The organism is Mesorhizobium sp. WSM4815 (assembly GCF_055811575.1).
Genome location: NZ_JBVVQS010000102.1, coordinates 167,904 through 249,347 on the forward strand (window position 1 = coordinate 167,904; position 81,444 = coordinate 249,347).

The window sequence follows — 81,444 nt, forward strand, 5'->3', positions numbered from 1 at the left end:
AGCCGCAGCCGAGCTTGGCCTGACCGAACAATGCCGGGTCGGCGCCGGCGTCATCGACGCCTATGCCGGCGCGCTCGGCGTGCTCGGCGGCTTCGCCGGCGATGAAACCAACATCGGCCGGCATCTGGCGCTGATCGCCGGCACTTCGAGCTGCGTAATGGCGATGTCGCCCGACCCGCAACCCTTTGCCGGGGTCTGGGGCCCGTATTGCGGCGCGGCGCTTCCCCGGCTTTGGCTGTCGGAAGGCGGCCAGTCGGCCACTGGCGCGCTGCTCGATCACATCATCCGCTGGCACGGCGCCGGCGGCGAGCCGGACGCCGCCATGCACGCCAGGATTGCCCGGCGCGTTGTCGAGTTGCGCGCCATAGAGGGCGAAAATCTGGCCGGAAGGCTGCATGTGCTGCCGGATTTCCACGGCAACCGCTCGCCGCTCGCCGACCCGCATGCCGTCGGCGTCATCAGCGGCCTGACGCTGGATTCCTCTTTCGACAGCCTGTGCAAGCTGTATTGGCGCACCGCCGTCAGCATTGCGCTCGGCGTGCGCCATGTGCTGGAAGCGCTGAACGAGAACGGCTATCTGATCGACACGCTGCATGTTACCGGCGGTCACACCAAGAACCCGCTGTTGATGGAGCTTTATGCCGACGCCACCGGCTGCACGGTGGTCGAGCCGCTGGCCGATGAGGCGGTGCTGCTCGGCACCGGCATGATCGCCGCCACCGCCGCCGGGCTTTTTCCCGATTTGAACGCCGCCTGCGTCGCCATGCAGCAAGGCGGCAAGACGCGAGAGCCCAATTCGGCGGCCGCCGGCCGGTTCGACCGCGACTACCGCGTGTTTTTGGAGATGCACCGGCAGCGGCAGGCGCTGGACGCGATCAGGTAGTCTCGAATGGCTTGTACCGCTACCTCTGGTTCCAGCGCCGGATAATTGGCTCGCCAAGGTCGTGCTCATAACCGAGCACGCTTGTGCTGGCGGTATCCAGCACGAAGAGCGCGCCATCTTGCGGCGGCAGGCCGAGCCAGCGCGCCGTCAGCACCCGCAGGAAATGCGAGCTTGAGAACACCAGGATATTGCCGTTGACGTCGCGCAATTCATTGACGATCCGATCGGCCCTCGCGCCGACATCCTCTGCCGCCTCGCCGTCAGGGCAGCCATCGCGAAACAGACGCCAGCCGGGACGCTCGATGAGGATCTGCTTCGTGGTCAGTCCCTCGTAGGCGCCGTAATCCCATTCCGCCAGGTCGGCCTTCTTCACGCCGGCCGAACCGAAGCCGGCCAGCGCGCAGGTCTTGAAGGCGCGCTGCGACGGGCTCGACCAGGCTGCTTGGAACGAAAGCCCCTTCAACCGCTCGGCGACCCGCCCGGCGGCCGCCTCGCCGGCTGCCGTCAACGGTATGTCGGTCAGGCCGGTGTGCTTTCCCGACGCGCTCCATTCCGTCTCGCCATGCCGAACGAGGTAGATTTCGGGAAACGCGCTCATCCGCATGCCTTTCGATGGAATCCGATGTGATGACCGCTCTTCAGATCGGCCTACGACGCTATCATAGCGGCTTCTGCGCCCTCTGGCTCAACTCTTCCCCTGAGTCAGCCCCCTTGCCATAGCTGCCCATTTCGTGGACAAGCCGTGCGGATAATGCGGAATCCGGGTCGATCACGGCCATTTTCCGCGCTGAGACGCGGCTTCCGGCCCTTTTTGCCGACGCGCCGCAATCGGATAGGCGAAAAAATGTCTGCGATCGAAGCCGGCGTGCGCGCGCCGGAAAATCTTTGGCGTCGGGAAATCAAGGCGACGCTGGCGCTCGCCTGGCCGATGGTGCTCACCAATCTCGGCCAGACCGCGATGACCGCCACCGATGTCATGATGATGGGGCGGCTGGGTCCGGACACGCTGGCCAGCGGCGCGCTCGGCGCCAACCTCTATTTCATGCCGCTGATCTTCGGGCTCGGCCTGATGCTGGCGACCTCGCCGATGATCGCCACGGAACTCGGCCGCCGTCGCCACTCGGTGCGCGATCTGCGCCGCACCGTGCGGCAGGGCCTGTGGCTGGCGATCCTCATCTCAATCCCGATCTGGATATTTCTCTGGTACGGCGAGGCGGTGTTGCTGGCCATGGGCCAGGAACCGGCGCTGGCACACCAGGCCGGAATCTACCTGCGCTGGCTCGAATGGGCGGTGCTGCCCTTCTACGGCTATATCGTCCTGCGCTCGTTCATCTCGGCGCTGGAGCGGCCGGGTTGGGCGCTGGTCATCGTCTTCGTTGCCGTCGCCTGCAATGTGTTCTTCAACTGGGTGTTCATGTTCGGCAATCTCGGCGCTTCTTCGATGGGCATTGCCGGCTCCGGCCTCGCCACCACGCTGTCCAGCATGCTGATGTTTGCCGGCATGGCGGCGGTGGTGATGCTTGAGCCAAAATTTCGCCGCTACCAGCTGTTCGGGCGCTTCTGGCGGGCCGATTGGCCGCGCTTCAAGGGCCTGCTGCGGCTCGGCCTGCCGATCGCCGGCCTGCTTGCCTTCGAGGTGACGATCTTCAACGCGGCGGCCCTTCTCATGGGCCTGATCGACGCCGCCTCGCTCGCCGCGCATGCCATCGCCATCCAGATCGCCTCGATCAGCTTCATGGTGCCGCTCGGCCTCAACCAGGCGGCGACGGTACGCGTCGGGCTCGCCCATGGCGCCGGCAATCCGGAAGGTGTTTCCCGCGCCGGCTGGACCGCTTTTGTCATCGGCGTCTCGTTCATGGCGCTGATGGGGCTGGTGATGATCCTGTGGCCGCAACTGCTGATCAGTGCCTTCATCGATCTCGGCGACCCGGCCAATGCCACTGTGATCGGGCTTGCCGTGTCGTTCCTGGCCTTTGCCGCGCTGTTTCAGATTTTTGATGGCGCCCAGGCCGTGGCCGCCGGCATGCTGCGCGGCCTGCACGACACCCAGGTGCCGATGATCTATGCCGCGATCGGCTATTGGGGCATCGGCCTCCCGCTCGGCGTCCTGCTCGCCTTCCATTCCGGGCTCGACGGCATCGGCATCTGGATCGGCCTGTCGTTGGGGCTGGCGGTGGTGGCGGCGCTGCTCCTGGCGCGCTGGCTGCGGCGCGACAAGATCGCGCCGCCGCTCTCCTTTGGGCATTGATGAAAGCGGCTTCGTCACGAAGCAGGACGGGGTCGTGACGTCTATGGATATCTCGTCCGATTTGCGATTGCGGCCTGTGGGCTTAAGTCGCTTTGCAACTCCTTTGGCAGTGGAAGGCTTGAGCACCCCAAGTGCACCGCGCGGGCGAACAATTTTCGTTGCTTCTGCTGGTGCTCCTTGATGGCTGCTGCGAGCCCTAATCCGTACGGGCCAAGAAAGACGCCGGTTCCCCAGCCCGGCTGCTTTTTTTCGCGAGCGTCGTAGTCCGAAGCCTCCATGCGGGCTTGCTGGCATTCCGGCGACGCCCATTTCCGGTCTTGCTTCGAAAGCGACGCTCCATAGTCGACCGGAGAGGTCGCGCACCCGGCTACTGTCGCGGCCAACGCGACGAACATTGCAATTCTCATCCCCAAGCCCTTGATAAGCATTGTGAGAGTACACAGAACTCTTCTTCCAACAAGGAGATAGCTCCGAAGAAGCGAAGAAGGTGTTGGAACGCCAAGCGCAGAGGCGGCTTGCTAGCTAGTTTGAAGTCGCCCGTCGTTCAAGCGAACGGGCATATTGCGTCAGCGGGAAGCACATGACGAAGAAGATCAAGGCGACCAGCCCATAGACGGTGAACGGCTCGAAGGTCGCATTGTTGATGGCGTTGGATGTCCTGACCAGTTCCTCGAAACCGATGATCGAGGTCAGCGCGGTCGACTTGATCAGCTGCACCAGGAAACCGACGGTCGGGGCGCGGGTGATCGAAAACGCCTGCGGCAGGATGATCAGCCTGAGTTCCTGCAGATAGTGAAGGCCGAGGCTGGCGCCGGCGTCCCACTGGCCGCGCGGCAACGCATCGACGCCGCTGCGCCAGATCTCGGCGAGATAGGCGCTGGCGAAGAAGGTCAGGCCAAGTGCTGCGGCGGTCCACGGTTCGATGCGCAAGCCCAGCATCGGCAGGCCGAAGAACATCAGGAAGAGCTGCATGAGCAGCGGCGTTCCCTGGAAAAGCGCGATGTAGCCCGACGCAAGCCGTCGCGCCCATTTATTCTTGGCGATCCGGAAGAACAGCACGACCATGCCGACCACGCCGCCGCCGAGGAAGGCCGCCAGTGACAGAAGCGCCGTCCAGCGCGCGGCGAGCAGGAGGTTGCGGACGATATCCCAGAAGGTGAATTCGATCATGACACGCCGGCTCCCAGAGCGCGGCGGCCGCCGCTGACCAGCAGCCGGCGCAGCCCCATCGACAGGACGAGATAGACCATCGTCACCACGAAATAGGTCTCGAAAGCACGGAAGGTGCGCGCCTGCAGCATGTCGGCCTCGTAGGTCAGTTCGCGCACCGCGATCTGCGACACCACGGCGGACTCCAGCATCATGATGATGATCTGGCTGGTCAGCGCCGGAAAGATCACCTTGAGCGCTTGCGGCAGCACGATCTTGACGAAGACCTGACGCAGCCTGAGCCCAAGCGCAAGGGCTGCTTCCGTCTGCCCGCGCGGCACCGCGTCGAGCCCGGCGCCGACGATCTCGATCGTGTAGGCCGCCATGTTGAGCGTCATTGCCAGCATGGCGGCCAGCAGCGGATCGAGCCTCACGCCGATGCTGGGCAACCCGAAGAAGATGAAGAACAGCTGCACAAGGAACGGCGTGTTCCTGATAATTTCGACATAGACGCCGATTGCCCGCTTGAGCAGCAAGGGGCCGTTTCGCCGCCCTGCTGCGCCGAGGATGCTGAGGAACGTTCCTGCCAGCGTGGTCACGGCGATCAAAAGGATCGTCATGGCCGCCCCGCGCGCGATCGCACCTGTCGCATCGGCAAGCCAGCCGAAGTCGAGGCTGTAGCCCATGATAGGTCCTTACCTCGGAGATCAATCCTTGAGGTTGTCGGGATTGAGCGGTGTTTTGAGCCAGGCTTTCGAGCTTTCGTCCAGCTTGCCGTCGGCCAGCATCTTGGCGACCGCGTCGTTGACCGCCTGCTTCAGGCGGTCCTCGTTCTTGTTGAGGCCGATATGCGAGGGCGAGGTGAGAAGCTGGAACTTCTGCTCCGGCTTCAGTGCCTCCTGGCGGGCGAGCACCTGGGCGCCGACATCGTTGCCGACGACCATCAGTTGCGTCTGACCCGAGATGAAGGCCTGGATGACGGAATTATAGTTGTCGAAACGGCGGATGTCGGCCGAGGCGGGTGCTGCCTCGGTCAGCGACGTATCTTCCAGCGTGCCGCGGTTGACGGCGATCGACTTGTCGGCGAGATCGTCCTTGCCTTCGACCTTGAGCGCGGCCGGGCCGATGACGGCGATATAATAGGGCGCGTAGGCGGCGGCGAAATCGATCACCTGCTCGCGCTCCTTGGAGTAGCCGACGCTCATCAGGATATCGACGCGCTTGTCGGTAAGATACGGGATGCGATTCTGCCCGGTCACGCTGACCAAGTTGAGCTTGACCTTGAGGTGGTCGGCGATGAACTGCGCCACGTCGACGTCATAGCCCTTGATGCTCATATCGGCACTGGCCGAGGAGAAGGGCGGAAAGTCGGAGAAAATGCCGACATTGATCGCGCCGGCCTTAGTGATGTCGTCGAGCGCGTCGGCATTGGCGGCCTGGGTGGCAAGACCGAGGCCGGCGAGCAGCAGCACGGCGGCGATGGATGATTTCATGTGAAATGTCATTGTCGTTCCCCTGCTGGAAGCTTGTTTTGTTTGAATGCGGCCGCCGGCTCCAGCGCGGCGGTCGCCTTGGATGTGCGTTAAGCTCGCTTGCCTGAGATCGCCGGGCTGAACACCATCAGGCTGAGGATTTCGAACAGCACCTGCGCGCCGGCATGGGCCGTGTTGGTGGTTGCGTCGTATTGCGGCGCCACCTCGACGACGTCGCCGCCGACGATGTTGAGCCCTTTGAGGCCGCGCAGAAGTTCAAGCACTTCCCGCGTCGTCAGCCCGCCTACTTCCGGCGTGCCGGTGCCCGGCGCAAAGGCCGGGTCGATGCTGTCGATGTCGAAGGACACATAGGTCGGGCCATCGCCGACTATTCTGCGCGCCTTCGCGATGATGGCTGGGATGCCGAGGCCGGTCACCTCTTCGGCATGCACGACGGTCATGCCGGATTCGTAGGTGAACTCCCACAGATATTCGGCCGATCCGCGGATGCCGATCTGGATGGTGCGCGACGGGTCGAGCACCCCGTCGAGCACCGCGTTGCGGAACGGCCCGCCATGGTGGAACTTGGTCATGTCGAACAGGCCGCTGGTGTCGCAGTGGGCGTCGATATGGATCATGCCGACCGGCGCTTTTTTGCCGACAGCCTTCAGGATCGGATGGCTGATCGAATGATCGCCGCCGACCGAAAGCGGAATGACGCCGGCGTCGACGATCTGGTTCGTCCGGCGCTCGATGTCGTCATGGCTGGTTTCCAGCCGGTAGCGGCTCTGGAACGGCACGTCGCCGATGTCAGCCACCTTCAGTTCGTGTGTCGGCGCGCATTCCAGCACATGGTTGTAGGGGCCGATGCGCTCGATGGCGCGCAGTGCCCTTGGCCCGAAGCGGGCGCCCGGCCGGTTGGTCACGCCAAGGTCCATCGGCACGCCGATCATCGCCACCTGCAGATCGCCGAAATCAGGATTGTCGGCGGCTATTTCCCGGTAAGGCGCGCTGAGGAAGGTCGGGATGCCGGAATAGGGCGCCAGCCGCGTGCCGCTCTTGGAAAAAATCTTGTCGGCGACGCGCCGGAATTTTGGGTCGAACATCTCGCCGCCATGGCTTTCGCCATATTTGCGGCGCAACGCTTCGAGCTTGCCGCTGTTATAACCCATGTCGGTCCTCCATGGCTGGTGCAGTGCGGCCATCAATGACGGTCGCCATTCCTGCCGGCTGCCTGCGGATTTCACGTCTTGATGCTGTACGAGCCAAAGTGTCTTGCAGCTGCATTGAAAAATCAATTGATATTGTTAGGGTGTTTGCTGTGAGAAAATCTCACATTGATGTCGAGCACGGTCTTATCCAGAACCGGGCGGATCGTGTTCCTTTGAGGCTCCGATGGCCAAGCGTCTGCCTCCCCTGAATCCATTGCGGGCCTTCGAGGCGACGGCGCGCCATGCCTCGCTGACCAAGGCGGCGGCTGAGCTCAACGTCACCCACGGCGCCGTCAGCCATCAGATCAAGGCGCTCGAACAGTCGCTGGGCGTCAAGCTGTTCCAGCGCGCCGGTCAGCGGGTGAAGCTGACGCCGCACGGCGCCGAATTGCTGCCGGCGGTGTCGACTGCCTTCGACGGCATCGCCGCCGCCACCCAGCGCATGACAAGGCCGGCGAGCACCGGCGCCCTGTCGGTGTCCTGCGTGCCGGCACTGCTGCTGCTGTGGATGATCCCGCGGCTCGGCAGCTTCACCTCGCAGTATCCCGATATCAGGCTGACGCTGATCCCGTCGAATGATGCCAAGGACGTCCGCGCGCCACATATCGATATCTGCGTGCATTATGGCGATGGCAGCTGGACCGATTGCTGGATGCGCAAATGGTCGGGCCTCGAACTGTTCCCGGTGGTCAGCCCGACGCTGATCAACAACCGTCCGATCCGCACCGTGCGCGATCTCGCCGATCACGTCTTCCTGCACGGGGACGACGGCCGCGAATGGCACACCTGGCTGGCCGCCGCCGACGCGCTGGATCTGGAGCGCGGCCGCCGCCATCATCTCGGCGACGCGCGCATGGCGAGCGAGGCGGCGGTCCACGGCCATGGCGTGGCGCTGGGCGATACGGTGACAGCAAGCGGACTGCTTGCCAGGGGACTGCTGGTCGCGCCGTTCAGCCTGTCGGTGCCGGCGGTCGACGATTTCTATGTCGTCTGCCGCAACGAGATGAGGTCGGCGCCGATCGTGCAGCTGTTCATCGACTGGCTGTTTGCCGAAAAGGAGCAGGCCGACGGCCGAGCCGATTCGCCGGTGGCGGGCCGCATCGGCATCCGCAGGAAGCGTCCGGCGCTGAGGGTGATCGGCGCCAAAAGCGCGCCCTGAAGTTGCTGCAGCCGACGCAGCGCGCTTCCCGCAGCCTTTTCTTTTTGTCGGGCCAGCCGGCAAAGCGGGAGGCGCATTCAAAAATTCAATGCTAAGAGGCATTTGGAGCAATTCCCGGAATAGTGCGCAGCGGTTTTCCCGGGAAAAGCGCTAAATGAAAAGCTAGGGCGAGCAGCGAAGGCGGCATCGAGACATGACCAAGACCGATATAGCGCGGCGCGTCTACAACCACACCTGGAAGCTCGACCCCATTGTCCGCAGCCTGCTCGACACCGATTTCTACAAGCTGCTGATGCTGCAGATGATCTGGGGCATGTATCCCAAGATCGACACCACCTTCTCGCTGATCAACCGCACCACCTCGGTTCGCCTTGCCGAGGAGATCGACGAGGCAGAATTGCGCGATCAGCTCGACCATGCCCGCACCTTGCGCTTCTCCAAGAAAGAGATGATCTGGCTTGGCGGCAACACCTTCTATGGCCGCAAGCAGATATTTGAACCGGAATTCCTCGCCTGGCTCGAGAATTTCCAGTTGCCGGAATACGCGCTTTCCAAGTGCGATGGCCAGTACGAGCTCACTTTCAGCGGTCCGTGGATGTACACGACGCTGTGGGAGATCCCGGCGCTGGCAATTATCAATGAACTTCGATCTCGCGCCGCCATGCGGGCGTTCGGGCCGTTTGCGCTCGACGTGCTCTATGCCCGCGCCAAGGCCAAGATGTGGGCCAAAACCGAGCGGCTGAAAGCGCTGCCGGATATCCGCATTTCGGATTTCGGCACCCGCCGCCGCCATTCCTTCCTGTGGCAGCGCTGGTGCGTCGAAGCGCTGAAGGAAGGCATCGGCGAGGCTTTCACCGGCACCTCCAACGTGCTTTTGGCCATGGACAACGACCTCGAGGCGCTCGGCACCAACGCGCATGAACTGCCGATGGTGTTCGCCGCGCTCGCCAATTCGGAAAAGGAAATGAAGCAGTCGCCCTACAAGGTGCTGCAGGACTGGCAGCGCTACTATGGCGGCAATCTGCTGATCGTGCTGCCGGACACCTTCGGCACCGCGGCGTTCCTGCGTGACGCGCCGGACTGGATCGCCGACTGGACCGGTTTTCGCCCCGACAGCGCGCCGCCGATCGAAGGCGGCGAAAAGATACTTTCCTGGTGGCGCGGAAAGGGCAAGGACCCCAGACAGAAGCTTCTGATTTTCTCCGACGGGCTCGAGGTCGAGACCATCGAGGAAACCTACCGCCATTTCCACGGCAAGGTGCGCATGTCCTTCGGCTGGGGCACCAACCTGACCAATGATTTCGAGGGCTGCGCGCCGACCAAAACCAACCGGCTCGACGCCATCTCGCTTGTCTGCAAAGTCACCGAGGCCAATGGCCACCCGGCGGTCAAGCTCTCCGACAATCCCGCCAAGGCCACCGGCGACGAAAAAGAGATCGAGCGCTATTTGCGCATATTCGGCGAGAAAGACCGCGTGGAGCAGCTGGTCAAGGTGTAAGGGTGAGGGAACTCTTGGGATAGGATGAGTTCCGTCGCGCCCCCCTCTGTCCTGCCGGACATCTCCCCCACTTGGGGGGAGATTGCGCCGTCATTGCCGCTTTCGCCAATCACCAAAGTTGCTAAGGGAAAGCCGGCGGCGAAACTGCCGATCTCCCCCCAAGTGGGGGAGATGTCCGGCAGGACAGAGGGGGGCGCCGTAGAGCGCTGCCAAAGCCAGGTAGCTCAATTGCTCCGCTGGCTCCTTCTGGTCCTCGCACTTACCCTTCCACCCACCTCCGCCTTCGCCCATGCCTCCGATCGCGGCCACGTCCTGCTTCTGCCCACCGGCTACTACGTCGCCGGCGGCGCGTTCGCGGTCGCAGCCAGTTTTCTTGTCCTGGCGCTGCTGCCCTCAGACTTTCCTGCCCGCTTCTGGCGGCGGCGCCTGCCGCTGTTCGCATTCGGCGACGGCGCGCGGGCGGTCGTCAGCTTGATATCCTTTGCCGGCTTTGTAATTCTGATTGCGGCCGGCCTGTTCGGCAGCCGTGATCCGCTCTCCAACCCGCTGCCGCTGGCGATCTGGACGCTGCTCTGGGTTGGCCTGGTTTTACTTCAGGGGCTGTTCGGCAATCTCTGGTCATGGCTCAACCCGTGGTACGGGCCCTGCCGTGTCATTTCGCGCCTGTTCGGCAATCGCAAGGTCGTCAATCGCAAGACATGGCGACCGCCTGCGTGGCTCGGCTGCTGGCCGGCTTTCGCGCTGTTCTTCGCCTTCGCCTGGTTCGAGTTGATCGACCCGGCGCCCGACGACCCGGCGCGGCTCGCCTGGGCCGCCGGCCTTTATTGGCTGCTGAGTTTTGCCGCCATGCTGGTGTTCGGCTACCGCGACTGGACCCGGCGCGGTGAGTTCCTGACCGTCTTCCTCGCCATGGTTGCGCGCTTCGCCCTGCTTGAGCGCGACGAAGGCAAGCGCAATGAAGGCGGGCGCAATGAAGTCGAGCGCAAGGAAGGCGGTCGGCTCAGTCTGTGCTGGCCGGGCGCCAAGCTCAGCAATGCCGCGCCGCTGTCGCTCAGCGGCATCGCTTTCCTGCTGCTTGCGCTGTCGTCGGTGTCCTTCGACGGCCTGTCCAAAACCTTCTTCTGGCTCGGCCTGTTCGGCATCAATCCGCTGGAAGTCCCGGGCCGCACGGCGGTGATCGGCATCGGCAGCTTCGGGCTCGTGCTGACGTTCGTCTTGCTTGCAGCCGCGTTCATCATTGCCATTGTCCTTGGCCAGCATCTTGCCGGCAGCCCGCATTCCCTCGGTCAGGCCGCAGGGCTGCTGGTCTGGTCGATCGTGCCGATCGCGCTCGCCTATCACGTTGCGCACTATCTGACGGCGCTGCTCGTCGACAGCCAATATGCGGTGGCTGCGCTTTCCGACCCATTTGGGCTGGGCTGGAACCTGTTCGGCATCGCCGACATGCAGATCGAAGCCGGCGTCGCTGCCGGCGCCGGCTCGGCATGGTGGCTGTGGAATATCCAGGCCGGCGTCATCATCATCGGCCACATGCTCGCCGTGCTCGTCGCGCATGGCCTCGCCTGGCGATTGCACCCGCGTCCCGCTGGCGCCGCGCTCAGCCAGTTTCCGCTCACCGTGCTGATGATCGCCTATACGGTCTTCGGCCTGTGGTTGCTTGCCACGCCTTCGGTCGGGTGAGACAAAACTCCGGCTTCGATGACGTCGATGAGTCCCCGGGGGAAAGCTCGCTTGCCACGTCAGAGCTTTGATGATTTAGTTTGTACACATGCAATTTCGGCGCTCTTACCGAGAGTGGCCCGCGTCGCTACAGCCATTGGTCAAAACTCAAAAAACAAGGGGAACTGCCGTGACTGACAAGAATGGGTTTTTCGATCTCTCCAAGACCGGTTTTACCCGCCGCACCGCGCTCAAGGGGTTGGCCGCGGGCGCCGGCCTTGCCGTCGCGCCTGGGTTCGTGCGCTACAGCCAGGCGCAAAGCTCGGCGCCGATAAAGATCGGCTTCCAGTGCCATCGCACCGGCATCGGCGCCGCCTATGGCCGCTGGTACGAGCGGACCACCGCAGCCGCGGTCAAGGCGATCAACGAAGCCGGCGGCATCAACGGCCGGCCGGTCGAGGTGATCATAGAGGATGACGGCACCGATCCCGGCCGCGGCGCCGAAGTGGTCGGCAAGTTCGCCACCCAGCACAAGACTGACATCATCTACGGCACGCTGTTTTCGCATGTCGTCATCGGCTCGGCGCCCGCCGCCGGCGAGGCCAAGATGCCCTATTTTGTCGTCAGCGAAGGCCACCACGTCGCCTCGACCAAGCTCAACCGCTACGTCTTCCAGCCCGGCATCACCGACGTGAAGAGCCAGATCCAGGCGATGGCGCCGTGGATCGCGGCGAATGCCGGCAAGAAGGTGACGCAGATTTTCCCCGATTTCGCCTTCGGCTACGACCATCGCGACTACCTGCCGCCGGCGCTGAAGGCGCAGGGCGCCGATGTCATCGCCCAGATCGCCATCCCGCCGACGGAATCGTCCTTCACCAAATACTTTCCGCAGATCCCGGCCGAGACCGAGGTGATCTACCACGTCATGGTCGGGCCGGCGGTGCTCACCTTCGTCAAGGAACTCGGCGAATTCTACGGCTCCAGCCGGCCGCAGCTGTTCGGCTTCATCGATTCGCTCGAAGCCACCGACATCAACAGCCCCGGCCTCGAATTCCTCGACGGCAGCCATTTCTGGGAAGGCTCGCCGCGCTACGCGCAGCCAGATGATTCCGCCGCGCAGAAGGCCTATCGCGCCGCCGTCGGCATCGACGACAATGGCGCTGCCGTCGGCGATCCGAAGGACGTCTCCACCGCCGCGCACATGTTCGGCTGCTGGGAAACGCTCTATGTCGTCAAGAAGGCGATGGAGGATGCCGGCTACAAGGGCCCGGAAGACCGTGCCAAGCTGGTCGAGGCGACCGAGGCCTTGACCGAGTTCGCCGAGGGCCCCGAGCATCCGCAAGGGCCGAAGACCTTCAACGGCAAGATCCACCAGTGTTTTGGCATCCAGAACATCTCCAAGGTCGAAGGCGGCCGGCTGAACGTCGTCCACAAGACCAAGATCGAGGACGGCCTCTACGAGCCGGAAGGGGATTACACGACGCAGGCGCTGTGAGCTTGCACCCCGCCAGCGTATAGCCGATGCACTTCGGACCTCATCTTCTTCTCGCCGCCCTCGAAGGCCTCGTCACCTCCGCCGTGCTGGCGCTGACGGCGCTTGGCCTGTCGCTGGTGTTCGGCGTCATGCGCGTCGTCAATGTCGCCCATGGCGAGTTCTTCATGCTCGGCGCGGTGCTTGCCTGGGCGATCTCCACGGCGATATCAGGCCATCCGGCGCTCGGCTTCCTCGCAGCCCTGGTGCTGGCGCCGCTGATCGTCGGCCTGATCGCGCTGGTCTCCGAACGGCTGGTGCTGCGCCGGCTGAATTACAATCCGGAAGCCACCATCGTCGCCACCATCGGCATGCTCTACATCATCCAGCAACTGGCGCTGACCTTTTATGGTCCGGAGGCACGGCCAGTGGAGCCGCCCTTCAGCTACCGCATCCTTTTGCCGTGGTTCGGCTACTCCGGCTACAAGCTGTCGATCATCGCCGCATCCGCGCTTCTGCTGGTGGCGACCTGGTTCGTGCTGACGCGTACGAGAATCGGCCTCGTCATGCGCGCCACGCAATATGACAGCGAAACGGCGCAGGCCTTTGGCATTCCGGTCGACCGCGTCTATGCCGGCGTCTTCGCGCTCGGCGCCATGCTGGCGGCGGTGGCCGCGGTGCTGATCGTGCCGATCAGCCAGGCGCATTACCTGATGGGACAGGACCCGCTGCTGCTGTCCTTCATCGTCGTCATCATCGGCGGCCTCGGCTCGCTGCGCGGCACCGTCGTCGCCGCCGTGCTCATCGGCCTGTCGGACGGCATCGTCTCGGTGTTCTTCTCGCCGACGCTGGCCAAGATCATCGCCACGCTGCTGGTGGCCATGGTGCTGGTGTTCCGGCCGCAAGGCCTGTTCGGGACGGCATCGCGATGAAGGAGGCTTCACCGTCAAAGGCCTATGCGTTGCATCTGGGCGTCATCGTCCTGCTGTTCGCCCTAAGCTTCGTCCTGCCGGAATATCACCACGGGCTGCTCGCCCGCATCATGGTGCTGGCGGTTTTCGCCATGGGCTACAACCTGCTGTTCGGCTATGTCGGGTTGCTCAGCCTCGGCCACGCCATGTTCTTTTCGGCTGGGCTCTATGGCGCAGGCCTTGCCGTCATCCACCTCGGCTGGAGTGTGCCGGCCGCGTTCGCCGTCGGCCTTGCCTGCGGCGCGCTTCTCGCGCTGGTGATCGGGCTGCTGGCGCTGCGCACTTCCGGTGTCGCCTTCATGATCGTCACCATGATGTTCGCGCAGGTGTTCTATCTGATAATCCTCTATCTCGCGGCCTGGACCGGCGGCGATCAGGGCCTGGTGGTGCCGCAGTCGGCGCGTGTGCTTGTTTTGGGCGACACCTCGCTCGGCCTCACCAATCCGACCGTGCGCTACATGAGCGCGCTGGTCCTGTTCTCGATCGTGCTGCTGGTGACGCTCGGCATAGTCCGCTCCAGGTATGGCCGTGTGCTGGTCGCCATCCGCGAAAACGAGGAGCGGACCAAAATGCTTGGCTACGACATTTTTTCCAACAAGCTTGCCGCGGTCGTCGTCTCCGGCACCATCTGCGCGGCATCGGGCGCCGCCTACGCGCTGCTGTTCGGTTATGTCGGCTCGACCTTCGCCTCGGTGCAATATTCCATCCTGCCGTTGCTCTGGGTGCTGCTCGGCGGTGCTGCGACCACGCTCGGTCCGCTGATCGGCACTCTGTTCATGTACTATGTCGTCGACGTCACCAGCGGCTACACCTCGGCCTATCTGCTGATCGTCGGCATCGCTCTCATCGCGCTGGTGCTGTTCTTTCCCAGGGGCGTTCTCGGCACCATCCGCCAGCGCTGGCTCGCATGGCTGCCATGATGCCGCTGCTGACGACCAAAGGCCTGTCCCGCAATTTCGGCGGCCTGCGCGCTGTCGATGGTGTCGATTTCGCCCTCATGCCGGGCGAGATCCGCGCCGTCATCGGCCCCAATGGCGCCGGCAAGACCACCTTCGTCAGCCTGATCAGCGGCCGCATCCAGCCGTCATCGGGCATGATCGTCTTCGACGGCGCCGACATTACCAACCTGCCGGCCTACGCCAGGGTCCGCCTTGGCATCGCCTACACCTTCCAGATCACCAGCGTCTTCGCCAACCTCACCGGCTACGACAATGTCGCGCTGCCGGTGCAGCGCACGCTGACCGACGGCCGCTCGAAAGGTGCTGTGCATGCCGGCGTCATGGCGGCGCTGGAGCGCACCGGCCTTGCCGACCGCGCCCATATGCCGGCCGGGCAATTGTCCTATGGCCATCAGCGCCTGCTCGAAGTGGCGATGGGGCTGGCGCTGAAACCGCGCCTGCTGATCCTCGACGAGCCGACGCAGGGGCTGGCCGACAGCGAGATCGACAATTTCATCGGGCTGGTGCGCGAGATCGCCAAAAGCGCCACCGTGCTGCTGATCGAGCACAACATGCCGGTGGTCATGCAGCTTGCCGACCGCATCACCGTCTTCAACGCCGGCAAGATCCTGGCCGAAGGCACGCCCGAGCAGGTCCGCGCCAATACGCAAGTGCAGGACGCCTATTTGGGGACGACCCCATGACGCAACCACGGGCTGAAGCACTGACCATCTCCGGGCTCGACTGCTTATACGGCGAGGTCCAGGTCCTCTACGGCCTCGACCTCGTGCTGAACAAGGGCGAGGTGCTTTGCCTGTTCGGCCGCAACGGCGCCGGCAAGACGACGACGCTGAAGGCGATCATGGGCCTCGTTCCCACACGCGCCGGCTCGATCAGGCTCGACGGCAGGGAATTGACCGGCCTGCCGGCGCATGACGTGCCGAAGGCCGGCGTCGCCTATGTGCCGCAGGGCCGGCGGCTGTTTGCCGAGATGACGGTGGCCGAAAACATCGAGATCGGCCTGATGGCCCGCGGCAAGGGCAAGGCGACGCGCGAAAACGTGCTCGACCTCTTCCCGCTGCTGCGCCAGCGGCTGAGACAACGCTCCGGCACGCTGTCGGGCGGCGAGCAGCAGATGCTGGCCATGGCTCGGGCCCTGTGTCTCGAGCCGCAGGTGCTTCTGCTCGACGAGCCGACCGAAGGGCTGATGCCGTCGATGATCGCAAAAATCCGCGAGACGGTAGCGAAGCTGCGTGTATCAGGCGTCTCGACGATCCTGGTCGAGCAGCGCGTCGATGCTGTGCTGTCCGTCGCCGACCGGGTCTCGTTCATCGAAAACGGCCGCAACCGCGAGACCGTCGATGTCGAGGAACTCCGCGCCGATCCGTCGGCGGTCCGCCGCTATGTCGGCGTCGGCTGATCAGCGAAAGAACAGGAAACCCGCGATCAAAAAAATCGGGATCAGCACCGCGCCCGACCATGCCATGTAGCCGAAGAAGCCCGGCATTTTTACGCCGCGATGCCTGGCAATGGCGTAAACCATGAAATTCGGCGCATTGCCGATATAGGTGTTGGCGCCCATGAACACCGCGCCGGCCGAGATCGCCGCCAGCGTCGAGGCGAAGGTGGTCATCAGATGCTGCGGATCGCCGCCGGCGAGCTCAAAGAACACCAGATAGGTCGGCGCATTGTCGAGGAAGGAAGACAGCGCTCCGGTCATCCAGAAATAGGCCAGGTCGTTGGGCTCGCCCGTTGGCGAACTGACCAGCGAGACCAGCGGCGCCAGCGCGCCGTCGGCACCGACCCTGAGAATGGCGATGACCGGAACGATGCAGATGAAGATGCCGGCGAACAGTTTTGCCACCTCGGATATCGGCTCCCAGTGGAAGTTGTTCGCCCGCCTGTGGCTCTTGCTTGAGACAGCGAGCGAAAGCAAGGCGAGGGCCAGGATGATGGCGTCGCGCACAAGGTTCTGCAATTCAAGGCTCACGCCCTGGACGGAGAACGCCACGCCCGGCTTCCAGGTCGCGGAAAGCAGGATCGCGCCGATCACCCCGGCCAGCAGCGGGAGGTTGGCCAGGCCTCGGATGCGCACCTTGGTGTCCGGTGTCGGATCCTTGATTTTCGGTGCGCCGGCCTCGCGGTGATGCAGGATGATGTCCATGGCCAGGAAGACGGCCAGCACCAGGCCGCCGACGAACAATGTCTCCTGATAGAGATTGACAGCGGTCCAGAAGAAATCGACGCCGCGCAGGAAGCCGACGAACAGCGGCGGATCACCGAGCGGCGTCAGCGAGCCGCCGATGTTGGACACCAGGAAAATGAAGAAGATGACGACATGGGCGTTGAACGGCCGGTTGTCGTTGGCGCGCAGGATCGGCCTGATCAGGATCATCGAGGCGCCGGTCGTGCCGATGACCGAGGCGAGCATCGCCCCGATCAGCAGCAGTCCGGCATTCACCAGCGGCGTGCCGTGGATGTTGCCGGCGACGAGGATGCCGCCCGAAATGGTGAACAGCGCAAACAGAAGAATGATGAACGACATGTATTCGGTGAGCAGCGCATGCAGCACCGCCTCTGCTGCCGAAGCCATGCCGAACGCCAGCGCCAGCGGCACGACCGCAAGCGCCGCCCAGAACAAGGTGATCTTGCCGTAGTGATGCTCCCAGACATGGTGGAAGAGCAACGGCCCGGTGGCGATCGACAGAAGCAGGCCGGCAAAGGGCAGCGCCCACCACAGCGACATTGTTTCGCCCGGCAGTTCGTGGGCCTCGGCTGCAAGCACTGTTCCCGGAAACAGGGTTGCGACTGCCACCACAGCGCCCGCCGTCAAAGCCGCCGCAAACCGCATAATGCCCCCTCTGGAATTGTGTCGAATGCGATTGGTGATGTTCAAGCCAGCGTCACGCCGGCATCGCGCATTCGGTTCAGCATAGTCTCGAGTGAGCCATTGAGATCGATGCCGCGGCAGGCGTCGAGCCGCACTGTCGTCTGAAAGCCGTGCTTGACCGCGTCGAGCGCCGAGAAGGCGACGCAATAATCGGTCGCCAGGCCGACCAGGGTCACAGTGTCGATGCCGCGCTCCTTGAGATAGCCGGCAAGGCCGGTCGGCGTCGCATGGTCGTTCTCGAAGAAAGCCGAATAGCTGTCGATCTCCGGGCGGAAACCCTTGCGGATCACCAGTTCGGCCCTGGTCCAGGCAAGGCCCGAATGGAAATCCGAACCCAGGCTGCCCTGGATGCAGTGGTCGGGCCACAGCGTCTGCGGGCCGTAGGGCATCTCGATCGTTTCGAACGGCTGCTTGCCGGGATGATTGGAGGCAAAACTCGAATGTCCGGCGGGATGCCAGTCCTGCGTCAGCACGACATGTTCGGTCCGCCGGATCAGGTCGTTGACCAGGGGCACGATCTCGTCGCCGCCGGCCACCGCCAGCGCGCCGCCCGGACAGAAATCGTTCTGCAGGTCTATGATGACAAGCGCTTCGTCGGCCATGGAGCCTCCCTCTTGTTTGTCCCGGAGGCATGAAGTCTGCCGAAACGTGGAATCCGGTGTTCGAACCCGCCGAAAATGCCGCTGACGCAACGGATGCAGAAACTTGACCAGATGGCCGGCTGCGTCAACTCCAACGGCATAACAAATGCGTGCCGTCGCGCCGATGCGGATAGCGGCTCGAAACTCTGGCTTTGACAATTCCTGCCGGCTTGATATCATTTGCATACGAATGAATTTGACCGGCCCGAATGCCGGAAGGACTCCCTATTTTTGGGAAGGCCCATTTTGGGAAGGCAAGCGTGATCCGTTACGCGAAACCCACCACCATAGACGAGGCGCTCGCTTTGCTTGGCGAGGCTTCGTGGCGCATCCTTGCCGGCGGCACTGATTTCTATCCGGCACAAGGAGCCAAGCCTTTCCGCGACAATGTCCTCGACATCAACGGCCTGGCGACGCTGCGTGGTATTGCTGAGACCGACAGCCATTGGCGCATCGGCGCGCGCACGACCTGGACCGATCTTGTCCGTCATCCGCTGCCGGCGGCCTTCGACGCGCTGAAGCAGGCGGCGCGGGAAGTCGGCTCCGTCCAGATCCAGAACGTCGCCTCCATCGCCGGCAATCTCTGCAACGCCTCCCCGGCGGCCGACGGCGTGCCGGCGCTGCTCGTCCTCGACGCCGAGGTCGAGTTGCGCGCGGTGGCGATGGTCCGCCATCTGCCGCTGGATAAATTCATCCTGGGGAACCGCCGCACGGAACTGCAGCCGGGCGAAATGGTCACCGCCATCCGCGTGCCGAAAGAAGCGGCCACCGGCACGTCGGTTTTCGAAAAGCTCGGCGCGCGCCGCTATCTCGTCATTTCGATAGCCATGGCGGCGGCTCGCTTGACCATTGAGGATGGCATCGTCGCCAACGCCGCCGTCGCCGTCGGCTCCTGTTCGGCGGTCGCCAGGCGTCTTGCAAGCGTCGAAGCAGCCTTGCGCGGCCTCCCGGTCAACGACGCTCTCGTCGCTGCGATCCAGTCCGCACCGATGGACGAGCTTTCGCCGATCAACGACGTGCGCGGCAGCGCCGAATACCGGCTGGACGCCGCGCGCGAGATCGTCGCCCGCGCCGTTCTCGGTGCCGCGGGTCACGCGTCGGTCGAGAAGGTAGCGGCGGCATGAGCCAAGCTCAACCTGGCATGACCAAAACTCAGCCTGGCATGAGCGGAACTCAGCCTGGCATGGGTATGGAGCGCGCCGACATCGCCTTCGAGGTCAACGGCGCCGCCGTCTCTGTCTGCGTGCCGCCGGTTCGCCGTCTCTCTTCGGTGCTGCGTGACGAATTGCGGCTGACCGGCACCAAGGTCGGCTGCGACGCCGGCGACTGCGGCGCCTGCACGGTGCTTGTCGACGGCGAACCTGTCTGCGCCTGCCTGATGTCTGCGGCTTCTGCCGCTGGCACCGTGGTGACCACGGTCGAGGGTCTCGCCAACGGCAGATTGTCGGCGCTGCAGGCCTCGTTCCTCGACCATGGCGCGGCGCAATGCGGCATCTGCATACCCGGCCTGCTCATCGCGGCGACAGCGCTTCTGGACAACAACCCCAATCCAACCGAGGCCGAAACCCTGGATGCCCTGGGCGGCGTCCTCTGCCGCTGCACCGGCTATCGCAAGATCATAGCTGCGGTGATGGATGCGGGACGGTTCGCGAGCGAATTTTTGACCGACGGCGCTGCCCCTCATCCGCCTGCCGGCACCTTCTCCCCGTATAATGACGGGGAGGAAGGACAAGTTTCTGCGCTGGCGACCCCTTCTCTCGATCTTGACCGCAGAATGCCAATCTCAGGCCACGCCGTCGGCTCCTCTCCAATTCGCCTCGACGGCCTGGCGAAAGTCACCGGCGGGGAAAAATTCGGCGGCGATTCCTTCCCGGCCGATGCGCTGGCGGTGCTGGTGGTTCGCTCGCCGCATCATCACGCCCGCTTCGCCTTCGGCGATCTCGACGCCTGGGTGAAAGTCCATCCCGGCATCGTCGGCGTCTTCACCGCTGCCGACATTCCGGGAAGGAACTGCTTCGGCGTCATTGCACCTTTTGCCGACCAGCCAGCGCTGGCCGAAATTTTTTCGCGCTTTCGCGGCGAGGCGGTGGCGCTGGTTGCCGGCGAGCGCGAGGCCATCCTCGATCTCGACCTTGCGGATTTTCCTGCTCGTTGGACCGAGTTGCCGCATGTCCTGCAGCCAGGCGAGGCGCAAGCCGGCGGTGTGCAGCTAATCCACGAGAACCGGCAGGCAAACCTGCTCACATCGGGCTTTGTCGAGCGTGGTGACCCCGACGCCGCCCTTGCCGGCGCCGCCTTCACTGTTTCCGGCGCCATCGACACGTCCTATGTCGAACACGCCTATATCGAGCCCGAGGCCGGCTATGCCTATATGGACGGCGACACGCTGGTCGTCGTCGCCTGCACGCAGGCGCCCTATATGGACCGCGACGACGTCGCAAAAGTGCTTGGCCTTGCCGTCGACAAGGTGCGGATCGTGCCGACCGCCACCGGCGGCGGCTTCGGCTCCAAGCTTGACGTTTCGTTGCAGCCGCTGATCGGTCTGGTCGCGATGAAAACCGGGCGGCCGGCAGCACTTGCCTATACCCGTCATGAATCGATGATCTCGACCACCAAGCGTCATCCCGCCGAGATGAAGGCGACGATCGGCGCCGATGCCGATGGTCGCGTCACCGGCATGGTCTTCGCAGGCGATTTCAACACCGGCGCCTATGCGAGCTGGGGACCGACCGTCGCCAACCGCGTACCGGTGCATGCCTCCGGTCCCTATGCGACGCCGAATTATCGGGCCGAGGGCCGCGCCATCCATACAAATGGCCCGATCTCCGGCGCCTTCCGCGGTTTCGGCGTGCCGCAGGCGACGATCATGCAGGAGACGCTCTATGACGAGCTTGCCGCAAAGCTTGGGCTGGACCGGCTCGATTTTCGCCTGAAAAACTGCCTTCGTAACGGATCCGAAACGGTCACCGGCCAGAGGCTGGAATCGGGCGTCGGCATGGCCGAGTGCCTCGAAGCACTGCGCCCGCATTGGACGCGTGCGCTTGCCGATGCCGATGCATTCAACTGTGCCAATGACAGCAGGAAACGCGGCGTCGGTGTCGCCTCCTGCTGGTACGGCTGCGGCAACACCTCCCTGCCCAATCCGTCGACCATCAGGGTCGGCATCTCGGCTGAAGGCGATGTCGTCCTGCATCAGGGCGCGGTCGATATCGGGCAAGGTTCGAACACGGTCATTGCGCAGATCTGCGCCGACGCGGTCGGCCTGCCGCTCGAAAAATTCCGCTTGAAAAGCGCCGACACGGCGATCACGCCGGACGCCGGCAAGACGTCCGCCTCGCGTCAGACCTTCGTGACCGGCAAGGCCGCCGAAAAGGCCGGCCGTGCCTTGCGCGAGACGATGCTGCGCTTCGCCAACGTGTCGGAGAGAGCGGCGATCGCTCTCGATGGCGCAAGCCTGGTCATCCGCGAGGGCGAAGCGACACGGCATATCGATTTGTCCACGCTGAAGGCCGATGCCGACGGCTTGGTCTTTCGCGCTGAGGAAAACTATGACCCGCCGACCCTGCCGCTCGACGCTAGGGGCCAGGGCAAGCCTTACGCCGTCTATGGCTACGGCGCGCAGATCGCCGAACTGCAGGTCGACCTCAAGCTCGGCACGGTCAAGCTGATCAAGATCACCGCCGCGCATGATGTCGGCAAGGCGATCAATCCTCTGCTTGCCGAAGGCCAGATCGAAGGCGGCATCGCGCAAGGCATCGGCATGGCGCTGATGGAGGAATACATCCCCGGCCGCACCGAGAATCTGCACGACTACCTGATCCCGACGATCGGCGACGTGCCGCCGATCGAGACCATCCTGATCGAAGTTCCGGATCCGGAAGGACCCTTTGGCGCCAAGGGCCTGGGCGAGCATGTGCTGATCCCGACGGCTCCGGCGATCCTCAATGCCATCCGTCATGCCACCGGTGTGCTGGTCAGCAAAATTCCGGCGACGCCGACCCGTATCCGCGCCGCGATACGCGACAAGGAGGCACGCCGATGAGCGAGCTTGCCGAACGCTTCGAGACGCATGATCCCGGCGAGAAGCAGGTGGCGGAAAAGATCCGCTGCGATGCCTGTCCGGTCATGTGCTACATAGCAGATGGCCGCACCGGCGCCTGTGATCGTTACGGCAATGTCGGCGGCAGGATCGTGCGGATGGATCCTCTGACCATCCTCGACCACGCGACCGAGACCGGCGGCGCTGTCGTGCCGTTTGTCGCCGAGGGCGAAGAATGGGACGGCGAACTGGTCAACACCGGCCGCCGCTTCGTCACCGCGATCGGCGCCGGCACCACCTATCCCGACTACAAGCCGGCGCCTTTCATCGTCAGCCAGGAGGTCGAAGGCGTCGATCTCGTCACCGTCGTCACCGAGGGCATCTTCTCCTACTGCGGCGTCAAGGTGAAGATCGACACCGACCGGCATATCGGCCCCGAAACGGCGACGGTCCGCGCGGCGGGCGAGGCGATCGGCCATGTCACGACAGGCGAATATGGCTCGCAGATGCTGTCGCTGGGCGGCGTGCATCATCTGACCGGCGGATCCAAGGCCGAAGGTCGCGCCACCTGCGATGCGCTGCTCCATCTATGCAACCGCAAGCCGGTCGAACTCACCATCGACGGCGGTGCCACGGTCATCGTCGAAGCCGGCAAGCCGCCGGTCATCGACGGTCAGCTCGAGCAGCGAATGCGGGTCGGCTGCGGCTCGGCCACCATCGGCATGTTCGCCACCCAATGGCGCGGCCTGGTCGACGAGGTGGTGGTGGTCGACGACCACATCACCGGCGTCGTTTCCGAGCATCAGGCAGGCAAGGTGCTCGGCTGGCAGGATACCGGCATAAAAATCATCGGCCGCCGTTCGACGCCGGGACGCTATTTCAAGGTGTCGGAGCCCGGCCTCGGCTGGGGCGGCACCAGCATTTCCGACCCGCTGTCGATCCTTGGTGAGTGGAATGCGAAGAAGGGCGCACATCCCGGCCTGTCGCTGCTGATGGTCTCGACCACCGGCGAGCAGTTCGCGTATTACGAGCTCGACGAGGAATTGAAGCCGGTGCAGAAACCGTTCCCCGAGAGGCTGCAGAAATCCGTCGGCCTGATCGAGGACAATTGCGAGCCGGCGCTGTGCACCGTGCTGTTCGTCGGCGGCGCCGGCGGCTCGCTGCGCGCCGGCGTCACCGAGAACCCGGTCAATCTGACCCGCTCGGTGCAGGGCCTGACGACCTATGTGACGGTCGGCGGCGCGCCGGTCTATGTCTGGCCGGGCGGCGGCATCACGCTGATGGTCGATGTCGCCCGCGTGCCGGAAGGCGCCTTCGGCTATGTGCCGACGCCGGCGCTGGTGGCGCCGATCGAGTTCACCCTGCGCCGCGACGACTATATCAGGCTCGGCGGCTACGAAGCCGAGATCCGCAGCGTTGACGACATTCTCGCCAAAGGCGGCGAGTATCTCAACCCGCGCCGCGGCACGGGCGCGCCGGCCAGCAATCCATGGCCGCCGCTGGCGCAGTTGCGGCGCGCAGCGGCAGACGGGGCAAAGTAGTGATGAACGGCCCGCAGGCGCATTGGCTTGAGGACGGCAGCCGGCTGCATCTCAATCATGGCCCGATCGACCTGATCGTCGAGGCATTTGGCGATGCGGACGAATGCCGCGCCGCCTATGGCCAGGCGGTGGCGCGGTTTCAAACAATCCTGCAGGAGCTCGTCGACGAACTGCCGGAACTGCGCCGGCCGGCGTCGTCGCGGTCCCGTGTTTTCGCTGGCCCGACGGCGCGACGCATGGAAGCGGCGGTTGTTCCGCTGGCGAAACAATTCATCACGCCGATGGCTGCGGTCGCCGGTTCGGTAGCCGACGAAATGCTTGGCGCGCTGCTGGCCGGTCGCCGGCTCGATCGCGCCTATGTCAACAATGGCGGCGACAGCGCGATCCATCTCGGCAATGGCCGGTCCATGACGCTTGCCATTGCCGGGACAGGTCATGGACTGGCAGACCGGATCACGATCCGTGCCGAAGACGGGATCCGCGGCATCGCGACCAGCGGCTGGCGCGGCCGTTCCTTTTCGCTCGGCATCGCCGACGCTGTTACCGTACTGGGGCGGACCGGTGCTGAAGCCGATGCCGCTGCGACCCTGATCGCCAACGCCGTCGACCTGCCCGGCCACCCTGCCATCGAGCGCATGCCGGCGCGCGATCTGGCGCCCGACAGCGACCTTGGCGATCGCCTGGTCACCCAGGGCGTCGGCGCGCTTTCCTCCAGCGAAATCGCCGTCGCGCTGGACCACGGCCTCGCCGTGGCCGAAGATTTTCGGCGACATCGCCTGATTGCCGCTTCAGCCTTGTTCCTTGCCGGTCAGGCACGGATCGCCGGCCCCATGGCGCTCGTTGCGCCCAACGAGAAATCAAGGAAGGAAATTGCCCATGCCTGAGTTTGCGATCCGCAAGATTGCGGTGCTGACCGAGGAGATATTTCATGAGGGCGGGCCGGTGGCGAAGGTGCCGCGCCGCCGCGCCGCCGCCATGGCGGTGGTGAACAACCCATTCGCCGGCCGTTACGTGGAAGACCTGCAGAGCGCCATGGACGATCTGAAGCCGCTCGGGCTGCTGCTCTCGGACAAACTGATCGCCGCATTGGGCGGCGACGTGAAACAGATCGACGGCTACGGCAAGGGCGCCATCGTCGGTATCGCCGGCGAACTGGAGCATGGCGCGCTGTGGCATGTGCCTGGCGGCTATGCCATGCGCGAGCGGCTCGGTGACGCCAAGGCGATCGTGCCGTCGGCAAAGAAGGTCGGCGCCTTCGGCGCGCGGCTCGACGTGCCGCTCGGCCATATCAACGCCGCCTATGTGCGCAGTCATTTCGATGCCATGGAGGTCGGCATCAGCGACGGGCCTCGTCCCGACGAGATCCTGTTCTGCCTCGCCATGACCTGCGGCCCGCGCGTGCACGACCGCATGGGCGGTCTCGCGGCAAAGGACATCAAGGCATGGAACGGACTGCGGTGAGCGCCGAAGACATCAAGCTCAAGCTGGTCGAGGCCGAGGAGCCCGACGAGAACGATTACCGCCTGCAGGAGCAGGTCGGCTTCATCCTGCGCAAGGCGCACCAGCGCCATGTCTCGATCTTCGCCGCGCACATCGCCGACCTGACGCCGCCGCAATTCGCCGCGCTGGCCAAGTTGCACGATGTCGGCGAGACCTCGCAGAACCAGCTTGGCAGCCTGATCGCCATGGACGCGGCGACGGTGAAAGGTGTCATCGACCGGCTCAAGGCGCGCGGCCTGGTCGAGCTTTCCAAGCATGAGGTCGACAAAAGGCGCCTGCTGGTCAATCTGACCGCTGAAGGCCGCAGGGCCGTCGAGCGGCTGATCCCGATCGCCCGCGAGATCACCGAGGAAACGCTGGCGCCGCTTTCGGCCAAGGAGGCCGCCATTTTCATGAGGCTTTTGGCCAAGCTGGCGTGAGCGCGGCCTTGGTCAAAAAGGGTGCCGGCCCTGCGGCAGTCCCCTTCTCCCCGTCACTATACGGGGAGAAGGTGCCGGCGGGCGGATGAGGGGCAGCGCCATGCCGCGTCCCTCAAGCGCCCTCACCGGCGACACGCCTCAGAGCCCGTGCTCCTTCAGGATCTGGGCGGCATTTTCCTTGGTGATCTTCTGCGTCGGCAGCGTGATGGTCTTTTCGACCTTCTCGCCGTTCAGGAACTTGATCGCCTGCCGCAGCCCTTCGGCGCCCGGCGTCACATAGGTGAACGTCGCCGTCAGCTCACCATTGGCAACAAGCTGCACGCCTTCATTGGGCAGGCCGTCGATGCCGATGAACTTGATGTCCTTCTCGCGGCCGACATCCTTGGCGGCAAGATAGGCGCCGTAGGCCATCGGATCGTTGTGACCATAGACGAGGTCGATCTTCTCGTTGTTGCGCAGTGCCGTGGCCATGATGTTGTAGGCCTGGTCCTGCTTCCAGTCGCCCGACTGTTGGTCGAGCAAATATTTTATGCCCGGCTCCTTGTCGGTGAATTCATGGAAGCCGTCATGGCGGTCGTGTGCCGGCTGGGTGCCCATGCCGCCCCAGATCTCGACGACATTGCCAGCGGCCTTGCCCTTGCCGCCGAGCAATTCGACCGCGTATTCACCGGCAGCCCGCCCGATCAGCTTGTTGTCGCCGCCGACGAACTGCGTGTAGTCCTTGGTTTCGACGTTGCGGTCGAGGACGAAGACCGGGATCTTGGCGTCGATCGCCTGCTGCACGACGCCGGTCAACCCGGCGGATTCCTTCGGTGACACCAGCAGCGCGTCGACTTCCTGGCGGATCAGGTTCTCGACATCGGCGACCTGCTTTTCCGTCTTGTCCTCGCCGTCGGTGACGATCAGCTCGACTTCCGGATGCTTGGCGGCTTCGGCCAGGATGTCCTTGTTGAACTGGGCGCGCCACGGCTCGATGGTCGTCACCTGCGAGAAGCCGATCTTCCACTTCTTGTCCTGTGCGTAGGCGTTGCCGCTGGCCAAAAGCGCGGTCGTGGTCAGCAGTGCCGCGGTGACAGCGGCAAGCTTCAGCAATTCACGTCGTTTCATTTCTTGTTTCCTCCAAGATTTAGAGACGGGGTCTCTTTCGACGGCCGCTTTGCTGCGGTCGTTTCGTTGTGCGCCGCTTTTCCAAAGGGCAGGCGCAGATAGTAGAGAAGATCAACGGCATTGCGCTCCTGGACGAGCACGGTGCCGATGATGATCATCCCCTTCAGCACGAGCTGAAGGTTCGAATTGATGTTGTGCAATTGCAGGATGTTCGAGAGCAGCCCGAAGATCAGCACGCCGCAGAATGTGCCGATCAGGCTGCCGCGCCCGCCCATCAGGCTGGTGCCGCCGATGACCACGGCGGCGATGGCATCGAGCTCCAGCCCGGCGCCGGCATCCGGCTTGCCTTGCCTGTATTGCGCGACATAGAGCACCGCCGCCACGCCGGCCAGCAGCCCGGACACGGCGTAGGTGGCGATCTTGACGCGGCCGGCGGCGATGCCGGACAGCCGCGCCGCCTCTTCGTTGCCGCCGATGGCGTAGACATAGCGGCCGAACGGGGTGAAGCGCAGTACCGCGCCGTAGATCAGTATCGCTCCGAGGAAGAACAGGCCCGGCATCGGGATCACGCCGAACACCAGCGAGCGCAGCATCTCGAAATCGGCGGTGGCGTTCGATCCGGTGTAGACCGGCAGCACCGCATTGTTCTGGCCGGCGGTCAGCCGGGCGATGCCGAGCGCCGTCACCATCATCGCCAGCGTGACGATGAAAGGTTGCAGCCGCCCGGCAACGATGATGAAGCCGTTGAGCGCGCCGAACAGCAAGCCGACGCAAGGCGCCACCAGCAACACGCCGAGCACGCCGAATTTCGAGCCGACCTGCGGCAGCAGGAACCACAGCACCAGACTGCAGAGGATCACCCCGACAATGCCGGGCGTGACCAGCCCACGAACGCTGTCCAGCCTGACGGCGTGGGTGACCTGCGGGCCGGCGCGCGATTTTTCGATGTTCAGGAAGATGAAGCGGGTGACCAGGATGCCGAGGCAAAGGGCGACCACGGCAACTGTCGGCACCCCCAGCACCACCGCCGGCGTGACACCCGGAACCGTCAGCAGCATGGCGCAGACCACGGTGCAGATCGCCATCAGCGAGCCGACAGAAAGATCGATGCCGCCGGTGATGATCACCGCCGTCATGCCGGTGGCGATCAGGCCGGTGGTCGACACCTGGCGCAGCACATCGAGCAGATTGCCGTAGGACAGGAAGATGTTGTTGCCCTTGGAGCTGATCGGCGAGCCCAGCACGCCGATCAGGAAGATGGCGATCAGGCCCCAATAGAGCTTCGTCCGCGACAGGATGTTCAAGATGCTCATGCTGCGGGTCTCGCCATGGTCCGGCGCGGCGCCGCGAGCCGCATGATGGCCTCCTCGCTGGCTTGCGCGCGCGACAGGATCCCCGTCTGGCGACCATCGGCCATGACCAGGATGCGATCGGAAAGAAGCAGCAGCTCCGGCAATTCCGAGCTGATGACGGCGATGGCGAGCCCGTCTCGCGCCAGCTTGAAGATCAGGTCGTAGATCTCCCGCTTGGCGCCGACATCGATGCCGCGTGTCGGCTCGTCTAGCAGCAGCACCCGCGGCCGTGTCGCCAGCCACTTGCCGATGACGACCTTCTGCTGGTTGCCGCCGGACAGGGTGCCGGCCGGCTGCTCGATGGTCCCGCAGCGAATGCCGAGCGCCTTGACCGCCTGCCGCGCCAGGCCTTGCTCGGCGGCCCGAGAGCGAAGCCCGAACCGCGCCAGCGCGCCGACCAGCGGCAGCGCGACATTGTCGGTGATCGAGGCCTGAAGATGCAGGCCCTGCGTCTTGCGGTCCTCCGTCACCAGGGCGATGCCGAGCCGGCGGGCGTCGCGCGGCGAACGGATTTCCACCGGCTCGCCGTCGAGCCGGATTTCGCCGCCGGCGCGGCCGCCGCTGGAGCCGAAGATGGTCTCCAGGATTTCGGTGCGTCCCGAGCCGAGCAGTCCGCCTATCCCCAGAATTTCGCCTTCGGCAAGATCGAAGCCGACGCCGTCGAGCGCGGTGCGCCAGCCGTGGCGGTCTGGTTTCGACAGCGATAGGCCGCCTACGGAGAGAACGACCTTGCCGCTGGGATCACGCTCTTCCTGGGAAGAGGCAAGCAGGTTGCGCCCGACCATCGCCGATATAATGGTATCTTCGTCGAGCTTTGCCATCGCCTCGGTCAGCACGCGGCGTCCATCGCGAAACACGGTGACCCGGCTGGCCAGATGCATGACCTCGTCGATGCGGTGCGAGATGTAGACGATCGCCACGCCGTTGTCGGCGAGCTGGCGGATGATCCGGAACAGCCTCTGGCATTCGGCCGGCGAAAGCGCGGAGGTCGGCTCGTCCATGATCAGGATGCGCGCCGACATCGACAATGCCTTGGCGATCTCGACCAGCTGCTGCTCGCCGACACGCAGGCCGCCGACCCGCGCATCCGGGTTGAGCTCGATGCCGAGCCTCTGCAGCAGGGCGCCTGCGGCATGGCTGCTTGCCTTGCGGTCGACGATAAGTCCGGCGATCAGCTTCTCGCGCCCGAGGAAGATATTATCGGCAACGCTGAGTTCGGGAACGAGATTGAGCTCCTGGTGGATGATGGCGATGCCGGCATGCTCGGCGTCGCGCACCCCGGCGAAACGGACCGGATGGGCATCGACGTTCACCGTCCCGTCGTAATCCGTATAGATGCCGGAGAGGATTTTCATCAGCGTCGACTTGCCGGCGCCGTTTTCCCCCATCAGCGCATGGATCTCGCCGCGCCGCAGCTCGAAGCCGACATCGACAAGTGCGGCGATGCCACCGAAGGTCTTGGAGATGTGCTCGGCGCTCAGAACGACAGCCGAGCGGCCGGCGGCCGCATCATCTCCGGACGTGATGGAATTGCCATGCTCCATGACAAGAACGGCCTCCCTTCCGTCGTCGTCGAACATCTCAAACGCTAATCTAAACGTTTCGAACATGTCAAGTCGCTATCTGATGAGGTGGGATTGATGCATTTCAATTCTTGCGCAAATCTGCAAGATTCCGTAGATATTGCAGCTGGAGGGCGATGAAACGTTTCGAAAATGATGGCGTCAGGGCGAAAAAAGCAGCGAAAGTCCACGGCCCCGACCATGCTGCACGTGGCTGAAGCGGCGCGTGTTTCGGTTGCCACCGTCTCGGCGCTGATCAACGGCACCGCGACCGTCAGTCCCGAGCTCAGCCAGCGCATCGAACAGGCGATCCGCGACATCGGCTACAAACGCAACGCGATCGCCCGCAGCCTGAAGATGGGCACGACCCGCACCATCGGGCTGACCGTTCCCCACATCACCAATCCGTTCTTCACCGATGTCGTTTCGGTCATCCAGCAGACATTCGACCGCGCCGGCTATGCGGTCATGCTGTGCTGCACGGACGAGGACCTGAACACGCAGGACGACCAGATCAGGCTGCTGCTCGACCGAATGGTCGACGGACTGATCGTTGCGCGCGTCGGCGACGGCGCGATCCTGAAGAGAATTGTCGACGACGCCAACGTGCCGGTGGTGCTGCTCGACCGTGTTTGCGAAGGCGTCGATACCGACGCAGTCGTTCTCGACAACCAGCGCGCGGTGTTCGACGCCATCACCCATATGATCGATCTCGGCCACCGGCGGATCGGCTACATCTCCGGATCGTTCGACATCTCGCCCATGCATGACCGCATGACGGGATATCGCGAGGCGCTCCAGGCTGCCGGCCTGCCGGTCGAGAGCGAGCTTGTCCGCTTCGGCAATTTCCATGAAGTCGACGGCTACAACGCGACGATGCAGCTGCTTTCGCTGCACGACCGCCCGAGCGCGGTCTTCTCGGCCAACAATCCGATGGTGATCGGCACCATGAAGGCGATCCGCGATATCGGGCTGTCTTGCCCCGAGGACATTTCGGTTGCCTGCTTCGACGATTTTCCGTGGTCGGACGTGTTCCAGCCGCAACTGACCACGGTCGCACAACCGGTCAAGGCGATCGGTGAGCAGGCGGCCAATCTGCTGCTCGACCGCCTCGCCGGAAACAGGGACGCGCCGCCGCGCAAGCTGACGCTCAAGGGACGCCTGATGATCCGCAATTCATGCCGGCCACTGGGCGCGCCGCTGGGGGCGATCGCACAAAGCGTCAGCGCCTAACGCGCCTTCGCAGGCTCGCAAAAAGTCAGGCCGCTTCGGACAGCGATTTGTGGACGTCGGCCAGGATCTCGAAGGATCGCACCCGCGCTGCGTGGTCGAAAATCTGCGCGGTAACCATCAGCTCGTCGGCGCCGGTGCGCTGCACGAACGCTTCGATGCCTTGCCTGACCGTTTCCGGGGCGCCGACGACGGCGCAGGACAGCGCCTGGTCGAGCATGGTTTTGGCCATCGGGTCGAGGTCGCGCTCATATCCGTCGACCGGCGGCGGCAAGCGGCCGGGCCGGCCTGTGCGCAGATTGACGAAGGCCTGCTGCAGCGAGGTGAACAACGGCCGCGCCTCGGCGTCGGAGGGTGCAGCGAACACGTTGAGGCCGAGCATGACATAGGGCTTGTCGAGCTGTTTCGACGGCTGGAAGCGCGAGCGATAGATCTCCAGTGCGTGGTCGAGTTCGGCCGGCGCGAAATGCGAGGCGAAGGCGTAGGGCAGGCCGAGCATGGCGGCGAGCTGCGCACCATAGAGGCTCGAGCCCAGAATCCAGATCGGCACCTGCTCGCCCTCGCCGGGCACGGCGCGGATACGCTGACCGTCTTCGGCCGGCTGGAAATAGCCCATCAGCTCGACGACATCCTGCGGAAAACTGTCGGCGCCGGCCTCGAGGTTGCGGCGCAGCGCGCGCGCCGTGCCCATGTCGGTGCCCGGCGCCCGGCCGAGGCCGAGGTCGATGCGGCCCGGATGCAATGCGTTGAGCGTGCCGAACTGCTCGGCGATGACCAGCGGCGAATGGTTGGGCAGCATGATCCCGCCGGCTCCGACGCGTATCGTTGTGGTGCCGCCGGCGACATGGGCAATGACGACGGAGGTGGCGGCGCTGGCGATGCCCGGCATGTTGTGATGCTCGGCCAGCCAATAGCGCCTGTATCCCAGCCGCTCGGCATGGCGGGCGAGATCGAGCGAATTGGCGAGCGATTGCGAAGCGTTGCTGCCTTCGACGATCGGCGACAGGTCGAGAACGGAAAGAGCGGTCATGGCGGCGAGGATCCTGTGGACGGGAGGGATGTAGGAACCGACCGCGATGGCCGCAAATTCAAAAAATTGAACTGACGCCCATGAGTCCACCCAAGCAAAAAGGGGCGCTCTGGAATTTACAATCCACGGTTCCCTGCCGCAGCTTATCCCGCTTCTCGGATCATACGCCCGCAGCCGTGTCGGTTTCTGAAATCTCTTCGTCCTCAGCCGCCGTATGTTGCGCCGCCAGGAAATTGCCGACATGGCTGAGGCCGTCGAAATGGTCGCAGAACACCTTGATGACGACCAGCAGCGGCACCGCCATCAGCGCGCCGACGAGACCCCACAGCCAGGACCAGAAGGCAATGGCGATGAGGATCGCCACGGCATTGATCTCTAGGCGGCGGCCGACCACCGTCGGCGTCACGAATTGGCCTTCGACGGTATCGCACAACAGCACGAAGGCCGGCGCCAGCAGCGCGTAGGAGATGCTGTCGAAGCTGATCAGCGCGATGATCGTGACCAGCGTGATGGTAATCAGCGCCCCGATATAGGGCAGGAAATTGAGCAGAGCCGCTGCTGCGCCCCAGACCTGCGGGTTGGGCATGCCGAGTGCCCAGAGGCCGAGTCCGATGATCACGCCCAGGCATGTATTGATGACGGCGACGGTAAGCAGATAGTGCGAGATTTCACGCTCGACGTCATAGACGACGCGCAGTGCCCGCTTCTTTTCGCTGAGACTGGGGAAGGATTCGACGATCTTCTCATAAAACATCGTGCCGGAGGCGAGCAGGAACAGCGACAGGACGAAGACGATGATGAGGCTGGTGCCCGCCGACAGCAAATTGCCGGCGGCTTGCGAAAGGATGCCCGATTGCGCCATGGCTACCCTCTGGACGCCCGGCCCTTGGGAGGTCTGCGTCAGTCCCTCTATCTGCCGCGAAATCTCCATGATCCTTTCGAAAGGACGCCGCAGTTGCGCGAGACGTTCGGTCAGCTGCTGGCCAATCACCGAGGTGTTGTTGATGAGGTCGATGACCGGGCCGCTGAGCAGATAGCCGGCCACGGCAAGGATGCTGACCGACAGCAGCACCAGCAGTGTCGCCGATATCACATCGGGCATGCCGTGTTTGCGCAGGAAACGGACGATCGGCGTCAGCGTCAGCGCCAGCAGGAAAGCCAGGATGACCGGCATGAAGAAGGCACGCGCGAAGGAGAGCGCGTAGATCGCCATAAGGATGAAGATGCCGACTAGCAGCGAACGTATCAGGTGCATGTCCGCACGCGCCTCGACGCGCGGATCGGGGCTCTCGGCAGCGCCCGAAGCGGCGGGTTCGGCTTTCATTCTGGCCCTCGGCGGCACACTGCGATTGGTGTACGCTGTTGGCGGAAACGCCTTTGCGGCTTCAAGGTTCCGTTGGAGCGACGTGCGTCCACTCGGACGCTCAAAGTACGCTCTAACGCTTTGAATTTACCATCGGCGCGAAAATCGATTCCGATTTTCGGGCCGATGGTATAGCCGGCGCTGACGATGACCTTAGGCGCTACCTGGCCGGCGAGTCAGGCGGCCGGCGCGGCAACGGCGGGGATCGCCTTCGCCGTTTCCTTGCGCACGATCGGTGCCACCTTGGTGCCGTAGAGTTCGATCGCCTTCATGATCTTGGCGTGCGCCATGGTGCCGATCGCTATTTGCAGCAGGAAGCGGTCGTTGCCGAATATCCTGTGCTGGGCAACGATCTTTTCGGCCACCTGTTCGGGGTTGCCGACGAACAGCGCGCCGTTCGGGCCGCGCGACTGGTCGAAATGTGCTCTCGACGTCGGACCCCAGCCGCGCTCGCGGCCGATGCGGTTCATCACCTCGGCCTGCGGCCCATAAAAATCGTCGGCCGCCTGGTCGGTGGTCGCGGCAATGAAGCCGTGCACGTTGAGGCTGGTGGCCAGACCAGCCGGATCGTTGCCGGCCCGCTTGGCCGCTTCCCTGTAAATATCGAACAGCGGCGCGAACCGCGCCGGCTCGCCGCCGATGATGGCCAACGCCAGCGGCAGGCCGAGCGCACCGGCCCGCGCGGCGGATTGCGGCGTGCCGCCGATCGCGATCCAGATCGGCAATCTGTCCTGGAACGGGCGGGGGTAGACGCCGCGATCGTTGATCGGAGCGCGCAGCCTGCCCGACCAACTCACCTTGACATGGTCGCGGACGGCAAGCAGCAGATCGAGCTTTTCGGCAAAGAGCTCGTCATAGTCTTCGAGATTGTAGCCGAACAGTGGAAAGGATTCGATGAACGAGCCGCGCCCAGCCATGATCTCGGCCCGGCCGCTGGATAGAAGGTCGAGCGTTGCAAACTGCTGGAAGACACGGACCGGATCGTCGGAGGATAGCACAGTGACCGCGCTGGTCAGCTTTATGCGCCGGGTGCGTTCGGCGGCTGCGGCCAGGGCTACGATCGGCGCTGAAGCCGCATAATCGGGACGGTGATGCTCGCCCAACCCAAACACGTCGAGGCCGACCTGGTCGGCCAGCTCGATCTCCTCGATCAGGTTGCGCAGCCGCTCATGCGCACCGATGGCGCCTGGGCCTGATTCCGGGCTGACGTCGGCGAAGGTGTAGAGACCGAGTTCCATCATCTGTCATCCTGGTGTTTTGTTCTGGTGTTTTGTTTTTCGCGCTACAGGTAGCGACCAGTCCGCCGCGCCGCCAGAGGGTCGGATGGTGAACAGTGCATGTCCGTTTCAGCCGAATTCAGCCGAAAAGGCGTCTCCCGGCTGCAACAGCTCAGAATTTCATGGCTGGCATACCGTTTTGGCGCTTGAACTCTGGGTTTTCACGCGTATGTAAGCCTCGCAAATTGACTCCAGGGAAGTGGACTTGGCTATCTATAGGGAAAAAGACGTTTTCGAGCGGCGCAATGCCGCAAACGAGGCAAAGAAGGCGCTTCTCGAGCGCTTCAAGGCAAAGCCGGCAGCGGACGATCCAGCGGTGCTGGCACGACAGGCCGAACGCAAGGCGATCCTCGAAGCCCGTGCGATACGCGAGGCCGAAAAGGCCAGGCTGAAGCAGGAGAAGCTGGCGCGCGAAGCGGCCGAAAAGGCCGAGCGCGAAGCTGCTGCCGAAGCCGCGCGGATTGCTGCGGAAGAAGCGGCGCAGGCGGAAGCTAAGATCCGGGAAGCCGAAGAGAACGAGCGCATCGCTCGTTTGCTTGCCGACGAGGCCGAGCGCAAAGCCAAGCGCGACGCGCGCTATGCGGCGCGCAAGCAGCGCACCGGCAGGACGCCTCCGGGCTTTTCCGCTCGCTAGCGCTCCAAGCGCGATTCACCAATCAAATTCAGGGCCGCCTTGCAGCGGCCCTGAAGGCGTTGGTGCTGCTGCCTTGCAGCAAGAACTAGGTCGCGAGTTTCAATCCCATGATGCCGCAGACGATGAGTGCGATGCAGGCCAGCCTGATCGCGGTCGCAGGCTCACCGAGCAGCCAGATGCCAAGCAGCGCCGTGCCGACGGTGCCGATGCCGGTCCACACCGCGTAAGCCGTGCCGACCGGCAGCGTCTTCAGCGCCAGTCCGAGCAAGGCGAGACTGACGACCATCGAGGCAACCGTCAGGACGGTCGGAAGCGGCTTCGAAAAACCATCAGTGTATTTGAGGCCGATCGCCCAGCCGATCTCGAACAGGCCAGCGAAGAAGAGAAGAATCCACGACATCGGAACGCTCCATTGGACTGCGGGTCGTCCCGGTCTTTTCGGAAAGCGCGAAGTCGTCTTCGCGGCATTGATTTAGAAATGCCCAATCAACAGCAGCGCCGACAGCACTTCAGGACCAGTCGCTGAATGTCGATGGTCCTGGAATGCCGTCGGTCATGACTGCGCCGAAACGCCGAGGCTTACTTGTCCTTGAGTTTGGTCGCCTTGACGGGCGGCGCTTTCAGGGTCGGGGCAGCGGCAGGTTTCTTCGCGTCCTTCTTCGGCTTGCGGGCTTCCTTGCCCGCCTTCATCGCACCTTTAGCCATGATTCGTTTCCTCCAATTGTGGCAAGCGAAATGAACCAAGAGAAACGCCCGACCGCAAGAGGCATAATCTGGCGCCGGCGCCAGCCGTCGGCTGTCAACCGTTTCTAATTCGCTCGTAAACCGCGCTGGTCCGTGCGATGATCTTTTTTGCACTGCAGCAACGGCCCGTGCCTTCGCCGGGTGGTGATCCGGCAGGACGGTCAGGACGACAATGCGAATCCATATCGGCTGCGAGATGAGCTTCGACTTTCCGCAGGAAACGCCGCTGATCGCGATGCTCAACGTTCACTATTCCCGCGCGTCCGATCTCGAGCGGCCGGATTTCCTGACTTCGAATCCACCGGTGCCGATCGAGAGCTACCGCGACAGTTTCGGCAATTGGTGCAACCGCCTTGTCGCCCCGCCCGGTCGCTTCACCTTCGGCACGGACGCGGTGATCCGCGATCCCGGAAGTTTTGAGATGGGCGATCTGGTGGCGTGGCAGCACGAGGTGCGCGACCTGCCGTCGGAGACGCTGCTGTTCCTGCTGCCGAGCCGCTATTGCGAGAGCGACGTGCTGGCGAACGAGGCGTGGCGGCTGTTCGGCGACTCACCGCTCGGTATTCCACGCGTGCAGGCGGTCTGCGATTTCGTCCACAACCACATCATCTTCAACTACGGCAACGCGCGGCCGACGCGCACGGCAGCAGAGGCCTATCGTGAGCAAAGCGGCGTCTGCCGCGACTTTGCCCATCTCGCAGTCGCCTTCTGCCGCGCCTTGAACATCCCGACGCGCTATTGCACCGGCTATATCAGCGACATCGGTTTGCCGAAACCGTGGTCGGACATGGACTTCGCCGCCTGGATGGAGGTCTACCTCGGCGGTCGCTGGCATGCCTTCGATCCGCGCAACAATGCGCCGCGCATCGGCCGCATCCTGATCGCCTCCGGCCGCGACGCGGCCGATGTGCCGCTGACCCATATCTTCGGGCCGGGTATGCTGGCCGGTTTCAAGGTCTGGACGGAAGAAGTCATCGAAGAGGCGTCGACGCAGCAGCCTTGAACCTGCGGATGGTTTGCCGCGTTGTGAATGCCTGTGTGGAGCTTCGGCCGGTGCGCCGTTAAGCTCCAACGCGTCGAGGCGCGGCTGAAGGGAGGAGCGAAGATGAAAATCGACGGCGGGTGCCATTGCGGCGCCATCACTTACGAGGCGGAGGTCGATCCGAACAAGACCAGTATTTGTCACTGCATCGATTGCCAGCAGCTGACCGGAACAGCGTTTCGGGTGACCGTGCCGGCGCCGGAGGAGCGCTACCGGATCACCAAGGGCACGCCGAAGATCTACATCAAGACCGCAGCGAGCGGCGCCAGGCGCGCCCAGGCCTTTTGCGGCGAGTGCGGTACGCACCTCTATGCCACGTCGGTTGGCGACGGGCCGAAAGTCTATGGCATCAGGGTCGGCACGGCGCGGCAGCGCGAACAACTGATCCCGAGAAAACAGATCTGGCACCGCTCGGCGCTGCCTTGGCTGCCGGAGTTCGAAGGCACAATGATCGTCGAGGAGCAGTAGCCTCTCAGTCGTCGCCTTCGACCACCCTTAGCCTCAATTGGCCGGTCTTGGAGTCGGCGACGCGCGCACCCGCTTCGGTCTTCGCGCTGGCCGCCGATCCGGCGTCGCCTTCCGCCGGCTGCGCGCCGAACTCCAGCGCCTCGATCTTCCGGCCGCGCTTGGTCACCTTCGACGTCGAGACGAGAATATCGTCGATATCCTTGGCCGACTGGCCGAAATGGCTCTGCAGCTTGCGCACCCGCTCGTCGAGGCGCGAGACATCCTCCATCAGCCGGATGACTTCGCCCTGGATCAAATGCGCCTGCTCGCGCATGCGGGCGTCCTTGAGAATCGCCTGGATGACCTGAATCGACAGCATCAGCAGCGACGGCGAGACGATGACGATGCGGGCGCGGTGCGCCTTGTGGACAATCCCCTCGAAATTCTCGTGGATCTCGGCGAATACCGATTCCGACGGCACGAACATGAAGGCGGTGTCCTGCGTCTCGCCCTGGATCAGGTATTTGTCGGAAATATCGCGGACATGCACCTCGATATCACGCCGAAACGCTTGTGCGGCGATCTTCTGCAAATCGACGCCTTCGGCGGCACGGATGGCATTCCAGGCTTCCAGCGGAAACTTGGCGTCGATGGCGAGTGCGGGCGCCCCGTTCGGCATCTTCACCAGGCAGTCGGGCCGGCTGCCGTTCGACAGGGTCGCCTGGAATTCATAGGCGCCGTGCGGCAGGCCGTCGGCGACGATCGCCTCCATGCGCGACTGGCCGAAGGCGCCGCGCGTCTGTTTGTTGGAGAGGATTGCCTGAAGTTGCACGACCTGGCTGGCGAGCGACTGGATGTTGCCTTGCGCTGTATCGATGACCGCCAGCCGCTCCTGCAGTTTGGCGAGGCTTTCATGCGTCGATTTCGTCTGCTCGGTCATGGTCTGGCCGAGACGGCCGGTCATCGCGTCGAGACGCTGGCCGATCGACTGCGTGAGTTCGGCCTGCCGCGCCCCGAACACTTCGGCGATGGCGCCCATGCGGCCCTGCATCTCGGCCTGGCTTGCCAGGATGCCGGCCATCCGCGCCTCGGCGTCGCGGGCGTGGTCGGCGGCTTCCGCGGCAGCCACCGCACGCGCCTTGGCCGAGCGCCAGAGCGCGACGACGAGCGCCACGAACAGGCCCAGGAACAGGACCGCGCCGAATGCCAGCGCGTGGCCGAGCATGATCGTGGTGGCGCCGAACCGGGCGATCGGTTCGGACAGGATGGTGGTCAGGTCGTTCATATCGGACAGCATAGATGATTCGGCCTGACGACACAGATCAAAACGTGAACGCCGCTGCAAATGCCCCGGTTGACGCTTTTCGTGCGAGGTCTTAGGTGAGACGCCATGTCGATCAAGCCGCTCATCATCCTTCCCGATCCCGTCCTGCGCCAGGTTTCGAAACCGGTCGAGCGCGTCGACGGCGCCTTGCGCAAACTGGCCGACGATATGCTGGACACAATGTATGATGCGCCGGGCATTGGTCTGGCGGCGATCCAGATCGGCGAACCGCTGCGCATGCTGGTGATCGACCTCGCCAAGGAAGACGAGCCGCCGGCGCCGCATGTCTTCATCAATCCCGAGATTCTTGAGAGCGCCGATCAGCGCTCGGTCTACGAGGAGGGGTGCCTGTCGATCCCGGATTACTATGCCGAGGTCGAGCGCCCTGCCGCCGTGCGGGTGAAATATCTCGATCGCGACGGCAAGCTGCAGGAGATCGAGGCCGAAGGGCTGATGGCGACTTGCCTGCAGCACGAAATCGACCATCTCAACGGCGTTCTGTTCATCGACCACATCTCGAAGCTGAAGCGCGACATGGTGGTGAAGAAGTTCAAGAAGCTCGCCAGGGACAAACCATCAGGCAGCAAGGCGCCGGGCAAGTTAGTGGGATAGGGCGATACTCGCGCAGTTTGATGCTGAACCTTTCGAAGATGTTGGCGGGACAGCGCCCCTCTACCCTGTTCCAGATCAGGAAATGGAGACGCCGATGAGCGACATGCTGATCAGAAATATTCCCGAACCCTTGAAGCGGGAAATCGAGCAGGCGGCGCGTAAGAGCGGCCAGAGCCTGTCGGGCAAGGCGGTAGCTCTTCTGCGCGAAGGCATGGTCGCCGAAAGGCAAGCCAGGCTGGAGCCGGGTCTTTCGGCATGGGACGCTATTCGCGCGACTTTCGCTGCTGAAAACGCAATTGGCGATGAATTCGCCAAGATCATGAACGAAATCGAAGCAGAAAGGAAACGCGACTTCGGTCGCCGACCCGCAAAGTTCGCGACTTCGACTGAGCCGACTTAACGGCCAGACGAAGACCGGACCCGGAACAAAATGCCCTTGCGCGTCATCTTCATGGGTACGCCCGAATTCTCGGTGCCGACGCTGCGGGCGATCGCGGATGCCGGACATGAGATTGGAGCCGTCTACACTCAGCCGCCGCGCGCCGCCGGTCGCCGCGGGCTGGAACTGACGCCGTCGCCGGTGCAGCGCGAGGCCGAGCGGCTGGGCCTCGAGGTGCGGACGCCGGTGTCGCTGAAGAAGGAGACCGAGCAGCAGGCGTTCCGCGCCTTGCGGGCCGATGTCGCCGTCGTCGTCGCCTATGGATTGCTGTTGCCCAAACCCATTCTCGAGGCGCCGCGGCTCGGCTGCCTCAATGGTCACGCGTCGCTGTTGCCACGCTGGCGCGGCGCCGCCCCTATCCAGCGCGCCATCATGGCCGGTGATACCGAGACAGGCATGATGGTGATGCGGATGGAAGAGGGCCTGGACACCGGCCCGGTGGCGATGGCCGAAAAATGCGCCATCGGCCCCAATATGACGGCCGGCGAACTGCATGATCGGCTGATGCACATTGGCGCCGCGCTGATGGCGGAAGCGCTGGCTCGTCTGGAACGGGATGCCCTGACTTTTACCGCACAGGCGACGGAGGGGGTGACCTATGCCAAAAAGATCGATAAAGCGGAGACGCGCGTGGACTGGACGCGGCCTGCTGGCGAAGTCCACGATCATATTCGCGGCCTGTCGCCCTTTCCCGGCGCATGGTGCGAGATCGAAATTGCCGGCCGCCTGGAGCGGCTGAAACTGCTTCGCTCGACGCTTTCGCAAGGCGCCGGCGAGCCGGGAGGAATTCTCGACGACCGGCTGACGGTCGCCTGCGGGTCAGGCGCGATCAGGTTGGTCGAAGTTCAACGTGCGGGCGGAAGGCCCATTGCCGCGCAGGAGTTTCTGCGCGGGGCCAAGCTCGAAAAAGGAACGAAATTCTCATGAGCATGATGTCGATACGCGCGGCAACGCCGCGGGACCGCGAGGCGATCCGCCTGGTCGAGGAACACGCATTCGGCCAGCAGGCGGAGGCCGGCCTGGTCGACGCGCTGGTCAGCGGCGGCGATGCCGTCGTCGAACTGGTGGCGGAAGAAGATGGACAGGTGGTCGGCCATATTCTGTTTTCGCGGCTTTACGTGCAGAACGGCGGCAAGAGCTTTCCGGCGGTGGCGCTGGCGCCTCTGGCGGTCGAGCCGTCATTCCATGGCACCGGCATCGGCGGTGCGCTGGTCCGCGAGGCGCATATCCGCCTGAAGGATGCCGGCGAGGTGCTGGCGGTGGTGCTTGGCGATCCCGCATATTATGGCCGCTTCGGCTACAGTCACGCGCGCGCCGAAAAATTCGAAAGCGAGTTCCAGGGCGAAGCGCTGCAGGCGCTGGTCTGGGGCGAAGCGCCTGAGACCGGCAAGCTGGTCTACGCTTCGGCTTTCGGCACCGCGCTCGCCGCCTAACCTCATCCTTCTTAGGAATGCCGCGTTTTCGCCTCGACATCGAATATGACGGCAGCCTCTATGCCGGCTGGCAGCGCCAGGCAGACCAGCCTTCGGTGCAGCAGGCGATCGAACAGGCGATCGAGAAATTCTGCGGCGAACAGGTCTCGCTGCGCGGCGCCGGCCGCACCGATGCCGGCGTCCATGCGACCGGTCAGGTGGCGCATGTCGATCTCGTCAGGGCGTGGCCTGATGACAAGGTGCGCGATGCCGTCAACGCCCACCTGCAAACGGCCAAGGCGCGCATCGCCATCCTCAAGGCGGCTGTGGTGCCGGATAGCTTCGATGCGCGTTTCTCGGCGATCGGCCGCCACTATCTCTACCGCATCGTCAACCGGCGCGCGCCGGCGGCGCTCGACAAGGGCAAGATCTGGTGGGTGCCGAAGCGGCTCGACGCCGAGGCCATGCACGAAGCGGCAAAGGTGCTGCTGGGGCGGCATGATTTCACCACGTTCCGCTCGACCCAGTGCCAGGCCGACAGCCCGGTCCGGACGCTCGACCGGCTGGATGTCAGTCGGCTGGGTGACATGATCGAAGTGCGAGCCTCGGCGCGCTCGTTCCTGCACAATCAGGTGCGCTCGATGGTCGGCTCGCTGAAGCGCGTCGGCGAAGGCGGCTGGACAATTGCCGACCTGAAAGCGGCGCTCGACTCGCGCGACCGTGCAGCCTGTGGCCAGGTGGCGCCGCCCGACGGACTTTTTCTTATCGGTGTGGACTACCCGCAGGCGGCACACGACTGAGTAAAAATCAGTCCTCGTCGTCTTCAACCAATTGTGGGAGGGGCGGCGCCAACGTCAGCAAGCGAAACCACACCGGGAATTCGGACAAATTCAGTTGGATGCTTCAAGTGCCGGTTCCGCTCGGCGCAACGATGCCGAGCAGCGCCTGCAGCACGAACAGAACGACCAGCGACGCCACGAACATTCCGGCGAAGACAGCGCTGCCGACAGCCGCGCCCCTGCCGATGGCGACGTTTGTCATCCGCCAGGTCAGGATCATCGACAGCGCGAACAAAAGCAGCGACGCCAGTACGGCGAACTCGTTGGTGGACGGCAGGAAAAGCCTGATCAACGCCGCTGGCAGCATCATCCAGGCGATGATCGCCGACGCCCAGTTGCTGGCGACGACATAGTGGACGAAGCGCCCGCCGATGCCGGCGCGCGGCGCGACGAGGGCAAGGCCGACAAGCGGCAACACCCAGACGCCGATGTCGACTGTCGCCAGACGGATCAGCATGCTGAAGCGTCCGGCGAATGCATTCGGATCGCCGATCTCGTTGGCGAGGCCGACCCAACCGACGATCAGCGCCGGTGCCGCGACGACGATGGCGAAGAAGGAATTCCAGAAACCGTCGGCCGAAAGGTCGAACTGGCGCAGCCCATCGGCCTTGCCGAGCATCAGTCGCCAGGCGCCGTTGAGCGAAGCATAGGTTTCATCCGACGAAAGCATGATTACGATGCGCCTTGCTCGAACCAGTCTTCGATGAAGCGCTGATAGATCTGCGTCAGCGTCTCGAGGTCGGCAAGTGCGACGCGTTCATCGACCATGTGCATGGTCTTGCCGACCAGCCCGAACTCGACCACCGGACAATAATCCTTGATGAAGCGTGCGTCGGAGGTGCCGCCGGAGGTGGAAAGCGCCGGCTTCCTGCCGATCACCGCCTTGACCGAACCGCTCAGTGCTTCGATCAGCCGCTCGTCGCGGGTGAGGAAGACGTGGCTCGGCCGGTCGCGCCAGGCGAGTTCGTAATCGACCGGCGTCGTCTTGCCGGCCCGGTATTTCTTTCGCTTCGCCGCTTTGTCGAGACGGTTGTGGATTTCCGCCTGGATGGTCTCGGCGGTCCATGTGTCGTTGAAGCGGATGTTGAAGGTGGCGGTCGCCTTTGCCGGAATAACATTGGTGGCCGGATTGCCGACGTCGATCGAGGTCACCTCCAGATTGGTCGGCTGGAAGTCCTTGGTGCCCTTGTCGAAGACTGGCTGCAGCAAGGCGTCGACCAGCGTCATCAGGCCGCGCACCGGATTGTCGGCAAGCTGCGGGTAGGCGGCGTGGCCTTGGCGGCCGTTGACGATGATGCTGCCGGACAAAGAGCCGCGCCGGCCGATCTTGATCATGTCGCCCAGCGCATCGGGATTGGTCGGCTCGCCGACGATGGACGCATCCCATTTTTCGCCCTTGGCGACCGCCCATTCGAGCAGCTTTGTCGTGCCGTTGATGGCCGGCCCTTCTTCGTCGCCGGTGATCAGCAGCGAGACCGAGCCTCTCAGGCCGCCTTTCGACTCGAGATGGCGCGCCACGGCGGCGATGAAACAGGCGATGCCCCCCTTCATGTCGACGGCACCGCGACCGAACATCTCGCCCTTGGCGATCTCGGCAGCGAAAGGCGGATGCGTCCATGAGGTCTCGTCGCCGACCGGCACCACGTCGGTATGCCCGGCGAACATCAGGTGCGGACCGTTGCCGGAGCGCCGCGCATAGAGATTTTCGATATCGGGCGTGCCGTCCTCCGAGAACACCGGGCGCTCGACGGAAAAGCCGAGTGGCTTCAGCATTGTTTCCAGCGTGCTCAGTGCCCCGCCCTCGATGGGTGTCACGGAGGGGCAGCGGATGAGGGCGGCGAGATTTCCAGCGGGATCGGTCGGCAACGTCATGGGCAAAAGCGTTAGTCGAAAGCGCAAGGCCTGTCACGGCCAGACATAAGGGCCAGCCATCCCGCCGACATTATGGTTTTCGTGGCGTATTGTCGCAGGCCTGATGCATGTCGCCAAAGGCATGGCCTCGGGCTCGACCCGTGCGGCGCAGCGGTTTTGGGCAAATGCGCATAAACAAACAAAGGCTTAAGGTGCGTCGCAGGAGTCGCTTCAGACGCGACGCACTTAGGCGGGATACGGGATATTGCATGGACTGAGCGACAAAAGGCCGAATAATCGCTGTGGTCAGTCCGCGGCCCGCACATGCGCCCGGTAACGGCCCTTTCCGGTGCGTTTGGCTTCATAGAGCGCGTGATCGGAGCAGGTGAGAAGAAGTTCCGGCTCGCCGCCGTCGTCAGGCGCGAAGGCACTTCCAATGCTCAACCCGATGCGTATTGCGGTGCCCACGCCAAGGTCGAAAGGTACCGAAATCTTCTCAATGGCGCGCTTTGCCAGGAGGGTGGCTTCGATCTCGGATGTGTCGGGCAGCAGGATCACGAATTCGTCACCGCCGATGCGAAAGACGATATTCCCCGATCGGCAAGCGCGCTTCAATCGTTCGGCCACCTTGCGCAGCAGCATGTCGCCGACCGCGTGGCCGAAGCGGTCATTGACGTGTTTGAAGCCGTCGAGGTCCATGCTGAGAACGGCAAACGGCCTGCCGCCGTTTGCCGCCGGCGCCGCAAGCTCGCTGCACATGCCGCGCAGTTTCTCCTGAAGGAAGATGCGGTTGGGCAGGCCGGTCAGCGCGTCCTTGATCGCCAGATCGCGATTGTCCAGTTCGGCGCGGATCATGCGGGCGTTGATCGCATGATTTTGAAGCAGCACGATGATGACGCCGGCCACATAGAAAGGCACTTGAAATCCGACGATCGACATTCCGGGCGCCGGAGATAACAGCGCGCCAACCAGGAAAGGCAGGCTTACGGCCAGCATGACGAATATGGCGTAGCGCGGGGTCGCTGCGTTGCGCGACGACACCACGCCGACGACGCCTGCGACGTTCAGGGCAGCCAGCACGGCAAGCGCCATATCCCCGCTGACGACGCAGCCATAGCAGCCGAGGCCGAAAATCAACGACCATGACCCACCGGCGGTCATGAGGCCTGCCAGCGGCCCCGTTCCCCCGCGCTTGCGGGTCCGCTCACATTCCCGCATCAGCAGGAAGCGGACGGCAAACAGGATGAGGTCGGCCGCCATCCAGGCGTAGGGCCACCGGTCGCCGGTGACGACCGCGGCGCCGACTGCCAGCACCAGGACACTGATGGTGCCGAACAGGACAGCGAATTTGCGCTCGAACGTGGTGTCGAGAAGCCGCGCGCGGACAGCTTCCGGTTCCGCTCTGATCGGTGAAGAAAACCAGGCGAACAGCCGCGCGCCGGCGCTTCGCTTTCCGCGCGTTTTCGGGTTGGCCAGGGGTTCGTCGTGTGCCAGTCGAGTGCTCCGTGCCGGTCGACACAGTCTTCACAGGGCATGCTGGACCAAGGTGATTAAGATTAGCTTAGGTACTTGCACGAGCCGACCGCAATGGACCGTCGATCAGCGTGATCTTTTGCCAGATCTTTCGCGACAGATTGGAGCCCAATGACTCGATGTCGTTGACGCCATCGACGACCACATCGTCGTTGACCGATTGCGCGAACAGCGCGGCGATCTTGCCGGTGATCGACAGCATTTCGGAGCAATAGTCGAGGTAGCGCGCGAGATCGGCACGGTCGGTTATGCGTGCCGGTGAATGCGATGTCGGCTTGAAATCGGTTGAAAGCGCTGCCGGATCCTTGGTCAGCTGATGCATGTCGATGACATGGATCAGCGATCGCAAGCCATGAAGCTTGCGAAACACCTGCTTGCGCTTGATGCGCTCCTCGGTCCGGATCAAGGCCAGGAAGCCGAGCATCGCGAGGATGATCATGTTGATCAAGGATTCGACGCCTTGCACCGACTGGATGGCGTCGTGGGTTCCCGAGATGCGGCCGAGCGGAAGGATGGTGCCGACGAACAGGAACATCAGCGCGCCGGCGGCAATGGTGACGATGACGACGCCGCGCAGCCACCAGATCGGCGCTTGCAGCGCCTTCGCCGCCTTGGCCAGATCACGCGACAGCGACACAAGTTCTATGGCGACGCCACGCAAGCCGGTATCGGGAAACCGCTCGGCGACGCGTTTTTCCAGTCGCTCGGCAGTTTCGATGATCAGTTTCGCATCAAGCGTGCGGTAGCGCATGGCTAGAGACCCGCCCGGCGCTCAGGATTCGGCCGGCGCATTGGTGCGTTTGCCGTAGCGGTTGGGTCCGGGATCACTTTTGAAAAAGGCCAGAATGACAAGGAGAATGGCGCCGACGATGAGAGAGATCAATGCGTAGTAGGTAGGCTTGCCGAAATCATGGAACCGCTTCGCCGTTAGCGCAAAGGTCGACCATGTCGAGACGACCACAGCGATCCACCAGGCGAGCGCCCAATACTGACTTGCAGCAGTGCCCAACGGCGTTCGCGAGAACTGGTAGAGCAGGAAAAGCTGAGTGAGGAGCGGCAAAAGACCCGCCAAAACATAGGCGCTGGGGTTCACTCGCCCGGAAAGGCTGAAGAAAAGCCATAGAAATCGAGGTCTGTCGAGCAAGCGGGTAGGTCCGTTTTTTTGAAAAGATCAATCGCGAAGCAGTTCATTGATCGAGGTTTTGGAACGGGTCCTGGCATCGACCCGCTTGACGATGACGGCGCAGTAGAGGCTGGGACCGGCCTCGCCATTGGGCAAAGGCTTGCCGGGCATCGAGCCGGCGACGACGACGGAATTGGCCGGCACTTCGCCGTAGAAAACCTCGCCGGTGGCACGGTCGACGATCTTGGTCGACTGGCCGATGAAGACGCCCATGCCGAGTACCGAGCCCTCGCGCACGACGCACCCTTCAACCACTTCGGAGCGTGCGCCGATGAAGCAGTTGTCCTCGATGATGGTCGGGCCGGCCTGCATCGGCTCCAGCACGCCGCCGATGCCGACGCCGCCCGACAGATGCACATTCTTGCCGATCTGGGCACAGGAGCCGACCGAGGCCCATGTGTCGACCATGGTGCCGCTGTCGACATAGGCGCCGACATTGACGAAGGACGGCATCAGCACGGCACCTGGCGCGACGTAGGCGGAGCGCCGCACGATCGATGACGGCACGGCACGGAAACCTGCCTTCTCGAAGTCGATGGCGCTCCAGCCGTCGAATTTCGACGGCACCTTGTCCCACCACACCGCCTGGCCCGGACCACCCTTGATGATCTCCATCGGGTTGAGTCGGAACGACAGCAGCACAGCTTTCTTCAGCCACTGGTTGACATGCCATTTGCCGTCGGCCTGGCGCTCGGCAACGCGGACAACACCCCGGTCGAGCAGGTCGAGCGCCGCCTGGATGGCGTCGCGCGCTGCGCCGCGGGTTGCCGTCGAAATCGTCTCGCGTTCCTCGAAGGCGGTTTCGATGGTCTTTTCGAGGCTCGCCAGATCGGGCTTTGACATGAATTCGCTCCATTACCAAGCTGTTAAGGGGCCGCACCTTAACCTGTTTTGAAAGTCGCCGGACCCTATGTGAAGGCTTGGTGAGGGTCAATCGCGCCTGCGTCGCGGGACGGCGCAAGTGAATAATTGGACGGGTAGGTAATATGACTCCTATGGAAAAGGCGGGGTGGACGCCGTTGCCGCATTCGGACGAGGATCTGGAGCGGTCGAAAAGCGTGCCGGACACGCCGCAGACGCGTGCCGAGACCTACCGGTTGGCCTGGAACGATCCCGACTTCATGACACGGCGCGAATTGCGCGCGGTCAGGCTGCAGCTCGAACTGTTGAAGCCGGAGATGATCCTGGCCGAGCGCGGCATCGGCTCGACCGTCATCCTGTTCGGCGGGGCGCGCATCCCCGAGCCGGGCGGTGAAGCCTGGGCGGCCAAGAACGAGACGCAGAAGGAGAACCTCGAGAAAAACAGCAAATATTACGAGGAAGCGCGGAAATTCGCCCGGCTCTGCTCGCAGCAGTCGGCCACCTCCTATTATCGCGAATTCGTCGTGGTGACAGGCGGCGGACCCGGCGTGATGGAAGCCGGCAACCGCGGCGCCGACGATGTCGGCGCCCCGTCGATCGGCCTCAACATCGTGTTGCCGCACGAGCAGGCGCCGAATGCCTATGTGACGCCGGAGCTCTGTTTCAACTTCCACTATTTCGCGGTCCGCAAGATGCATTTCGTCATGCGCGCCAAGGCTGTCGCGGTGTTTCCCGGCGGCTTCGGCACGATGGACGAATTCTTCGAAACGCTGACCCTGATCCAGACCGGCCGCATGGAGCGCGTGCCGGTGATCCTGTTCGGCAAGGCTTTCTGGAAACGGGCGATCGATCTCGATTTCCTCGCCGAGCAAGGCACGATCACCCCTGGCGACCAGGACATCATCGATTTCGTCGACACCGCCGACGAAGCCTGGGGGATCATCAGCCGCTTCTATCAGCTTTAGGCCGCAGGCTCCTTTATAGATCCGGCTTTACGAAGCAACGGCTCAAGCGGTGATGTCGACGATCGCGGTGAGGAATTCGGCAAGATCGTCGGTGACGAAATCCACATCGTCCTCGTGGCCCGGGTCACGTTCCCAGATTTCCGAGAAGGTCGGCTCGAAGTTGCGCGGCACAACCAGCACCGTGGTCATGCCCAGCGATTTCGGCACGGACAGGTTGCGGGCCAGATCCTCGAACATCACCGCATTGTGGCCGGTGACCGCGTGGAGTTCCGCGAACTTCTCGTAGGTCTGGCGGGCCGGCTTGGGGTTCAGCCCGGCAGCGACGATATCGAAGATGTCGTCGAAATGATCGAGGATGCCGAGTTGGCGCGCGGTGCGTTCGGCATGCCTGCGGTCGCCATTGGTGAAGATGAACTTGCGGCCGGGAAGCTGGCGGATGGCGGTGCCGAGAACGGGATCGGGAACCAGCCAGGAATAGTCGATGTCATGGACCTTCTCGAGAAAGTCGTCGGGATCGATGCCGTGGCGCGCCATCAGACCGTTCAGCGTCGTGCCATATTCCCGGTACAGTTCCTTCTGCAGCTTGCGGGCATCGTCGCGTGGCAGCGTCAGCAGTTCTCCGACATAGGCGGTCATCTTTACATCGATCTGCGAGAACAGGTTCGAATGGTGCGGATAGAGGGTGTTGTCGAGGTCGAACACCCAGTCGGTGACATGGGCAAAGCGGGCGGGGTCCGGGAGCGTGGTCATGCAACCCCTTATGGCACGAAACAATGCCTTTGGCAGAGGCTTTATCCACAACTTATGCGCGTCATGGGTGGTGAAAATCGCGCGATGGTTCAAATTTTAGGCATCGCCGAAAGGTGCCATTCAGGGCTTGCTGCCACACAGACGGTCCAGGGGGAGCCAGCGATGAGCCGCATATTTCTGAAGTCTGCCGCCGTCGCTTTCGCCTCCCTCGCAGTCTCGCTGTTGTTGACGCTGATCGTCGTTCCGGCAATGGGCTTTCCGATCAACCGCACGATCTGGCTGACGTCCACGGTCTGCCCGCTGGTGCTCGCCTGGATCGCCAGCGCCTACACGTTCTGGCAGGGCGAGAGGTTGAAAGGCGCTCATCGCGACCTCGCCCGCGCTCATGCCCAGCTCGCCGCTGCGCATCGGCGCCTGTCGGAGAAGGCAAGCCGCGACGACATGACCGGCATGCTCAACCGCGAGAGCTTCTTCGCCGCCCTCGAGGCCACCCGGCGTAAATCCGATCGCGGTGCGTTGCTGATCATCGACGCCGATCACTTCAAGCTCATCAACGACAGCTACGGCCATCTGACCGGCGACGATGCGCTGCTCCTGATTGCAAGCGCGATCGAGCGCGGCGTGCGCAGCGGCGACGTGATCGGCCGCATCGGCGGCGAGGAATTCGGTGCGTTTCTGGTCGGCGCCACCGAACAGGAAGCCAAACGCGTCGCTGAACGCATTCGCCGTGAAGTCGAGCTGATCCACTTCCGTCCCGTCGATGAGCGGGTCATACCCCTCACCGTCAGCATCGGCGGTGTCACCTGCGGCGAGGATGCCGGCGTATCGGATCTGATGCGTGTCGCCGACCGTCGCCTTTACCAGGCCAAGGATCGCGGCCGCAATCTGACCATCCTGGACAGGGACGTTTCCGAAGCGGCCTGAGCACGCCATCAGGCGTCTAGAAGCCGGCTCACCCGGCCTGCCGATGGATTGCCATCACAGCGCGCCACCAATAACGCCCGCGCCGATCGGCTGCGAGCGTCCGCGTCTGGCCAGCGTCTAAAGTTTTGCCGGGTCGAGCGCCGGCTTGCCCTTGTGGCGTCCGATGATCGCTGCCATGTCGGCGACGTTGTGGAAGGCATCGCGCAAAACGTCAAAGGACGGCAGCACGAAATAGGCGCGCTGGAACTTGTCGATCTCATAGCTGGTGCGCATTACCGTTTCCAGATCGAAGGGAACATGATGCGCGTCCTTGCTTTCAACCGCGAATTGAAGTTCGGCAAAGGACGACATCAGCCCGGCGCCGAAAGCCTTCAACGGTTGGCCAGCATCCTGGATCAGCCCGTACTCGACGGTGTACCAGTAGAGGCGGCTGATCATCTCGTCGCCGCCGAGCGCGATCAGATGCTCGGCCTTCTCGCCATACATCTGCATGAAATCGGCAAAGACCGGCTGGGTCAGCACCGGCACATGGCCGAAGAAGTCGTGGAACATATCCGGCTCGACGATGTAGTCGAGCTCTTGTTTCGTCCGCAGCCAGTTGGTCACCGGGAAGCGCCGGGCGGCCAGGTGGACGAAGAAGGCCGGTGCGGGAATGAGGCCCGGCACGGCGACGATTTCCCAACCGGTAAGCTTGCGCAGCTTCTCGCTGACCACACCGAAATCCGGAATCCTGTCGAGCAGGCCCAGCGTGGCGACGCCGTCGAGATAGGACCGGTGTGCCAGCTTTTTGGTCAGCTTCGTCTGGCGGTCGCACAAAGTACGCCACACTGCCTGCTCGTCAGCTGTGTAGTTGTAGCTCTGCTCAACGGTGAAATCGGCACGGCAGACCGAATAGTCGCCGCGAAGGCCTTGCGCCGCGCATTCGCGGGCGTAATCGGCAACGTTCATCGTCATGGCTGTTCTCCCTGGAAATCACGACTAACATCTTGAGAGTTTAGCCGGATCCGGTGAGGCAAATCCGCTTTGATGATGGCTCGAACAGGCGATTTGAGGTAAAAGCCACCACAGCAGAGCTGCAGGAGAGTGAAAGTGCCTCAGTTTGACGATTTTGAGATCAAGATGCTCGATATTTTGCAGCGCGATGGGCGCAAGCCTGTGTCCGAACTGGCCCAGGAGATCGGGCTTTCGACGACGCCATGCGCGCGCCGCTTCGAGGCTCTTCAGAGCGCCGGCATCATCAAGCGCTTTGCCGCTGTGCTCAGCCGCCGCGCCATCGGCCTGATGGTCGAAGTGTTCATTCAGGTGCGCCTGGTGACCCACAGCGACGGGTCGCCCGAAACCTTCATCGCCGCCGTGCAGCGCATGGACGAGGTGTCGTCGTGCTGGACGATGACCGGCGACTACGATTTCCTGTTGCATGTGATGGTGCCGTCGGTCGACGAGCTCAACGCCTTTGTCATGCACCGGCTGATGCGGCTCGACGGCGTGCGCGACGTCCATACGCAGCTCGTGCTGCAAAACATCAAGGGGCCGGGCCACGTGCCGCTTGGGCACCTCAGGCGATAAGTTCGCCCTCGCGCCTGCTGCTCAACCTTAGGTTGATACTCCAAAAAGTTGCAGCCTGCGCTTACCGCACGATCAGTGTGCCGGCGCCGTGTTCCGTAAACAGTTCGAGCAGCACCGAATGCGGCGTCTTGCCATTGAGGATGACGACGCCTTCGACGCCGCGCTCGATCGCCTCGATGCAGGTCTCGACCTTGGGGATCATGCCGCCCGACACCGTGCCGTCCTTGATCAAGGCCTTGGCCTCGGCGACGGTCAGTTCGTCGATGAGCTTCTTGTTCCTGTCGAGCACGCCGGGCACGTCGGTGAGGAACAGAAGGCGTGTCGCCTGGCAGGCGCCGGCGATGGCGCCTGCGAAGGTGTCGGCATTGATGTTGTAGGTGTGGCCGTCACGGCCCGGCGCCACCGGCGCCAGCACCGGGATCATTTCGGACCGCGCCAGAAGGTCGAGCAGGGTGCGGTCGACCTCGACCGGCTCACCGACGAAGCCGAGATCGAGCACACGCTCGATGTTGGAGTCCGGGTCGATCATGGTCTTGCGCGCCTTTTCGGCAAAAACCATGTTGCCGTCCTTGCCGCACAGGCCGATGGCCCATTCGCCCTCGGCATTGATCAGCGCGACGATCTCCTTGTTGATCGAGCCGGCCAGCACCATCTCGACGATCTCGACCGTCTTCTGGTCGGTGACGCGCAATCCGCCCTCGAACTTCGATTCGATGCCCATCTTGCTCAGCATGGCGCCGATCTGCGGCCCGCCGCCATGCACGACGATCGGGTTGACGCCGGATTGTTTGAGCAGCGCGATGTCGCGGGCAAAGGCCTTGCCGAGCGCGATGTCGCCCATGGCGTGGCCGCCATACTTCACCACGACCGTCTTGTTCTCGTAGCGCTGCATATAGGGCAGCGCCCTCGAAAGCAGCGCGGCCTGCATTTCGGCGGTGGCGGCGAGGTCCGTCATTCGGCTTGGTTCCCAGCTTGGCATGAACGGCGGCGTCTTAGCGGGAATTGGAGCAGGGGGCAAACGGCTTTGCTGTCACGTCAGGTGAAATCGGCCTGCTTTCATACCGGGCACCTGCAGTGGCGCCCGCCGCGTCAGCCATCCCGAAATCTTTTCCATTTGCGCGGCGAGGGACAACAAGGTCTCCTCGTCGCCGGGGCGGCCAGCGGCCTGGATGCCGAGCGGCAGGCCGGCATCGGTGACATGAACAGGCAGCGCGATCGACGGCTGGCCGCTGACGTTCTGGATTGCCGGCCAGTGGGTGAACCACAGGCTCTTATCCATCAACTGGCCGAACAGCGGCTTGAATTTCAGCAGGCGGGCAAGCCGCAGCCTGTCGAGCATTTCTTCCAGGAACGCATCTGCGCCTTTTGGATCCATCGCGCCGCAGGCGAGCGGCGGATGCGCGATGACAGGCATCAGCACGGCATCGTACCGCGCGGTCTCGATGATCAGCCGGCGCGACGTGGCATGCAGCCGCTGCAGGCTGGCATAGATATCGCCGGCCGAAAGAACTTCGCCGAAGGCGCTCATCACCCGCGTGGTGCGTCCGATATCACCCGAAATGGAGCGGCCGACGCGCAAGACCTCGCCGCGCATCGTGCCGGCCACCGCCGCGGCGACGGTTCTGGCGAAATCAGCGATGAAATCGCGATCGATATAGGGCAGGTCGATCTCCTCTATCGTATGGCCGCCTTCGCGCGCCAAAGCTATCGCAGTGTCCAGCGCCGCCAGCGTCTCGGTCGATATCGGCAGGCCGAGCGGCGATTTTCGGTAGACCGCCAGTTTCAGCTTGCCGGGGTCACGCACTGCTGCGGCGGCGAAAGTTCCTTTCGGCGTCGGCGCCGCATACGGCGACAGCGGATCGGGCCCATGCGTCAGGTCGAGCAGCAGGGCCGAATCACGGACCGAGCGGGAAACGGCGTGGTCGATGACCAGGCCGTACCAGCTTTCGCTGACCAGCGGCGTCAGCGGCACGCGGCCGCGCGAGGTTTTCAGCCCGACCAGCCCGGTGCAGGCGGCGGGAACGCGAATCGAGCCGCCGCCGTCCGAAGCATGTGCCACCGGCACGACGCCGGCCGCGACCAGCGCCGCCGCACCTCCAGACGAGCCGCCGCTGGTATGGGCTGTATTCCACGGATTGCGGGTGATGCCGAAAGCGGCGGATTCGGTCATCAGCCTCAGCCCATGTTCGGGCGAGGTGCTGGTGGCGATCGGGACGAGGCCGGCGGCCAGATGGCGTTCGGTCATCACCGAGTCGAAATCGGCAACGAAAGCCGGAATGCGGCTGCCGCCGTGCGTCGGCACGCCTTTCATGGCGATGCCGAGATCCTTCAGCGCGAAGGGCACACCGGCCAGCGGCAGCTTGCGGTCGATGGTTTTCGCCCGCGTCCGCGCCGCCTCGTAAAGCGGCTCGGCGATGGCATTGATATCCGGGCGAGTGGCCTCGGCCCGCGCAATCGCCGCGTCGACGAGCTCCTGCGGCGAGATTTCTCCTTTGCGCACCAAGCCGGCCAGGCCGGTAGCGTCATGTTCCCACAGGGCCCGTTCGACCGACATTCTCGCTCCCCCAACTATCGGCAAGCTAGAGCATCGGATGCAAAAGTGGAAACCCGGTTTTGGGAAAATCCGATGCTCAAAAGGTCGGCTGTTTTCGTGTCAATAGAAGCCGACGGCGCTCCCGGTGCACAGGAACGCTTCCGTGGTCGCAATACATTGCAATTGCCTAATTTGGGCAATTGCTTAATTTGGCAGCCGATGACGCCGCAGGACATCAGCAACCTGATCGTCCGGACTTCAATGAAGGACCGGGCTGCGTTCGATCTGCTCTACCGGCAGACCAGCGCGAAACTTTTCGGCGTCTGCCTTCGTGTATTGAAGGACCGGGGAGAGGCAGAAGAGGCGCTGCAGGAGGTCTTCGTCAAGATATGGACGAAGGCGGACCGATTCGCCGTTTCGGAGCTAAGCCCGATTTCCTGGCTGGTGGCTATTGCGCGCAATCACGCGATCGATCGGATAAGGGCGCGGCGAGAGCCTGCTGCCTATATCGACGCTGCGCTCGACGTTGCCGATCCGGCGCCGGGACCGGAAGCTGCGGCTGTTGCGGGCGGTGAATCCGGGCGCATCTATCGTTGTCTCGATGAATTGGAAAAGGACCGGGCGGCGGCCGTCCGAGGCGCTTATCTGGAGGGCGAAAGCTATGCCGAACTGGCGGCGCGCCATGACGTGCCGCTGAACACGATGCGAACCTGGCTGCGGCGCAGCCTGTTGAAGCTCAGAGAGTGTCTTGAAAGATGACGCGGGCAGAGGATGACGGACCGGAATCTGGGGGCGACGACCTGTTTGCCGCCGAATACGTTCTTGGCGTCCTGGCCGCGGACGAACGCGAGATTGCGTCACGCCGCATCGACGCGGACGCCGCTTTCGCGCACCTTGTCGATGCCTGGGAGGCGCGTCTTTCGCCGATGGCCGCCTATCCGGAGACAGAGCCGCCGATCAGGGTCAAGGAGGCATTGGATCGCCGGCTGTTCGTCGCAGAGCCTCGCGCCGGCCTCTGGTCAAGCCTTGCCTTCTGGCGCGGTCTTGCAGCCGCTTCCGTCGCGGCGTTGGCGATCTATATCGCCGAGCCTTACCTCAACCCGCCGGCCGAGCCGCCGCGGCTCATCGCCTCGCTGGCTGCCGATGGCAGCGACGTCAGATACCTCGCCGTCTATGATGCCGCCCGTCGCGAGGTCGGCCTGTCGCATGTCTCCGGCGAGCGCGCCGCCGGCAAGGATTTCGAGCTTTGGATGATCGAGGGCAAGAATGCGCCGGTCTCTATGGGCGTCATCCCGGCCGGCCAGACCGCGCGTATGACCATCTCCCCGGCCGTGCAGGAAAAACTTGCGCAAGGCGCCGTGCTTGCGGTCAGCCTTGAACCGACCGGCGGTTCGCCGACCGGCCAGCCGACCGGCCCTGTGGTCGCTGCGGGCGAACTGAAGAGCATCTGATCGCCCCTGTCTGCTAATCACCCCTATCTGCCGATTTTTCGAGAAGATTTTAAATCTATCGCCTGTGGTGACTTTAGCGGGAAAGCATGCAGGTTGTAAGAGTCCTGCCCTGAAAATCATGCTCGCCGTTATAAAAAATAAAATTTTCTCCTGAGCGGGCGAAACTCGGGAATTTATCCCCCGTATCTCCTTGCGCCCCAAAGAGGGGAAGAAATAAACTGAGGAGAGAGAAATAATGCGTAAGTTCGCCACCCTTTTGCTTGCCGGAACGGTCGCCGTCTCCGCGCTCGCCACCGCCGCCTATGCCGAAAATCCGATGGTCGGCGGCGCCGCCATGTATGCCACCCGGAACATCGTCGAGAACGCCGTCAATTCGAAGGATCACACGACGCTGGTCGCGGCCGTCAAGGCCGGCGGTCTCGTCGACACGCTGCAGAGTGCCGGTCCCTTCACCGTGTTCGCGCCGACCAACGAGGCCTTTGCCGCCCTTCCGGCCGGCACCGTCGATACATTGCTCAAGCCCGAAAACAAGGACAAGCTGGTCAAGATCCTGACCTGCCACGTCATCGGTGCCAAGGCGATGGCCGCCGACGTTGCCAAGATGGCCATGGACGATGGTGGCGCGCACAAGGTCAAGACGGTTGGCGGCTGCGAGGTGACGCTCAAGGCCGAAAACGGCAAGGTCACCGCGACCGACGAGAACGGCAATGTCGCCAATGTGACCGTCGCCGATGTCGAGCAGTCGAACGGCGTCATCCACGTCATCGACAAGGTTCTCCTGCCGAAGATGTAACGAAGCGGGCGTCGCCAGCGAACATATGGCTGAGGCTCCATGCCCGAGTGCGCGGGTTTCCGCTTGCGTGACCCGCGCAATCGACAAGCGTACACTCCGCACCGTCCGCTGTAAGCGTGGGGCAGGTGCGGAGTGCCCGGTGTCGGGAGCTGGCCGTCACCGGCTTTTGATTTCCATGTGACGGTCGAATTTGGCAAACGGATAGAAGGAGGAATGGTGATGATCCGGCGCGACTTTCTTTGGAGCGGTGCCGCTGTGGCATTGTTGGCAGGCACGGCGGCAGCGCTGCGCATCGGCCGGCCGCAGGATGCACACGCGGCCGAAACCTTCGAGGTCACCAAGACCGAGGCCGAGTGGCGCGCCATCCTGTCCGATGCGGCTTTCAATGTGCTGCGCAAGGAAGGCACCGAATATCCCGGCGCCAGCCCGCTGCTCAATGAACACCGCAAGGGCATCTTCGCCTGCGCCGGCTGCGACCTGCCGCTCTATTCCTCCGAGACCAAGTTCGATTCCGGCACCGGCTGGCCGAGCTTCTGGCAGGAGATTCCCAACGCCGTCGGCATGACCGTGGACAGGTCCCTGGGCATGACCCGAACCGAGGTCCACTGCCGCCGTTGCGGCGGTCATCTCGGCCATGTCTTCGACGACGGCCCGCCGCCGACCGGCCTGCGTCATTGCATCAACGGCGTCGCCTTGACTTTTAAGCCGGCCACGGCCTGACCTAAAGCGCCGCGTCCTTTGGACGCGCAAAGTTGCGCGGTCAGTGTCCGCCGCCTCCGCCCGCCGGCTCGGCCGGCTTGCGGATGACCATAGTGAAGATCGCTAGCGTGGCGAACAGCGCCGTCAACAGATAGAACACGTCCATGAAGGACAGCAGCGAAGCCTGCTGCTGGACCATGCCGGACAGTTTGGAGATCGCCGCCTTGGAGGCGTCGAGGCCGGCATTCTGCTGGAAGTCGAGCGTCATGTTCTGCAGCCTGGTCTGCGCCTCGGCGCTGCCCCATTGCACATGCTCGGCCAGCCTTGCGTAGTGGAAGGCGCTGCGATCGATCAGCACGGTGTTGATGACGGCAAGGCCTACGGCACCACCGAGATTGCGGGTGAGGTTGAACAGACCGGATGCATTCTTAAGCCGGTCAGGCGGCAGCGTTCCAAGCGCGATGTTGTTGATCGGCACCATGCACAGCATCATCGAGGCGCCGCGCAGGATCTGCGGCAGCAAAAGCTCCCAGAAATCCCAGTCTGCGGTCAGATAGGTCATCCGCCAGGTGCCGGCAGCGAAGCCGAAGAAGCCGATCATCATCATCAGCCGCGGATCCATCTTGCGCGACAGGATGCCGGAAATCGGCGCTGTGACGAACATCGCCAGGCCGCTGACGAACAGCGCCTCGCCGATCATCAGGGAGTCGTAGCCGCGGATGCGCCCCAGATACACCGGATAGAGATAGGTCAGGCCGTAGAGGCCGATGCCGATGACGAAGGAGAACAGCGAGCCGAAAGCGAAGTTGACGTTGGCGAAGGCCTTCAGGTCGACGATCGGCTCCTCGGCAGTGAAGGCGCGCCAGAAGAACAGCACCGCGCCGGCCGTCATCAGGATGGCGCAGATGAACACGGCCTGGTCCTGAAGCCAGTCGTTGTTGGGACCTTCCTCGAGCACAAATTCCAGCGAGCCGAGGAAAGCCGCCATGCCGGCGAGGCCCCACCAGTCGAACTTGCGGAACAGGCTGAGATTGGGCTTGTCGAAGTCGATCAGCGACCATGCGGCTGCGGTCACCATGATGCCGGGCACCACATTGATCAGGAACAGCCAGTGCCAGGACATGGCATGGCTGATATAGCCGCCGACAGTCGGGCCGATGGTCGGCGCCAGCGTCGCCACCAGGCCGATCATCGGCGACACCATGGCACGGCGCGACGGCGGGAAGATGGTGAAGGCGGCAGCGAACACGCTTGGGATCATGCCGCCGCCGATAAAACCCTGGACGGCGCGGTAGACGATCATCTGGTCGATGTTGGTGGCGGTCGCCGCCAGCGCGCTCGCGGCGGTGAAGCCGGCCGCGGAGACGGTGAACAGCACACGCGTCGACAGCATCCGGCTGAGAAAACCGGACAGCGGGATCATGATGACTTCGGCGATGAGATAGGCGGTCTGCACCCACGGAATTTCGTCGGAGCTGGCGCTCAAGCCGGCCTGAATCTCGGCCAGCGAGGCCGAAACGATCTGGATGTCGAGGATCGCCATGAACATGCCGAACACCATCGCCAGGAAGGCGATGATGCGGCGTGTGGGAATGGTATCAGGCGTAGCCGGCCTCGCCGGCGGCGGTCCTGCTGTCGAGGTTGCGGTTGCCACGGCATTGCTCCCAAGCGGCCGCTCAGTCCGACGCCGAAGGTGCGGTGCGGCTGTCGACGGCGACGACGACGCTGAGGCCGGCGCGCAGCCTGCCTGTCTTCAGCACATCCGCCGGCACGTCGATGCGAACCGGGACGCGCTGCACGACCTTGGTGAAGTTGCCGGTGGCGTTTTCCGGCGGCAGCAGCGAGAACACCGCGCCGGATGCCGGCGCCAGCGACGAGACGGTGCCTTCGAAATCCTGGTCGTCGATCGCGTCGACCGAAATCCTGACCTTTTCACCAGGCACCAGCCGGGCAAGCTGGGTCTCCTTGAAATTGGCGACGATATAGAGCTTGTCCATCGGCACGATGACGGCGAGCTTCTGTCCGGGGCTGATCAGGTCGCCCTGCTCGACCGAGCGGTTGCCGACGACACCGTCATAGGGTGCGCGCAGCACGGTGAAGGACAGGTCGCGTGCGGCCTTGTCCCTGGCAAGCTGCAGCGACGCCAGCGTGCTTGCCGTCTCCGCGCGCTGCGCTTGGAGCACACCGATATTGGCCTCAGCCGCCGCGATCTGGGCGTCGGCACCGACAAGGGCGGCATTGGCCTGCTCGACCGCGGTCTGGGCATCGTCCAGTTGGGCCTGGGTGCCGACATGTGTCTTGAGCAATTGGGCGGCGCGCGCTTGGACACGCGCCGCATTGGCGGCGGCGGCCTGGTCGGCGGTCTTCTGCGCCTGCGCCTGCTCGAGCGAGGCGCGCGCCGCCTCGGTCTGGGCGTCGATACGATCGAGCGTCTTGCTCAAGGTGGCGATCTGCGCCTCGGCCTGGGCGACCGCTATTTTGTAGTCGCCATTGTCGACGACCAGCAGCGGGTCGCCGGCCTTGACCTGCTGGTTCTCGGTCACCTTGACCTGATCGACATAGCCGGAAATTTTCGGCGAAATGAACGCCATGTCGGCCTGGACATAGGCGTCGTCGGTGGAGATCATGAAACGCCCGTCGGTCAAGTAATCATAGCCATACCAAGCGCCTGCGCCCAGCAAGCCAAGCGCAAGGATCGGCAACAGAAAGGAGCGTGCCGAGCGTTTCTTTTTGGCCGGCGCCTCGGCCGGAGGGCTTGTTGCGGGTTCAGTCGGTGGGTTCGGCGCTTCGATTGCCGGCGCAACCTTGGCGTTGGGGAAGGGACGGACTTCGGCGGTGGGGGTCGCGTTCGAGGACATGGCATCTCTCTTGGCATCGCTAGAAACCGGGCATCATACTGAACCGTTCGGTTCGATGTTGACGTTGACTTAGCGCGGTGAGAGGCCCATATCAAGGATGATCGAACCGATCGGTTCGAATTTTTTCGAGGGTGTGACGTTATGACCGAGCCCGACAAGGACCAGTGCGATCTGCTGGATGGCCTGCGTCGCGGCCGCCCGGCGGCGGGACAGGACCCGGTCAAGCGCAACCAGATCATCGAGGGCGCGCGTCGTGTCTTCATCGACAAGGGCTTCGAAGCGGCGTCGATGAACGACATCACCCGCGAGGCCGGCGTTTCCAAGGGCACGATCTATGTCTACTTCGCCAACAAGGAAGAGCTGTTCGAGGCGCTGATCGAGGAAGAGCGCGGCACGATCTTCAAGAACATGTACGATCTGCTCGACCGCGCCGACGATCTTCGCGAGACGCTGGTGAAGTTCGGCAAGGTGCTGTCCCTCAAGATCACCTCGGCCAAGGTCGTCCAGGCGCAGCGCACCGTGATCGGCGCGTCCGACAGGATGCCCGAACTTGGTGCGCGTTTTTACGAACGCGGCCCGAAACGCGGCCACGACAAGGTCGTTGCTTTTCTCAATGCCGCCATCGAGCGCGGCCTGCTCGAGATCGACGATGTCGATCTTGCCGCCTATCAGTTCACCGAACTGTGCCTGGCGGGTCTTTTCCGTCAGTGCATATTCGCCTACCGCACCAAAGCCCCAAGCCAGAATGAAATCGACCACATCGTCAGGTCGGGCGTAGGCATGTTCCTGAAGGCTTACGGCACCGAAAGGCTTGCCACGGAAGAAAGCACCCAGACGATCGCCCTGGAGGCAAAGTCCTAGAGCATTTTGCAGCCAAGTGGAATCACTTGGCGTCGCAGAAATGCGGCTAAAAACAAATAGATAGAGCGGGATGCCAGTTCAATTTGAACGCATCCCGCTCTAGCCGCCATTGGCCGCCAGCACGATCGCCGCGCGCAATTCCTCGAGGCCCTCGTTTTTTTCCGACGACGTGGCGAGGACGAACGGAAACGCCGCCGGCCGCTTCTTGATCTTCTGCAGTGTCTCTTCGATCAATCGCGGCACGCCGGCCGCCTTGATCTTGTCGGTCTTGGTCAGCACGATCTGATAGGACACCGCCGCCTTGTCGAGCAGCGACAGCACTTCGTCGTCTTTGGCCTTGATGCCGTGGCGGGCGTCGATCAGCACGTAGACGCGCTTCAGGGTGACGCGGCCCTTGAGATAGTCGAAGACGAGTTTCGTCCAGTCGTCGACCTTTTCCTTGGGCGCAGTGGCGTAGCCGTAGCCCGGCATGTCGACCAACGCCATCGGCGGCAGGTCGGCGCCTTCGCCGGAAAACCCGCCCGGAACGAAATAGTTGAGTTCCTGCGTCCGCCCTGGCGTATTGGACGTGCGCGCCAGTCCCTTCTGATTGACCAGCGCGTTGATCAGCGACGATTTGCCGACATTCGAGCGGCCGGCAAAGGCGATCTCCGGCGGTCCTTCCGGCGGCAGGAACTTCATCGCCGGCACGCCGCGGATGAATATCCACGGCCGCGTGAACAGCTCGATGCCGATCACGGACTTGTTCAACGCGTTCAAACCGCTGCCTCCAGAACAGAAATATCGGCGCCACGAATGGCATTGAGGTTGCGGCTGATCTTTTCCACCGGCCAATCCCACCACGCCGCCGCCAAAAGCCGCCGGATGGTCCTGTCGTCGAAACGCATCTTAACCACCTTGGCCGCATTGCCGGCGACGATCGCATAGGGCGCCACGTCATGCGTCACCACCGACTTTGCCGCAACGATGGCGCCATGGCCGATCGCCACGCCGGGCAGGATCGCCGCTTCCATGCCGATCCATACATCATTGCCGATCACTGTGTCGCCGCGCAATTCCTTCGACCAGGTCGCCGGATCGAAACCCTCTTCCCAGCCATGACCGAAGATGTTGAACGGATAGGTCGAAAAGCCGGACATGGCATGATTGGCGCCGTTCATGATGAAGCGCGCGCCCTCGGCGATGGCGCAGAACTTGCCGATGATCAGCCGGTCGCCGATGAATGGATAGTGATGAAGCACGCATCGCTCGGCGAATTTGTCCGGCCCGTCCGGATCATCATAATAGGTGAAGTCGCCGATCTCGATGTTCGGCGCCGTGACCAGCCCCTTCAGGAAGCCGACGCGGCTATGCATCGGGATCGGGTGCTTGATGTTGGGGTTGGGTCCGATCATGGTCTGGCTCCATCGACGAAACAGCAGGTCAAATAGCGCGATCCGCCCGGCAGCACCGACCGCGTGCGCAGCGGATCATCCTTACCTGTTCATCGACGGGAACGCGCTCCTGAAACGACAGCGGAGCTTATAGGGCGCGGCGGCGTCTACCGCCGCGCCGGGCTTTCCTGGATTCGGCAGGCAGCGCCGTCTATTCCGCCGGCGACGGTTTCTTCCGGAACAGTGCGACCAGATTGTCCCACAATTCGATCTTGGCGCCCTGCCGCTTCATGATCACGCCTTGCTGGATGATCGAAAGCAGATTGTTCCAGGCCCAGTAGATGACGAGGCCGGCCGGAAAACCCGCCATCATGAACGTGAAGACCACCGGCATCCAGGTGAAGATCATGGCCTGCGTCGGGTCCGGCGGCGTCGGGTTCATGCGCATCTGCAGGAACATGGTCAGGCCCATGATCAGTGGCCAGACGCCGATCATCAACATATCCGGCAGCGCGATTGGGATGAGGCCGAACAGGTTGAAGATCGAGGTCGGATCGGGCGCCGCCAGATCCTGAATCCAGCCGAAGAACGGTGCGTGCCGCATCTCGATGGTGATGTAGAGCACCTTGTAGAGCGCAAAGAAGACCGGGATCTGCAGCGCCACCGGCCAGCAGCCGGCGAGCGGATTGATCTTCTCGGTCTTGTAGAGCTCCATCATCGCCTGTTGCTGCTTCATCTTGTCGTCCGCGTATTTCTCGCGGATCTCGAGCATCTTGGGCTGCACCTTCTTCATGTTCGCCATCGACGCGTAGGACTTGTTGGCGAGCGGATAGAAGGCGGCTTTGACGACGACGGTGGTGGCCAGGATGGCCAGGCCGAAATTGCCGAAGAATTTGTACATCGTGTCGATCAGATAGAACATCGGCTTGGTGATCCAGATGAACCATCCCCAGTCGATCAAGCGGTCGAACAGCCTGATGTTGCGGTCTTCGGCATAGGCGTTGACCTTGGCCACTTCCTTGGCGCCGGCGAAGATTTCGCTCTCGACCGTCGCCGACTGGCCGGCATCGACGGTGATCGGGTCGGTCAGGAAGTCGGCCTGGTAGCGCGGTCGGCCGTCCTCGAAATAGGCGTAACGCGGCTGGAACTGCTGCTTCTCGGTCGGCACCAGCGTCACCGCCCAGTATTTGTCGGTTATGCCCAGCCAGCCATCGGTCGACTTGCTCGGCGTGAACTGCTTGTCCTCCTCGATCGACGAATATGTGTGTTCCTGCAGGCCTTCCGTGCCGGTGACGCCGATCAGCCCCTCATGCAGCACATAGATGCTGGCAACGGCAGGCTTGTCGAAGCGGGTGACACGGCCGTAATTCGACAGGGTAACGGCGGCCGACCCCGAATTCTGCACCGTGTCCGACACGGTGAACATGTAGTCGCCGTCGACGGAGAAGGTGCGCTTGAAGGTCAGGCCCTTGTCGTTGGTGAAAGTCAGCGTGACCGGGGTCGCCGGGGTCAGCGTCGCATTGCCGTCGACGGTCCACACGGTTTCCGGGCCTGGCACCGTGCCGGTCTTGTCGCTGCCGATAAAGCCGATCTCGGCATAGTAGCCCGTAGGCAGCGCCGCCGGGTTGAGCAGTTCGATCTCGGGCGAGTTCTTGTCGACCGTCAGCCTGTAGTGCTTGAGCTTGAGGTCGTCGAGACGGGCGCCGGCGAGATTGATCGAGCCCTCCAGGCTCGGCGTGTCGATCCTGACGCGCTTCGTCGACGCCAGCGCCTGCTCGCGGCTGGCCAGCGTTGTGCCGTCGGTTCCCGGTGCATTGGGTGCATTAGGAATGGCGCCTTGCTGCGGCACCGGCGTTTCGCTGCCGCCCGGACTGGCGGCTTCGGCCGCCTTCTTCTGCTCCGCAATCCGCTGCTCTTCGATACGGGCCGCCTCGCGTTGCGCCTCGCTGTGCGGCAGCACGTAAAAATACTGCCAAAGCGACAGGATCAGCACCGACAGCGCGATGGTGATGAAGAAGTTCCGGTTGTTTTCCATCGAAAGCCTTGGCCTATCGTGTTCCGCGCAGTCGGCGTGAGAGTTCGGCCTTCAACTGACCGAACGGAATGGCAAGCACATCTTCGCGCCCGACGATGACATAGTCATTGCCTGGCTTCATGTCATCCGCGGCATGCGTACGCACGGCTTCTCTCAGCCGCCGCCGGATGCGGTTGCGGACGACTGCGTTGCCGACCTTCTTGGTGACCGTGTAGCCGACGCGAGGCGCCGCTGCGTCGCTGCGGTCGAGAACCTCGACGAGAAAAAGCCGCCCGCGGCGCTTTTCGCCACGCCGGACGGCCAGGAATTCCGCGCGCTTCAGAAGCCGCTTGGGATGTGCTCCCACTGGCTTGCCGGTTGCGGGCAACGATCTCGTCTTCCGTTCAGGCGCTGAGCCGCTTGCGGCCGCGGTTGCGGCGGGCTGCGACGACGCCACGACCACCCTTGGTGGCCATGCGGGCACGAAAACCATGCCGGCGTTTGCGGACGAGTTTGGACGGTTGGTAGGTACGCTTCATTTGTTTTAATACCGCGGGGTGCGGCCCTTCTTGATTCTGTCACTCTGTAACAGGAGCTTTGCCCGGCCGGCTTTGGCGCGATCGAAACCGCGCCGGGACGAATGGCCCGAGCGTGAGCGGGCTTATAGAAAGAAGGGTTTTGGAAGTCAATCCGGCCTCGACATTCCGGCGCCTCGGGCCAACGGCTGGCGTGTGGCCGAGGTCTGGGCGGTCTTATCCCTGATTGGGACGAAGGATGAAATTGGCAAAAAAGCCGCAATGGCCTAATCTTGGCTGATCAAGTGATCGTGAAAAAGCAGCATGAGTGAAATCCCATCCGCGGACGAAAGCACCGATCGGGCGACCGCAGCCGCCCGCAGGGTGCCGTTGTCGCGTGGATTGTCGACAAAGCTCCTGCTGCTCACCATCGTCTTCGTGCTCCTGGCCGAGGTCCTCATCTTTCTGCCCTGGATCGCCAGCTACCGGCTGAGCTGGCTGAAAGAGAGGCTGAGCACCGCCGCGGCCGTCTCGATCGTGCTGGTGCAGGGAGAGCCCGCCTCGCTGTCGCGCGCTGCCCAGAATGATGTGCTGATGGCGATCGGCGCCAAGGCGATCGCCGTGCGCGACGGCGGTGTCTCGCGGCTTCTGGTGGTGGCTGAGATGCCGCCGCACGTCGACGAGCATATCGACATTGCCAATGTCGGCCTGATCGAGGGCATGACCGGCGCCTTGGACACGCTGTTGTTCGGCGGCGAGCGGATGCTGCGCGTTTTCGGGCCGGTCGGCGACAGCGACAAGGAATTCGAGCTGATCATGCCCGACTACAGCCTGCGCAATGCCATGCTCATCTATTCGCGCAACGTCGCCTTCGTCTCGCTGCTGATCTCGCTGTTCACCGCCATGCTGGTCTATGCCGCCATAGACCTGATCATGATCGGCCCGATACGGACGATGACGCGCTCGATGCTGGCCTTCTCCGAGGCTCCCGACGACCCCGGGCGGATCATCCGCCCTGCTGCCCGCGCCGACGAAATCGGCGTTGCCGAGCGCGAGCTCTCGCAGATGCAGGAGCGGCTGCAAAAGATGCTCTCCGAGCAGAAGCATCTCGCCGACCTTGGCCTCGCCGTGTCGAAGATCAACCATGACATGCGCAATATCCTGGCGTCGGCGCAGCTGATGTCGGACCGTCTGCGCCAGGTCAAGGACCCGACCGTGCAGGCCTTTGCGCCAAAACTGCTGCGCGCGCTCGATCGTGCCGTATCCTATTCGGAAGGTGTGCTTGCCTATGGCCGCACCCAGGAGCCGCCGCCCTCGCGCCGCAGGCTCAGGCTGCGCCAGCTGGTCGATGACGTCCACGGCCTGCTCGACACCGAAGGCGGCATCGAATTCGTCAATGCCGTCGATCTGGCTTTCGAGGTCGATGCCGATTCCGATCAGCTTTTTCGCGTGCTCACCAATCTTTGCCGCAACGCCGTCCAGGCGATGGCGGCGGACGCGGAAAGCGCGGTGGTGCGTCGGTTGTCGGTGTCGGCCGAGCGCGTCGGCAGCGTCAGCCGCATCACCGTCACCGACACCGGCCCCGGCCTGCCGCCGAAGGCGCGCGAGAATTTGTTTGCGGCGTTCCGCGGCTCGGCCCGCAGCGGTGGCACCGGCCTTGGCCTGGCCATCGCCTATGAACTGATCCGCGCCCATGGCGGCACGGTGGAGCTTGTCGAAAGCAGAGGCGGCCGCACCACATTCGCGGTCACCATTCCCGACCAGCCGGTCCGGCTCGACCAGGCCCGCAACGGCCTGCGCCGTCCCGCCTGATCCTCGCCCGCCCGATCCTCGCCCTGTCTGATCCTCTCCAAGGCACGAAGAACAAAACTTTTGCCGATCGGCTTGCTTTTCGGAAATGCAGTCGCTAGGGAACACCTCACATCGCGTCCGGTCGTCAAGGATCGGATCGCGAGGCCATGCAAAGCATCGCCTGTTGCGCGCCCGTAGCTCAGCTGGATAGAGCACCAGACTACGAATCTGGGGGTCAGGAGTTCGAATCTCTTCGGGCGCGCCAATAATCTCAATCAGTTAGCGGCGCGACACCGTTTCAAATCGGTTTTTGAAACGATTTTGAACGGCCGGTTGCTTTTTTGTGTGATTTCGCGCGAGTGGCACTTCAGGAACCCGACGCTGTCGCGGCGGAGGCGGACGCATCCGAGGCGACGTTCAACTGCTTCGTCCGGCATGACCTTCGCGCATCATGAAAGCGACCACGGTACCGGACAGGAAAGTGAGGGCGGCGATCGAGGCAATCGCCCACGCCAGGCCGAAGAAGTCGGCGATCAGTCCCGCCGACAGCGCACCGATCGCGTAGCCGAGATCGCGCCAGAAGCGGTAGACGCTGAGCGAGCGGGCGCGCCATGAAGGATGCGACGCATCCGACACCGCGGCGATCAGGCTCGGATAGACCATCGCCGTGCCCAGACCAAGCAGGAGGCTCGCCACCAGCCACCAGCCAAAATTCGAGGTCAGCGCCGTGAGAAAGAGCGCCGACGCCTGCACCCACATGCCGGCGACGATCAGGCCCTTGCGGCCCCATCGGTCGCTGAGCGGTCCCGTCACGACCTGCAGCACGCCCCAGGTGACGGGATAGACGGCCTTCAGAATGCCGATGCGCTCCACACCGAGCCCGCCGGCTGCGAAGAAGAGCGGAAAGATGCCCCAGCTCATGCCGTCATTGAGGTTGTTCACCAGCCCGGCCTGCGAAGCGGCAAAGAGGTTGCGATCCCGAAAGGAGGTCAACGCAAAGACCTCGCGGAAGGAAAGGGGTGAGGCCTCGCGCGGATGGTTCGCCAGTTCCGCACGCACATGATCGCGCGTGTCGCGCACGAGCAGGATCGAGAGCACCGTGCCCAGCACTGCGTAGCCGACGCCGAGATAGATCGGGATTGGTCGCAGACCGTAGCGACTGGCGAGATAGCCGGTGAGAAAGGCGGTGATCCCGACTGCGAGGTAACCGGCAAACTCGTTGAGCCCTACGGCGAGGCCACGCCCCTTCGGGCCGACAAGGTCGACCTTCATGATGACGGTCATCGACCAGGCGAAGCCCTGGCTGATGCCAAGCAGCGCGTTGGCGGCGATGACCCAGTTCCAGTCTGGCGCCCAAATGATCATGAAGGGCACCGGCAGGCCGAACAGCCAGCCGATAACCAGCACGCGCTTGCGCCCCCATTTGTCGGCGAGCTGTCCGGAGACAAGGTTGGCCAGCGCCTTGACGACGCCGAAGCTGACGATGAAGGAGACGACCAGCGTGGTCGAGGCGAGCCCGAATTCCTCTGAGCCGATCAACGGCACGACGGTGCGTTCTATGCCGACCATGCCGCCGACGAATGCATTGATAAGCACAAGCAGCGCGAACTGCCGCCAGTTGGCCTTGAGACCGAGGCTCACTGCTGGCGCCGCGATCGTTGTCATGCGGCACCGGCATTGATGGCTCGGGTGCGTGCGGCCATCACTACATCAATCCCGTTCGGGAGCCGTCAGAGCCGGAGCCAAGGCTGCTAAGCGATTGAAGGGGCTTCTCGGCCACGGACTTGTCTCCTCGGGGGCCGTGTGATACGCACATTCAATAATTATGTTGAATGAACTAGCGTGGCTGCTACCCTGATGTCAATCCGCAATCCGAAGCAGGCACTTTACCAGCAGTTCGCGGTTGTCGCGAAGGCTCTGGGCAATCCGCAGAGGCTGGAACTGATCGAGCAACTCGCGCAGGGTCCGCGCAGCGTGGAAGCCTTGGCCGCCAAGCTTGCGCGTCCGGTGGCGAATGTCTCGCAGCATCTCCAGGCGATGCGCCGCGCCGGACTGGTGACGTCAGAGCGCGATGGCAAGTTCGTCAACTACCGGCTCGCAGATGAAAGCGTACTTGCCGCCTTCGCCTCCATTCGAGTCGTTGCCGAGCGGCATTCGGCCGAGGTCGAACGCATCGTGAGGGGCTATTTCGACCGGCGCGACGATATGGAGCCCGTGTCCCGGGAAGAGCTGGCCGCGCGAATGAAAGACGGACTCGTTACAGTCATCGACGTCCGACCGCCCGATGAGTTTGCGCTCGGACATCTGCCCGGCGCGATCAACGTCCCCCTCGGCCAACTGGAACAGCGGTTGTCCGACCTCGAGGCGAAGCCCGAGATCGTCGCCTACTGCCGCGGACCGTGGTGCGTGATGTCGTTCGAGGCGGTCGCATTGCTGCGTGAGCACGGCTTCCGCGCACGCCGCATGGAAGATGGCCTGCCCGAATGGCGTGACGCGGGCTTAGCTGTCGAGGCTTGATCGACCTCAACTTCAAAGTCAGTCACCCGCCCCTCATTCGCTGGGTCCTTTTTGCCGTAGCAAGGTTGACACATCACGTTAGTCTGTGCTAACGCGTTAGTGGTGACTAACGTGAACAACAGCTGGACCGCCCTGGGCGACCCCACCAGGCGCACGATCTTCGAACTCTTGGTCGAGCATCCGCGTTCGGTTACCGAGTTGGCGCGTGCCCTGCCGGTGAGCCGGTCGGCGGTCTCGCAGCATCTGAAGGTGTTGAAAGAGGCAGGGCTCGTGGCTGCCACGCCGGACGGCAAGCACCGCATCTACCGCGTCGAACCCGACGGGCTGGCGGCGCTTCGCACAGAGCTCGACCGGTTCTGGATGAAGACGCTCGCTGCCTACAAGCAAGCTGTCGAACAACCGCGAAAGGAGTGAACTATGAACACGCAAACAGCAGACACCTCGGTCAGGCACTCGATCGTGGTCGAGGCATCGATCGAACGCGCCTTCAAGGTCTTCACCGAGAATTTTGGCAAGTTCAAACCCAGGGAGCACAATCTGCTCGCCGTGCCGATCGCCGAGACCGTGTTCGAGCCACGCGTCGGCGGCCATATTTATGACCGTGGCGCCGACGGCAGCGAGTGCCGCTGGGCGCGCGTGCTGGCTTATGAGCCGCCGCACCGTGTGCTGCTCAGTTGGGACATCAGCCCGCAATGGCGGTTGGAGACCGATCCGAACAAGGCCAGCGAGTGGGAAGTCCGCTTCACTGCCGAGACGGCTAATCGGACCCGCCTGGATCTCGAGCATCGCAAACTGGAGCGCCACGGCGCCGGCTGGGAAAGCGTGCGCGATGGTGTCGCCGCCGATCAAGGCTGGCCGCTCTACCTGCAGCGATACGCCGACCTGTTCGGGCGTCGGGCCTGACGGCCACATCCGCAAGCATCAGATCGAATCCGGCCTCGCGGCCTGCAATCCCGTAAGCTCAGGAGTTATTCGCGGTGGCGACACTGCCGCCGCGAATAACGTCCCTTGCCTACCCGGAGCCCGACAAGCGTAGGCGCAATAATTGCCTGACCAGCATGCCCAACGCCGCTTCGGATGCGGGGACGGCTCCGCGCGAAGCGGATGATGGCTGACGAAGGTCAGAACGGTATAGGCCACAATGGTCACGCATTTGTGAGCTGTATGATAAGCCTATTCGGGATTATGGGTCTAATCTTGAAGCGTGCGTCGTCTTAAGTGTCACTAGTAATAGTCCCTGCAGGGCCGCCGCTCAGGAATAATGCTGATGGAACGCAAGCTCGCGGCAATCATGGCCGCCGACATCGTCGGCTACAGCCTGCTAATGGCCGAAAACGAGGCTTCCACCTACGCGAAGCTGCGCGCTGTTTTTGACGAGCTCATTGACCCGACCATTGCCCGCCATGGCGGGCGCATCGTCAAGACGGCGGGAGACGGCTTTCTCGCCATGTTTCCCAGCGTCAACGAAGCGGTCGATGCGGCGCTGGCCATACAGGAAGGCTTCGACAAGAGCCCGTTCGAGCTGCGCATCGGCATCAATCTTGGCGATGTCATCGAAGATGACGGCGACGTATACGGCGACGGCGTCAATGTAGCTGCCCGGCTTGAGGCCATGTGCGATCCGGGGCAGATATTCGTCAGCGGCGCCGTGGTGATGGCGGCCGACCGCAACAGCGCGGACAGGTTCGTCCGCATCGGCCGCAGGCGGGCCAAGAACATTCCCGAACTTCTCAACGTCTACCGCGTAAGGCGCGCGGGCTCTGCGTGGTCGCCATGGCGGCACGTGCCGCAGGTGCTGCGCAGCACCGCCGCCCGCTGGTCTTATGGCATAGCCGCCATAGCCCTCGTCCTCATCGGCACCCAAATCCAGCCGCTCCCCCTGGCAGCCATGGTCAGCCGCATCCCGGCGGTCTTGTCGATGGACCAGAGCCGCGCCGACCCCCGGCCGTCAGTGGCGGTCATGCCTTTTGCCGCGATGAGCGGCAGCGGCGAGCAATCATATTTCGCGGACGGACTGGCCGAGGATGTGACGACAGCCCTTGCCCGCAATTCAGAGCTGCAGGTCATCGCGCGCGATTCCACCTACGCCGTGCACGGGCAGGATACGGACGTGCGCAAGCTCGGGGCGAAGCTCGGCGTTGATTATGTGGTTGAAGGCAGCGCCCGCCGTGAAGGCGACCAGCTTCGCGTGTCGGCGCAGCTGATCGATGTAAAGACAGGCACGCATCTGTGGTCGCGCAGTTTTGACCGCCAGGTCGCCGACGTGTTCACCGTCCAGAGCGAGCTGACCACCGAAATCGTCGCGCAGATCGCGCCCTATATCGGCAGGAGCGAGGCGGCGGCGGCAGCGGAACGCCCGACCGACAATCTGCAGGCCTATGACCTCGTGCTGCAGGCCCGCAACCGCTACCGGCACGGCGGCGACGACCCGCAGGACATTCTGGAGGCGCGGGGCCTCTACCAGCGCGCCCTTGAAATGGACCCGTCCTATGCGGCCGCCCGCGCGGGCCTCGCGCTGACCTTTATCGCCAGCGTGGCGCAGAGCGGTGACGGCCGGGAAAACGCGCCGGAACTCCATCTTGGGCTTAGCGAGGCGCGGCAGGCGGTCCGTCTCGACCCCAATCTTGGCCTTGGCTATCAGGTCATCAGCTTCGGGCTTGCCCTGCAGGGCGACTATTCAGGCGGCTTGCAGGCCGCACGGCGCGCTGTCGAACTCAACCCTAACGATCCCGACAGCATGATGGCGCTTGCAAAGGCGCAGGTTCGCTTCGGGGAATATGATGATGCCGTCGCCAACGCAGAGCGGGCCCGCCGCCTTCATCCGATGGCGCCCGAGTACTACGCCTATGTGCACGGGCAGGCGCTCTACGCGGCTGACCGCCGCGATGAGGCTTCCGCCGTCATAGAAGAATGCCTGATCCGGGCGCCGCGCGATGCAAACTGCCTTCTCATTCAGGCCGCTTTGCAGAGCGCGGGCGGCGAGGTCGAGGCAGCCCAGCAGACGATGGCAAGGCTGGTCGAGGCGCATCCGGCATTCTCGCTGGAAGCAGAGCGCGCTTACCGGCGTTTCGGTGACAGGCCGCTGATGGAAGAGTTCCTGCAGGACCTCGCGAAGGCCAAGGCTCCTGAGTCCGCCTGACAGTTCTTACAGAGCGACTTCAAACATATAGCGGTGCCCAGTTTCATCCTCTCCGGCGCGCCAATTTTTGCCACTCCACGACGCCAACTCCGAAAATTGCCGCCAATCGCCGCCGGAACTACGTCCGCCGCTAACGGTGGTAGGAGTCGGTCGGATCCGGTACGTTGGCGGGTGGAGGAAGTTGCGCGCAGCCTATGACCGACGCAGCACGTCCTGCCATTCGAGATGACGGTCGATCTGCGCTTTTGCGAACGGACAAAGCGGAATGATGGCGACCCCTTCGCGCCGGGCATCCTCGACCGCCTGGCGTACCAGTCGCTCGCCGACCTTGCGGCCACGCAACGCCGCTGGAACTTCGGTATGGTCGATGATGATCAACCCTTCGCCGGCCCGGCTATAGGTCATCTCAGCTTCGACGCCGTCGACGAGGATCCGGTAGCGTCCCTTCGATGCGGTATCCTCCCGCTCGACCTTTTCGACGGTCAAGGGAGAGGCAGGGCCCGGCTGCTCGGCGTCATGCGGCCGCACCTGACCCCGCCGCCCCGGCAGGCAGTCCAGTAGGTCGCGGTCCCATCTTCCGAGATCGGCCGCAGCGTCGTAGGTCGAGACGAGAAACTCCATAAGCGCCGCGTCGGGATTTGCAGCCGACTGAACGGCGTCGTACGGCAGGATGAATTCCGATAGGCCCTCATGCCAGAACGCGCCCTCGGGCCGAACCGAGGCGCCCCAGAAGCCACTCGGCGCCGGATAGGCGTAGGCATAGAACGCCGGGTAATCGATGCCGCCACCGCCGGGCCAGAAACCGGCTGAGGAGACCTCGCGGTCGTAGGCTTCCTGGGCCACATCGTTGGGCAATGAAGGAATGCCGCCGGGATGGAGAGGCGCGCGCCGCCCTGAAAAGCGGGTGACGGCCAGGTCAAAACTGCCCCAGAACAGGTGAACGGGACTGGACTTGCCAAGAAAGGAGGTCCGGAACCGATTGAATACCCTGTCGACCGCCACCGATGCGTGATGGAAGCGCTGAACGGCTTCCCGGTCATAGGGCCGGTCGCGATGATCTTCGGTGAACGGCACGGGATTGGGCACCTCGTTCGGATTGCCGTTAAAGGTCGGCGTGCCTCCAAGTTCGGAAATCAACTGCACGAAATTGGCGTGGAACGCCGCGACTGTGGATGGCCCGAGCGCAAACGATGCCTTGCGACCATTGCCGCATGTGCCAACAACCATATGGTTCCGAAGGTCGAAGAGGATCTCGATGCCCGGGCCGTCGGGGATCGGCGAGGAGGTCAGGCCGAGCGGCGTGACATAGAAGGTCGCGTTCCAGGAATGGTTGAGCCACGGGGTATGAGCAAGGCGATATTTCCCGGCGATCTGCAAATAGAGATGCAGGGCCGAACACGTCTCGCGCCCGCCGAGGTAGTCCAGGTGGGGCCACTCGTTGCTCATTTTGCTTTCTCCATTCAGAACATACCGGCACGCGACGCGTCATCTCGTCTGAACCACGCCGGGTCCGCGCCCAGGCGACCTCCTTCCTAGCGCGGTCAGTCCGGTAGGGGAATGTGCTCATCTCGGTCATCGATCGGGAGACCGAAACGTCCCTTGCCCCAGTCCTCGGCGCGCCATTCGGCCTTCGCTTCTTCGATGCGGTCGTTCGAGGAGGCGACGAAGTTCCACCAGATATAGCGCGGTCCGCTGAGCGTTGCGCCGCCGCCCGGTTCGATTGCCGGGTTCCAACTCATGAGCGTCATCCTCTCTTGGGCTTCCGGGAGGCCTCGCCCTTGCCGATGCGAATGCCCGATTGCGATCAATCCGGACCCCGCGAGCGGGAAGGACGCTTTCGGCCGACGAATGCCTAAACTGGCGAGCGACCGTCTGCCCAACTAGTCCTATGATACGTCAAGCTGTGTCGCAGTAAGTGGAACGTGCGGGCAATGTCGTCGAGCTCAGCGGCTCGCCGTAGTGCGACCGTCGAACACGGTTCCTTGACAATGCTTTGAACCGTTCGTGTTCTAACGATCAACTCCCCAAAGATCCGGGTTCTGTTTGAAATACTCGATCAGCAACTCGGTGAGCACCCGGACTTTCCGTGTGGGGTGCTGACCCGGCGGTCGGACGACATATGCGGCCCCCGGAGGTACCGGATAGCGTGTCATGATCGGGACCAGCGCGCCGGAGGCCACATAATCATGCGTGATGCAATCAGGGAGCCAGGCGATGCCGAGACCTGCCACTGCGGCGGCGGCAAGCGCCGTGGCGCTGTCAGCCTTGAACCTGCCCTGCGGCTGGACCGTAACAATCTTGTCGCCATCCATGAACTGCCAGGCTTCCGTTCCCTGCATGAGGGCCTGATGGGTGACGAGTTCGTCTGGAGACTCGGGTGACCCGTGCGCTTCGATATAGTCTGGGCTCGCGACAAGCTTTCCATGGATCGGCCCGACGCGCTTCGCGATCAGGTTGGAGTCCTGAAGGTAGGCGCCCCGGATCGCGCAATCGAAACCCTCTGCGATGAGATCGACGAAGCGATCGCTGTAGGAGGTATGAATGTGAAGCTTCGGGTGCAGACGCGCCATTTCCGCGAGCACGGGGGCGAAGTGGGTCGCGCCGAAAGTAAGCGGCATGGCAACCCTCAGGCGGCCGCGCAGCTCACCGGTTGGGAGGATGGTTTCCCTGGCCGTGTCGATCTCGGCGCTGGCCCGGGCCGCATGATCCCTGAACGTGATTCCCGCTTCCGTGAGCGCGGCGCCGCGGGTCGTTCGTGCAAGCAACTGGACGCCAAGCTCCGCTTCAACCCGAAAGAGCCGCCGACTGACGATTGACTTGGAGACGCCGAGCCGGCGCGCTGCGGCCGATACGCCCCCTGCATCGGCCACTGCGACGAATGTCTGCAGATCTTCGATGTCCAATTCGGCGTTCCTCGTTTCGCGACACAGCTTGCCTGACTATGGCACTACCGCATCACCCAAAGGAACAGCAAATTGCGGCAAGGCAACGTCGCTCGGCGGCGCATGTCTCCCCGTGAACCCATTGCCGTCCACAACGGCAGAGAAAGGAAGTCTTGATGACCCGCCGTAACGGCCTTGATTCGCTTCTTCGTCCCGAAGACTCGGTACTCGTTCTGATCGACCACCAGCCTTACCAGCTCACGAACCTGAACAGCCACGACCCGCATATGGCGGTCAACAATGCTACGGGTCTGGCGAAGGCCGCCAAGGCATTTAGCGTACCGACCATCCTCACGAGCGTGCTCGCTGACCGAGGCGGGCTCATCTTTCCGCAGATCACCGACGTCTTCCCCGGCCAGGAGGTGATCGACCGGATGCTTATCAACACCTGGGAAGACCAGAAGGTCGTCGACGCGGTCAAGAAGACCGGCCGCAAGCAGTTGATCATCGCCGGCCTGTTCACGGAGATCTGCGTCGCGATGCCGGCGATCCAGGCTGCCGGCGAAGGATGGGACGTCACGGTCATCACGGACGCCTGCGGCGGCGTGTCGGTTGAAGCCCATGAGGTGGCGATCCAGCGCATGATCTCGGCCGGCTGCAACATGATGACCTGGATGGCGCTCGCGTGCGAATGGCAGCGCGACTACACGAGGGCCGAGACCCTGCCTGCATTGATCGAGCTCCTCAAGGATCACATGGCCGGCAGCGGCATGGCGTACCTGTGGGAGCAGCAGCTGCTCAACACGCCCGTGCCGAGCGAAGGCTGATGCGGACCGGGATGGCGAGCTTTTCGGTGAGCGCGGGATCGATTCCCTTGCCGGCCCTCGCCATCCTCGTCCTGCAGAGAAGCCCCTGCAATGTCGCGAACAGTTTCAGATGCACGCAAATGCCGCACCCGCTTGCCTCGGCTGGCCCGAAATCATCGGCCGTTACCTCGGAGCGCTGCTGCGGTGCGGAACCTTTGATCGCGGCGGGACAGCGCCCCTCTGTCCTGCCGGACATCTCCCCCACTTGGGGGGAGATTGGCCTTCATCAATGATTTCGCCAACCACCAACCTTGCAAAAGGACGCTGTCCGCGAAGCTGCCAATCTCCCTTCCTTGTGGGGGAGATGTCGGGTCTTGGGCAAAGAGAGCAGGACAGAGGGGGCGCGAAGGATCGCTACAGAGCGCTTTTATTCTGGGCCGCCGCATTCTTCGGCGGATGTCACGGCTCGATTGGTTCTCAATAGGACTGCATGGCCTCAACCCGAGAAGCGGAGCGTATCGACGAGCAGGGCGAAAGCCGGCGACGCTTGGCGACGGCTTGGATAGTAGAGGTGATATCCCGGCCAGGGCGGGGACCACTCCTTAAGCACCCGCATCAGGCGGCCGCTTTCCAGATGACGCTCCGCGACATCCTCCGGCACATAGGCGAGGCCGAAACCAGCCAGCGCCGCCTCGAGAATCTCGAGGGTGCCATTGAGGACAATCTGGCCGTCCACCCGCACCTTCAGCTCGCGACCATCGCGCTCGAAATCCCAGGCCCAAAGCCCGCCATTGATGGAAAAGCGCTGGTTGATGCAAACGTGGTCGGTCAGCTCCTGCGGCGTCGTTGGCGGCGGCCGCCTGGCGAAATACGACTGCGTCCCGACGACGGCGAAGCGGATGTCCGGTCCGACGCGCACCGCGATCATGTCTTTTGCAACACGCTCTCCCATTCGCACGCCCGCGTCGAACCGTTCGGCAGCAATATCCGTCAGTGCGTTGTCGAGGAAGACCTCGACCGTGACGTCGGGATAGTCCGGCAGGAGCTTCGCCAGCTTCGGCCAGATGACGGCGTTGAACGCGTGATCGCTTGCCGTGAGCCGAATGGTGCCGGCGGGCTTCTCCCGCAATTCGCTCAACGCGTCGACCTCCGCCTCGATCTCCTCAAAGCGCGGGCCGATATTGCGCAGCAGCCGCTCGCCGGCCTCTGTAGGTGAAACGCTGCGGGTCGTTCTCGTCAGCAGCCGAATGCCCAGCCGCTCTTCCAGATCGCGGACCGTGTGGCTGAGCGTGGACTGCGAAATTCCGAGCTGCGCAGCGGCGCGCGTGAAGCTGCCCTCCCGCGCGACCGCCAGAAAGGCCAGAAGCATATCGGTTCGTCCGCGCTGCATTTATGGCTCCGCCCCATAAGTTTGTGCGGATTATACGGACTAATCGAGCGAACTGCACACACTCAATCGATCGCGATTGCCGAGAGCACCGCAAATTCCGGACGGTGGCGCGAACCCCGTCTGAGCAATGACGATGAAGGAAGAACCGGCGGCAGTTCATTCGCGTCGCTGCCATTCATGGCCCCGACCGATAGGTCCTATCGGGGAGCGGGCGCTAATCAAGGCGCCTCAAGCGCTCTAAGGTTTTAGCGTCGCACACGCACCCAGCGTGTCTTCGGGCCGGGGGGCATCCATATCTTGGGCCGCGAATTGGCGGATCATCACGAAAGCGACAATCGACATGTCTGATAGCCAAAGAACTTCGACAGCCAGTTCGGACATAACGCGCCGGGAGCTCATGCAAGCGGCTGCTGTGACTGGCGGTGCTCTTTTAGGAGAACAATTCGTGCCCGGAGCTATTTCTCCGGCGCTGGCACAGGCTGCCGGCGCCGCGACGGCGCCGCTCGATGTGTCGCTGCGCATCAACGGGACGGAGCACCGGCTTTCGCTCGACCCGCGCACGACGCTGCTGGATGCGCTGCGCGAGCACCTGCATCTGACGGGCTCGAAGAAGGGCTGCGGCCTCGGCCAATGCGGCGCCTGCACGGTGTTGATGGATGGCATGCGCGTGAAGGCGTGCCTCTCGCTCGCGGCGCTCGCTCAGGGCCGCGAAATCAAAACCATCGAAGGATTGGCGCAGGGCGATGAGCTCCACCCGTTGCAGGCGTCCTTCATCGAGCGCGATGCCTTCCAGTGCGGCTATTGCACGTCGGGGCAGATCATGGCCGGCGTCGCCTGCATCAGCGAAGGCCATGCCGGGTCGCCGCAGGAGATCCGCGAATGGATGAGCGGCAATCTGTGCCGTTGCGGCGCCTACGACCATATCGTCGCGGCCATCCAGGACGCGGCTGCCGTGTCCAACTCGACGCAGGAGGGCTGAGCCATGCATCCCTTTGTGCTCGAACGTCCGCGGGATCTCTCTGCCGCACTCAGCTTCGGCGCCCAAGCCGGCCGCAATGATGCGCCGGTCGAATACATCGCCGGCGGCACCGACATGGTGCAGCTTCTGCAGGAGTATGTCCGCCGACCGGATCGGCTTGTGAGCCTCGCGGGAGTTCTCGACGACGGCATCGAGATCGGTCCGCAAGGCCTGAGGCTTGGCGCCGCCGCCACGATGGCGGAGGTGGCCGCCCATCAAGCTGTGGTCGAGCAGTTCCCTCTGATATCCCAGGCGCTGCTGAATTCGGCGAGCCCGCAGGTCCGCAACCAAGCGACCATGGGCGGCAATCTGCTTCAGCGCACACGCTGTCCCTACTTTCGCGATGTCGGCTACGAGGCATGCAACAAGCGCGTGCCTGGCTCCGGCTGCGCCGCCCTGGACGGCGAGAACCGCTGGCACGCAGTGCTCGGCACGAGCGACAACTGTATCGCCGTTCACCCGTCGGACCTCGCGGTTGCCCTGGTGGCGCTCGATGCGTCGGTCGAGCTCCGAGGAGCTGGCGGTGACCGTTCCGTGCCGCTCTCCGATCTCCATCGCCTTCCCCGCGATACGCCGCACCTCGAAACCGTTTTGGAACCGGGCGAAGTGATCACCGCGATCACGGTCCCGGCCAGGGCGGCAGGACTGCGGTCTCACTATCTCAAGGTACGCGATCGCGCCTCCTTCGAGTTCGCCGTGGTCTCGGCCGCAGTCGCAATCGAGACGGACGGCGCTCGCATCCGGCAGGCCCGCGTAGCGCTCGGCGGCGTTGGAACGAAACCCTGGCGCCTGCCGAACGTCGAGACCGCGCTCGCGGGCGCCGACTTCGAGCCAGCGGTGCTCCGCCAGGCGGCGGCGCTTGCAGCAGACGGCACACGGGGTCGCGGCCACAACGGTTTCAAGATCGAACTCATGCAGCGCGCCATCGTTTGCGCGGTCGAAATCGCGGGAGCACGCGCATGACTGCTGCCTTGATCGGAAAATCCGTCAGCCGCGTCGATGGCCGCGTGAAAGTTACTGGCGCTGCGACCTATGCTGCCGAGTTCGAGGTGCCGAACCTCGCCCATGCCGCCGTCGTCAGGAGTATTGTCGCGAACGGCCAAATTGCCATCGACACGGCGGAGGCCGAACGGGCGCCCGGCGTAATCGCGGTTGTGACACACCGCAACGCGCCCCGCCTCGCCTACCAGCCGCACAAAGGCCTCCCCGACGCAGCCGTTGGCGAGCGCCTGCATGTGCTGCAGGACGACCGAGTGACTCACCAGGGCCAGCCGATCGCGCTGGTGGTCGCCGAGACGCTTGAACAGGCGGTTTACGCGGCGGAGGTCGTGCGGGTTACCTACCGGCACGAAGCGGCGGCCACCGACATGGAAAGCGTCGATCCAGTTCTGCCTACCGGGAAACCGGCGGAGTGGGAGATACGGCGAGGCGAACCCGACAGCGCCTTCGAACAAGCGGAATTCCGGGTCGACCAGACCTATGTGATCCCGCGCGAGAACCACAATCCGATAGAGATGTTCGCCACCATTGCCTCGTGGCAGGGCGGCAGCCTGACCCTGTGGGACAAGACACAGTGGGTGCACAATGTTGCCGAGGAGATCGCCGCCGTGTTCGGCATCGCTGCCGAGAACGTGCGTGTCATCTCGCCCTTCGTCGGCGGCGCGTTTGGTTCGGCGCTGCGCTGCTGGCCGCATGTCACGCTGGCGGCACTGGGCGCCCGTGTAGCCGGACGGCCAGTCAAGCTGGTGCTGTCGCGGCGCGAAATGTATTACGGCGTCGGCTACCGTCCTCACACGGTGCAGCGGGCCGCGCTTGGCGCCTCCCGTGACGGCCAGCTCCAGGCCATCCGGCACGAGGGCCACCAGGAGACCTCGACCTACGAGGAGTTCACCGAGGCGCTGCTCAGCGCGACCCGGTTCCTGCACTCCTGCCCGAACGTCCACACGCGCCATCGCATCGCGCCGATGAACGTCCACACGCCGACCTACATGCGCGCGCCCGGTGAGGCGAGCGGCATGTATGCCCTGGAATCGGCCATGGACGAGTTGGCGGTCGCGCTGAACATGGATCCCGTCGAACTGCGGTTGCGCAACGAGCCGGACCGGGACGAATTTAGGGATCTCCCGTTCTCGAGCCGTTCGACCAGGGAATGCTACCGGGCCGCCGCCGAGCGTTTCGGGTGGGCACAAAGGAACGCCGCGCCGCGCTCCATGCACGACGGGCGCTCGCTGATTGGCTGGGGCATGGCCAGCGCCACCTATCCGATGAACTATGCACCCGCCTCGGCCATGGCCCGGCTCTTGCCGGACGGCACTGCCGAAGTGATGAGCGCAGCGAGCGACATGGGACCCGGCACATGGACATCGATGACGCAGGTCGCGGCGGACACGCTGGGCCTGCCGATCGAGCGGGTCAAGTTCACGCTTGGCGACACCCGCCTGCCGCGCGCCCCTATCCACGGCGGTTCCATGACCATGGCGAGCGTCGGCAGTGCGGTGCAGGCGGCTTGCCGCAAGGCGCGCGACGACGCGCTGGCACGCGCCGGCTCCAACGATCTTGAAGAGGCCATGGAGCGTCTCGGCCAAGTCATCGAGGCAACCGCCGACGTCGCTCCCGGAGATGAGACGAAGCGGTTTTCCATGCACGCCTTTGGCGCCGTGTTCGTGGAGGTTGCCGTCGATCCCGATCTCGGCGAGACGCGCGTGCGGCGCATGGTCGGCGCCTATGGCGCCGGCCGCGTCGTCAACCCGAAGATCGCGCGCAGCCAGTGCATCGGCGGCATGATCGGCGGCATCGGCATGGCCCTCATGGAGCACTCGGTTGTCGACCCCCGCAACGGGCGCGTCACCAATGCCAATCTCGCCGAATACGCCGTGCCGGTGCACGCCGACGCGCCGCCTGTCATGGACGTGATCTTCGTCGACGAGCACGACCCGCACGTAAACCCGCTCGGCGTGAAAGGCCTCGGCGAGATCGCGCTGGTCGGCGTCGCGCCAGCGATCGCCAATGCCATTTTCCACGCTACCGGAAAGCGTGTCCGCGAACTGCCGATCACGCCGGACAAGCTG

General features: G+C 63.5%; 80 protein-coding genes, 1 tRNA gene and 1 pseudogene (1 of these 82 cut by a window edge). 43 read left to right on the forward strand and 39 right to left on the reverse strand.

The window, feature by feature from the left end; genetic code table 11:
• Positions 1–883, forward strand: the 3' portion of a protein-coding gene (locus AC0L2B_RS29560; RefSeq protein ID WP_473747896.1) for an FGGY-family carbohydrate kinase. The gene continues 704 nt to the left of window position 1, outside the view; the window shows 883 of its 1,587 coding nt (coding positions 705–1,587); its start codon lies off the left edge, out of view; it ends in the stop codon at positions 881–883.
• Between the two features lie 19 nt (positions 884–902).
• Here the strand turns inward: AC0L2B_RS29560 and AC0L2B_RS29565 are convergent, their stop codons facing one another.
• Positions 903–1,481, reverse strand: a complete 579-nt coding sequence (locus tag AC0L2B_RS29565; protein WP_473747897.1) for a histidine phosphatase family protein — start codon at positions 1,479–1,481, stop codon at positions 903–905.
• A gap of 246 nt (positions 1,482–1,727) precedes the next feature.
• On the opposite strand from AC0L2B_RS29565, the gene AC0L2B_RS29570 reads away from it, so the two are divergent.
• Positions 1,728–3,131: an MATE family efflux transporter gene (locus tag AC0L2B_RS29570; protein WP_473747898.1), complete on the forward strand. Its 1,404-nt coding sequence runs from the start codon at positions 1,728–1,730 to the stop codon at positions 3,129–3,131.
• Positions 3,132–3,172: 41 nt separating this feature from the next.
• Here the strand turns inward: AC0L2B_RS29570 and AC0L2B_RS29575 are convergent, their stop codons facing one another.
• From AC0L2B_RS29575 to speB, 5 genes are all read right to left on the reverse strand, one after another.
• Positions 3,173–3,538: a hypothetical protein gene (locus AC0L2B_RS29575; RefSeq protein WP_473747899.1), complete on the reverse strand. Its 366-nt coding sequence runs from the start codon at positions 3,536–3,538 to the stop codon at positions 3,173–3,175.
• A gap of 115 nt (positions 3,539–3,653) precedes the next feature.
• Positions 3,654–4,301, reverse strand: coding sequence for an amino acid ABC transporter permease (locus AC0L2B_RS29580; protein WP_473747900.1), 648 nt, complete (start codon positions 4,299–4,301; stop codon positions 3,654–3,656).
• Positions 4,298–4,966, reverse strand: coding sequence for an amino acid ABC transporter permease (locus AC0L2B_RS29585; protein WP_023801531.1), 669 nt, complete (start codon positions 4,964–4,966; stop codon positions 4,298–4,300). The genes AC0L2B_RS29580 and AC0L2B_RS29585 overlap by 4 nt, the downstream gene beginning before the upstream one ends.
• Positions 4,967–4,987: 21 nt before the next feature.
• Positions 4,988–5,785, reverse strand: a complete 798-nt coding sequence (locus tag AC0L2B_RS29590; RefSeq protein WP_473747901.1) for a transporter substrate-binding domain-containing protein — start codon at positions 5,783–5,785, stop codon at positions 4,988–4,990.
• A 77-nt stretch (positions 5,786–5,862) separates the two neighbouring features.
• Entirely contained in the window at positions 5,863–6,924 is a 1,062-nt protein-coding gene (gene speB / locus AC0L2B_RS29595; RefSeq protein WP_473495073.1) for an agmatinase, read from the reverse strand.
• A 223-nt stretch (positions 6,925–7,147) separates the two neighbouring features.
• Here speB and gcvA point away from each other — a divergent pair, with 223 nt between their 5' ends.
• The 8 genes from gcvA to AC0L2B_RS29635 all read left to right on the forward strand — a co-directional run bounded on the left by gcvA (position 7,148) and on the right by AC0L2B_RS29635 (position 16,079).
• Complete coding sequence (gene gcvA / locus AC0L2B_RS29600) at positions 7,148–8,122, forward strand: transcriptional regulator GcvA (protein ID WP_473747903.1); 975 nt, start codon at positions 7,148–7,150, stop codon at positions 8,120–8,122.
• A gap of 193 nt (positions 8,123–8,315) precedes the next feature.
• A complete protein-coding gene (gene pncB, locus AC0L2B_RS29605; protein WP_473747904.1) occupies positions 8,316–9,620 on the forward strand; it encodes a nicotinate phosphoribosyltransferase in 1,305 nt (434 codons plus the stop codon).
• A 171-nt stretch (positions 9,621–9,791) separates the two neighbouring features.
• Complete coding sequence (locus AC0L2B_RS29610; protein WP_473747906.1) at positions 9,792–11,300, forward strand: hypothetical protein; 1,509 nt, start codon at positions 9,792–9,794, stop codon at positions 11,298–11,300.
• A 169-nt stretch (positions 11,301–11,469) separates the two neighbouring features.
• Positions 11,470–12,774, forward strand: coding sequence for an ABC transporter substrate-binding protein (locus tag AC0L2B_RS29615; RefSeq protein ID WP_473747907.1), 1,305 nt, complete (start codon positions 11,470–11,472; stop codon positions 12,772–12,774).
• A 26-nt stretch (positions 12,775–12,800) separates the two neighbouring features.
• The gene (locus tag AC0L2B_RS29620) at positions 12,801–13,682 is read left to right on the forward strand and encodes a branched-chain amino acid ABC transporter permease (protein ID WP_473607951.1); all 882 of its coding nucleotides are present in this window, start codon (positions 12,801–12,803) and stop codon (positions 13,680–13,682) included.
• Positions 13,679–14,641 carry a branched-chain amino acid ABC transporter permease gene (locus AC0L2B_RS29625; RefSeq protein WP_473747908.1) on the forward strand — a complete coding sequence of 321 codons (963 nt, stop codon included), beginning with the start codon at positions 13,679–13,681 and terminating at the stop codon, positions 14,639–14,641. Before AC0L2B_RS29620 ends, AC0L2B_RS29625 begins: the two co-directional genes overlap by 4 nt.
• A complete protein-coding gene (locus tag AC0L2B_RS29630) occupies positions 14,638–15,363 on the forward strand; it encodes an ABC transporter ATP-binding protein (protein WP_473748258.1) in 726 nt (241 codons plus the stop codon). Before AC0L2B_RS29625 ends, AC0L2B_RS29630 begins: the two co-directional genes overlap by 4 nt.
• Positions 15,360–16,079, forward strand: coding sequence for an ABC transporter ATP-binding protein (locus AC0L2B_RS29635; protein ID WP_473747909.1), 720 nt, complete (start codon positions 15,360–15,362; stop codon positions 16,077–16,079). The genes AC0L2B_RS29630 and AC0L2B_RS29635 overlap by 4 nt, the downstream gene beginning before the upstream one ends.
• Here AC0L2B_RS29635 and AC0L2B_RS29640 read toward each other — a convergent pair whose 3' ends face one another.
• Positions 16,080–17,510: a sodium:proton antiporter gene (locus AC0L2B_RS29640; protein WP_473747910.1), complete on the reverse strand. Its 1,431-nt coding sequence runs from the start codon at positions 17,508–17,510 to the stop codon at positions 16,080–16,082. It abuts the gene before it with no gap.
• 41 nt (positions 17,511–17,551) lie between these two features.
• Positions 17,552–18,151 (reverse strand): bifunctional nicotinamidase/pyrazinamidase, encoded by a 600-nt coding sequence (gene pncA / locus AC0L2B_RS29645; protein ID WP_473747911.1) that lies wholly within the window; start codon positions 18,149–18,151, stop codon positions 17,552–17,554.
• Positions 18,152–18,450: 299 nt separating this feature from the next.
• Between pncA and AC0L2B_RS29650 the strand changes: the two genes are divergently transcribed.
• From AC0L2B_RS29650 to AC0L2B_RS29675, 6 genes are read left to right on the forward strand one after another with little or no spacing between them, the layout of a single operon-like run.
• Positions 18,451–19,314, forward strand: coding sequence for an FAD binding domain-containing protein (locus AC0L2B_RS29650; RefSeq protein ID WP_473747912.1), 864 nt, complete (start codon positions 18,451–18,453; stop codon positions 19,312–19,314).
• A 38-nt stretch (positions 19,315–19,352) separates the two neighbouring features.
• Complete coding sequence (locus AC0L2B_RS29655) at positions 19,353–22,232, forward strand: molybdopterin-dependent oxidoreductase (protein WP_473747914.1); 2,880 nt, start codon at positions 19,353–19,355, stop codon at positions 22,230–22,232.
• Positions 22,229–23,770 (forward strand): 6-hydroxynicotinate reductase, encoded by a 1,542-nt coding sequence (locus tag AC0L2B_RS29660; RefSeq protein WP_473747915.1) that lies wholly within the window; start codon positions 22,229–22,231, stop codon positions 23,768–23,770. The genes AC0L2B_RS29655 and AC0L2B_RS29660 overlap by 4 nt, the downstream gene beginning before the upstream one ends.
• A gap of 2 nt (positions 23,771–23,772) precedes the next feature.
• Entirely contained in the window at positions 23,773–24,654 is an 882-nt protein-coding gene (locus tag AC0L2B_RS29665) for a UPF0280 family protein (protein ID WP_473747917.1), read from the forward strand.
• Positions 24,647–25,231: an amino acid synthesis family protein gene (locus AC0L2B_RS29670; protein ID WP_473747919.1), complete on the forward strand. Its 585-nt coding sequence runs from the start codon at positions 24,647–24,649 to the stop codon at positions 25,229–25,231. Before AC0L2B_RS29665 ends, AC0L2B_RS29670 begins: the two co-directional genes overlap by 8 nt.
• Complete coding sequence (locus tag AC0L2B_RS29675; RefSeq protein WP_473748259.1) at positions 25,228–25,689, forward strand: MarR family winged helix-turn-helix transcriptional regulator; 462 nt, start codon at positions 25,228–25,230, stop codon at positions 25,687–25,689. Before AC0L2B_RS29670 ends, AC0L2B_RS29675 begins: the two co-directional genes overlap by 4 nt.
• Positions 25,690–25,827: 138 nt before the next feature.
• Here the strand turns inward: AC0L2B_RS29675 and AC0L2B_RS29680 are convergent, their stop codons facing one another.
• From AC0L2B_RS29680 to AC0L2B_RS29690, 3 genes are read right to left on the reverse strand one after another with little or no spacing between them, the layout of a single operon-like run.
• Complete coding sequence (locus AC0L2B_RS29680; RefSeq protein ID WP_473747921.1) at positions 25,828–26,796, reverse strand: substrate-binding domain-containing protein; 969 nt, start codon at positions 26,794–26,796, stop codon at positions 25,828–25,830.
• A complete protein-coding gene (locus AC0L2B_RS29685) occupies positions 26,793–28,109 on the reverse strand; it encodes an ABC transporter permease (protein WP_473747923.1) in 1,317 nt (438 codons plus the stop codon). Before AC0L2B_RS29685 ends, AC0L2B_RS29680 begins: the two co-directional genes overlap by 4 nt.
• Entirely contained in the window at positions 28,106–29,692 is a 1,587-nt protein-coding gene (locus AC0L2B_RS29690) for a sugar ABC transporter ATP-binding protein (protein WP_473748260.1), read from the reverse strand. The genes AC0L2B_RS29685 and AC0L2B_RS29690 overlap by 4 nt, the downstream gene beginning before the upstream one ends.
• 219 nt (positions 29,693–29,911) lie before the next feature.
• Between AC0L2B_RS29690 and AC0L2B_RS29695 the strand changes: the two genes are divergently transcribed.
• Positions 29,912–30,943 (forward strand): LacI family DNA-binding transcriptional regulator, encoded by a 1,032-nt coding sequence (locus tag AC0L2B_RS29695; RefSeq protein WP_473747924.1) that lies wholly within the window; start codon positions 29,912–29,914, stop codon positions 30,941–30,943.
• A 25-nt stretch (positions 30,944–30,968) separates the two neighbouring features.
• On the opposite strand, the gene AC0L2B_RS29700 is transcribed toward AC0L2B_RS29695, so the two are convergent.
• The 3 genes from AC0L2B_RS29700 to AC0L2B_RS29710 all read right to left on the reverse strand — a co-directional run bounded on the left by AC0L2B_RS29700 (position 30,969) and on the right by AC0L2B_RS29710 (position 34,571).
• Complete coding sequence (locus tag AC0L2B_RS29700; protein WP_473747926.1) at positions 30,969–31,970, reverse strand: LLM class flavin-dependent oxidoreductase; 1,002 nt, start codon at positions 31,968–31,970, stop codon at positions 30,969–30,971.
• Between the two features lie 160 nt (positions 31,971–32,130).
• On the reverse strand, positions 32,131–33,294 hold the full coding sequence (locus AC0L2B_RS29705; protein ID WP_473747927.1) for an AI-2E family transporter: 1,164 nt from the start codon (positions 33,292–33,294) through the stop codon (positions 32,131–32,133).
• Between the two features lie 215 nt (positions 33,295–33,509).
• Positions 33,510–34,571 (reverse strand): LLM class flavin-dependent oxidoreductase, encoded by a 1,062-nt coding sequence (locus tag AC0L2B_RS29710; RefSeq protein ID WP_473748261.1) that lies wholly within the window; start codon positions 34,569–34,571, stop codon positions 33,510–33,512.
• Positions 34,572–34,815: 244 nt separating this feature from the next.
• Here AC0L2B_RS29710 and AC0L2B_RS29715 point away from each other — a divergent pair, with 244 nt between their 5' ends.
• Positions 34,816–35,244 (forward strand): DUF6481 family protein, encoded by a 429-nt coding sequence (locus AC0L2B_RS29715; protein ID WP_023801556.1) that lies wholly within the window; start codon positions 34,816–34,818, stop codon positions 35,242–35,244.
• Between the two features lie 85 nt (positions 35,245–35,329).
• On the opposite strand, the gene sugE is transcribed toward AC0L2B_RS29715, so the two are convergent.
• Complete coding sequence (sugE, locus tag AC0L2B_RS29720; RefSeq protein ID WP_023801557.1) at positions 35,330–35,644, reverse strand: quaternary ammonium compound efflux SMR transporter SugE; 315 nt, start codon at positions 35,642–35,644, stop codon at positions 35,330–35,332.
• Between the two features lie 179 nt (positions 35,645–35,823).
• The gene (locus AC0L2B_RS29725; RefSeq protein ID WP_023801558.1) at positions 35,824–35,949 is read right to left on the reverse strand and encodes a hypothetical protein; all 126 of its coding nucleotides are present in this window, start codon (positions 35,947–35,949) and stop codon (positions 35,824–35,826) included.
• A gap of 211 nt (positions 35,950–36,160) precedes the next feature.
• Here AC0L2B_RS29725 and AC0L2B_RS29730 point away from each other — a divergent pair, with 211 nt between their 5' ends.
• Positions 36,161–36,991 carry a transglutaminase-like domain-containing protein gene (locus AC0L2B_RS29730; protein ID WP_473747928.1) on the forward strand — a complete coding sequence of 277 codons (831 nt, stop codon included), beginning with the start codon at positions 36,161–36,163 and terminating at the stop codon, positions 36,989–36,991.
• 102 nt (positions 36,992–37,093) lie between these two features.
• Positions 37,094–37,498, forward strand: a complete 405-nt coding sequence (locus AC0L2B_RS29735) for a GFA family protein (protein WP_473747929.1) — start codon at positions 37,094–37,096, stop codon at positions 37,496–37,498.
• A gap of 4 nt (positions 37,499–37,502) precedes the next feature.
• Here the strand turns inward: AC0L2B_RS29735 and AC0L2B_RS29740 are convergent, their stop codons facing one another.
• Positions 37,503–38,762 (reverse strand): DNA recombination protein RmuC, encoded by a 1,260-nt coding sequence (locus AC0L2B_RS29740; protein WP_473748262.1) that lies wholly within the window; start codon positions 38,760–38,762, stop codon positions 37,503–37,505.
• A 105-nt stretch (positions 38,763–38,867) separates the two neighbouring features.
• Between AC0L2B_RS29740 and def the strand changes: the two genes are divergently transcribed.
• The 5 genes from def to truA all read left to right on the forward strand — a co-directional run bounded on the left by def (position 38,868) and on the right by truA (position 42,064).
• The gene (gene def / locus AC0L2B_RS29745; protein ID WP_128170220.1) at positions 38,868–39,413 is read left to right on the forward strand and encodes a peptide deformylase; all 546 of its coding nucleotides are present in this window, start codon (positions 38,868–38,870) and stop codon (positions 39,411–39,413) included.
• Between the two features lie 94 nt (positions 39,414–39,507).
• Entirely contained in the window at positions 39,508–39,813 is a 306-nt protein-coding gene (locus AC0L2B_RS29750; RefSeq protein WP_287179857.1) for a plasmid stabilization protein, read from the forward strand.
• 30 nt (positions 39,814–39,843) lie between these two features.
• Positions 39,844–40,779 carry a methionyl-tRNA formyltransferase gene (fmt, locus tag AC0L2B_RS29755; RefSeq protein WP_473747930.1) on the forward strand — a complete coding sequence of 312 codons (936 nt, stop codon included), beginning with the start codon at positions 39,844–39,846 and terminating at the stop codon, positions 40,777–40,779.
• Positions 40,776–41,285 (forward strand): GNAT family N-acetyltransferase, encoded by a 510-nt coding sequence (locus AC0L2B_RS29760; protein WP_128184972.1) that lies wholly within the window; start codon positions 40,776–40,778, stop codon positions 41,283–41,285. The genes fmt and AC0L2B_RS29760 overlap by 4 nt, the downstream gene beginning before the upstream one ends.
• A gap of 17 nt (positions 41,286–41,302) precedes the next feature.
• Complete coding sequence (gene truA / locus AC0L2B_RS29765) at positions 41,303–42,064, forward strand: tRNA pseudouridine(38-40) synthase TruA (RefSeq protein WP_473747931.1); 762 nt, start codon at positions 41,303–41,305, stop codon at positions 42,062–42,064.
• Positions 42,065–42,167: 103 nt separating this feature from the next.
• Here truA and AC0L2B_RS29770 read toward each other — a convergent pair whose 3' ends face one another.
• From AC0L2B_RS29770 to dapD, 6 genes are all read right to left on the reverse strand, one after another.
• On the reverse strand, positions 42,168–42,773 hold the full coding sequence (locus AC0L2B_RS29770) for a hypothetical protein (protein ID WP_023801567.1): 606 nt from the start codon (positions 42,771–42,773) through the stop codon (positions 42,168–42,170).
• 2 nt (positions 42,774–42,775) lie between these two features.
• The gene (dapE, locus tag AC0L2B_RS29775) at positions 42,776–43,975 is read right to left on the reverse strand and encodes a succinyl-diaminopimelate desuccinylase (RefSeq protein ID WP_473747932.1); all 1,200 of its coding nucleotides are present in this window, start codon (positions 43,973–43,975) and stop codon (positions 42,776–42,778) included.
• A gap of 285 nt (positions 43,976–44,260) precedes the next feature.
• A complete protein-coding gene (locus tag AC0L2B_RS29780) occupies positions 44,261–45,268 on the reverse strand; it encodes a GGDEF domain-containing protein (RefSeq protein ID WP_473747933.1) in 1,008 nt (335 codons plus the stop codon).
• Positions 45,269–45,515: 247 nt separating this feature from the next.
• Positions 45,516–46,238 carry a hypothetical protein gene (locus tag AC0L2B_RS29785; protein ID WP_473747934.1) on the reverse strand — a complete coding sequence of 241 codons (723 nt, stop codon included), beginning with the start codon at positions 46,236–46,238 and terminating at the stop codon, positions 45,516–45,518.
• Between the two features lie 21 nt (positions 46,239–46,259).
• A complete protein-coding gene (locus AC0L2B_RS29790; RefSeq protein ID WP_027152133.1) occupies positions 46,260–46,631 on the reverse strand; it encodes a DUF805 domain-containing protein in 372 nt (123 codons plus the stop codon).
• A 27-nt stretch (positions 46,632–46,658) separates the two neighbouring features.
• Complete coding sequence (dapD, locus tag AC0L2B_RS29795; protein ID WP_473747935.1) at positions 46,659–47,513, reverse strand: 2,3,4,5-tetrahydropyridine-2,6-dicarboxylate N-succinyltransferase; 855 nt, start codon at positions 47,511–47,513, stop codon at positions 46,659–46,661.
• A gap of 143 nt (positions 47,514–47,656) precedes the next feature.
• Here dapD and AC0L2B_RS29800 point away from each other — a divergent pair, with 143 nt between their 5' ends.
• On the forward strand, positions 47,657–48,496 hold the full coding sequence (locus AC0L2B_RS29800; RefSeq protein ID WP_023801573.1) for an LOG family protein: 840 nt from the start codon (positions 47,657–47,659) through the stop codon (positions 48,494–48,496).
• Between the two features lie 42 nt (positions 48,497–48,538).
• Here AC0L2B_RS29800 and AC0L2B_RS29805 read toward each other — a convergent pair whose 3' ends face one another.
• Positions 48,539–49,246: a pyrimidine 5'-nucleotidase gene (locus AC0L2B_RS29805; protein ID WP_023801574.1), complete on the reverse strand. Its 708-nt coding sequence runs from the start codon at positions 49,244–49,246 to the stop codon at positions 48,539–48,541.
• 162 nt (positions 49,247–49,408) lie between these two features.
• On the opposite strand from AC0L2B_RS29805, the gene AC0L2B_RS29810 reads away from it, so the two are divergent.
• On the forward strand, positions 49,409–50,170 hold the full coding sequence (locus AC0L2B_RS29810) for a GGDEF domain-containing protein (RefSeq protein ID WP_473747936.1): 762 nt from the start codon (positions 49,409–49,411) through the stop codon (positions 50,168–50,170).
• 117 nt (positions 50,171–50,287) lie between these two features.
• Here the strand turns inward: AC0L2B_RS29810 and phhA are convergent, their stop codons facing one another.
• A complete protein-coding gene (phhA, locus tag AC0L2B_RS29815) occupies positions 50,288–51,124 on the reverse strand; it encodes a phenylalanine 4-monooxygenase (protein WP_473747937.1) in 837 nt (278 codons plus the stop codon).
• A 135-nt stretch (positions 51,125–51,259) separates the two neighbouring features.
• Here phhA and AC0L2B_RS29820 point away from each other — a divergent pair, with 135 nt between their 5' ends.
• Positions 51,260–51,736, forward strand: coding sequence for an Lrp/AsnC family transcriptional regulator (locus AC0L2B_RS29820; protein ID WP_023801577.1), 477 nt, complete (start codon positions 51,260–51,262; stop codon positions 51,734–51,736).
• Between the two features lie 61 nt (positions 51,737–51,797).
• On the opposite strand, the gene argB is transcribed toward AC0L2B_RS29820, so the two are convergent.
• Both argB and AC0L2B_RS29830 read right to left on the reverse strand, forming a co-directional pair.
• On the reverse strand, positions 51,798–52,691 hold the full coding sequence (gene argB / locus AC0L2B_RS29825) for an acetylglutamate kinase (protein ID WP_077374521.1): 894 nt from the start codon (positions 52,689–52,691) through the stop codon (positions 51,798–51,800).
• 75 nt (positions 52,692–52,766) lie between these two features.
• On the reverse strand, positions 52,767–54,290 hold the full coding sequence (locus AC0L2B_RS29830) for an amidase (RefSeq protein WP_473747938.1): 1,524 nt from the start codon (positions 54,288–54,290) through the stop codon (positions 52,767–52,769).
• Between the two features lie 198 nt (positions 54,291–54,488).
• Here AC0L2B_RS29830 and AC0L2B_RS29835 point away from each other — a divergent pair, with 198 nt between their 5' ends.
• From AC0L2B_RS29835 to msrB, 4 genes are all read left to right on the forward strand, one after another.
• Positions 54,489–55,028 (forward strand): sigma-70 family RNA polymerase sigma factor, encoded by a 540-nt coding sequence (locus AC0L2B_RS29835; protein ID WP_027152128.1) that lies wholly within the window; start codon positions 54,489–54,491, stop codon positions 55,026–55,028.
• Complete coding sequence (locus AC0L2B_RS29840) at positions 55,025–55,720, forward strand: anti-sigma factor (protein ID WP_473747939.1); 696 nt, start codon at positions 55,025–55,027, stop codon at positions 55,718–55,720. The genes AC0L2B_RS29835 and AC0L2B_RS29840 overlap by 4 nt, the downstream gene beginning before the upstream one ends.
• 235 nt (positions 55,721–55,955) lie before the next feature.
• Positions 55,956–56,513 carry a fasciclin domain-containing protein gene (locus AC0L2B_RS29845; protein ID WP_091596413.1) on the forward strand — a complete coding sequence of 186 codons (558 nt, stop codon included), beginning with the start codon at positions 55,956–55,958 and terminating at the stop codon, positions 56,511–56,513.
• Between the two features lie 219 nt (positions 56,514–56,732).
• Positions 56,733–57,233, forward strand: coding sequence for a peptide-methionine (R)-S-oxide reductase MsrB (msrB, locus tag AC0L2B_RS29850; RefSeq protein WP_473747940.1), 501 nt, complete (start codon positions 56,733–56,735; stop codon positions 57,231–57,233).
• A gap of 40 nt (positions 57,234–57,273) precedes the next feature.
• Here msrB and AC0L2B_RS29855 read toward each other — a convergent pair whose 3' ends face one another.
• Positions 57,274–58,806, reverse strand: a complete 1,533-nt coding sequence (locus tag AC0L2B_RS29855) for a DHA2 family efflux MFS transporter permease subunit (RefSeq protein WP_287238507.1) — start codon at positions 58,804–58,806, stop codon at positions 57,274–57,276.
• 82 nt (positions 58,807–58,888) lie between these two features.
• Positions 58,889–60,070, reverse strand: coding sequence for an HlyD family secretion protein (locus AC0L2B_RS29860; protein ID WP_473747941.1), 1,182 nt, complete (start codon positions 60,068–60,070; stop codon positions 58,889–58,891).
• Positions 60,071–60,211: 141 nt separating this feature from the next.
• On the opposite strand from AC0L2B_RS29860, the gene AC0L2B_RS29865 reads away from it, so the two are divergent.
• A complete protein-coding gene (locus tag AC0L2B_RS29865; protein WP_473747942.1) occupies positions 60,212–60,931 on the forward strand; it encodes a TetR/AcrR family transcriptional regulator in 720 nt (239 codons plus the stop codon).
• 99 nt (positions 60,932–61,030) lie between these two features.
• On the opposite strand, the gene yihA is transcribed toward AC0L2B_RS29865, so the two are convergent.
• From yihA to rpmH, 5 genes are all read right to left on the reverse strand, one after another.
• Positions 61,031–61,690 carry a ribosome biogenesis GTP-binding protein YihA/YsxC gene (gene yihA, locus AC0L2B_RS29870; RefSeq protein ID WP_023801587.1) on the reverse strand — a complete coding sequence of 220 codons (660 nt, stop codon included), beginning with the start codon at positions 61,688–61,690 and terminating at the stop codon, positions 61,031–61,033.
• Positions 61,687–62,325, reverse strand: coding sequence for a CatB-related O-acetyltransferase (locus AC0L2B_RS29875; RefSeq protein ID WP_091596428.1), 639 nt, complete (start codon positions 62,323–62,325; stop codon positions 61,687–61,689). Before AC0L2B_RS29875 ends, yihA begins: the two co-directional genes overlap by 4 nt.
• Before the next feature lie 190 nt (positions 62,326–62,515).
• Positions 62,516–64,339, reverse strand: coding sequence for a membrane protein insertase YidC (yidC, locus tag AC0L2B_RS29880; protein ID WP_287220359.1), 1,824 nt, complete (start codon positions 64,337–64,339; stop codon positions 62,516–62,518).
• A 13-nt stretch (positions 64,340–64,352) separates the two neighbouring features.
• Positions 64,353–64,706 carry a ribonuclease P protein component gene (gene rnpA / locus AC0L2B_RS29885; protein WP_128175793.1) on the reverse strand — a complete coding sequence of 118 codons (354 nt, stop codon included), beginning with the start codon at positions 64,704–64,706 and terminating at the stop codon, positions 64,353–64,355.
• A 16-nt stretch (positions 64,707–64,722) separates the two neighbouring features.
• The gene (gene rpmH, locus AC0L2B_RS29890; RefSeq protein ID WP_008833937.1) at positions 64,723–64,857 is read right to left on the reverse strand and encodes a 50S ribosomal protein L34; all 135 of its coding nucleotides are present in this window, start codon (positions 64,855–64,857) and stop codon (positions 64,723–64,725) included.
• A gap of 300 nt (positions 64,858–65,157) precedes the next feature.
• Here rpmH and AC0L2B_RS29895 point away from each other — a divergent pair, with 300 nt between their 5' ends.
• Positions 65,158–66,645, forward strand: a complete 1,488-nt coding sequence (locus tag AC0L2B_RS29895; RefSeq protein ID WP_091596434.1) for an ATP-binding protein — start codon at positions 65,158–65,160, stop codon at positions 66,643–66,645.
• Positions 66,646–66,812: 167 nt separating this feature from the next.
• Positions 66,813–66,889: transfer RNA gene (locus AC0L2B_RS29900), tRNA-Arg, on the forward strand.
• Positions 66,890–67,041: 152 nt separating this feature from the next.
• Here the strand turns inward: AC0L2B_RS29900 and AC0L2B_RS29905 are convergent.
• Entirely contained in the window at positions 67,042–68,289 is a 1,248-nt protein-coding gene (locus AC0L2B_RS29905; protein WP_473747943.1) for an MFS transporter, read from the reverse strand.
• A gap of 192 nt (positions 68,290–68,481) precedes the next feature.
• On the opposite strand from AC0L2B_RS29905, the gene AC0L2B_RS29910 reads away from it, so the two are divergent.
• The 4 genes from AC0L2B_RS29910 to AC0L2B_RS29925 all read left to right on the forward strand — a co-directional run bounded on the left by AC0L2B_RS29910 (position 68,482) and on the right by AC0L2B_RS29925 (position 72,280).
• The gene (locus tag AC0L2B_RS29910) at positions 68,482–69,141 is read left to right on the forward strand and encodes an ArsR/SmtB family transcription factor (RefSeq protein WP_473607987.1); all 660 of its coding nucleotides are present in this window, start codon (positions 68,482–68,484) and stop codon (positions 69,139–69,141) included.
• Positions 69,142–69,243: 102 nt separating this feature from the next.
• Positions 69,244–69,555, forward strand: coding sequence for an ArsR/SmtB family transcription factor (locus AC0L2B_RS29915; protein ID WP_473747944.1), 312 nt, complete (start codon positions 69,244–69,246; stop codon positions 69,553–69,555).
• 3 nt (positions 69,556–69,558) lie between these two features.
• Positions 69,559–70,044 (forward strand): SRPBCC family protein, encoded by a 486-nt coding sequence (locus AC0L2B_RS29920; protein WP_473747945.1) that lies wholly within the window; start codon positions 69,559–69,561, stop codon positions 70,042–70,044.
• A 364-nt stretch (positions 70,045–70,408) separates the two neighbouring features.
• Positions 70,409–72,280, forward strand: a complete 1,872-nt coding sequence (locus AC0L2B_RS29925; protein WP_473747946.1) for an adenylate/guanylate cyclase domain-containing protein — start codon at positions 70,409–70,411, stop codon at positions 72,278–72,280.
• Positions 72,281–72,472: 192 nt separating this feature from the next.
• Here the strand turns inward: AC0L2B_RS29925 and AC0L2B_RS29930 are convergent, their stop codons facing one another.
• The 3 genes and pseudogenes from AC0L2B_RS29930 to AC0L2B_RS29940 all read right to left on the reverse strand — a co-directional run bounded on the left by AC0L2B_RS29930 (position 72,473) and on the right by AC0L2B_RS29940 (position 75,183).
• On the reverse strand, positions 72,473–73,726 hold the full coding sequence (locus tag AC0L2B_RS29930; protein WP_473747947.1) for a DUF5996 family protein: 1,254 nt from the start codon (positions 73,724–73,726) through the stop codon (positions 72,473–72,475).
• Positions 73,727–73,821: 95 nt separating this feature from the next.
• Positions 73,822–73,989, reverse strand: a pseudogene (locus AC0L2B_RS29935) (pirin-like C-terminal cupin domain-containing protein); the annotation flags it as partial.
• A gap of 300 nt (positions 73,990–74,289) precedes the next feature.
• On the reverse strand, positions 74,290–75,183 hold the full coding sequence (locus AC0L2B_RS29940) for a LysR family transcriptional regulator (protein ID WP_473747948.1): 894 nt from the start codon (positions 75,181–75,183) through the stop codon (positions 74,290–74,292).
• A 155-nt stretch (positions 75,184–75,338) separates the two neighbouring features.
• Between AC0L2B_RS29940 and AC0L2B_RS29945 the strand changes: the two genes are divergently transcribed.
• A complete protein-coding gene (locus tag AC0L2B_RS29945; protein ID WP_473747949.1) occupies positions 75,339–75,989 on the forward strand; it encodes a hydrolase in 651 nt (216 codons plus the stop codon).
• 475 nt (positions 75,990–76,464) lie between these two features.
• On the opposite strand, the gene AC0L2B_RS29950 is transcribed toward AC0L2B_RS29945, so the two are convergent.
• Positions 76,465–77,358, reverse strand: a complete 894-nt coding sequence (locus AC0L2B_RS29950) for a LysR family transcriptional regulator (RefSeq protein ID WP_473747950.1) — start codon at positions 77,356–77,358, stop codon at positions 76,465–76,467.
• A 340-nt stretch (positions 77,359–77,698) separates the two neighbouring features.
• Between AC0L2B_RS29950 and AC0L2B_RS29955 the strand changes: the two genes are divergently transcribed.
• The 3 genes from AC0L2B_RS29955 to AC0L2B_RS29965 all read left to right on the forward strand — a co-directional run.
• Complete coding sequence (locus AC0L2B_RS29955; RefSeq protein ID WP_027152089.1) at positions 77,699–78,337, forward strand: (2Fe-2S)-binding protein; 639 nt, start codon at positions 77,699–77,701, stop codon at positions 78,335–78,337.
• A gap of 3 nt (positions 78,338–78,340) precedes the next feature.
• Positions 78,341–79,339 carry an FAD binding domain-containing protein gene (locus tag AC0L2B_RS29960; RefSeq protein WP_473747951.1) on the forward strand — a complete coding sequence of 333 codons (999 nt, stop codon included), beginning with the start codon at positions 78,341–78,343 and terminating at the stop codon, positions 79,337–79,339.
• The coding region (locus AC0L2B_RS29965; protein ID WP_473747952.1) for a xanthine dehydrogenase family protein molybdopterin-binding subunit at positions 79,336–81,444 on the forward strand (2,109 nt) is incomplete at its 3' end. The genes AC0L2B_RS29960 and AC0L2B_RS29965, both read left to right, overlap by 4 nt.

Coding starts and splice junctions, on each gene's coding strand:
- AC0L2B_RS29640 (WP_473747910.1), bottom strand. CDS start 17,510: ATGCGGTTTGCGGCGGCTTTGACGGCGGGCGCTGTGGTGGCAGTCGCA.
- AC0L2B_RS29685 (WP_473747923.1), bottom strand. CDS start 28,109: ATGAGCATCTTGAACATCCTGTCGCGGACGAAGCTCTATTGGGGCCTG.
- AC0L2B_RS29840 (WP_473747939.1), top strand. CDS start 55,025: ATGACGCGGGCAGAGGATGACGGACCGGAATCTGGGGGCGACGACCTG.
- fmt (WP_473747930.1), top strand. CDS start 39,844: ATGCCCTTGCGCGTCATCTTCATGGGTACGCCCGAATTCTCGGTGCCG.
- sugE (WP_023801557.1), bottom strand. CDS start 35,644: ATGTCGTGGATTCTTCTCTTCTTCGCTGGCCTGTTCGAGATCGGCTGG.
- phhA (WP_473747937.1), bottom strand. CDS start 51,124: ATGACGATGAACGTTGCCGATTACGCCCGCGAATGCGCGGCGCAAGGC.
- AC0L2B_RS29925 (WP_473747946.1), top strand. CDS start 70,409: ATGGAACGCAAGCTCGCGGCAATCATGGCCGCCGACATCGTCGGCTAC.
- speB (WP_473495073.1), bottom strand. CDS start 6,924: ATGGGTTATAACAGCGGCAAGCTCGAAGCGTTGCGCCGCAAATATGGC.
- AC0L2B_RS29875 (WP_091596428.1), bottom strand. CDS start 62,325: ATGATCGGACCCAACCCCAACATCAAGCACCCGATCCCGATGCATAGC.
- AC0L2B_RS29630 (WP_473748258.1), top strand. CDS start 14,638: ATGATGCCGCTGCTGACGACCAAAGGCCTGTCCCGCAATTTCGGCGGC.
- AC0L2B_RS29590 (WP_473747901.1), bottom strand. CDS start 5,785: ATGACATTTCACATGAAATCATCCATCGCCGCCGTGCTGCTGCTCGCC.
- AC0L2B_RS29705 (WP_473747927.1), bottom strand. CDS start 33,294: ATGAAAGCCGAACCCGCCGCTTCGGGCGCTGCCGAGAGCCCCGATCCG.
- AC0L2B_RS29770 (WP_023801567.1), bottom strand. CDS start 42,773: ATGCTTTCGTCGGATGAAACCTATGCTTCGCTCAACGGCGCCTGGCGA.
- AC0L2B_RS29785 (WP_473747934.1), bottom strand. CDS start 46,238: ATGCGCTACCGCACGCTTGATGCGAAACTGATCATCGAAACTGCCGAG.
- AC0L2B_RS29665 (WP_473747917.1), top strand. CDS start 23,773: ATGAACGGCCCGCAGGCGCATTGGCTTGAGGACGGCAGCCGGCTGCAT.
- AC0L2B_RS29565 (WP_473747897.1), bottom strand. CDS start 1,481: ATGAGCGCGTTTCCCGAAATCTACCTCGTTCGGCATGGCGAGACGGAA.
- AC0L2B_RS29575 (WP_473747899.1), bottom strand. CDS start 3,538: ATGAGAATTGCAATGTTCGTCGCGTTGGCCGCGACAGTAGCCGGGTGC.
- yidC (WP_287220359.1), bottom strand. CDS start 64,339: ATGGAAAACAACCGGAACTTCTTCATCACCATCGCGCTGTCGGTGCTG.
- AC0L2B_RS29710 (WP_473748261.1), bottom strand. CDS start 34,571: ATGGAACTCGGTCTCTACACCTTCGCCGACGTCAGCCCGGAATCAGGC.
- AC0L2B_RS29805 (WP_023801574.1), bottom strand. CDS start 49,246: ATGACCACGCTCCCGGACCCCGCCCGCTTTGCCCATGTCACCGACTGG.
- AC0L2B_RS29945 (WP_473747949.1), top strand. CDS start 75,339: ATGACCCGCCGTAACGGCCTTGATTCGCTTCTTCGTCCCGAAGACTCG.
- AC0L2B_RS29585 (WP_023801531.1), bottom strand. CDS start 4,966: ATGGGCTACAGCCTCGACTTCGGCTGGCTTGCCGATGCGACAGGTGCG.
- AC0L2B_RS29950 (WP_473747950.1), bottom strand. CDS start 77,358: ATGCAGCGCGGACGAACCGATATGCTTCTGGCCTTTCTGGCGGTCGCG.
- AC0L2B_RS29740 (WP_473748262.1), bottom strand. CDS start 38,762: ATGAACGACCTGACCACCATCCTGTCCGAACCGATCGCCCGGTTCGGC.
- pncB (WP_473747904.1), top strand. CDS start 8,316: ATGACCAAGACCGATATAGCGCGGCGCGTCTACAACCACACCTGGAAG.
- AC0L2B_RS29955 (WP_027152089.1), top strand. CDS start 77,699: ATGTCTGATAGCCAAAGAACTTCGACAGCCAGTTCGGACATAACGCGC.
- AC0L2B_RS29660 (WP_473747915.1), top strand. CDS start 22,229: ATGAGCGAGCTTGCCGAACGCTTCGAGACGCATGATCCCGGCGAGAAG.
- AC0L2B_RS29620 (WP_473607951.1), top strand. CDS start 12,801: ATGCACTTCGGACCTCATCTTCTTCTCGCCGCCCTCGAAGGCCTCGTC.
- AC0L2B_RS29635 (WP_473747909.1), top strand. CDS start 15,360: ATGACGCAACCACGGGCTGAAGCACTGACCATCTCCGGGCTCGACTGC.
- AC0L2B_RS29735 (WP_473747929.1), top strand. CDS start 37,094: ATGAAAATCGACGGCGGGTGCCATTGCGGCGCCATCACTTACGAGGCG.
- dapE (WP_473747932.1), bottom strand. CDS start 43,975: ATGACGTTGCCGACCGATCCCGCTGGAAATCTCGCCGCCCTCATCCGC.
- truA (WP_473747931.1), top strand. CDS start 41,303: ATGCCGCGTTTTCGCCTCGACATCGAATATGACGGCAGCCTCTATGCC.
- AC0L2B_RS29860 (WP_473747941.1), bottom strand. CDS start 60,070: ATGTCCTCGAACGCGACCCCCACCGCCGAAGTCCGTCCCTTCCCCAAC.
- AC0L2B_RS29570 (WP_473747898.1), top strand. CDS start 1,728: ATGTCTGCGATCGAAGCCGGCGTGCGCGCGCCGGAAAATCTTTGGCGT.
- argB (WP_077374521.1), bottom strand. CDS start 52,691: ATGACGGACCTCGCCGCCACCGCCGAAATGCAGGCCGCGCTGCTTTCG.
- rpmH (WP_008833937.1), bottom strand. CDS start 64,857: ATGAAGCGTACCTACCAACCGTCCAAACTCGTCCGCAAACGCCGGCAT.
- AC0L2B_RS29750 (WP_287179857.1), top strand. CDS start 39,508: ATGAGCGACATGCTGATCAGAAATATTCCCGAACCCTTGAAGCGGGAA.
- AC0L2B_RS29655 (WP_473747914.1), top strand. CDS start 19,353: ATGAGCGGAACTCAGCCTGGCATGGGTATGGAGCGCGCCGACATCGCC.
- AC0L2B_RS29920 (WP_473747945.1), top strand. CDS start 69,559: ATGAACACGCAAACAGCAGACACCTCGGTCAGGCACTCGATCGTGGTC.
- AC0L2B_RS29895 (WP_091596434.1), top strand. CDS start 65,158: ATGAGTGAAATCCCATCCGCGGACGAAAGCACCGATCGGGCGACCGCA.
- AC0L2B_RS29905 (WP_473747943.1), bottom strand. CDS start 68,289: ATGACAACGATCGCGGCGCCAGCAGTGAGCCTCGGTCTCAAGGCCAAC.
- AC0L2B_RS29960 (WP_473747951.1), top strand. CDS start 78,341: ATGCATCCCTTTGTGCTCGAACGTCCGCGGGATCTCTCTGCCGCACTC.
- AC0L2B_RS29845 (WP_091596413.1), top strand. CDS start 55,956: ATGCGTAAGTTCGCCACCCTTTTGCTTGCCGGAACGGTCGCCGTCTCC.
- msrB (WP_473747940.1), top strand. CDS start 56,733: ATGATCCGGCGCGACTTTCTTTGGAGCGGTGCCGCTGTGGCATTGTTG.
- AC0L2B_RS29670 (WP_473747919.1), top strand. CDS start 24,647: ATGCCTGAGTTTGCGATCCGCAAGATTGCGGTGCTGACCGAGGAGATA.
- pncA (WP_473747911.1), bottom strand. CDS start 18,151: ATGGCCGACGAAGCGCTTGTCATCATAGACCTGCAGAACGATTTCTGT.
- def (WP_128170220.1), top strand. CDS start 38,868: ATGTCGATCAAGCCGCTCATCATCCTTCCCGATCCCGTCCTGCGCCAG.
- AC0L2B_RS29910 (WP_473607987.1), top strand. CDS start 68,482: ATGTCAATCCGCAATCCGAAGCAGGCACTTTACCAGCAGTTCGCGGTT.
- AC0L2B_RS29580 (WP_473747900.1), bottom strand. CDS start 4,301: ATGATCGAATTCACCTTCTGGGATATCGTCCGCAACCTCCTGCTCGCC.
- AC0L2B_RS29835 (WP_027152128.1), top strand. CDS start 54,489: ATGACGCCGCAGGACATCAGCAACCTGATCGTCCGGACTTCAATGAAG.
- AC0L2B_RS29800 (WP_023801573.1), top strand. CDS start 47,657: ATGACTCCTATGGAAAAGGCGGGGTGGACGCCGTTGCCGCATTCGGAC.
- gcvA (WP_473747903.1), top strand. CDS start 7,148: ATGGCCAAGCGTCTGCCTCCCCTGAATCCATTGCGGGCCTTCGAGGCG.
- AC0L2B_RS29730 (WP_473747928.1), top strand. CDS start 36,161: ATGCGAATCCATATCGGCTGCGAGATGAGCTTCGACTTTCCGCAGGAA.
- AC0L2B_RS29625 (WP_473747908.1), top strand. CDS start 13,679: ATGAAGGAGGCTTCACCGTCAAAGGCCTATGCGTTGCATCTGGGCGTC.
- AC0L2B_RS29725 (WP_023801558.1), bottom strand. CDS start 35,949: ATGGCTAAAGGTGCGATGAAGGCGGGCAAGGAAGCCCGCAAGCCGAAG.
- AC0L2B_RS29680 (WP_473747921.1), bottom strand. CDS start 26,796: ATGAAACGACGTGAATTGCTGAAGCTTGCCGCTGTCACCGCGGCACTG.
- AC0L2B_RS29700 (WP_473747926.1), bottom strand. CDS start 31,970: ATGACCGCTCTTTCCGTTCTCGACCTGTCGCCGATCGTCGAAGGCAGC.
- AC0L2B_RS29830 (WP_473747938.1), bottom strand. CDS start 54,290: ATGTCGGTCGAACGGGCCCTGTGGGAACATGACGCTACCGGCCTGGCC.
- AC0L2B_RS29930 (WP_473747947.1), bottom strand. CDS start 73,726: ATGAGCAACGAGTGGCCCCACCTGGACTACCTCGGCGGGCGCGAGACG.
- dapD (WP_473747935.1), bottom strand. CDS start 47,513: ATGTCAAAGCCCGATCTGGCGAGCCTCGAAAAGACCATCGAAACCGCC.
- AC0L2B_RS29810 (WP_473747936.1), top strand. CDS start 49,409: ATGAGCCGCATATTTCTGAAGTCTGCCGCCGTCGCTTTCGCCTCCCTC.
- AC0L2B_RS29690 (WP_473748260.1), bottom strand. CDS start 29,692: ATGGAGCATGGCAATTCCATCACGTCCGGAGATGATGCGGCCGCCGGC.
- AC0L2B_RS29610 (WP_473747906.1), top strand. CDS start 9,792: ATGTCCGGCAGGACAGAGGGGGGCGCCGTAGAGCGCTGCCAAAGCCAG.
- AC0L2B_RS29760 (WP_128184972.1), top strand. CDS start 40,776: ATGAGCATGATGTCGATACGCGCGGCAACGCCGCGGGACCGCGAGGCG.
- AC0L2B_RS29865 (WP_473747942.1), top strand. CDS start 60,212: ATGACCGAGCCCGACAAGGACCAGTGCGATCTGCTGGATGGCCTGCGT.
- AC0L2B_RS29695 (WP_473747924.1), top strand. CDS start 29,912: ATGCTGCACGTGGCTGAAGCGGCGCGTGTTTCGGTTGCCACCGTCTCG.